Source organism: Halorubrum sodomense (assembly GCF_900111935.1).
GTDB classification, from domain to species: Archaea; Halobacteriota; Halobacteria; order Halobacteriales; family Haloferacaceae; genus Halorubrum; species Halorubrum sodomense.
This window is the reverse complement of record NZ_FOYN01000003.1, coordinates 418,182-531,110: the sequence shown is the minus strand read 5'-3', so window position 1 is coordinate 531,110 and position 112,929 is coordinate 418,182. Positions and strand designations below refer to the sequence as shown.

The following is a 112,929-nucleotide window of genomic DNA, read 5'->3' as shown; positions in this document are numbered from 1 at the left end:
GACCGCTTCAACATTTTCATTTCCCGAAGCGAGGCGGAACGGCGTCACGCCTCGAAGCGAGGCGGAACGGCGTCACGCCTCGAAGCGAGGCGGAACGGCGCCACACCGCCGCGCCGGGGCACCTCGGAGCCGGTGCGCCCCGATCCCCCTCGCTTAATCCCCGGGCGGCCGAACGGACGGTCATGATCACGACCGACCGGATGGCGGCCGTCGACGCCAACGCGGCCGCGCTCGGCGTGCCCCGCAAGCAGCTGATGGAGTCGTCCGGCAACGCGGTCGCTCGCGAGGTGCGAGCCGTCGCGGAGCCCGGCGCGACGGTCGCGCTCGTCTGTGGCCGCGGCAACAACGGCGGCGACGCGCTCGTCGCCGCGCGGTTTCTCGGCGGATACGAGGTCACGGTCCACCTGCTCGGTCGTCCGGAGACGATCCGGACCGACATCGCCCGCGAGAACTGGGCGGCGCTCGGAAACGCGGAGATCCCCCGGGAGACCGTCACCGACTCGCGCGACTTCGACCTCATCGACTCCGACGGCGACGACCCGGACGTGGTCGTCGACGCGATGCTCGGCTCCGGCATTTCGGGCGGGCTCCGCGAGCCGGAGCGGACCGCGGCCGCCGCGATCAACGCGAGCGACGCGACGGTGATCGCGGTCGACGTCCCCTCCGGGATCGACGCCGACACCGGCGAGCCGACCGGCGACTCGGCCGACGACACCGCCGCCCCCGTCGACGGCGACGCGACGACCGACCCCGTCGCCGTCGACGCTGACCGGGTGGTGACGTTCCACGACGAGAAGCCCGGGCTGGCCGGGCTCGACGCCGAGACAACGGTCGCCGACATCGGGATCCCGACCGCCGCGGAGCGGTTCACCGGGCCGGGCGACCTGCTCGGGCTCGACCGCGACCCGGACTCCCACAAGGGGGACAACGGCGAGGTCCTCGTTGTCGGCGGTGGCCCCTACGCCGGCGCGCCGACGCTGGCCGCGCTCGCCGCGCTCCGGACCGGCGCGGACCTCGTTCGGGTGGCCTGTCCCGAGTCGGTCGCGAGCGAGGTTCAGGGGTTCTCGCCGAACCTCATCGTCCGCGCGCTGCCCGGCGACCGCGTCGGACCGTCCCGCGCCGAGCGGGTCGCGTCGCTCGCGGCCGCGAGCGACGCCGTCGTCCTCGGTCCCGGGCTCGGGGACGGGGACGGAACCCGGGAGTTCGTCCGCGAGTTCCTGACGGAGTTCGAGGGGCGCGCCGTCGTCGACGCCGACGCGCTCCGGGCGGTCCCCGAGGTCGACACCGGCGCCGACCTGGTCTGTACCCCGCACCAGGGCGAACTCGTCGACATGGGCGGCGAGACGGCGCCGGACCCCGACGAGCGCGCCGAACTGGTCCGGGAGTTCGCGGCCGACCTGGGCCACGCGCTGCTCGTGAAGGGCGCCGTCGACGTGATTTCCGACGGCGACGACGTGCGGCTGAACCGCACCGGCAACCCCGGGATGACCGTCGGCGGGACCGGCGACGTGCTGGCGGGGACGGTCGGGGCGCTGGCGGCCGCGACCGACCCGTTTCACGCGGCCGCGGTGGGCGCCTACGCCGTCGGTCGCGCGGGCGACGCCGCCGCGGACGCGAACGGGAACGGACTGGTGGCGACGGACTTACCCGACCGGCTGCCGGAGGCGATGCGTAATGAGTGACGAGGGAGCGGCCCGGTCCGACGACGGGAGCGACGGACGCGCCGACGGGAGCGACGGACGCGCCGACGCGCTGACCCACACCGACGATTCCGGCGACGTTCAGATGGTCGACGTCGGCGCGAAGGCCGACAGCAGCCGACGCGCGGTCGCCCGCGGCGAGATACGGATGACGCCGGAGACGGTCGCCGCGGTCGAGGCGGACGCGGTCGAGAAGGGAGACGTGCTCGCGACCGCCCGGATCGGCGCGGTTCAAGCGGTCAAACACACCTGGGAGACGATCCCGATGTGCCACCAGATCCCGATCACGAACGTCGACACCGAGTTCGTCGTCGACGACGACCGGATCGAACTGACCGTCGCGGTCGAGACCACGGGGAAGACGGGGTGTGAAATGGAGGCGTTAGAGGGCGTTACGACCGGACTCAACACCGTCTGGGACATGGTGAAGGCCGCCGAGAAGGACGCGGACGGCGGGTATCCGGACACGCGGATCGCGGACGTGGAAGTGGTCGAGAAGCGGAAGGAGCCGGTCGGAGAGTAGCTGCCGGAGCCCGGCGGTTGCGGTCGCGTCGACCCGTTCAGCGGTCGAGGAACGGCGGAATCACGACCTCGGCCCGTTTCTCGTCGCCGCGGACGACGACGCTCACCTCGGTGCCGGCGTCGGCGTACGACTCGTGGAGGTAGCCCAGACCGATCGGCTCGTCGAGGGTCGGGCTCATCGTTCCGGAGGTCAGCTTCCCGACGCGGGTGAGATCGCCGTCGGTGACCGCGTAGCCGCTTCGAGGGACGCCGCGCTCGAGGAGCCTGACCCCGACGAACGTCTCGTCGACGCCCTCCTCCTTCCGGGCCGCCAAGGCGTCGCGGCCGACGAACTCCGCGTCGAGCTCGACGACGAAGCCGATCCGCGCCTCGTACGGTGTCCGTGGCTCGTCGTCGGGGTCGAAGTCCTGTCCGGAGAGCAGGAACCCCATCTCGGTTCGGAGCGTGTCGCGCGCGCCGAGCCCGCAGGGCTGGGCCGGATCGGGGCCGTCGACGAACGCCGCCCAGACGGGGTCGACGGCGCCGGCGGGACACATCACCTCGAAGCCGTCCTCGCCGGTGTAACCGGTGCGCGCGACCCAGCTCTCGGTGCCCGCTACCGCCGCCGTCGTCGCCTCGAACTTCGAGAGATCGACGACTCCGTCGCGGGGCGTGGCCTCGTCGAGCGCGTCGGCCGCGTCGGGGCCCTGGACCGCGAGCATCGCCCAGTCGTCGGTGGCGTTGGCGACGGTCGCGTCGAGGTCCCACTCGTCCCGGTGGGCCGTCCAGCGATCGAACATCTGGGCGTCGTGGCCCGCGTTCGGGACGAACAGGTACGCGGGGTCGCCGCTCGGCGCGTCGAGGTCGCCGTCGTGGGTCGCCTCCAGGTCCGCGAGCGACGACGCCCCCTCGCCGGCCGCGGTGCCGTCGGGGAGCCGATAGACGACGGTGTCGTCGAGCATCACGCCGTCCTCGTCCGTGACCGCGGCGTACTGGGAGTCGCCGGGGTCGAGCGCGCGAACGTCGTTCGTCGTGAGTCGGTTCATCAGCTCGGTCGCGTCCGGTCCGGAGACCTCGATCTCGCCCATGTGCGAGACGTCGAAGACGCCGACCGACCCGCGGACCGCGGCGTGTTCCTCGCGGATCGAGTCGAACTCGACGGGCATCTGCCAGCCGCCGAAGTCGGTGAACTTCGCGCCGCGCGCGTCGTGGGATTCGTGAAGCGGAGGGAGCCGATCGGTCATACTCGCACCTCTCCCGGACGAACCTAAGCTTTTGTGACATCGGTGGTCCCCGCGCCGGCCGCGGACTCCCCCGTCGACGACCGACTCGGGCGACAGCCTCAAGCGGACGCCGCTCTCCCTCTCGGGCGTGAGCAGCCCTCGACCCGCTCGCGCCGGTCCGCTCGCGCCCGTGGTCGCAGTCCTGCTGATCGCGGTCCTCGTCGGCGCGCTCGTCGGAACGTGGCCGCCGTTCGTCGCGGTCGAGAGCGGCAGCATGGCGCCCGGCGTCGAGCGCGGCGACCTCGTCGTCGTCACGGCCCCCGACCGGGCGCCGTGGGGAGACCTCTCGACCGCCGCCGACTCCGACGCGCCGACCCGCCTCGGCGGGACGGGCGACGTGGTCGTCTACACCGTTCCGGGCGCCGGGGGGAGACCGGTGTTCCACCGGCTGGCGTTCCGCGTCGAGGCGGGCGAGGACTGGACGAAGCGCGCCGACCCGGCGCTCCTCGCCGCCGACTGTGCGGAGCTTTCGACCTGCCCGGCGCCGTACGACGGGTACGTCACGCACGGCGACGCGAACGGGCTGTACGACCAGAGCGCCGGCATCGCCCCGGTCGTCCCGGAGGAGTGGATCGTCGGGAAGGCGCTGTTCGCGGTGCCGAACCTCGGCTGGATCCGGGTGGGGATCGACGCGACGGCCGCGCGATACGGCGGGGTCGCAACCGGCGTCGTCCTGGTGGGGTTCGCGGGCCTCGCGGGGGGAGTCGGGACGCTGTTGCTGGGACGGATTCGGCGGAAACGACGGCGGTGAGACAGTCCGACAGGGCGACACGGCGTTCAATTCGGCCTCCGGTCGCGCCCGTCAAATGCGGTGCGACCGGCGCGTGCCTACGAGCGGCCGCGAGGAGCGCGGCGCGAGGGACGCGGCGAACGCGAGCGGCGCGGCCGCGGAGCGTGAGCCGCGAGGCTGGGGAGGTGTGAGGCGTGAGGTGCTGTGCGGGGCGGGACGCAAAGGGCAGCCGTGAGGCGGGCTTCGGTGCCGGCACCCGTCGATCCGACGGTGCGGGCGATTCTTCACAATAGAAGAGATCGAACGCCCCGGAATACCGTGTCGAGAACCGCTCGCTCTACTCCCCGCTCGTCCCGCCGTCGGTCCGTGCGGTCGTGACCGACTCGGCGCACCAGACGTTGCTCCGACGGCCGGCGCGCGACAGCTCCATCTTCACGACCGAGCCCACCGGCAGGTCCGCAACGCGCTCGCGGGCGTCCTCGTCGGCGTACTCGACGACGTGGAACGTCTCGTTGCGCGGATGGGCACGTACTGTGGTACAATCATGATCGTTCTGTGCGGAAGTAACGGTGTACGCGTTCGATTGTGACATCTTACTCCGTTATTATTGAACACCTTACTTCAATTCTGCGTATACCCACTACAGACGTGAGTCAGGTCGTAATATCGATATAAGGTGTTAAATTTTCAGAACAATCGGCAGGAATACGGGTGATTAGTGGACGGACTGCGCATCGAAGACGGGTCGAAGGGGCCGCGAGGGAATCACCATCCCTATCTCCCGCGACGGCGAAGGCCGGCCATGGACCGAGGCGACGGGCCGGAGGGCGCGGCGACGGCCGACGGCGAGACGAGCGCGGACGGCGAGGTCGGACCGGACGGCGTGACGGACGCGGACGCCGGCGGCGTTGCGCTGTTCGTCGACGGCCCGAACGTGTTGCGCGAGGAGTTCGACGTCGACTTAGATGACGTGCGTCGGGCCGCCGAGGCGGAGGGGCCGCTGGTGACCGCCCGGCTCTATCTCGACGAGCACGCGACGCCGGGGCTGATCCAGGCCGCGGAGGCCCGCGGTTTCGAGGTCGTGATGACGAGCGGCGACGTGGACGTGAAGCTCGCGGTCGACGCCGCGCGGTTCGCGGCCGAGGGCCGGATGGAGACGCTCGCGATCGCCTCCCGCGACACGGACTTCAAGCCGGTCGTCGAGACGGCGAACGGCTACGGGATCCGGACGCTCGCCATCGCGCCCGGCGAGTTCGGCCGGTCGGACGCGTTGCGGAACGCCGCTAACGGCTCCGTGACGCTCGACGGCGATACGAGGGGCGAGTCCGTGAGCGACGAAGATGAGGCGGAGAGCGAATCGGCCTCGACGCGATAGCGGTCGAGAACGTCGGCAGCGGCGAGTGACGAACGAACGATCTTCTGCGGCGAACGCCTCCGGAACCCCTTTGCGTCCCACCCGGCCGCAACCGCACCGCAGCCTCACCCCCCAGCTCGTCACCGCGTATTTAGATCCACGGAGTATCCGCCCGTCCCGTTTATAACTCCCGCGTGAGCCGCGGGTTCGTCACTGCCCCGTCCGCCGCGGAGGCGAAGTCCCGGCCGTACTTCGCCAGGATACCGCCCTCGTACGGGGGTTCGGGCGCGTCCCACGCCTCGCGGCGCTCGTCGAGTTCCGCCTCGGAGAGGTCCACCGTCAGGTCGCGTTCGGGGATGTCGACGGTGACGTGGTCGCCGTCCTCGATGAGCCCGATCGGGCCGCCGACCGCGGCCTCGGGCGCGACGTGACCGATCATCGGGCCGCGGGTGCCGCCCGAGAAGCGGCCGTCGGTGAGCAGCGCCACGTCGTCCTCGTGGCCCGCGCCGACGACCGCGGCGGTGACGCCGAGCATCTCGCGCATCCCGGGGCCGCCGCGAGGCCCCTCGTTGCGGATGACTATCACGTCGCCGGACTCGATGCCGCCGGACTGGACGTACTCCATCGCGTCCTCTTCGTTCTCGAACACGCGCGCGGGCCCCTCGTGGTAGAACTCGTCGTCGCCGGTCACCTTCAGCACCGAGCCGTCGGGCGCGAGGTTGCCGTCGAGTATCTTGATCGCGCCCTCCGCCTCCTTCGGGTCGTCGACGCTGTAGAGGAAGTCGGCCTCGATCTCGTCGTCGTCCGGGAGCTCGCCGCGCTCCTCCAGCGCCGCGATCTCCTCGGCGAGCGTCCGACCGGTCACGGTCATCGCGTCGCCGTGGAGCAGGTCGGCCTCGAGCAGGCGGCGGAGGACGACCGGCACGCCACCGACCTCGTGGAGGTCGTTCATCACGCGGCTCCCGCCCGGCTGGAGGTTCGCGATCTTCGGCGTGCGCTCGGAGATCTCGTCGAAGTCCTCGATCGAGAGGTCCACGTCGGCCTCGCCCGCGAGCGCGAGCAGGTGGAGGACCGCGTTCGTCGAGCCGCCCATCGCGGTCTGGGCCGCGATCGCGTTCTCGAACGACTCTCGCGAGAGGATGTCGGAGGGCCGACGGTCGTTCTCGATGCAGTCCATCGCGAGCTCGCCCGCCCGCTCGGCGACCGCGTAGCGCGCCTCGTCCTCGGCGGGCGGCGAGGCCGAGCCGAGCGGCGCCAGCCCGAGCGCCTCCGAGAGCGACGCCATCGTGTTCGCGGTGAACATCCCGCCGCACGAGCCCGCGCCCGGGCAGGCGTTACGCTCCAGATCGTCGAGCTCCTCGGCGTCCATGTCGCCCTGCGCGTAGGTGCCGACGCCCTCGAACACCTGGACGATCGTCACGTCGCGGCCGTCGTGCTGCCCGGGCATGATCGATCCGCCGTAGAGGAAGACGCTCGGCAGGTCCGTCCGGATCGCGGCCATCATCATGCCTGGGAGGTTCTTGTCGCAGCCGGCGACCGTCACGAGCGCGTCCATGCGCTCGCCGAAGGAGACGAGCTCGACGGAGTCCGCGATCACTTCTCGCGAGATCAGGCTCGCCTTCATCCCCTCGGTCCCCATCGAGATGGCGTCGGAGATGGTGATCGTTCCGAACTCGATCGGCATCCCGCCCGCGGCGTCGATGCCGTCGAGCGCGGCGTCCGCCACGTCGTCGAGGTGGACGTTACACGGCGTGATGTCGGCGGCCGGGTTCGGCACGCCGACGATGGGGGAGGAGAGGTCCTCGTCGTCGAACCCCATCGCGCGGAACATCGCCCGGTGTGGCGCCTTGTCCGGTCCCTCGGTCACGTCTCGGCTCCGCAGGTCTCCGTCTTTCTCGCCGGCGAATCGGTCCGAGTCCTCCCGTCGCCGACGACGCTCGTCGTCGTCGGATCGCGGCTGCTGTTCGCTCATACTCGCCCCTGTCGCTCGGGACTCTTAAACCGCCGCGTCGGGGCGAGGGTTGCTCGGCGGGACGAACGGGTTCGGCCCGTCGTCGGCGTTCGCGTCGGAGGCCGGACGTCGTCCGTGTACAGTCGCTGTCGGCCATTTTCGGTGACACAGTCCCCTCGCGACGCGGACGCCACACCGTCGGCGGGTCAGACCGCTACTGCGGGTCGCGAGCGGGGATCAGCCCCTGAGCCATGAGTCGCCGGGCGATCACGACGAGACCGTTCCCGAACCCCTCGCCGAAGATCGCCTGTTCCGCTTTGTTGTCGGGGATGATCGAACTCACGAGGATCGTCGAGCGGTCGATCAAGAGGAGCCGCCCGATCCCCGTCTCGTCTGCCGGCACGTCTCGATCCTGTAACCACTCAAGCCCGGAAACGAAGGTCGTTGCGCGCGGAACGGCCGATTCTAACTCTTCTCGAAGCGGCTCAGAGAGGGCTCCGATGACCAGGTCGATGTCGTCGTCGACGCCGTTGAGCGTCTCGGTGAGATCGTCGGTGAGGAGCGTCTCGTCGGCGACGACGAGGACGACCTCTTCTTTCGCCGCGCCGATGAGCCGGTTCGTCCTGTTCTCGATCGCGTCCCGACCGGACATGGCCCAGATCTCCTGTGTCGGGGACTCCTCGTCGTCGCCCACGATGTCGACGGCGTCGAGTGCGCTCTGGAGCCGCCCCACGCGCTCCTCGTACTGGTCGCGAAGCGTCTCGGTCGCCTCGTCCAGCGGAACCGCCCGGAACCGCTGCGGGCTCGAGTGTTGGACTTCGACCAGCCCCTGCGCCTCCAGAACCCGTATCGCGTCGTACACCCGGGTCCGAGGGACCTCCGTGATCTCGCTGAGCTTCTTCGCCGTGCCGGTGTCAAGCCGAGCTAATCCGACGAAGCATCGGGCCTCGTACTCTTTTAATCCGAGTTGCTGGAGGATGTCAATCGCTTCCTCCCCGTTGTTTGATGTGTTCATGTGTCCCAACCTTCCGGGTCCCCCCGGAATTCGCCTGTGGATTCTCCCTCAGGACAGATAGGTATTGTTACTTTTGAGGTGACGGTGAACTACCCCACCCTACTCAGCCACAGGCGTGGCTTCGTTGAGGGTGGGGCGTCCTGTTTCGACGACGCGCTTTGCAGACACGCGAGTGGTGTCCGTAGGGAGCACAGTCTCCACAGGCGTTGATTCGGGCCATCCCAGCCCTAGTTCAGCAAAGCCTCTCTGTAAGATGTTCATCGCCGCGTTCGCGTCACGGTTACACTCAAACCCACAACTCGGACACGAGTGCTCTCTGACCCAGATGGGTTTCGCTGTCTCCACACCACACGTCGCACACTCTTTCGTCGTTCCCGCTGCTTCGACTTGTACGACGTGTGTCCCGTACAGCTCACCTTTGTATTCCAGAAGAGTGATGAACTGTCGCCACGCCGCAGCCTGCTTGTTCCGCGCGTTCCCATCGCCTTGAAGCATCTCAGCGACGTTCAGGTCTTCCACGAACACCGCATCGTACTCTGTGACGAGCCATATCGTGAGCTTGTGCTGGTAGTCCAGCACCTTCTGACGGATGTGGCGTTTGACCTTCGCAACCGCTTGGCGCTGGTTTTCGTAGTTGTTTGACCCGTGTTCTTTCCGTGAGAGTTTGCGTTGTTCACGGTACAGACGCTCGTATTCGTCTTCGAGGTCGATCCAGTCCACAGTCGTCCCGTCCGACGTGTGGATATAGTTGAGGATGCCGAGGTCAACGCCGACGCTATTGTCCGCGTTGAGCGAGTCCACGTCGGGTTTCTCAGGCAGGTCACCCTCGTCGGTTTCCAGCCCGAAAGAGATGAACCAGTCACCGGTCGTCTCTTTTTTCACTGTGACTTCTTTGATAGCTGCTTCGTCAGGGATCTCGCGGTGGTAGCGGAGTTTGATATCTCCGATTTTGGAGAGCTAGAGCGTCGCGCGTCTGCCACTCGTGTTTTTGAGTTCGAAGCCAGACTGCGAATACGTCATACTCTGGAACTCTCTCGGAGACTTCCAGTTGAGCTTCCCGACCTTGCGTCCGTTTTGCTTCTGCTCGGAGAGTCCAGTGAGATTCTGGTAGAACCGAGTGACGGTTCGTTGTAGAGCCTTCGAGTTGACTTCCGAGAAAACGGGGAACTCATCTTTCCAGTCGGGGAGTCGGGAGTGGTGCTTGTACGCAGAGCCGATGTCGTCGGCGTCCACGTTCTCGTACTCGTACAGGGTGTAGTTGTACGCTTGGCGATGAATGTCGATATGGTAGTCTAGTTCAGCCGCTACCTGTTGTGTCGGGTAGGCATGGTAGCGGTGACTGTATTCCATCGCTGTCTATTGATTATCGATATGTTGTGTTAATGGTTTGTACTGGTGTGCGGCGATTCATCCCCTCCCTACTCGCTCCCGTTGGTCGCTCCTTGAGGAAGGGGCATTCTCGCCTCACTTCTGGTGACTCAGTTAATCACAGAAAGAATAACTGTCTGGGAACCGCTGCTGTACTCGCACGCAGCTAACTCGAGTGTCCCAACCACGCGAACTGCTGCGTGCCCGGTGCGGTCACCTCGTTTCGAGGTGGCCGGCCGTTCGGAACTCACCAATGTCCATGACCGACGAGCCAATCGCAGACCCGCGGTCCACAGCCGTCGAGCAGCTCACGGAGTTCGGTCTGACGGAGTACGCCGCGCGGACGTTCGTCGCGCTCTCCGCACTGGAGTCGGGAACGGCCAGAGACGTGAGTCGCGTGTCGGCGGTCCCGCGGACGCGAGTGTACGACGCGATAGACGAGCTCCGCGACAGGGGACTCGTCGATGTCCTTCAATCGTCGCCGAAACGGTTTCGTGCGATCTCGGCCGAGACCACGAGTCGGACGCTCGAACACGAGCTCCGACACCGGGTCGACGTCCTCCGGACCGCGCTGAGCGAGCTCGAACCCGCCGACCGAGGAACCGAACAACGGGGCGTCTGGACGGTCGACGGACAGCGGGCCGTCTCGGAGCGGACCCTCGAGTTCTTCGCGGACGTGGACGAGGAGATCGTCTACATGACCGTCGAGGACCTCCTCAACGACGAACTGATCGACGGGCTGAGCGATGCCGCGGCGCGCGGCGTCTCGATCAACCGGCGGTTAGAGAGCGAGGACGCGGACTGACCGCCGACCCCTGCGCTGCGTTTCGGGGGCGATCCGGCGTCCTCCGCGGGGGGCGCGTCCGACACCGCCTCGACGCGTCGATCCGATCGATACCGGATCGCGTCCTCGGCCCGGTCGCGGTCCGGCCGCGACGAGACCGAGGGCGGCGTCGAAACGACTGTCACATGTTCCCGCGCCTCTCGCCGGGAACGGGACTCAACTGTCGACGTGGTCACGGAAATTAGATTTCTGATTAATCGAGTCACTATTTCGTTCCGACTCGCCGCGTGCGATCGACGACGCGAAAGATGGACAAACTTTTGATTATGAACATTGAAATGATCGAACGTGACAGCTGACCTCACCGAAAAGATAGCGAGAGCCCTCGCTGACGTCAAATCGGTGGACCCGGAGGAGCTCGACGTCTCCCTGGAGAATCACGTCTCCACCGACGCGGTCCGCAACCTCGCGAGCCACGACAGCGACTCGTGGCGCCTCCAGTTCGAGACGCCGGACCACGTCGTCGAGGTCACGGGGACCGGACGGATCCTCGTCGACGGCGAAACGGTCCGAGAGGCCCGCTGAACGCCGTTCGACGACTGCCGAACGACGACGTTACTCGTCGTCGGGGACGAGCATCTCGGGATCGCGTTTGTACTTCGGGGTCGACACGAACGTCTCGATTCGCTGCTTGTCGGCCTCTGTGATGGAACTTTCCATACACGGCCGTTAAGCTCGGGTAACTTGAGTAATTAGGTCGTTCCCGACGGTAATCGGATATTACTCGACCCGATCCCGGGCGTGCCCCGGATACACCTGTTGAAGCGGACGAAAGGCCGGCTCAGCCGCCCTTCGGTCGAACCCGTGTTCTGTGTCCGGTCCGATCGGCGGTCGGCTCCTTCGGACGTTGTAAGGAAAAGTGGCTTCGGAAGGCGAGACGGGGGCGAAGCGGTCGGCGCGAGGTCCCGAGCACGTGGTCACCGCATTGAGGCCGCCGAGCAGTAGGCCTCCTCGCGGGCGGTGATCCACGCGGTCGTTCGGCGGTCGTCGTCGGCGTCCCTCGGGAATATCGTACATTCGGTCGACCCCCCGTGGTCGCTGACGACGGCCGCCTCGTACGCCTCGTATCGCGGGGTCGGTGAGTCCGTGTCCATCGGATATGAGGGGACACCGCAGCGAACGGGATTGTTATGAGCGACCTACGCGGCCGCGGTCCGGACCGGCCGCTAGCAGAAACGGACTGTGCGGAGACGGACGCACCGCGTCCGACGCGCTTGTCGAACTCGCCCCGGCGGGGCGACGGCGCTCTGCGAAATCGCGGAGCTACCGGCCCGAGTCGAGATCGGAATCCAGCTTCGCGACGACCTCACCGTCGCCCGTGACGGTTACCTCGCAGTCGGCGAACGCGAAGGTGAGAGACGTCTCGACGGTGCTCGAACGAAACAGCGTGTCCAGTGCGTCCGAGTCGATGGCGCCGTAGAGCTGCGGAAGCGCCAGCGGCTCGCGGCCTGTCGCGCTTGATACCACTTCGACCACGCCGGTGCTCGGCGGCGTTGAGTCCCAGTCGTACGTCGCCCGGACCTCCGGGGTCTCCTTAGCTACGTGATTGGAAATATTTTGATTCGCTTCCTTCATTCAGTTACTATCGATAGGACGAAGGCACTACTAACTCTTGTGGATTACAACGGTAAAGGCCGAACAGCGACGTTTTCGACGTTTTTCCGGGACGGCCCGGCGACCGGGACGATGCGATCGCACCTCTGCGCACGGTTATTGAGACCGTGCCGCACCCTGTTCGAGGAGGCCTCGCTCGCTCCCGTCCGACCGGAGGGTGGCCTCCGGCGCGTCTGGGTCGATTCGGGCGTACAGCGGGCCGAACGAGGTCGGACCGTCGCTTACGAGGGCCGCGACGACCCCCACGACGCTCTCGTGGTCGACCGTTCGTCCCTCTCGTAGGCGTCGACCGCTTTAGTAGCCGACACGTCGGTGTGTTCCACGCGTTTCGGAGTGGACACGTCTGCGTGATTTCGTCGTAGTCACAGCGGTAGCGTGTTCACTGGGCTCACACGTGTGCGCCCGGTACACTGTCCTCGCGGGGGCGTTCCGGACGAACGTAGACGGTGGAGTCGGCGTAGACGAACACGGCCATCCCGGCGTACGAGAACGCGACCGTTACGTCGTGTGAGGAATCTCCCGTCACTATCGCGTCGAGCCCGTCGGTGTCGATCGCGTCCGAGAGCGGCGGGAGCGCGTCGACGGGTTCGTCGCGCGCCTCGGAGACGGTCTCGCTCACGGTCACACAGATTTCCTCGTGAGCACTACTCATGGATACGCGTTCACACCCCAGATAATTAATAATAAAGTACATATTCTGCCCCCCTCGTGCTTACTCGAACCGCGCCGTTCGTGTGTTACTCTTACATGTACGCGAGCTGAAAGTTACCGGCGTCGCGAGCGGGAGCGGGCGCGTGCGGCTTTCCGACGCCGAGAACGACCGCACACGAGACGCCGAGAACGACCGCTTACTGGTCGTACTGACGCAGTTCGACGGGAACCGGCTCCGTGCGGTTCTGCGCCTGCCAGTACTGCCACGCGACCGAGAGGGTGAACACGAGGAGTACGGCTGCGCCTACCACCGGCAGGGGGACGGCGCCGAAGCCGGGAACACTCAGCACCGTGAGCGACAGCGCCGTCGCCCCGCCGACCGTGAGGAGGAAGTAGTGGAATCGCCACGGGTACGTCGGTTGGTCGTCCGTCGTGAGGTACTCGTCGATGTCGTCCGCCCGGTCTGCGAGCCGAACGGTCCCGCTGTCTTTGTCGTACTCGATGGTGTTCATCTCCGCCATCTTCGGGAGATGGGTCTGATACAGGGACACGTAGACGCGCTTCCGCTGCTGGCTGGTCAGTTCGTCGGCCGAGACATCGTTTTCCATCGCCGCTATCTCCGTGGCGAGCTCCTGGACGTCGACCGATCCGCCCTTCGTCCGGAGGTAGTACAACACCATTCGGCGCCGGTGGTTGCTCAGTAGCTCGAAGACACCGTCGGGCGTCAACGGCTCGGTGTCAGCGGAACTCATCGTCAGGAGCACCGGTCCTGTTCGTCGGTCCCGTCTCTTTCCATGCTCGTTCCTTTCGCAAACGGGACATAGTTATGGTCTGGCTTATCCGGACTTAGGACGCTTTTAACCCATATTCGCGTCACTTTCACTTCTCGCCCAAAAGTCGCTGAACCGGCCGCGAAACCGGAGCGCTGCCCGTGCCGCGTCACTCGAAGTACCGGTACGCCGACACGCCGACGAGCGCTCCGACGAGGAGAGCGGTCACCACCTGAAGCGCCGCGTTCGATATGAACGCCCCGACGACGACGGGAACGACGAGGAAGGCGCCGGCGACGAGCGACAGCGTCGAGTGGTACCGCGTCCACCCGGAACCATCGACATCGTCGTCGACTGAGAGGTAGCGTTCGAACAGGTCCGTGTGTTCTGCGGTCTCGATCCGGCCGCGCGGCTTGTTGTACGAGATCGCGCCGTAGTCGTCCATCTTCGGCAGGTGACACTGATACAGTCCGACGTACACGCGCTTGCGTTCCTGCGAGGAGATCTGTTTGATGTCCTTGCCCGTCTCGCGCGCGGCGATGGCCTCGGCCAGCTCGTCCAACGTCGCCTCCTCGTTCTTGCCTTCCAGCAGGTACCGTATCACCCGTCGGCGCCGCTTGTTTTTCAGGATCTCGAACAGCTGATCGAAGCCGATCTCTGCTCGCTCGATATTCTCCGGCTCAGTACTCGAAGCATCGGTTTCCGGTCCCGAGAACTCCCGATCGGCCTGGGCCGCGTCCCGCGTTTTCGCTTCTGAGTCGGCACTCATCGTACACCACCGTTTTGATCTGTCGCAACGTCGTCTGTTCTCGTTACGTTGTCGTACATCGTTATCGTGGGGAGTTTCGGTATTATATCATTTCACGGGTCGAACAGGGTATAGCGGGTCATGTTGCCGCTACTCATGTAATCCACTTAACTCTATCACATCTTCACGAAGCATTTCTGTACTGAATAATTGAGTAAACAGTATCGTCGCGGCCGTATACGGGAGAAATATCGTGTTCTTCGCACGACAAGTTTCGTCGTCGCTCTCCCCCACGAGTACCGAGAGTTCGGTGGCATAGAAAGCGAGACGGCGACCGGCAACAGGCGAGAGGAACAGTGAAACGCCGACCGAGCGTATCATTGACTCCCTCGCGTAAGGGCGAGGCTTCCGCTTGCTATCCGTCACTTACCGGTGAACGGCGGCAAAATCCGGTCCATAACAAAGTATTCCTCTCGGCATGCGGTGGGTATGCAAATCGGCCCCAAAGCGATCACGACCGGTGTGCGCCGCCGCCGCGCGCCTCGCCGCGCGGACGGCGACGCGGTCGACGGGGTGGTCGCGTAATGTGCGGCATCGTGGCTCGGATCGGAGCGGCCGACGACGCGGTCGACGAACTGCTCGTCGGGCTGGAAAACCTCGAGTACCGCGGCTACGACTCGGCCGGCCTCGCCGTTCAGACCGACCGCGACGTGGACGTCCGCAAGCAGGCGGGCGGCATCGACGACCTCCGGAACGCGCTCGCGGCGGACCCCCCGAGCGGGTCCCTCGGGATCGGTCACACGCGGTGGAGCACCCACGGACCGCCGACCGACGCGAACGCACACCCGCACACGGACTGCTCGGGGCGCGTCGCCGTCGTTCACAACGGGATCATCGAGAACTACCAACGGCTCCGTCGCGAGCTCTCTCACGCGGGACACGCCTTCGAGAGCGACACCGACACCGAGGTAATCCCGCACCTGATCGAGTCGGCGCTCGCGGACGGGGCGGCCCCGGCGGCGGCGTTCCGCGCGGCCATCGATCGGATCGAGGGGAGCTACGCCGTCGCCGCGGTCATCGGCGGCAGGGAGGCGGTGTACGCGGCTCGAAACGACTCACCGCTGGTGGTCGGCGCGAGCGATTCGACGCAGTACCTCGCGAGCGACGTGCCGGCGTTCCTGGAGTTCACCGACCGTGTGGCGTACCTCGAGGACGGCGACGTCGTCCGGGTCACGCCGTCCGGCTTCACCGTCACCGACGAGCGCGGCGAGCGCGTCCACCGCGCGACCGAGACCGTCGACTGGGACCCGCAAGACACCGGGAAGGGCGGATACGACCACTACATGCTCAAAGAGATCAACGAGCAGCCGACCGCCCTCGGCCGATCGGTCAGCGGTCGGACCGACTCGGGCGGCGAGGAGGTCGACCTCGATGGGTTCCTGCCCGGCAGCTTCGACGGGATCGACCGGGTTCACCTGGTCGCGATGGGGACCTCGTATCACGCGGCGATGTACGCGGAATCGCTGCTCGCACGCCGGGGGGTTCCCGCACGCGCGTTCATGTCCTCCGAGTACGCGGGGTCAACGCCGCCCGAGGAGGACGGGACGCTCGTGATAGCGATCTCACAGAGCGGCGAGACCGCGGACACGATCGCGGCCGTCAGGGCGGCCAGCGCGGAGCGGACGATGGTGGCGACGAACGTCGTCGGCTCGTCGCTGACGAGGGAGTGCGACGACACGCTATTGGTCCGTGCCGGACCGGAGATCGGCGTCGCCGCGACGAAGTCGTTCTCCGCACAGGTCGCGACGCTGTCGCTGCTCGCCGAGCGGATCCGCCGGGACGCCGTCGGCGACCCGTCGCCGGACGCGGCGGCGTTCCTCTCCGCGCTGACGCGACTACCGGATCAGGTCCGCCGGGTCGTCGAGAGCGGCGCGGCGGAGCGGATCGCCGACGCGTTCGCCGACTCGGAGTCGTACTTCTTTATCGGACGCGGCCCGGGACACGCGGTCGCGCTGGAGGGGGCGCTGAAGTTCAAGGAGATCACCTACGAGCACGCCGAGGGGTTCACCGCCGCGGAGCTGAAACACGGGCCGCTCGCGCTCGTCACCGAGGAGACGCCGGTGTTCGCGGTGTTCAACGGCGGGACGGACGACACGGAGACGCTCGGTAACGTCAAGGAGATACGTGCGCGCGGCGGCCCGGTCGTCGCGGTGGCGGGCGGCGAGACCTCCGACCTCGCGGAGACCGTCGACCACGTCCTGTCGGTCCCGTCGACCCATCCGGAGCTCGCCGGCGTGCTCGCCAACGTCCAGCTCCAACTCGTCGCGTATCACGCCGCGAAACAGCGGGGGCGGGCCATCGATAAGCCGCGCAACCTCGCAAAGAGCGTCACGGTCTGAGCCGCGCGGTCAGTCCCGCCCGTCCTCTTGCGTCCGGTCAGGATCGCCGCGAGTACCGCACGAATCCGGGGACTGCGTCGTCGTCCCACGGCTCGTGAGCGACCGATAGGTCCGTCGGAGGCGTCGCACGCCCCGCCAAGCCGGGGCTCCGCCGAGCGACACCAGCAGGTAGACCCACGTCCGTCGCCGTCCCGGCTCGTGACGCAGCGAGCGCGCCAGCCAGCGGCGCGCCTCCCCGTAAAGCCCGTTCTCCATCGCGGTCGCACCGAGTTTCCGCGAGAGCGACGCGACGAGCATCCGCTCGCAGCCGGCGCCGTACTCCGCGGCCCGCTCCCGGTGCGCGTCGAGGAACCGCGGATAGGCGACGTCTCGAGCGGCCTCGAAGTCGTCGGTGAGCTGGTCGTACTCCCCGATCCCGCGCTGGACCAGTTTTTCGGGGACCGGTCTGAACTCCCCGTGCTCCGAGAGCCTGACGTACCACTCGCGGTCCTCCCAGATCGGGAGCCCCTCGTCGAACGCCCCGGCGTCGTCTATCGTCGCCCGCCGCACCATGACCGTCGACGTCGGGGCGCACGGGACCCCGCGGAGGAGCGCCTCGGTGACGTCGCCGGACAGCGAGGGAGAGCGTCCGCCGACGCGCTCGCCGTCCCGCACGGCGAACTGGCCCGTGTAGACGACGGCGACGCCGGGTTCGAACGCCGCCACCTGGCGCTCGGCCTTTTCGGGGAGCCACCTGTCGTCGTCGTCGAGGAACGCGACGTACTCCCCGCTCGCGGCCCGGATCCCGATGTTCCGGGCGGCCCCCGGGCCCTCGCCGTCGTCGCGGCGGTACGTCACCGGGCGGTCCCCGGCGCGGCGGCGCACGAGCGACTCGACCGGCTCGTCGGAGCCGTCGACGACGACGAGTTCGAGGTTCGGGTACGTCTGGGCCCGGACGCTGGCGAGCGCGTCAGCGAGCTTCGCCGGTCGATCGCGGGTTATCACGACCGCGCTCACTAGCGGTCGGTCCCGTGTCTCCATTGGGTGGACGTGCCCCGGCAGCGGTATTGTTAGGACGGTCGTTACCGGGGGTGCTCGCGTCGAGCCCCCCGTGACCGCGCGGCGGTCGGGCGTGACGCGGGTAGCCCCGGCGCGACGGGACGGTAACGCGTACATAACAATGCCCGAAACGAGGGTTTTTCGAGACGGAACACCGCACAATGTCCGCTCTCTCGTCGGTTCGTCGACTCCTCGTCCGCCTGACGCCGGGCGGCGATCTCACCGAACAGACGGTGAAAAGCGGTATCTGGGCCACGATCACCAATATCCTCGACCGCGGCCTCCAACTGCTGATGATCGCGATCCTCGCCCGGATGCTCACGCCGGCCGACTTCGGGCTGCTCGGTATCGCCCTGCTGACGCTGACGGCGTTCAAGCGCTTCTCCAACATCGGATTCGACCAGGCGCTCATCCAGAATGCGTCAGGCAACGTCGACGACTACCTCAACACCTACTGGAGCATCGAGATCCTCCGCGGCCTCCTGCTGGCCGGGATCCTCGCGCTCATCGCCCCGCTGGTCGCCGGATTCTTCGGGGAACCGCGCGCCACTCCGGTCCTCCGGGTCATCGCGCTCACGCCGCTGCTCCTCGGGCTGCGAAACCCCGGTATCGTCTACTTCAAGAAGAACCTCGAGTTCCACAAGCAGTTCGTCTACACGATGAGCGGATCGGTGACGAACTTCGCCGTCGCGCTCTCCGTCGCGCTCGCGACCCAGAGCGTCTGGGCGCTCGTGCTCGGCTACGTCGCCTCCGACGCCGCCCGCATGCTGGCGTCGTACGCCGTCCACGGCTACCGTCCGTGGCCGGACTTCGACGTCGAGATCGCCCGCGACCTCTTCGGGTTCGGGAAGTGGATCACCGGCTCCGAGAGCGTCTACTTCCTCATCAATCAGGGCGACGACGCGGTCATCGGCTGGCTGCTGTCGGCCGCGTCGCTCGGGCTGTATCAGGTCGCCTACCAGTTCGCCAAGGCGCCGGCGACGGAGATCTCGCAGATCATCTCGAGCGTCGCCTTCCCGGCGTACTCGAAGCTCCAGGACGACATCCCCGCCCTCCGGTCGGCGTTTTACCAAACCCTCCAGGTGACGATAGTGATCGCGTTTCCCGCCTCGGTCGGCATCGCGGTGGTGGCTCCGACCTTCGTCAAGGCAGTCTTCGGCACCGACTGGCTGCCGATGGTGCCGGTGATGCAACTGGTCGCGGTGTACGGGCTCCTCATCGCGCTCGGGTCGACGTACTCCCCGGTGTGGAAGGCCCTGGGGCGCCCAGACTACATGGTAAAACTCGGCGCCTTCCGGCTCGTGGTGACCGCGCTGATCATCGTCCCCGTCACCCGCGAGTTCGGCATCGTCGGCGCCGCCGCGGCCGTCCTCGGCGTCTACGTGTTCCCGGTGATGCCGATCGACGTGTACCTGGTGATCAAGTCGGTGGAGACGAGCCTCGGTCGGCTGCTCCGAGAGGTGTCGTACCCGGCCGTCGCGAGCCTCCTCATGGGTGGCGTCGTCCTCTGGTTACAGGCGACGCTGTCGCTCCCGTGGGTGTTCCTCGAGCTGCTCGTCCTCGTCGCGGCCGGGGGCGCGGTGTACGGGACCGCCGTCTTGGTGTTCGAGACGCAACTGAACTGGGGGCTACGGGAGACGCTCCGGAACTTCGCCGGCGCGATCTGACCGTCGAGCCCGCATCGTAGGCGGTTGATAACAAAGCCGACTACCGCCTAGTGTGGACCCATGCAGACACGGCGACTTCGCTTTCGCCACGAGGTCATCGACCCCGCTCCCCCGACGACGAAGCTCGGAATCTGTCTGACGACCGACCTCACCGGCAACGGTCGCCCGGACGTCATCGTCGGCGGGGCCGGCCCGGAGACGAAGCTGTTCGTGGGCGGCGGCCGCACCCGACTGCCGAGCCTAGAGGGGATCAAGCAGGTGGCGGGGCTCGCCGGGCCGACACTGTTCTGGTACGAGAACCCCGGGTGGGAGCGACACGCGATCGCCGACGTTCCCCAGCTGGGGGTCGGCTGCGCGCTCGGCGACGTCGACGGCGACGGCCGGGTCGACGTCCTCGCCGGACAGGGCATTCATTATAACGGGGTATACTGGTTCGAACAACCCCCGGACCCGCGGTCGCGGTGGGAGCCGCACCTGGTGACCGAGCGATTCGAGAAGTACCACGACCTCGCCTTCGGCGACGTGGACGACGACGGCGAGCCCGAGGTGGTCGGGCTGTCACAGCGGTCGGGGGTGGTGTTCTACTACGACATCCCCGACGGCCCGACCGGCGGGCCGTGGCCCGACGAGAACTGTCACGTCGTGGACGGCGACAGCGACGCCGAGGGCGTGTGGATCGGCGATGTCGACGGGGACGGTCGGACCGAACTCGTCGTCGGCACGGGCATCTATCGGCGCCGCGAGGGGACCCACGAGTGGGACCGCGAGCCGATCGTCACCGGCTGGGATGACGTCCGCGTCGCGGTCGGTGACGTCGACGGCGACGGCGAACACGAGGTCGTGCTGGCGGAGGGCGACTCCCCCACCTACGGCACCCACCCCGGTCGAGTAGGGTTGTTCGATCGGCAGGCCGACGGCTGGGCGGAGACCGTCATCGGCGAGGACCTGTTCTGTCCGCATACCCTCCAGCTCGCGGACTTCGACGGGAACGGGCGGCTCGACGTGTACGCGGCGGAGATGAGCCTCGGCGAGAACGAGACTCCGCGCCACTACCTGTTCACGAACGAGGGGGACGGTCGGTTCGAGCGGACCGTCGTCGCGGAGGGGGCCGAGACCCACGAGGCGAAGGCGGTCGACGTCTCGGGGACAGGCCTCCCGGACGTGGTCGGGAAGTCCTACACGCCGGACCACCACGTGGACATCTGGCACAACGAGGGGGGCGGCGACCGGTGACGCAGCGCGGATCGATCGGAACTCCGGCGACGGGGGCCGGACGCTGGGCGTGACTGAACGCGACGAGGACGGCAAGCGCCGGCGCGACCTCCTGCGCGGCGCCGCCTCGCTCGGGGTCGCCGGGATCATTGCCGGCTGCGGCTCCGACTCGGACCGGGCCGGCTCCGGATCACCCCGGGAACTGCGCGACGACCCCGCGGTGTACGCCGGGTTCCTCGACGCCAACGAGGTCGTCGCGATTCGCGAACGTGTCGAGGACGGTCAGGACCCGTGGAAGACGGCCTACGACGCCCAGATCAGGGACGCGAATCGAGCCCTGGCGGCGACGCCGAGGAGCGTCGTCGACGACGGGTCGCCCGCGGGCGTCGACGAGCATCGGTTCGCCACGGGCGAGGACCGCCCTGACTACCGGGCGGCCATCGAGATGGGAACGTGGGTCCGGGACCTGGGGATCGGCTACGTGTTCACCGGCCGAGAGCGGTTCGCGAGCAAGGCGATCCGGCTGCTCGATCACTGGTTTCTCGACCCCGAGACGCGGATGTACCCCTCCGGCCGGAACTTCGGCGAGACGTACTTCTCCATCGAACTTCACATCACGCTGCCGACGCTCATCTACGGGGCTGCGCTCGTCCGCGATTCCCCGCGGTGGTCGACCGTCGGGGCGGACCGCGAGGCGCTCCGCTCGTGGGTGGAGACGTACCTCGCGGACCTCGAGGACGGACGGGGGAAGCAGCGCTACACCGGCGTGGTCAAGAACAACATCTACGCCTGGTGGATCCTCGCGAGAGCGACCGCGGCGGCGTACCTCGACGACCGCGAGGCGCTGACGCGCGCGTTCGACGACTGGCGCGAGCACGGCTTCGACCAGCTCGAACCGAACGGCCTCCTGCGGCACGAGCGGCAGCGGGTCGACGGGCTGGAGTACTCGGTGTACGGGCTCAAGGCGCTCGCGTTCACCGCGGAGATAGCCCGGCACTACGGCGTCGACCTCTACGGTCACACGCTCCCCGAAGACGACGTGAGCGCGCTCCTACGGGCCTTCGAAGGCCTCTGTCCGTACGTCATCGACGCCGAGAAGTGGGAGTGGGGCACCGGCGAGAACGGATACACCGACGCGGACCGAACGGCGGCAGGGTCGGTGTACGAGCTCGCGTACTCCCGGTGGGACCGCTCAGAATTCCGCGAGGTGCTCGAGTCGATCGGACGACCGCTGTACGACCGGCGGATCCTCGGGTGGACAACGCTGACGCACGCCAGTCGCTTCGAGCTCGACGTCGACTGAGACCGCTCGCGAACCCCGTTTTCGAGGGTAAGGCCGTCTTACTCGGGTACGGCAGTCATAACAAATTTCGTCTTTCCCCAAACGAGGCTCAATGATTCGGACCGAGCGGCGTCGACGGGGGCGGTCGCGGTGAGCGACGACGGTAACCGCGCGTTCGTGTTGGGGCTTGACGGCGTCCCGTGGCCGCTCGTCCGGCCGTGGATCGAAGCTGGGGAGCTCCCCGCGTTCGCCGAGCTGATCGAGACGGGAGCCGCCGGTCCCCTCCGGAGCACGACGCCAGCGAACACGCCGGTCGCGTGGCCCTCCATCGCGACCGGTACCTGGCCCGACCGACACGGACTCTACGAGTTCATGAAACTGGGGAGCGATTACAGTCAGCGGCCCTACAACCGCGAGGACCTCCGACAGCCGCCGCTTTGGGAGCTGCTCTCGCCCGCCGTCGTCGCGAACGTGCCGATGACGTACCCGGCCGGCGGGGTCGGCGACGACGGAGCGATGGTCGCCGGAATGATGACGAGCTCGACCGACGCGGCGGGGTTCACGCAGCCGGCCCGGCTGGGCGAGGCGATCCGCGAAGAGATTCCCGACTACCGAGTCGGCCTCAGGTGGCACGAGTACGGCGAGGACCGGCGCGACGAGTTCCTCGCGGACTTCGCGTCGCTGTTCGAGGCGCGCCGCGAGCTGTTGCGGTCGCTCACGGAGCGGGAAGACTGGCGACTGTTCTTCTTCACCTTCACGGCGCCCGACAGGCTCCAGCATCTGATCTGGGACGAGGAGGTGATCCTGGAACACTACCGGGAGCTGGACGCGGTCCTCGCCGAGGTGATGACCTACTGCGACCGGCTGGGCGCGACGCTGTACGTCGTCTCCGACCACGGGTTCGGGCCGATATCGCGGGTCGTCAACGTCAACCGAGCGCTGGCGGACGCGGGACTGTTGACGCCGAAGCGCTCGACGGGGGCCCGGGGCGTGCTCTCGCGCGCCGGGGTGTCGAAGTCGACCGTGTTGAACGCGTTAGCACGGATCGGCATCGACGACGAGACGCTCGTCGAGCGGCTTCCGGCGTCGGTCGTCGACAGCGTCGCGCGGGCGGTGCCCGGCGACCACGCCCTCTACGACGTCGACTCCGCGCAGACGCGGGCGTTCCTCCACGGGCTCGGCAGCGTCTACGTCAACGACACGTCGCGGTTCGACGACGGGGCCGTCGCCCCCGGCGAGCGCGACCGAGTCAAGTCGGAGGTGATGTCCGCGCTCGCGGCGGTGACCGACCCCGAGACCGGAGAGCGGGTGCTCTCCGTCCGCGACGGCGACGACCTCAACCCCGAAGACGAGTTCGCGCCCGACGTGGTCGTTGAGGGCGTCGAGGGGTATCATGTCAAGCCCGGACTCGCCGACGAGACCGTCGTCGACGCTGACGGGATCGCCGGCTATCACCGGCCCGAGGGCGTCCTCTTCGCCCGCGGCCCCCCGATAGCCGCCGACATCGCGGTCGAAGGGGCGACGGTCGTCGACGTGGCGCCGACCCTGCTCCACGGGCTCGGCGAGCCCGTTCCCGCGGCCGCCCATGGCCGCGTGCTGACGGAGCTGTTCGAGCCCGGGTCGCCGCCGGCAACCCGGGATGTAGTCGAGCGGGACCACGCCTCCTCGGACGCGGCGACCGACGGTCCCGGGAGCGACGAAGCGGTCGAAGAGCGCCTTCGCGGCCTGGGTTACTTATGAACGCCGGCCGGGATGACGACCACCGTTCCGAGAGCGACGACGGTTCACCCGACGACGATGGCTCGGATCGGGGCGACGGTTCGCGTGGCGTCGGCGGCGGGCCCGGCTCCTGCGGCAGGCGCCCCTATCTCGGGGTCGTCGGTGCCGCGGTGGCCTCGGCGGCCGGCTGTCTCGGTCTGGGGTCGGACGGGGCGGCGAACGCCGCTCCCGACGATCCGGGCGCGGACGACGGGGCGTCGGACGACGGCCCCGACGGCGGGTCCGCGGACGAGCCCGACGACGGAGACCTCGGGACGCGTCACGGGATCGAGTTCGATCGGGTGCTGGACGCGGTCGACGACCTGGGACTGGACCCGAGCGGGAACGACCCGGTGAACGACCGCCTGGAAGACGCGCTCTCGGACGGGACGCTGGTGCGGTTCCCCCAGGGCGAGTACAGCTTCGACGGAGTGGTCGAGATCGACGCCGACCGCGTCGGCGTGCTCGGCGACGGCGACGCCCGGTTCGTTCTCCCGGCCGGCTACACGCGGCTCCTGTTCAACTACGACCCGGTGCCCGATGACGTGCTCATCGAGAACGTCGATGTCGACGTCCGCCCCGACGACACCACGACCGGGATCCGGCTGCGCTGCCGGAACCACTTCCACATCCAAGACGTCGAGTTCCTCGGCCGCGGGACGAGCGAATCGGACGGCGGAACGCCGAGCGCGTTCGCCCTCGCGGTCAACGACGAGGACGGACGGGGGGTGCTGCGGGACGCGGTGGCGAAGAAGGGCTCTCGCATCGACGGGTACAAGGGAGGGAACGGGCGGATCGGTGTCTGGGTCGGCTGGTCGAACAAGGGAACGGTCCGGATCGAGGGGTGTGACTTCCGCGAGTTCGGCAACAACGGCGTCTACGGCTCCCGGACGCCGGGAAACGTCGAGATCGTCGACTGCTACTTCCTCAACAACAACGCGACGAGCGCCCGCATCAGCGGCGCTGGGAGCTACGTCGAGAACTGCACGATCGAGATCGATCTCAGTCGCTACACCGGCGGCGCGGTGGACGCGTCGGATGAGTTCAACACGCGGGCGGTCGTCGTCGAACAGGGCGTCCAACGCGAGGGCGCGCCGCCGTTACCCGCGGGCGCGGAGATCCGCGACTGCACGATCCGTGCCCGGTCGTCGCCGCTGTCCCAGTCCGTCGTCGAACAGTCGCCGGTGGCGCGGAGTCTCGTCGTCCGCGACACGGAGATCCGATGCGACATCGACGGGACACCGGCGGTGCGCCGCGGCCCGGTAGGAGCGCTCCCCTACCGCCCGGACCGACGGCGCCCGCCGCCGCCACACTGGACGGAACTGCGGAACGTCACCGTCGACGGGGACGCGGCGGGCGGCGTCGCCGTCGACCTCAGACTGGCGCCCGGGTCGGCGGTGATCGACTGCGACATCGACTGTCCCGGGCGGGACCGAGACGGGGTGTTCCTGGATCACTCGCCGCGGAGCGCGGTGAGCGGGAGCGAGATCCGGACCGACGGTCACCCGATCGTCGTCGACGCCGACCTGACGACACCGCTCGACGATCACCTCCTGTGTCTCGGCGTCGAGACCGTCTTGGAGCGGTTCGGCGACGACGGGTCCGGCGTCGATCTCACCGCGGCCGTGCCCTTCCTCCGGACGCTCGGTCGCACCGCCGGGACCGAGCGCATCTGCCTCGGGCTCGGTCCGGCGGTGCCGTCCCTCCCGGACGCCGAGTCGGTCTCGAACTCGCTCCGGATCAGCGTCGACGCGCTGGACGGGGACGTGCCGATCGGACGGGTGCTGTACCGACCGTGAGGCTCGCCCCGCGGCTGCGCTCCGCGCGCCAGCCGAGCCCCGGATCGCGACTCGCGGCGATCTGGTCGTCGTCTGGATCGGTAAGCACGTCCTACGACCCGTTACTCACCGGTTATCGGATACGTCCTGTAAAATTATGAAAGTAATCTGTTCCTAACGTGAGATGAACCGTATCGCCACCAATCGGGCTTCATCTGGTAACCAATCCATCCCATCCGCACGCTTCCGGTCAGTTACTGGCGAAAACGAATATTATGGTGACCCCGGAACGCCGGGGCATGTCCAAAGAACGGGCACCCGACGACGAGTCAGTAGGAACCGATTATCGCGCCGATCGTCCGGTAGGCCGTGATTACGAGTCCGAAACAGGGGCCGACGACGAACGGGAGATCGAGACGGAGGGGGGTGACGACACGTCGCTGCTCGACCGGCGCGGCTACCTGAAGATGGCGGGCGTGGCCGCCGCCACGGTCGCCACCGTCTCGACGGGCGGCGCCGCCGCGGGGGGAACGACCCGCCACGGGATCGAGTTCGATCGGGTGCTGGACGCGGTCGACGACCTGGGACTGGACCCGAGCGGGAACGACCCGGTGAACGACCGCCTGGAAGACGCGCTCTCGGACGGGACGCTGGTGCGGTTCCCCCAGGGCGAGTACAGCTTCGACGGAGTGGTCGAGATCGACGCCGACCGCGTCGGCGTGCTCGGCGACGGCGACGTCCGGTTCGTTCCGCCGACCGGCTACTCCGGATTCCTGTTCAACTACGACCCGGTGCCCGACGACGTGCTCATCGAGAACGTCGACGTGGACATGCGGGCGGATGACACCACAACCGGGATCCGGCTGCGCTGCCGGAACCACTTCCACATCCAAGACGTCGAGTTCCTCGGCCGCGGGCTCACGGATAACTCCGGGCAGGTCAGCGCCTTCCTGCTCGGGATCACGAGCGAGAGCGGCCGCGGGGTGCTGCGGGACGCGGTGGCGAAGAAGGGCTCTCGCATCGACGGGTACGCGAGGGGTAACGGACGGATCGGTGTCTGGGTCGGCTGGTCGAACAAGGGAACGGTCCGGATCGAGGGGTGTGACTTCCGCGAGTTCGGCAACAACGGCACGTACACCTCCCGGACGCCCGGACAGGTCGAGATCGTCGACTGCTACTTCCTCAACAACAACGCCGCAAACGTCCGCATCGGCGGGGAGGGGAGTTACATCGAGAACTGTACGGTGGAAATCGACTTCGAGAAGTACACCGGACCGGCGCTCGGCGACATCTCGACCGGGTTCGGGATGCGCGGGATCCACATCGATCAGGGCGTTCAACTCGAGGGCGCCGAGTCGATCCCGGCGGGTGCGGAGGTCCGCGACTGCGAACTCGTCGGCGCGGACGCCCCGAACGGCATCGCGATGATCAACCTCTCGCCGCAGGGACGGAGCGTGCGCGTCGAGAACACCCGCGTCCGGGTAGACATCGACGACATGTGGGCCGTCCGGCGGGGCCGCCCCGGCGTCATCCCGTGGCGCGAGTGGCAGCGGACGCCACCGAAACCGCACTGGATCCGGATGGAGAACGTCAGCATCACCGGGTCGGCGTCGGGTCGAGAGGCGATCCGCCTCGTCGAGGCCGACGACTCGATCGTCCGGAACTGCTGTGTCCACCAGACGGGGTCGAGCCGCGACGGTGTCAACTTCGTGGACTCGAGCGGCGGCGTCGTCGAGGACTCCACCGTCGACGTGACCGGCAGGGAGGTCACCCTCGAGAACTCGACGGCGTCGAGCTCGTCGATAACCAAGGACGGGTCGTGTCCGTTCCCGAATCCGGAGGCGGCGTCCACGGACTCGACGGACGACACGGAGTCTACCGGCACGGAGGACTCGGCCGACGGCTCGACGTCGACCGCTCCCGACGGAACACAGGAGCTCGTCGTCGACGGCAGCCAAACCACCGACCGGCTCACGTACACGTTCACGGTGGACGGCAGCGTCGAGCCCGGGCCGCGAGCGAACGCCAGCGACGAGATCGACGGGACGACCGTCTCCGGGCAGGTCGAGGGCGGGATCGACTCCTTCTGGGTCTCCGGCGAGTTCACCGACTTCCAGGTCGACGGCAACCCCGAAGTCCGTCTGGACGGCGAGACGGTCGACCCGTCCGAGCTGGTCGTCTCGGAGACGACCGACTCGACCAGCGATTCAACCGACGGCACCGGCTCGACCGACGGGACGACTGACGACGGCGACTCGACCGGCGACACCGATTCCACCAGCGACACCGACTCGACGGTCGATGAGGCGAAGCTCGTCATCGACGGGGGCGTCACGTCCGACCGCGTCGAGTACACGTTCGCGGTGGACGGGAGCGTCGAGCCCGGCGCGCGAGCGAACGGGAGCGACGTGATCGACGGCTCGACCGTCACCGGCCACGTCGAGGGCGGAATCGATTCGTTCATCGTCACCGGTTCGTTCACCGACTTCCAACTCGGAGGCGACATCCCCGTTCGCCTGGACGGCGAGACGGTCGACCCCTCGGAGTTAGTGGACTCGACCGGCGACGACTCGACCGGCGACGGCTCGACCGGCGACGACACGATGTCCGACGGCTCTGCGACGGAGACGACGAAAGAGCGCAAACTCGTCGTCGACGGGAGCGGCACGTCCGACCGCGTCGAGTACGCGTTCGTGATGGACGGGAGCGTCGAGCCCGGGCCGCGAGCGAACGGGAGCGACGTGATCGACGGCTCGACCGTCACCGGCCACGTCGAGGGCGGGATCGACTCGTTCCTCGTCACCGGCGCGTTCACCGACTTCCAACTCGACGGCGACATCCCCGTTCGCCTGGACGGCGAGACGGTCGAGCCCTCGGAGCTGGGCGTCGAACCCGCCCGAACGGTCGAGGTCGACGGCAGCCAGACGGACGACCCGCTCGCGTACACGTTCACGGTGGACGGGAGCGTGACGGCCGGTGACGGCGCGACCGACGCGGACGTGACCGACGGTACGGTCACCGGACGCGCCGAGGGGGACACCAGCGCCTACGCGGTCACCGGTGCGTTCACGAACTTCCAGGTCGAGAGCGACCTCGTCGTCCGCGTGGACGGTGAGCCCGTCGACCCGTCGACCCTGAACGGTGGTCACGACCTGCCGCACGAGCTCGTCGTCGACGGCGACGGCGCCGAGGCGAGCTACCTCGTCGAGACGACCGGCTCGGTCGCGAAGCGCGACGGCGGCTGGGGCGCCGAGGCGTCGGACGCCGCGACGGGCGGCGTCGCCAGCGGGACCGTCGCGGAGGACCGCGACACGTTCGGTTTCTCCGGCGACGTCACGCGGCTACGGATCGACGGCGACGCGTCGCTCACCTTCCGGAGGTGAACTGATGGCGCCACGCCGCAGCCCTCTCGGAGAGCCGCCGCTCGGTCCGCGTCGACACCGTCCCGCAGGGAGCCTCGCGACGGGGAGCGACCGCACGGCGGAGGGAGCATGACGCGGAGTTCGCTCGAGGTCGAGTGGGAGGACCAGCCGGACGACCCGGGCAGCGAGGACCTCGGATACGATCTCGACGACTGGGAACAGATCCGGGCGACGGGGACCGAGTCGGAGAAGTTCCTGTACCTCCCGGACGACGAGGAGATGCTCCGAGAGGAGGCGTTCATCGTCGCCGAGCCGACGGCCGTCGCGGACCTGCTCGACAACAGATAGGGGCGACGAGGGATCGACCGATCTCCCGGTCGAAACCGGGTCGCGACACCGATCACGGGCGAAACGGCTAAGCCGTTGAGACACGAACACGAGCGGATGGCAGACTCTGGCGACTCGGCGAGGAATGCCGCGGAGTACCGACACGCCGACGGGTCGGTGGAGATCGTGTTCGCCGTCGACGACGGACGTGTCCTGACCGTCCGCGAGTACCCGGACGAGGAGACCTTCGAGTCGGAGACGGAGTCGGCGGCGTACGTCGGCCAACACGAGGGCGTCTCCGACCTACCGGGCGTCGAGGCGTTCGAGGAGACCGACGACTCCTGACGCGACGGCGACCGCGTCGGCGGTGACCCGGCCCGAGCGCGTCAGCGACTGGACGGTTTCTCGGCGCCCGTGTCCGTCGGCGACGCGAGTTCGAGCAGTTGCCCGTACGCCTTCGCGAGCGACGCGATGTAGCTCAACAGGAGGAACGCGACCTGCTGGCGGACGGGGAGGTCCGCCCAATTGCGCACCGACCGGCGCATGAAACTCGGCCGCGGCGGGAGGAAGGCGGCGGGGTTGAGCGCGGCGAGAACCGGCGGCCCGTAGCGCTCGGGGTAGTACCGCCGCAGCTGAGTTTTCCCGCGTCCGACCCGCCTAGACTTCCGGAGGAGCGCGCCGAGGGTCGTCCGGGTCGGGTGATACACCACGATGTCTGGGGTGTATCGGAGTTCGCGGCCGCTCGCCGCAACGCGGTTCCCGAACTCGACGTCCCCGCTCGACCGGAGCCGCGCGTCGAACCCGCCGACGTCCTCGAGGAGCGTCCGCGTGACGACCAGCGAACAGGTCGGCCCGAACGAGAGTTCCTCGACAAACCGCTGGACGTTGAGGTCCTTCAGCCGGTTGTACTTGGCCACCGTCCCTTCGTCGCCGGTCGTGAACAGCCGCACGTCGCAGGCGAGGTACGCCGCGTCCGTCAGGGCCATCTCCCGCGCGACGGCCTCGACCCACCCGGGATCGACGACCATGTCGGCGTCGACGAAGGCGACCACCGACCCCGTCGCGGCGGAGATACCGACGTTCCGGGCGGCGTACGAGCCCTGAACGTCGTCCTCGACGAACAACCGCAGCCCCTCGAACGTCTCGTCCCCGAGGTACTCGCGGACGACGTCGCGCGTCTCGTCCGTCGACCCGTTGTCCACGACGATCACCTCGTACCGGTCGGTGGTCGCGGTCTGTCGCCGGAGCGAGTCGAGCGTCGCCTCGATTCCGGCCGGGTCGTTGTACACCGGGATCACCACCGAGACGAACGGCAGTCCGTCACCCGATGCGTCGGTGCCGTCGCTCGCCTCGCCGAGGCGGGTCTCGCCGGTCGAGGGGCTGGGAGTGGGAGCCACAACGGGGTATCCGAGAGCGGCGGTATTGTTATGGGAATCGTACCGCCGCCCCCGCTCGACGCTCGTTCGAACGTCGCCCGTCGAATCGGCCCGCAGCCCGGCGGTTCGATTCGACCGCGTGCGGTAGGCGGTCTATACTCTTTGGTCGGGGGTGGCCTTCTCCGCTCGAAATGGTCTACGACGTCGCGGTCATCGGCACGGGCCCCGACCCCTCCGACCCCGACCGAGACGGATACGCGATGGGGTATCGTCACGGGCGCGCCTACGAGAGCAACGACGACTGCGAGCTCGTCGCGTGCGCGGACATCGTCCTCGAGAACGGACGGGCCTTCGCCCGCGAGTTCGACCTGCGCGAGGGAACCGTCTACGAGGACTACGAGACGATGCTCGACGCGGTCGAGCCGGACCTCGTGAGCGTCTGCGTGCCGCCGGGGATCCACGCCGCGATCGTCGAGGACTGCGCCGAGAGCGGGAACGTCTCGGCGATCCACTGCGAGAAACCGATGGCCGACACCTGGGGCGACTGTAAGTCGATGGTCCGGACCTGCGACCGGAACCGGGTCCAGCTCACCGTCAACCACCAGCGCCGGTTCGGCGCGCCGTTCCGGAGGGCCAAGGAGCTCCTCGACGACGGCGCGATCGGTTCGCTCACGCGGATCGAGTTCGCGGACGAGACGCTGTTCGACGCCGGGATCCACCAGGTCGACCTCTCCCGGTACTTCACCGACGGCGTCGACGTGGAGTGGGTGCTGGCGCAGGTCGACTACCGGGAGGAGAACCGGTGGTTCGGGACGCCGAACGCCACGCAGGCGCTCGTTCAGTGGCGCGACGCCGACGGGACGGTGGGGATCGCGACCACCGGCGAGTCGGCCCCGGAGGGGGCGTGTTACCTCCGGTTGGCCGGCACGGACGGCGCCATCGAACTCGGCGTCGACGGCGGACCGACGCTCCGCTACCGGACCGACGGCGGGACGTGGCAGTCGGTCGAGACGGACGGCGAGAACCTCCACGGCCTCGGTTTCCAGGGATACCTCGGCGCCGCGCTGCGCGGTGTGCGGGCGCGACTGCCGCTGGTCTCGACCGAGGTTCAGAAGCGACCGGTGTTCATCGAGCGGGCCATCGCGGACGCGGTCGAGGGGCTGAAGACGGGGTCGGAGCCCGAACTGTCCGGACGGGACGCGCTCCGGTCGACGGAGGTGGTCTTCGCCGCGTGGGAGTCGGCCAGACGGCGCGGGCGAGTCGACCTCCCGCTCGAAATCGAGGACAACCCGCTCGTCGCGATGATCGACACCGGGTGGCTCGGTCCCGCGGCCGACCGCGCGGCGTCCGCCGCCGACACCCCCGCGGACGGGTCCGACGACGGGTCGGCCGCCGAACGGTGACCCGTCCCCGATGACCCGACGCCACCTCGAGCGGGCGACCGAGCGCGGCGTCGTTGGGATGCGGAGCGAACCGCTTGACCTCGGTCCGGAGGCGCGGATCGGCGGGGTGAGAGACGGACGCCTCTACTGGACGCGCGGGCGGACGGTCGGCGTCTGGACGCGGTCCGAGGGAGGCGTCTCGCTCGGTACCCTCCCGACGCCGGGGGACGGGCGGCTTGACGCGGCCTTTCGCCTGCGACACGGCCGGTTCGCGAAGGTGGCCTTACGTCCCGTCGTCGGCTCGTGGACGACGACGAACCTCTGGCCGCTCCGCGACGGCACGCTGCTCGCGACAGTCGGGCGGCGGGTGTTCCGCTCCGGCGACTCCGGGCGGTCGTGGGCGCCGGTCCATCGGCTCCCCGACTCGTCGGGACCGATGGGCACGCTCCCGACCTCGGTCTGTCTCCACGGCGGCGACGTTTACCTCGCGGAGTACACGCTCGGGGACGACCCGGCTCGGATCCTCCGCAGCGATGACGACGGGCGGACGTGGGAGATTCGCGTCGAGACGACCGAAGTCCGTCACTTCCACGGCGTCTTCCACGACCCGTACCGGGACGCCCTGTGGGCGACGGCGGGCGACACCGACGACGAGAGCGCGGTCGGTCGCCTCGTCGACGGCGAGTTCGTCCGCGTCGGGAGCGGGAGCCAGCGGTGGCGGGCGGTCGGGCTCGCGTTCACGCCGACGGCCGTGCTGTGGGGGATGGACTGCTCGTACGCGGCGGACGTGGAGCTCCTTCGGCTGCGCCGCGACGGTCCCGCAGAGCCCGAAACGGTCGGACGTACGGACGCGTCGGCGTACTACGCGGCGACGCTGACGGTCGACGGTGACCTCTGGGTCGCCGTCGCGACGGCGGCAGAGATCGGCGATGACAGCACCGCGCCCGCGGGTCGGCGGAACCGCAGCGGCGACGCGGCGCGGGTGCTGGTCGCCTCCTCGTCGTCGTCGTACGAGACGTGGTACGAGCTGGCCGCGTTCCGCCGCCGCCGGCCGGTCGGTGAGCGCGTTCCGGGGGTCCCCACCGCGAGCGCGTACGTGTTCCTCGCCGCCGACGAGCGACTCGGACTGTTCGTTAACCCGTTCAACGCGCGGAGCGACGGCGGATCAGTGATGCGCGTCCCGCCCGAAGCGGTGTCCCGGGTCGCCGACGAAGCGCCCGCGGTGGACGCGTCGGCTCCCGACCGGTAGCGGGCGTCCTCGCCGCGGGCTCGACGGTCAAATCCGTGCGACGGGTCGTGTTCGACCGGCCCGGCGGGTGAGACCCGGGTACCGCCCGACCGGTCGCGCTACGGCGTCCCTACCCGTATTACTCTCTGAATTACAATGCGGCGGTGCGGTCACGCGCTCGCCCGCTTATGTCCAAGAGACACATGGAGCGAACCGTCGTACTGATCGCCGTCTGCTTGGTCGCAGCGGGCGGGATAGCCGCCGGCGTCTACGGGGCGAGCGCCCCCGTCTCGGACGCCGGTAACGGAACGGCGGTCGCCGACGAGCCGGACCGCGGACGGGCGTCGCCCGGGGACGTCCGGCGCCAGACCGAGGGGGGTCCCGCGGTGATCGAACCGGGCGAGACGGTGACCGGGACCCTGTCGGCGTTCCCGGTCTACGCGTTCGACATCGAGCCCGGCGAGCGGGCCACGATCGAGTTCTCGCTTGAGGAACCGACAGACACGTCGATGGTCTACACGGCGTCGGTTCGGGCCGAGATGCCCGACGGCAGTGTGGCCCCCGACAGCGCCGGTCTCGGCGTTCAGAGCGGGGAGACGGGGCGATTCAACGCGACGACGAAGGCGCCGGGCCGAGCGACGGTCAGAGTCGAGAGCACCACCGTCCGCGCCACCGGGACGTTCGAACTCTCGCTCGAGATAGCGCAGACCGCCGACGTGCCGGACGAGCCGAACGACGACCGGGAGAACGCGACGCGGCTCGAACTCACCGCCACCGACGCGGGACGCAACGCGACGGTCTCGGCTGACCTCGAGGGCGCCGACGTCGACTACTACGCGTTCACGCTCCCCGACTACGAGACGCCCGAGCAGCCGCGGTCGGTGACGGTCCCGGTCACCGTCACGGTCGACCGGGAGTCGGCGGACGGTGTCTCGGTGCTGAACGTGGACACCGCCCCCGCGGGGGAGCCGACCGACACCGCGACGCGGTACGTCGGCAGCGGGGCTCCCGCCACCATCCGGTTCAGCGCCGAGGAGAGCGAGTGGTACTTCGTCGCCGTGGCGGACGTAGCGGACAGCTCGGGGCCCTACGAGCTGAACGTGACCGTCGACGAGTCGGCGGTCACCGCGGAACCGGTGCCGGAAAACGGGACGCAGTCGCTCGACCAGATCTCACGAGTCGCGTACGGGATACCCTTCGACGAGTTGAGCGAGCCGACTGCTCGGCTCGTCCGGTCGGTCCACGACCGGCAGGACGCCGAGACGAAGCTCACGAAAGACGAGCTCTCGCGGATGCGCTACGAGATGCCCTTCTCGGAACTGAGCGGGGAGACGAAGGGAAAAATAACGACGCTCTATCGCGCCCAGTTCCCCGACGGTCCGCCGTAGGCGTCGGCGGGCGACTCGACGCCCGCGACGGGCGCAAACACGTGCGGCTTCAGGAGTCGAACTGCGCTCGGTACCGCTCGCGGATCGTCTCTTTTCGCTCCTCGTTAAGCGCCTCGTACTCGCTGTCGAACTCCGCCCTGGCCAGTTCGTCCCACGACTCGATCCGGTCGCCGTCGTCGGACTCGAACTGCTCGTCGAAGGCGGCCTCGATCTCCTGTTGGGTCTCGACGTCGATCGAGGTGAAATCGAAGTCGTCGTTCCGCTCGACGTCGAGGCCGAACTCCTGTCGCGCGATCTCCTCGCGGGTCAGGACCTCGGTGATCACGAGCCCGTCCGCGAACGGCTGCCGCTCGTAGATCTCGTCGACCTGCGACTGCGTCTCGCTGCTGACCTCGTCGTAGTCGAGCCCGTACTTCTCCTGGGTGATCACGTCCTTCGAGACCGTCTCGGTCTCGTCGTTCGACGAGGAAGATGACGACGACGAGGCGGACCCACCACCACCGCCCGAGTAGTAGTCCCGGACGACCACGACGCTGGTCGCGTTGGTGTCTCCGGTGTACACGCCGAAGACGTGCGTGCCGAGCAGGTCGTCGTCGGTGAACCGGTCGCTGTCGGCGGGAATCACGAACTCGACGGTCGTCCGCTCGCCCGGAGCGAGGGTCACGGTCCGGTTCCCGGTCACCGTCTCCGGGTCGTCGTCGCCGTTCAGATCGATGCGGTGTTCGACGGTCTCGTTCCCGGCCGCGTCGCCGATGTTCGACACCCGCGCGGTGAACTCGACGTCGCCGTCCACGTCGGCCGACTCCGGTCCGTCGACGTCGTCGACTTTGAAGAAGCTCTCGCGGACGCGGAGCGTCGCCGTGGCCGAGTCGTTCGCCGTCGCGACGGCGACCGAGTAGTTCCCGCGGGTGAGGTTCGCCGTCGCCGCCGCGAACTCGAACGTCCTCGTCTCGTTCCCGTCGAGCGTCACCGACCGGTTCCAGTCGAACGACTCGGCCGGGCCGTCGAGCCAGACCGTCTCCGTGCCGGGGACGTCGCCCGCGTTCGTCAGCGTCACCGACCCGTTGAACCGGTCGCCCCTGACGGCGTCGGTGGTCATCGTCGCTCCCGCGACGCGGAACGTCGCCGGGCGGAGGACGACGAGTACCCCCTCCCGAGCGCCATCTGCCGTTTCGATGCGGTACGCGTAGGTCCCCGGATCGAGCCCGTCGGTCCCGACCGAAAACCGCACGGTCGTGTCGGCTCCGGCCCCGAGTGTCGGCGCCCTCGTGGCGACGGCTTCCCCGACCTCGAACGCGCCGTCGCGGTCGCGGTCGAGGAGAAGATCAACGTTCCGCAGCCCGCGGAAGTCGCCGCGGTTGCGAACGGTCACGTCGACGGTCCCTAGATCGCCGCGAACGACCTCGCCCGCGCCGGCGTCGGAGAGGACGAACGCGGGCGGATCGAGGGTGACGTTGCCCGTCGCCAACGCCTCCGAGCCGTCGCTCAGCGTGAAGTTGTACCGTCCCGGTCTCAGCGCGTCCCTCGGGGCCGAGAGGGTGAGCCGGCGCGTCTCCCCGGCCGACAGGGTCACCGTCCGCTCGTCGACGGTGACGGCGGAGCCGCTCCCGCCTTCGACGACCAGGTCGTACGATCGCGTCGCGTTCGCGGCGTCGCTGTTGTTGAGCGTGGTCCGCACCTCGAAGGCGGTGTCGCCGGTGGTCGGCTTCACCGTCTCCGTGTCATCGACGGTCACCGACGCACCGCCTCCGAGATCCGCGACGGACGCGGCACCGACGGTCCCGCCGACGACGAGCAGCACCGCAGCCACCGCGTGGATACCGGTTATCTCCATACGTGAGTGTCCGCGAATGTCGACTTTGTTACGATGGGCATACCTCGGGAGAGCGGGCTCGAACAGGGGGAGCGGCGCGATAGCGATCCCCCGCTGGCGCGAGCCGAGTAACGCCGGGGGACAGGTGAGTAACGCCGGAGGCGAGGCGAGTAACGCGAGACGTGAGCCGCGTGCCCACTCCTTACTCCGTCGTCGGGTTCACGGCATTCTGCCCCGGTCGCGTCCGTGGCTCCGTCGACGCGGGCCCTCGTCGGCGTTCCGCTCGGCGGACCGGCCGTCGATCCAGATCCGCGCCGAGCGCCTTTCGAATGGTCCTCTCGCCCGATTTCGCCCGCTTCAGCGTGGATTCGGTCGCCGGTCGGGGCCGACCGAGTATGCAGATCGTACCCCGACAAGCCTCTCCATAACAATGACCGGACCGGCCGCATCGCCACACGAGTCAGTCATGGACGATTTACAACGGAACGCCCCGGCCTCGACGGTCACGAACGTCGAACTCGGTCCGCGGTCGACGGTGAGCGAGCGCGCGACGGTCGGGTACGAGTACGCCGAGGGCGCCGGTGCGACCGTCCTCGGCGCCGACGCGACGGTGCGGTCCGGTTCGATCGTGTACGCGGACGTGCGTGCGGGAGACGGGTTCACGACCGGACACAACGCCCTCGTCAGGGAAGGGACCGAGCTCGGCGACGACGTCCTCGTCGGCACCAACAGCGTCATCGACGGGGAGACGACGGTCGGCTCGCACGTGAGCCTCCAGACGAACGTGTACGTCCCCCGGGAGACCGCGATAGGCGACGGCGTGTTCGTCGGACCGGGCGCGGTGCTGACGAACGACCCCTACCCCGTCCGCCGGAACGGCGACCTCGAGGGGCCCACGCTCGCCGACTCGGTCTCTATCGGCGCCAACGCGACCGTCCTCCCCGGCGTCTCCGTCGGCGAACGGGCGTTCGTGGCCGCCGGCGCCGTCGTCACCGACGACGTGCCGCCCGAGACGCTCGCCGCCGGCGTCCCCGCCGAACACCGAGACCTCCCGGAACCGCTCGACGACTCCAACACGATAGCATGAGCCGGGTCGCCATCGCCGACCCCGACGTCGGCGAACGGGAACTCGAGCGCGTCCGCGAGGTGTTAGCGAGCGGCCGACTGGCGGACGGCCCCGTCGTCCGCGAGTTCGAACGCGAGTTCGCTGACTTCTGCGGCGCCGACCACGGGGTCGCGGTCGCCAACGGGACCGCCGCCTTACAGACCGCGCTCGAAGCCGTCGGGATCGGCGACGGCGACGCGGTCGTCACCACGCCCTTCTCGTTCGTCGCGAGCGCGAACGCCGTCCGGCTCTGCGGCGCGCGCCCGGTGTTCGCCGACATCGACCCGGCGACGTACACGCTTGACCCCGATTCGGTCGAGGCCGTCGTCGAGGCGACCGACGACGTCGCTGCGATTCTCCCGGTCCACCTGTACGGGCTGGCCGCGGAGATGGACCGGCTGACCGACATCGCCGAGGAACACGACGTCGCGCTGATAGAGGACGCGGCGCAGGCGCACGGAGCTGCCTACGACGGGACGGCCGTCGGCACGTTCGGTGACGCCGCCTGCTTCTCGTTTTACCCCACGAAGAACATGACGACCGGCGAGGGCGGGATGGTCGTCACCGACGATCAGGGGGTCGCCGAGCGCGCCGCCCGCTTCGTCAACCACGGGCGGTCGGACTCCGCCGACCGCGGCTACGATCACGTCTCGGTCGGGCACAACCTCCGACTGACGAGCCTCTCGGCCGCTATCGGGGTGGAACAGCTCCGGAAGCTCCCGGCGTACAACGCGCGCCGCCGGGAGAACGCGGCGGGGCTCTCGGCGGCGCTCGAGAACGTCTCGGCGCTGACGCTGCCGGTGGAGCCGCCGGAGCGCCGTCACGTCTACCACCAGTACACGATCCGCTGTCCGGACCGGGCGGCGCTCCGGGAGCACCTCGACGATCGCGGCGTCGACACGGCCGTCTACTACCCGACGCTGATCCCGGACCAGCCGGCGTACGACGGGTACGAAGCGTCGGTTCCGACGGCGAGTCGGATCGTCGACGAGGTCGTGTCGGTGCCCGTCCACCCCGGTGTCACCGACGAGGACCTCACCCGGATCGCCGACGCCGTCCGCGACCACTACGGCCTGCCGGAGGCGGAGGTGATCGCGAATGACTGACGACGCGCCGCTCCGCGTCGGGGTCATCGGCGTCGGGAGCATGGGCGCCCACCACGCCCGCGTGTACGCCGGGTCGTCCGCGGTCGACCTGGTCGGCGTCGCCGATGACGACTGGGACCGGGCGAAAGAGATCGCCGAGAAACACGGGACGCGGGCGCTCAATCGGGGGACGCTGCTTCAGGCGGTCGACGCCGTCTCGGTGGTCGTGCCCACGCAGTTCCACGCGTCGGTCGTGCGGGAGGCGCTGGAGGCCGACACGCACGTCCTCGTCGAGAAGCCGTTCGTCGACGACATTGCGACCGGCCGGGAGCTGATCTCGCTCGCCGACCGGAAGGACCTCCGGCTGCAGGTCGGCCACATCGAGCGGTTCAACCCGGCGGTGCGGGCCCTCGGAGACGTTCTTCCGGAGATGAACGTCCTCGCGGTCGACGCCCGTCGGCTCGGGCCACCGATAGACCGCGATACCGCCGACGGCGTGGTCGAGGACCTGATGATCCACGACCTGGACATCCTCCTGTCGCTGTTCGACGCCGAGGTCGACGAGACGTTCGCGGCGGGGATCCGCTCGGACCCCCACGTCACGGCGACGCTCCGGCTCGACAACGGCGTGTTAGGCACGCTGACCGCGAGTCGGATCACCCACCAGAAGGTCCGCGAACTCGCGGTCACCGGTCGGGACTGTCGGGTGACGGTAGACTACCTGACCCAGTCGGTGAAGATCCACCGGCACTCGCTGCCCGGCTACGTCGAGTCGAACGGCGACGTCAGGTACCGCTCAGAGAGCGTCGTCGAGCGACCGCAGGTCAAAAACGGCGAGCCCCTCCGCGGCGAGATCGCGTCGTTCGTCTCGGCCGTGAACGAGGGGACCGCCCCCGAGGTCACCGGGCAGGACGGGCTCCGGGTGATCGAGCTGATCCGCGAGATCAGCGAGGCGCTCGACGGTCCCGAAGCGCCGGTCGCGAAGTCGGGTGGCCGATGACGACGAACGCTCCCTCGACGGAGACCGTCGGGCTGTACGGCGCCGACGCGTCTCCGGACGAACAGCGCGCGGCCCTCCGCGAGGGGCGCGCCCCCGTCGCGGTGTACGGGATGGGAAAGATCGGGCTGCCGCTGGCGCTGGTGTACGGCGAGACGAGCGGTGCGGTGACCGGCGTCGACGTCGACCCCGAGCGCGTCGCCGCGCTGGCGGACGGGAACAACCCCTTCGAGCACGAGCCGGGCGTGTCCGGGCTGCTGTCGGAGCTGGTCGCCGACGGCCGGTTCACCTCCACGACCGACGGGGAGGCCGCGGCGGCGACGGCTCGGGTCCACGTGATCGTCGTGCCGACCGTGATCGACGGCGACGACGACCCGGACCTCGGGGCGCTGGAGGCGGTCACAGAGACCGTGCGGTCCGGTCTCGACCCGGGCGACGCGGTATTCGTGGAATCGACGGTCCCGCCGGGGACGTGCGCGGAGGTCATCCAGCCGATCCTCACCGCCGGCGACCGAGAGCCGGGGGAGTTCGGGCTCGCGCACACCCCCGAACGAACCGCCAGCGGCCGCGCGCTCCGCGACATCCGCGGGTCGTATCCGAAGGTCGTCGGGGGTGTCGACGCGGAGAGCGGGCGGGTCGCGGCGCTGGTCTACGACGAGGTGAGCGACAACGAGGTCGTCAGGACCGACAGCGCGAGGACGGCGGCGTGCGTCAAGCTTTTCGAGGGCGTCTACCGCGACGTCAACATCGCGCTCGCCAACGAGCTGGCGACGTTGACCGACGCCTTCGACGTCGACGTGATCGAGGCCATCGAGGCCGCGAACACGCAGCCGTACTGTGATATCCTCACCCCTGGCGCCGGCGTCGGCGGGCACTGCATCCCGTACTACCCGTACTTCCTGCTCGACGGGGTGGCGGACCCCGCGCCGCTGATCCGGACGGCGAGGTCCGTCAACGAGCTGATGCCGGGGTTCGTCGTCGAGACGCTGGTCGACGGGCTGGCGACCGACGGCCCCGTCGAGGGCGCGACGGTCGCGCTGTTCGGCGTGGCCTACCGCGCGGGCGTTCCCGAGGCGCGGGCTTCGCCCGCGATCGACGTCGCTCACCGGTTGGACCGGCTGGGTGCGACCGTCCTCGCGGTGGACCCGATCCTCGACGAACTGCCCGAAATGCCCGCCGAGCGCGTCGATATCGACGAGATAACGGAACGCGACGTCGACGCGGCCGCCCTCGTCACGGCTCACGAGGAGTTCGGGCACGTCGACTGGCGCGCCTTCGAACGCGAGGGACCGGAGGGGGGTCGGCGCGGCATCACCGTCGTCGACGGGCGACAGGCGCTTGACCTCTCGGAGACGGCACACAGCGTTTACACCGTCGGACGGGGGTGGCGCTGATGTACGGGGGCGCCACCGTCGCCGTCGTGATCCCAGCGTACAACGAGGCGGGGTTCGTCGGCGAGGTCATCGAGACCGTCCCCGGGTTCGTCGACCGCGTGTATGTCGTCGACGACTGTTCGACCGACGGCACGTGGACGGAGATACGCGAGACGCTCACCGGGCTCGAAGGGTCGGAGCGACCCGGCGGTAGCCTGCGACCGATCGCCGACGAGTCGCCCGCGGAGGGATCGGGACCGCTGGCGGACGGGTCGGGATCGGTGACGAACGGTCCCGACGGGACCGAAGTCGCGGCGGGGCCGGCCTGGCGCGACCGGATCGTTGCCCGCGACGCGCGCACCGGGACGGTGCTGCCTGACCGCATCGTCGTCGCGCTCCGCCACCGCGAGAACGCTGGGGTCGGCGGCGCCATCAAGACGGGCTACCGCAACGCGATGGCCGCCGACGCCGACGTCGACGTCGTGGCGGTGATGAGCGGCGACGGCCAGATGGACCCGGCGATACTCGACCGGATAATCGGTCCCGTCGTCCGGGGCGAGGCCGACTACGCCAAGGGCAACCGCCTGCGACACGCGGAGTACCGGCGGCAGATGTCGACGTGGCGGATGTTCGGCAACGTGCTGCTGACGGGGCTTACCCGGATCGCCAGCGGCTACTGGCGGATGGCGGACCCCCAGAACGGGTACACCGCGATCTCCAGCCGGGCGCTCGACCGCGTCGAATTCGAGTCGCTCTACGAGGACTACGGGTTCTGTAACCACCTGCTCGTCCGCTTGAACAAACAGGGGCTTCGGATCGCCGACGTGCCGATGCGGGCGGTGTACGGCGACGAGACCAGCAATATCCGGTACGCTTCGTTCGTCCCGAGACTCTCGCTGCTGCTGTTTCGGAGCTACCTCGGTCGGCTGCTCGACGACGGCGACCGCGGGATGGGGTCGCCGACCGCCGTCGCACAGCTGCTCGGGATGGGACTGCTCGTCGGCGGGGCCGCGCTCGCGGCCGGGTCTGCCTTCACCGGAGCGGGCGGAACGACCGTCGCCACCGGCGTCTTCGGGCTGTTCGGGCTCGCATCGTTTCTCACCGGCGTCGCGGCCGAGCGGCGGGCCGACGCGGGCCTCGAGGTCCACGTCGAGCCCGGCGACCTCTCCGGGGAGTTCGACTTCGCCGCGTCCGAGGGGGCTACCGGGGACGAGCGCTCGGGGATCGCACCGACGACGGACGAGTCGACCGCGAGGGAGGACTGACCCGTGCGGATCTGTTCGGTGGTCGGCGCGCGCCCCCAGTTCGTCAAGGCGTTCCCGGTCTCTCGGCGGCTGCGCGCGAACCACGAGGAGGTCCTGATCCACACCGGACAGCACTACGACGAGTCGCTGTCCGGGGTCTTCTTCGAGGAGCTCGACATCCCGGAACCGGAGTACAACCTCGGCGTGGGATCGGCGGATCACGCCCCGCAGACGGCCGAGATGATGCGCCTGATAGACGAGGTGATCGAGGCGGAGTCGCCGGACGCCGTGCTCGTCTACGGCGACACGAACTCGACGCTCGCGGCCGCGCTGGTCGCGGCGAAACGGGAACCGATCCTGGCGCACGTCGAGGCCGGCCTCCGGAGCGGCAAGTGGTCGATGCCCGAGGAGGTGAACCGCGTCCTCACCGACCACTGCTCGGACCTGCTGTTGACGCCCGGAGAGAACGCCGCGGAGAATCTCCGCGACGGCGGGATCAGGGGCGACGTGGTCGTGACCGGCGACGTGATGTACGACGCCGTCCTCGCCGTTCGCGACCGGGTGCTCGACGGGGACGCTCCCCTCCCGGTTCCGGGGCTCCGCCCCGACGCGTACGCTTTAGCGACGGTCCACCGGGCGTCGAACACCGACGATCCGGACCGACTGGCAGGGATCCTCGACGGTTTGACCGGGGTCGACATCCCGGTCGTCCTGCCGCTCCACCCGCGGACGGAGAACGCGCTCCGGGAGCACGGCCTGTACGACCGCGCGGCTGCGAAGGTCCGCCTCGTCGACCCGGTCGGCTACGTCGAGTTCCTTCAACTGCTCGCGAACGCGTCGAAGGTCGCCACCGACTCCGGCGGGGTCCAGAAGGAGGCGTTCTACCTCGACACGCCCTGCGTCACGCTCCGCGACGAGACGGAGTGGGTCGAGACCGTCGAGGCGGGATGGAACGTGCTGGTCGGGAGCGACCCGGACCGCATCTCCCGGGCGCTGTTCGACCGATCGGAGCTCCCGCCGAAACCCGAGCTGTACGGCGGCGGCAACGCGGCCGATCTGACCGTCTCGGCCATCGAGACGAGGCTCGCCGACGCGCCGGACGACTGAGCGGAGGAGAAGCGCGGTCGCGCCGCCGACCGCTACTGCCCGTTCCGTTCGCGCCCTCGCTCACGGGCGTTCAGGTACTCGCCGAGGGCGAAAGCCATCCACGCCTGACACCAGCGCATCAGCGTGAACCGCTTCGTGTAGAACCGGCGTTTCTGGTAGTAGAACTGCCCGTCGCCGGCGTACAGCTCCGAGAGCGTCCAGTCGATGATCCGGGACGCGAACGCCGTGTCGCCGGCCGCGCTGAACAGCACGATCCCCTCCGCCGCGGCGTGGACGTCCTTCGGATAGGCGCTCTCCTCGTCCCAGTTGGGCGCCCCGGAGGGCTCGAACAGCGTCCGGCGGTAGAACTCGATCCCGCGCTCTAGCGTGTCGTCGTACCGGGTCGCCCCCGTCACCTCTCGATGCCGGAGGAGCGACTCCAAGACGAACCCGTTGTGGTGGTTGTCCATCGAGAGGTGCGAGGCGGACGGCGGGTCGGTGTACGTCCACCCGCCGACGTCGGCCTGCTGGCTCGCGACGTAGTCTAAGATCCGCTCCGCTCGCTCGCGGAGTTCGGGACGAGGGTGGCGATCGTGGAGGTCGAGGAGCAGCCGCGCGCCGAGCGCGTTCGCGTTGATGACCGTCGCCTCGCCCGCCTCGGCGCCGGCGTGGTAGTCGATCCTGGCCGTCCCGTCCGACTCCCGGTAGTTGAGCGCCTCGAACACGAACGGGAGCGCGGACTCGGCGACCGCCGCGAGGCTTCCGCCGGCAGCTCCGTCGAGGGGATCCGCGTCGTTCTCGACATCTCCGGTGCCGTCGCTCTGGGACAGCAGCGCTCGCACCGCGTAACCGGTCGAGACGATGCCGGGGTGTTTCGCCGGCAACCGCTTGTCGAGCCCCTGCGTCGCGTGCTGGTGCCCGCCACAGAACCCCCCGTAGCCGCGCGTCCGGTTCTCGACGAGCCACGTCGACAGCCGGTCGGCCTCGCGGCGGTAGCAGGCGTCGCCGAGGCGGTCGTACGCCCGCCGATTTGCCAGCACGAACAGCGCGGTCCCCTTGAAGCTCTGCCGCTGTTCCACCGACATGAGCCGCCGGACGTTGACCGGCGCCCGCTTTATGACCTCTTGTATCAGGATGTTCGTCCACTTGGTCTCGAAGGGCAGCGCCCGCCTGATGCGGCTGCTCATGCCGTCGAAGTAGTCCCAGCCGGTGTAGTCGCGCTCCCTCGCATAGCGGAGCGTCTCCGTCAGAATCTCCGCGACGGCGTCGTCCGCGACCCAGTGTGCGTCGTCGTGTCCGCCGGTCTCGAGCGCGGGAAGAGCGTCGTCGGTCCCGCGGTCTGCGAGAGGCCGACCCGGCTCACCGCCGGCCCCCTCCGCGCGGTTCACGCCGTCTTCGTCGGCCGCCCCGATGTCGGAGGCCGTCACGTCGACTCCTCCGTGAGGGGCGTCGACCGGTCGGGTGTGTGTCGCTCGGTCCCGCCGCGCCACCGTTCGAGGCCCGGGACCGCGGTCCCGCCGTCCGCTTCAGCGACCGCGACGATCACGTCCGTGAGATCCACGAGTCCACCGACGTACTCGTCGCGTCGGCGCCGCCAGTCCTCGCCGATCGATTCGTCGCGCAGGACGTCGACGCCCGTAGAGACGACCTCCTCGAACTCGGGAGTGTTGACCACTAGACCCCGTCGCTCCAGCTCTGTGAAGTTCCCCATGTCGCCGTCGCCGACGAAGGAGTTGGATCGGACGACCGGCGTCCCGAGCAGCGCGGCCTCGGTACAGACCGTCTGCGTGTCCGTGACGACGAGCCGCGCCGCCGACAGCGCGTCGTGAAGTAGCGCGGGGTGGACGTCGAACTCGCGGGCGGGAAGCGAGTCGAGGTCCAGCGTCCCGCCCTCGTCGGAGACGAACACCGCGGCGTGGTCCGCGAACGTCTCGACCAGCCGTTCGCGCTGTTCCGGCGCGAATCCGGAGTGCCCCACGTCGTGGTGCGACCCGAACGCGTTGAACCGCAGGAGGACGAACGCCTCGTCGTCGGCGAGGTCGAGGGCATCGCGTATCTCCGGGTTCGGCCGGTAGGCGTCCGGGTGGAGGTACGCCGTCTCGCAGAAGCCGTGGAACTGGTAATGGGATTCCCCGAGATCCTTCCCGAAGGTGTGCGGCGTGAGGAACGCCGCGGCGAACGGTCGGGAGACGGCGTGATCGAGAGAGGTCGGCTCCGAGTCGAGGACCAACACCGCGGGGGCGCCGCTGACCAACCCGGCGTGGGCAGCGTACGCGCCGACCCCGAATATCACGTCGGGAGCGAACGACCGGACCGCGGGAACGAGGCGGGCGTAGTGCCAGGGGAGGTTCCGGAACAGCGACTCCTTCGTCGTTCCGCAGGCGCCGTAGATCCGATAGGGAAGGTCGTACCGGTCGAGCAGCGCGACCGTACAGCCGTAGTCCCGGCCCAAGACGAGCACGTCGTGACCGGCCCGCTCCAGTCGGTCGACGGCGTGTTTGTACAGATGTACGTGGGCGGGCGTGTTCGTGAAGAAGACGAATCGCATGTGCTCGATTTCGGAGACCCGATCTAATTGTAATGGCTCGCTTACCGCCCTGACCCCCGGCGGGCGGGGAAACGGGGGGCTTCCGGGGCCGGTAACCGATGTATAACAAAACACGCCACCGGGTTCGATAGGGTAGTGCTCGTTCACCAGCGCGTCAGGCCCGCGACAACGCGGACGAGTCGCGGTCCGCGAGATCGAACACGGAGTGAGACGACGTGAGGAAGCCGGTCAGACTCGGCAGAGAGGAAGTGGTCGAAACGGGACTGGCGGTCGGCTACCTCGCCCTCGCGGCCGCGGTCGGCGCCGCGTACACCGCCCCGGCGACGGGCTACGAGCTGTCGATATACGCGTCGACGCCGACGGCGACGTGGGCGGCGCTCGCCGTCGTAGCCGCGATCTCGGTCGCCGTCTTCCTCACCGCCGAGCGGTACCTCGCACCGGCGGTGCTACTCGGGGGGCTCGGGGCCGGGTCGGTCGCCGGGCTCCCGCTGATCCGGGGCTACCACTTCTACGGCCGGAGCGACTCGCTCGTTCACCTCGGACTCGTCCGGTCGATAAAGATTGGAAACGACCCGCTCCAGCTGTTTTATCCGGGGAGCCACCTCATCGCGACCGGGCTCGCGAAGGTCGCGGCCGTGGACGTCCCACGGGCCATGATGCTCGTCATGTGGGCGTACACGCTCCTGTTCTTCGCGAGCGTCGCGCTCTGCGTCTGGTTTCTGGTCCCCGACCGCCGGGCGCTCGGGGTCGGGGCATTCTCCGCGTTCCTCCTCCTCCCGGTAAACAACGTCAGCACGTACCTCCACTTCCACACCTACTCGATCGGGATGCTGTTCGTTCCCTTCGTGTTGTACCTCGTGTTCTCGCACCTGATCGGCGGGGACGGACGTGAGCGCCTCGTCGAACGGGTCGCGGACGGACGGGGAGCGATCGACCGTGCCGGGTTGGGGTACGACGACGGTGCGGCGTTCGACGTGGGACTGCGGCGGCCGGCCCCGACGACCTACCTCCTGCCGCCGGTCCTGTTCGCCCTCCTGCTGGTTCACCCTCAGGTCGCGTTGAACGTCATGTTGCTGCTCGGTGGGATGGCGGTCGCACAGCACGCGTTCCGATGGTTCCGCCCGAACGACCCGATCGCCGGGTACCGGCTGGTCACGCTTCAGACGATCTTTCTCACGGTGGCGTTCGCGGCCTGGATCGCCACCCACGAGTGGCAGTTCATCAACACGGCGGAGGCGATGATCCAGTCGGTGAGCGACTTCGTCACCGGCGACGGTAGCGCGACTCCCCGCGTGGCGAGCCAGAGGGAGTCCGCGTCGTCGGTCGGGGCGAGCATCCAGGTGCTGTTCGTCAAGCTGTTCGGGGTCGCGGCGGTCTACTCGCTGCTCGCGGCGGGGGTCGTGGCGGGGCGACTGACCGGCTACCTCGGCCCGCCGGCCGGGGCCGGATCGATGCGGTCCACGCCGGACACCGCCAGGGACGTCACCGCGTTGTTTTTCGCCGGGTGTCTGCTGCTGTTCCCGTTCTTCGCGGCCCACCTCGTGGGGTCCATCTCGACGTACCTCTTCCGACACGTCGGGTTCCTCGTGATGCTCGCCACGATATTCGGGGCGGTCGGCGTCCGGTACCTGCTCGACGAGGAATCGTCCGTGAGCGACGTCGATTACCCGTGGACTGAGCCCGAGAGCCGGTCGACCGGGCGACGGATCGCGGCGTCGCTCCCCGACGCCAGAACAGTCGCGACGGTCGCGGCCGTCGTGCTCGTCCTGTCGCTGTCGCTGGCGACGATTTTCCCCTCTCCGTTCGTCTACCTGTCTGGCTCGCACGTCCCGGAGGGCGAGATGGACGGTTACGAGCGGGCGTTCGCGAGCCAGTCGAGCGGGTCGCCGGTGTGGTTCAGCGGAGTGCGTCACACGTCCGATCGCTACGAGATCGCGCTGTACGGCGCGGCGGGGGCGCCGTGGGACCGACAGGTGAAACCGGCCGTCAAAAAGAGCGCACCGGTCCCGGAGCAGGCGATGTTGGACGGGTTGCCGACGTTTTACGCGAACCACCCGGAGGAAGTCGTCAGGCGTGACCACTACTTCGTGGTCGCGGAGGCCGACCGCCAGCGGGAGGTCGAGGCGTACCGGGAACTGCGGTACTCCGCGGAGAGCTTCGAGGCCGTTGCTGCCCAGCCGAACGTCGGGAAAGTCAGGGATAACGGCGAGTTGACGGTCTACTTCGTCGACATCGAGGAGGACCCGTCCGCGAACGCGGTCGACGACCGCGAGCGGATCGCCTCCGGGAGAGCGCGGAGAACGGCGCCGAGCGTTCCCGTCGCGGCCGCGTCGAGGCTCAGTCGGCCAACCCCTCGGCCTCGATCCGTTCCCAGAGCCGCTTCCCTTCCTCGGTGACGCCGTAGATGCGACCCTTTCGCTTCTCTTTCGAGACGAGCAGTTCGACGAGCGAGCGCTCCCGGAGGGAGCGCAGCGCCCGCGAGACGTGCGTGATCGGGAGACTAGTTCGGGACGCGATAGACGAGGGGATCGACGGGCCGTCGACGAGCTGTTCGAGCACCGCCGTTCGGTACTTGGAGCTGATGATGAACCCGATCTGATCCCAGTCAGTGGAGTCTTCGTTCCGCTCGTTCTCCATCGGGCTCCCTACCTGCCGTACGGGCATAAGGCGTGGAGATTGTTTACGACGACCCGAGCGCCGCGACGACGACTCGGTTCCCGCGGTCCGGCTGTCGGCGATCCGCGCGGAGTCAGGCGGTAACGAAATCTTACCGGCTGCGGGCGATCGGCCATCGCGTCAGAGGACCGGAATATGTTCTCCATAACGATATGGCGACCCGACGGAGAGATGTCCGAATGAGTGACCGCCGTCTCGTCTCACGCGGCCGTGCCCCCTCGTCCGGCGAGCGTCACCCCGCACCGCGTGACCGTCGTCCAGTCCCGGTCGCCGTAGGAACCCGCCGTAGCGGGCCCAACCGCTCGCGCCCCGGACGGCGATGAGTTCGATAGCCGACGAGCTCTTCGAGAGCCGCGACCTTCTGGCGGTGGGGGTGTCGGTCGCGGTCTCGGTCGTGACCATCGCGATCGGTACGACTGGTGTGGCCCGACTCCCGCCCGCCGTCCTCCTGCTCCTCGTGCTCCCCGGGTACGTGACCGCGGCGTTCGCGTACGCCGGGCGCGAGCGCGCGCCATGGACGTTCACAACCGTCGTCGAGCGGTTCGCGCTCTCGCTCGGCGGCAGTCTGGCGATACTCCCCCTGCTCGCGATCATCGTCTACCTCGCGGTCGGGGCGCTGACCACGTGGGGGCTCGTCGGGCTCGTCTCCGGGTACGTCGTCGTCGTCGCCGCCGCCACGGTCGTCCGTCGCACCGGCCACTCCGGAGGCGGCGGTCACCGGACCGGACCGGCGCGATCCGGGACCGAGATATCGTCATCCGGCCTCCTCTCCGGCGGTCTAACTCCCTCCACGGTCATCCTCGCGGTGAGCGTGATCCTCGCGGTCGGAACGCTGGGCACGGCGGTGACCGTCCCAGCCGACGGAGAGACGGCGACGGACCTCCACCTCCTGACCGAACAGGGGGGACAGCTGGTCGCGAACGACTACCCGAACGCGCTGACCCAGGGCGAGTCGGCTGCCATCACCGTCGGCGTGACCAACGACGAGCATCGGCCGGTCGAGTACACCGTCGTCACTGAGCTTCAACGAGTTCAGCTCAGCGGGCGGTCAGTCGTCGTCACCGACAAGCGTCGGATAGACCAACACGCCTTCGAGCTGGCGCAGGGTGAGAGCTGGCGCGAGTCCGAGGAGTTCCGGGCGTCGCTCGCCGGTGAGAACGTGCGCTTCGTGACGTATCTCTACCGAGGGGATCCGCCCGAGAACCCGACGGCCGACACGGCGTACAGGACCACCTACGTTTGGTTGGACATCCAGCCGTCCGCGGCGAGCGGTGAGTAAGCGATGTGGCCGTGGAGTCACCTGGCGGTCGGGTACGTCGCGTTCTCGGCGTTCGTCCGGATCGCGTTACGGCGTCGGCCGAGCGACCGGGCCGCGGTCGTCCTCGCGGTCGCCACCCAACTTCCGGACCTCATCGACAAGCCACTGGCCTGGCAGTTCGGACTGCTGAGCAACGGCGTCGGCGCCGCGCACTCCCTGATCGTCGGCGTTCCCGTCGCGCTCGCCGTCGCCGTCGGCCTCCGGTTCAGGGGCCAGGCCGAGTTCGGCGCCGCGGTCGCGATCGGCCACGTGATCCACGTGTTGGGAGACATCCTCTTCGCCGGCCTGTTCGGTCGGCCGCCGGTCCTCCCCTCGTTCCTCTGGCCGGTCTACGCACCCCCCGTGTCCGCCTCCGCCCCGCCGGGGCTCGGCGCGAAGACGCTACAGCTGCTGCTGGACAGCCGGGCTCTCCTCGGCGGCGAAGTAGGTCGGACGTACTTCCTGGCACAGGGGCTCTTCCTCTGCGGGACCGCGGCTCTCTGGCTCCGCGACGGAAAACCGGGTTTCGCCCTGCCGCGGTCGGTCTGGCGCTCGAAGTGACGGACGGGTCCCCCCGACGGTGCGGCTCAGTCCCGACCGCCCCGTTCGGTCTCGATATATTGGAACAGCGCGATCGCGACGAGCAGAGCCCAGGCGACACCGATCGCCACGACCTCGGTCTGGTCGACCGATCCGCCGCTGAGCGTGACCAGGCCGTACACCGCGACACCGAACAGGGCGATCAGGAGGTAGTAGCGTCCCCACGGTCGCGAGTCGTCGCCGTCGGGGGCGTCCGCGTCGAGGTAGCGGTTGACGTCGGTGCCGCGGTCAGTGAGCCGTATCTCGCCCGTGTCGCTGTCGTGTTCGACGATCCCGGCCGCTTCGAGCTTCGGAATGTGCGTCTGATGGAGGGAGACGTAGAGCCGCTTCTCCTCTTTGTCGGTCAGCTCCTCGGGGTCCGTCTCGTTTTCCCACGCCGCGACCTCGGTCGCGAGGTCCTGTAGTCGGATCCCACCCGGGTTCTTATTCAGGTACTGAAGGATGAACCGCCGTCGCGGATTGCTGAGGAGGCTGAACAGCTCGTCCTGATTCAGTCCGTTTTCCTGAGTTTCCGTCATCGTGTGGCTCGGTGGCGGTGTCACCGCTCTCCGTCCGGTTCCGCCACCGACCGCTCGATGAAGCGCTCGACGGGTTCGAGAGTCGTCGACAGCAGCTCAGTGGGCTTCAGCCAGTCGTAGTCGAGGATTCGCTCCGACGGGTTCGGCGCTGGCTCCGACTCGAGCGTCGCGTCGAATATCGTGTAGACGGTCGTCGCGGGGCGACTCGTGTGCCGGTAAACAAGGCGGCCGACCCGCTTGCCGACGGCGGCGCGGCACCGGATCTCCTCGGCGATCTCCCGGCTGAGACACTCCGAGAGGGATTCCCCGGGCTCGACGCCGCCGCCCGGGAGCGTCCAGAACGGCGAGCCGTCGTCGTGGCGCTCCCTGACGAGCAGGACCCCGTCGTCGTTCGTGACGAGGGCTTTCGCTCCGAACCGGAGCTTCCGGCGCTCGGGTTCACCCTCCGACACGTTCGGAGGGGACGGAGCCCCTCGCTCATCGCGTACCCACCGGACGACGCCTTCGGAAGGGTGATTTCGCATACTCCCTACCGACAGGACCCGTGTTGATTATTATACGGCTCATACCTCGGCACAGGTACAGCCTTCTGACCGAGGTCCACCGGACGCAGCGGCCGCGGGGAGGACCGGTTCACTCCTCGGGGAGGGTGGTCGCAGCGTCGTCGTCCAGCGCGCGAGCGTACAGCGAGAGCAGTTCTTCGACCACGTCGGGCCACGCATAGGACTCCTCGATGCGGCGGCGACTGACTCGGCCCATCCGTTCGGTCGCCTCCGGATCCGCGAGCACCTCCTCGAGGGCGTCTGTTAGAGCCCGACCGTCCCCGGGAACGACGAGCGCACCGTTCGCCTCGTCGACGAGGGAAGGGATCCCCCCGACGTCGGTCGAGACGATCGCGTTCGCTCCGGCCATCGCCTCGAGGACGGCGATCGGCAGCCCCTCGGCCCTCGTGGGGAGGACGTAGACGCTCCCCTCACCGAGGAGGTCGCGCTTCCGCTCTTCGGACACGAAGCCGACGTATTCCACACCGTCGTGCGCGTCGGCGACGGCCTCAGCGTGGTCGGACAGCGGGCCGCTTCCGGCGATTGTCGCCCGGAACCGGACCCCGGCGTCTCTGAGCTCGTCGATGGCCCTCGTCACCTCTACTATCCCCTTCCGCTCGATGTGGTTAGAGACGAACACGAGATGCGGCGGGTCGGCTCCGGGGTCCGGGTCGTACTCGTCCGGGTTGACGGCGTTGGGGATCACGACGATGCGTTCCGACGGGACGCGAGCAGCGAGGACCTCGCGCCAGTGGTCCGAGAGGGCGACGACCGCGGTACAGGCGTCGAACACCGCCTGTTGGAAGCGAGCGGCCACCGCCGAGGCGTCCTCAAGGAACTCGTCGAACGCGGAGCCGTGGACGTGGAGTATTACCGGCCGCCGCCACAACAGCCCGGCGACGAGTACGTACGGGGCCGAGAGGAAAAACGAGAACGAGTGGGAGGTGTGGACGTGGACGATGTCGGGTCGCCGGCGCGCGAGGAATCCGAGCCACACGAGGAGGACGGTCACTACGGTCCGGAGGTACTCGATCGGTCGCTCTGGAGTCCGCACGGCGGTGTCGACGACGTTTAGCGACACGCGGTCCTCGAGATGCCGCCGCTGTTCGGCGATGTACTGGCCGATCCCTCCGGTACCCTCGGTACGGTACCCCGCCGGGCCGACGACGAGCACCGCCGTCGACGTCGGGACCGCGGACGCGGCCGACGCCGAGACCGACTCGCCGTCGGCGGCGTCGGCGTCCGCCCCGTCGACGAGGCTCATCTCGCCCTCCGTCCGCACACCGACCGCCTCCGCGCGGTCTCCTCCTCGGGCGCGCCGTCAAACTGTCGACCGCCGCCCTCGTCCGCACCGCACGGCCCGATGAGCGGCCGACCGGGCGGGGATTCGCCGTTCATGTCAGCCCCCTCCACGGAGATCAGTTTTGTTATCCGTCGACTACCGACGACGGCGCTGCGAGGGGCTCCCAGCGGGTCCGGCGGCGCGGCCCGCACCGTCTCACCTACCCTGGTGTCGTCTGAATGTCGGGGGATCACGGTCATAGCGTCACCAGGTACTGCGGGTCCGCTTTCAGACGCGGAACGAGGGACGACTCCAGGTCGCCGAGGGTGAAGAAGAGGACTTTGAGCCCGTTCAGGTCGTACCTGTGGAGCACGCCGTCGCGCTCTAGGCGCCTGGTCAGCTTCGGCTTGTTCCACGAGTAGAACGGCGAAGTCCGGACCCCGCAGGTCTGCTCGACCGGCACGCAGCCGTCCTCCTCGGAGCATCGCACCCCCTCGAAGGTCTCCTCGGCGACGTAGTCGAGGTCGAGCCGGCTCTCGAAGTGGTGGAGGTGAGAGCAGGTAAGCCACGGCGTCCCGACGTCCAGTATCAGGGTGTCCTCCTCGACGAGACGGGCGAAGCAGCCGTCCTCGTGGTAGCTGTCCGAGTGGCGGCAGCCGTCGAAGCGGTACGGCCCCTCGACCAGGATCGACTTCATCGCGTCGTCGGTCCGGTAGTCCGCGTCCCGGAGGAACAGCGGCCCGAAGGTCCCGTGTTTCGGCCGGGAGTACTCCTTGTGATACACCCCGGACGTGGCGAAGTAGTCCGTGAACCCCGGCGCGAGCACGCTCCGGAAGCGGTCGCTCAGCGTCGACCGGAGGAACGCGTACGGGTCGGTCCCGAACGCCTGTTTCACGTCGCTCAGCCCGACGTGAACGAACGCTTTCGAGTGCCCGTCGCCGTGGTAGTCGAGCAGCTCTTCGAACCGAGCGGGCGGGACCGCAGACGTGCTCCGTCGCCGGTTGAGCCGCTTGAGAGCCTGGTGTTTGACCAGGTTCGCGGCCCGGCTCGCGTCCGACAGCGGTTCGAACGGCATGTCAGTTCGCGCCGGGTCGGTCAGTCTCGCCGGACCCGCGGCGTCGCTCAGTTACAGTTGTCTCGGTCCGACCCCGGGCGACACGCACAACGGTCATACTCGGTCGTCACGGTTCCGCGGCCTAGTTACGATCTTCGTACCCTAGAGTAACGTATCGTTACCGGTGCGAGACGAGACCGCGAGCGCCGTCGACGCGTCAACGCTGGCCAAACGGCTCGGCCCATTTCGGAGCGGGAGGACCGCGGGACCGTCCGAACAACTGGTAAGTAATCTATAACGAAAGCGAGAACCGCCGATCTAAGGTGTATGACGGACATCAGTGTCATTATCCCCACGCTGAAGCCTCGAGACGAGGTCGAGTGTATCGACCACTTGGAGTCCAACTCGTTTTCCGACTACGAGGTCTGCCTCCAGAGCGAGCCCACGGCGACGTCTGCCCGGAACGCGGGCATCGAGCGCGCGGAGTCGGACAAACTGGTGTTCCTCGACGACGACTCCCGGCCGCGCGAGGGGTACCTCGCTCGGATGTCCGAGCTGTTCGAAACGGAGACGGCCGTCGCTGGGAGGACGGTCCACCCCCGCGACGACATCTTCGCCGGGAATCTCACCAAACACTACGACTTCGGCGACGAGCCGCGCTACGTCACGCGCTTCTGGGGCTGTAACATGGGGGTCAGGCGAGCGGTGTTCGACGAGGTCGGCGGGTGGGACGAGGAGATCCCGTGGGGACACGAGGAGCTCGAGCTCGCGGAGCGGGTCCTCAGGGTCTCGCCCATATACTACGACCCGGACCTGGTGGTCGATCACGTATACGCGGACTCGGTGTCGGACTACCTCACGAAGACGTATCGTCAGGAGGTCGAGCGACCGTGCCTGTGGGCCAAACAGGGGCGGAGCGAGCGAGAGCAGTGGTTGATGATCCTCGCCGACGCGGTCACGCCCACGAACTACATCGGGCTGCCGCTGCGATCGGGCCTGATTCACGGCGCCGGGACGCTGGCCGGCGCTGCCGGCCGCGTCCGGGGAATGCGTCGGCAGGATGCGGGTCCGACCGACTAAGCGGAACCGAGGCGCCGACGGCCGGGGAACGGGTTCAGGGTGTCGTCGCGGGCGCACCGTTTCGGTTCGAACGGCTTCGTACTGCCGCTACCGACCGAATAAGGCCGCTCATACTTTAGGTCGTGTTCCGGCCAGGGGCGTGTATGAAGGCAGTCATCCTCGCGGCGGGGAAAGGCACGCGACTCAAGCCGCTGACCGACGATCAGCCCAAGGCCCTCGTCGAGGTGGACGGCCGACCGCTGCTGGAGCACGTCTTCGAGCAGCTCGTCGAGGTGGGGATCTCGGAGTTCGTCGTGGTCGTCGGCTACCGGAAGAGCCAGATCATCGACCGGTACGGCGACAGCTTCCGGGGCGTGCCGATCACGTACGCCCACCAGCGCGAGCAGCTCGGCCTCGCTCACGCGCTCTTACAGGCCAAGCCGTACGTCGACGAGGAGTTCGCGCTGATGCTCGGCGACAACGTCTTCGACGCCAACCTGGGAGACGTGATCGACCGTCAGCGCCGCGGGGACGTGGACGCGGCCTTCCTGGTCGAAGAGGTCCCGATCGAGGAGGCCTCCCGGTACGGCGTCTGTGAGACCACCGAGGACGGCGAGATCGTCGAAGTGGTCGAGAAGCCGGACGACCCGCCGTCGAACCTGGTGATGACCGGGTTCTACACCTTCTCTCCGGCGATATTCCACGCCTGTCACCTCGTCCAAGCCTCCGACCGCGGCGAGTACGAACTCCCAGACACGATCGACCTCCTGCTTGAGTCCGGCCGGAGCATCGACGCGATCCCGATGGATGGCTGGCGGGTCGACGTCGGCTACCCCGAGGACCGAGACCGAGCTGAACGCCTGCTGCGCGCCGACGAGGAACAGGCGGTGACGGGGAGCGACGCCGCCGACGACTGACGGCGATCGCAACCCGCCGTCGCTCCGTTCACACCCGCGCTTTCAGTTCCACCCGGTAGCCGAACGGGTCGCGGACGTACACCGCGCCCGCCTCGCCGGTCGCGCCGAGCGGCGAGTCGAGCGTCTTCTCGACTGCGACGCCCGCGTCTTCGAGTTCGCGCTCGATCTCCTCGACCGACTCTTCGACGACCACCGCGACGTGGTCGTAGTTCGTCTTCGTCGGCCGCTCGAACTCGTCGGTCGGCCAGAGGTGGATCACGGCGGTCGCCGAGAGCCGCACGTCGAGGAACGGCTTCTCGTCGGCCGCGTACAGCGCGTCCTCGATGCCAAATCCGAGCTTCTCGCCGTAGAACTCGCGGGCGTCGTCGGCGCCGTCGCCCGGGATTCGGAGGTTGACGTGGTCGATGTGTCGCGCTCGCATGGGAGCCGATTCGGCGGCCGGCGAAAAAACCGTTAGGCACGTCTGTCCGTGTCGGCCGAGAACCTGACCGCCTCGGGATCACCAGTCGTAGTTCCGGTTCGACGCGGACTGGACCATCCCAGCCGCGACCGTGTACTCGACGAAGTGCCTGTACCCGACGAGCAACAGCGGAGCGTACACCAGCAGGCGCCAGTCCCCTTCGTCCATGACCAACGTGACCGCCGTGATCAGCGCCGTCACCAGCACGAAGTAGGCCAAGAGGGCCAGCATGTGGCCTGTCAGGTTATCGAGGAAGTGGAACGCCACCAATGCGAGGACGGCGAAGCTCACGGGGGGTATCAGTAGCCTGGAGACGACCTGAACCGGTAACACGATCCAGTGGAGGTAGCCGTACTGGGAATCGGTCAACGCGTCCCAGTGTTTCCACATCGTCTCGGCGCCCCCGCGGTGCCAGCGGAGCCGCTGTCGTCGGAGCCCCGACCACGTCGTCGGGGCGCTCGTCGAGACGAGCGCGGAGCTGTGGCGCGTCTTCCACCCGTGTTTCAGTAGCTGAATGGTGATGTCGAAGTCCTCGGTCGCCGTGTCGGGGTCGAACCCCCCGACCTCCTCCAGCGCCTCGCGGCGGAACGCCGTGAGGCATCCCGGGAGGACCGGGACCGCGCCGAACACCGAGTACGCCCGTCGCATCGAATGGATCCCGAGCGCGTATTCGAGCGCCTGGACGCGCGCGAGCGTGCCGTCGTTGGTCACGCGGACCGTCCCGCCGATCCCGCCGAGGTCGGGTTCCGCCTGAAGCCGCGAGGCCAGGGTCGCGATCGCGTCGGGGCCGACCCGACTGTCGGCGTCCACGGCGACAACGTACTCCCCGGTCGAACAGAGTAGTCCGAGGTTAATCGCCGCGTGTTTCCCGCCGTTCTCGCGTCGGAGAACGGTTATTCCTTGCTCCCGGTAGGCTTCGGCCTCGGCGGCCGTGGAATCCTCGCTCCCGTCGTCGACGACCACGACCTCCAGTCGCTCCGCCGGATACGAGGAGGCGAGGATCGACTCGATACAGTCGCCGATGTATCCGGACTCGTTGTATGCCGGTATCACTACGCTCACACGAGGGGCCGGCGTCGAGAGCGTCGGCTGCTCCTCTCGCCGCCGCTGGTAGAGCCCGAGCGGGAGGACGATCCAGAGGAACAGAGCGAGGGCGACGAACACCGCGAGGAGCAGTGCGGGCCCCGGACGTAGCTCCCGCGCCGCGAACAGGAGTCCGGCCGCCGCCGAGCCCGTCACGGCGAGCAGCCAGACCGGACACCGCGACGTTCCACCGAGCACCGACGGCGCGAGTGCTCTCGCGACCGCGGCGCAACTCAGACACAGCAGCGCCGTCCACGCCGCGCTGGTGACGGTGACCGGCCGAGCGCCGATGAGCGCGACGATACCGACGACCGCGGCGAACGCTCCCGCACCGAGCCACCGCCGTATCGGGACCCGACGGCCGAGCAACCGAGAGAGCGGCTCGGGCCAGTGGGGAGCCGTGAGCAGCGTCGCTCCGACCGCGCCGACGACGGCCAGACAGACGCCGATGTACCACCACGGCACGAGCAACCCGCCGAGGACGAAGACGACGCTGACGAGGGTGAACGCGGCGAGAGCCTTCGCGTCGCTCCTTGCCCGCGGCCCTGTTCCGCCAGTTGGTTCGCTCACGCCGACGCCTCGGACCGGTGACCGAGCAGGTCGCCGCACGCGAGGCACCCCGTGACCGTCCCCACAGCTGGGAACCGTCCGATCGCCTCGGTCTCGGTACCGCACTTCGGACAGGCGAACAGCCCGTCGCCGCGGACGAACCCGTCGACCGCCACGTGGCCGCACTCGACGTGTTCCCTGACGACGACCGCCGCCCACGCGGAGGTGCCGCACCGACAACGTGAGTGACCACCGCCGCCGTCGATGGCCCCGGCGACAGGGTCGCTCGTCGCCGGCGCGTCGGCGCCCGCGAGCTCCCTGCGGTCGCCGTCGGCCGTGACCCAGAGGAGCGTTCCCGGTACCTCGGCCAGTCGCCTCGCGGCCGTTCGAACGCCGTCCGGCTCTGCCCTGTCGTCCGCAGACGCCGTCACGTCGGTCTCCCGTGACTGGGTGTCTCCGTTCGCGTCAGTCATTGAGGTCGGGTCACCCGAGAGCCCGATTAGTATACGCGAGCTACCTCGGCTCAGCCCGCGCCTTCGGTAGCCGTCTCGCCGCTCGGCCCCGGTATGGTATCGCTTACTATCAACTGACGGGACCACGGCCAGACATGAACCGACGAGGGCTCCTCGCCGCTACCGGGACGGCCGTGACGGTCACCGGCTACGGCACGTATCGATCGTTCGTCCGGGACGACAGAACGCGCGATGGGTGGCTCCTGTTGGGAGTGACGCCAGCGTCCGCGTCGCTCCAGCAGCTCGACCGGTTCGAACGGTGGCTGGGCGCCGACCACGCGGTGACGCTCCGATACGCCGACATGGGCGCGGCGGCGGCGGACATCCGTTCGATAGTCCACGGACAGCTCGAGTCGATCTGGCACCGGCGGTCCGTGCCGCAGCTCGTCTGGCAACCCCACTTCGGCTCTGGGGAGGAGACATCGACTGAGATCAACCGCGAGATCGCGGCCGGTGACCACGACGCGGCCATCGAGGAGTGGGCGTCCACCCTCGCCGAGTGGATCGATCGCGGTCCCGCGACGCCGGACCGGCGACTGTATCTGAACCTCGCCCCGGAGATGAACGGCGACTGGAGCCCGTGGAGTCCGGTCGTGGGCGCGGGGACCGAGGCCGACTTCGTCGACATGTGGCGACACGTCCACGATACCGTGATGGACGCCGGCCTCGACCGCGACCACGTCCGGTGGATCTGGGCGATCGACACGACCACGAAGGGCGTGGACGTCAGCGACTGCTATCCCGGCGACGAGTACGTGGACTGGACGGGAATCCACGGGTACAACTGGTCCAACTGGGGCGGGTGGCGGTCGCCGAAAGGGTGTTACGGTCGGGCGCTGGCCACGCTCAGGTCCATCGCGGAGAAGCCGATCGGAGTGACGGAGTTCGCGTGTTCGTCGGAGGACGGCGACGGACACGACCCCGAGCGAAAGGGTCGGTGGATACGCGACGTCTTCGAGTACTTCGAGGAGCACGGCGTCCAGATGGCGTGCTGGTTCAACACCGACAAGCGGACCGACTGGGCTGTCTTCGGCGGGGATCGCGGGACCGTGACGGCCGAGGTAGACGGAAAAGCGTTCGACGCCTACGAGAAATACCGAGGGGTCGCCGGTGACCCGGGCGTCCTCGGATCGCATCCGAATCATCCGCGGGTCCTCACGAATAAGGAGTTCGCCGGGGAGTTCTGATCCGACGCCGAACCCGGCGACGCCGACGGCCCGAGGGCGACGGCTACGCGAACGCCCGCAGGATCCCCGCACCGTCGGTGCTGCGACCGAGGTCCGGGAGGGTGGCGCGCTCGGGGTGGGGCATCAGCACGGCGACCGTCTCGCGCTCGCCGAGGACGCCGGCGACGCTGTCGGTCGAGCCGTTCGGATTAGCCTCCTCGGTCACGTTCCCGTCCGGGTCGCAGTAGCGGAAGAGGACGCGGTCGTCGTCGACGAGGTCGGCGTGGGCGGGCTCGCTTATTTCGAAGCGCCCCTCGCCGTGCGCGATGGGGACCTCGATCACGTCGCCCTCGTCGTAGGCCGCGGTCCACGGCGTGTCGGCGCGCTCGACGCGCAGGTGGACCGGCTCGCACTGGAAGCGCGCGGAGGCGTTCGTGGTGAACGCGCCGGGCGTCAGCCCGGACTCCGAGCCGATCTGCGCGCCGTTACAGACGCCGAGCACGGGGACGCCGTCGTCGGCCGCGGCGCGGACCTCCTCCATGATCGGGGCGCGGGCGGCCATCGCGCCGGCGCGCAGGTAGTCGCCGTAGGAGAAACCGCCGGGGAGGACGATTCCCTCAGCGTCGTCGGGGAGGCCGTCCCCGTGCCAGACGCGCTCGGCGTCGACGCCGAGGTGGTCCAGCGCGCGGACGGCGTCGCGGTCGCAGTTCGAGCCGCCGAACTGGACGACGGCGACGGTCACGCCGCCCACCCCGCGTTGGCCACCGTCATCGCTCCGCGACCGCGACGTCGTAGTCGTGGATCGTCGGGTTCGCGAGCAGCCGCTCGGCCATCTCGCCGGCGCGGTCGGCGGCCTCGTCGGCGTCGGCGGCGTCGAGGTCCACCTCGAACCGGTCCGCCGAGCGGAGATCCGACAGGTCGAACCCGAGCCGTTCGAGGGCCTGCTGGGTCGTCTCGGCCTCCGGGTCGAGGACGCCCCGCTTCAGCCGGACCGTCACCGTCGCCGTGTACGCGGTCATACCTATCGGTGCGGAGTCGTGTGTAAAAACCGTTTTGGAACGGCGTTTATGGGCACGTTTGTGGATATACGCCGGTCGTTCGTGCGGGAGGCAGAGAGCGCACGGAACGAAAGGGGCAAAACCCTCCGACTGCTGGGTGACCTGTATGCAGCCGCTCGAACCCGCGGAGGTGATCGTCGCATGACCCGCGAACTGACCGAGATCACGGTCGTCGGAGGAGACAAGACCGGACTCATCGCGCGGGTCACCTCCCTGCTGTTCGAGCGGGGAATCAACATCGAGGACCTCGACCAGGCGGTCCGGGAGGGCGTCTTCCGGATGACGACCCGGGTCGACACCTCGGAGATGGACACCTCCCGCGGCGAACTGCGCCGCGCGCTCGCCGAGCTCGGCCGCGAGCTCGACGTGGACATCCAAGTCCGCTTCCCGAGCGACCGCGACGCCCGCCGGGTCGCGATCCTCGTCACGAAGGAGACGCACGCGCCCGAGGCCCTCCTGGAGGCCGAGGCCAACGACGAGCTGGCCGACGACGGCGCGGAGGCGGAAATTCCGGTCGTCATCGGCAACCGCGGCGACCTCCGGTCGCTCGCGGAGCGCTACGACAAGCCGTTCTACGACGTGGGCGACGGCAACGGCAACACCGACGAGGGGCGCCTCCTCGACCTCCTGGCGGAGTACGACGTCGACCTCATCGCGCTGGCCCGCTACATGCGCATCCTCTCGCCGGAGGTCGTCTTCCGGTACGAGGGGCGGATCATCAACGTCCACCCCTCGCTGCTGCCGGCGTTCCCCGGCGCGGAGGCGTACCGGCAGGCGAAGGACGCGGGCGTCCGGATCGCGGGCGTCACCGCCCACTACGTCACGACCGACCTCGACCAGGGCCCGGTCATCGCCCAGCGCGCCTTCGACGTGCCGCCGGGCGCCGACGTCGAGGCCATCAAGCGCCGCGGGCAGCCCCTCGAGGCCGACGTGCTGATCGACGCGGTCCGGCTCCACCTCGCGGACGCCATCGCGGTCCACCGCGGCACCGTCCACGTCCGCGAGGAGGCCGACGTCGACGCGCAGTTCGGCCTCTCCGACGCCGCTATCGACGCGAACCCCGACGAGCCCGTCGACGGCGAGCCCCTCGGTCGCTCTCCCGTGTCCCCCTCCGACGACTGACAGCGCACGGTCGCCGGCGGCGGATCGGGTCGAGTTTACGGACCGAGGTCGACCCGACAAGCCGAGTTCGAGCCAGCGGGCCGGACCGGTTCGACGGACCCGGCCGCCTCGCCTCCCAGTTTTAAGCGGACGCGGCCGCAACGACGGGTCCATGACTCAGCGCGGCGCCTGGGGGCGGTTCCTCGCCGACACGGCCGCGGTCGTCCGCAGCGACGAGCGACTGATCCTGCTGTTCCTGCTGTTGCTGTCGCTCGCGGCGCTCGCGGTCTTCCTCTACTACACGACGCTGCTACTGGAGGGGCTCCCGGACCCGATACCGGACGTGCCGCCCCGGCCGTAGCCGACGGACGCCCACGATCGCTCCCGGTCGCGTCTCACTCCAGCCGGACCAGCAGGTCCCGGTTCGCCGCCTCGTAGCGCAGCCGGCCGTCACCGAGCGCCTCCCGCCGCCCGTCCGCCCAGTCGCTCGCGTCGTAGCCGGTCTCCCCGACGGCCTCCTCGACGGTGTCGAGCAGGTGCGCGAGGACCGTCCGTTCGCCCGACTCGTACGGCGGTTCGATCCGCCACGGCGAGGGGCCCTCCGCTATCACGGTCGCCTCCCGGGCCAGCGCCGCCGCCCCGTCCGGACCCCCGGGCCGGAACTCCCGCATGTGACGGTGGTAGCGGTCGAGGACGGCGTCGTCGTCGGGATCCGGCGGCGCGAAGCGCGTCTCGCCGTCGTAGGTGATCGGCGCGTACGCGACGGGGGTCACCTCGCCGAGGGCGTCGACCGCGGGCGCCGCGTCGACCACGTCGAAGAACGCGCAGCCGACGACCGCGTCGAACCGCCGGCCGGCGCCCGCGGCCTCCGCCGCGAACTCGAAGGCGTCGGCCGCGCGGAACTCGACCGCGACATTGCCGACCGCGTCGCCGATCCGGGCCTCGCCCGCCGCGAGGGCCTCCTCGTGGGCGTCGACCGCAACCCACCGACCCCCCTCGATCACGCCCCAGTCAACGAGCCGCTCGACCATCGTCGCCGTGCCCGCGCCGACTTCGAGGACCTCCGGCTCGGGCGGGAGTTCGGCCGCGAACCGGTCGAGGACGTCGCGGTTCAGCGACCGGTCGTCGAGCGCGCGCTTCGCGTCGAGGTACGCCGCGTGGTCGGTCACGCGCGCTCACCTCGCTCCCCTCGCTCGCCGGCCGCCCGGTCGTCCGCCCCGCGCGCCGCCTCGGCTTCGAGGAACACGACGACGCGGTCGAGCGTCTCGGGCCACCCCGGCCGCGCCTCGTAGTCGCGACGCGCGGCGGTCCCCATCGCCGCCAACCGGTCGCGGTCGTCGAGGTCCCGGAGCGCCCGGGCGACGGCCCGAGGGTCGTCGGGGGAAACGAGGACCCCCGACTCGCCGTCGCGGACGAACTCGCCCGCCCCGCCCGCGGTCGTCGCCACCGGGACGCAGCCGAACCCCATCGCCTCCAGGTACACCATGCCGAACGGCTCGTAGCGGGAGGGAACCGCCAGAACGTGGCTCTCGCGGAGCCGAGCCGCGACCGCCTCGTCGCCGAGCCGGCCGACGAAGTCGACCCGGTCGCCGATCCCGGCCGCGTCGGCCGCCTTCGCGACCGACTCGGCGTGGCCCGGATCGACGCTCCGGTCGCCCACGACCGTCAGCCGCCAGTCCACGCCGGTCCCGTCCAGCCGTGCGACGCCCTCGACGAGCGCGTCGAGCCCCTTCCGGGGGACGACGTTGCCGAGGAAGGTCACCTCGAGCGGGCCGGTCTCCGCCCGCTCGCGGATCTCTGACGCCGCGGTCACGGGGTCGAACCGATCGCCGGCCGGGGGCGCGACGGTGTTGCGGTCGGGCCCGCCGAGCCCGGCCGCGTCGCGCCGCGTCGTCTCGGCGTTGTACACCGCGGCGTCGACCCCGCGGAGGAACCAGCGCTCGACGGCCGCGACGCCGCGGCGCCCGAGTTCGGCGCGCAGGCGCCCGCCGAGTCCGGTCCCCCCCGCCCGGGCCGCCGCCTCCGCCGTACGCGCACGCCAAGCGATCATGTGAACGAGCGCGACGGTCGGCGTGTCGAGCCGCCGGTTGGCGCACAGCAGAGAGGGGTGCGCTAACCCGTCCTCGACGATGACGTCGAAACCGGAGAGCCGGTCGGCGAGCCCGCGGGCGCGGAGGTTCGGCGCGAGGCGCTCCCGGTACGACCCTCGCGGCAGCGAGACGACCTCGACCGCGTGGCCGCGCTCGCGGAGCCGGTCGCGAAGCCGCCGGTCGTAGTAGAAGCCGCCCGACTCGGACTCGATGTCGCCGGCGAGGACGAGCGCGACGCGCATCCCGCGGTCACCGCAGCTCGCCGGTGTACGAGACGCTCGCGGCGTCGTCCTCCCGAACCGATACGGTCAGCTCCGTCGCGGCCGGGGCGTCCACGTCCGCGAGCGCGTCGAACAGGGCCCGCGCCAGCCGCTCGGCGCTCGGGTTCCCCTCCAAGTGATCGTTGAGCGTCTCGTCGCGGTAGCGGTCGGCCGCGTCCGCGATCGCTTCCAGCGCGAGGTCGATGTCGAGCAGGTAGCCGTGCTCGCCGAGCTCCGGGCCGCGGAACGTCGCCTCCGCCTCGAACGTGTGCGAGTGGAGCTCCGCCTCGTCGGCCGGCGGGTTCGGGACGGTGAGGTAGTGCTGTGCGACGAACGACTCGCTGACGGTCAGTTCGTACATTAGTAGGTGAACAGGACCTGGAGGGTCGGTTCGGCCTCGTCCGCGAGCCGTCGGTACGCGGTCGGTGCGCCCACGACTGGGACGCGGTCGGTGACGAGCCGGTCGGCCACGTCGAGGTCGGCGTCGAGCTGTCGGAGCTCGCGCCAGGCCGTCTCGCGGCGCCGCTCGCTGTCCCAGCGCCCGCGGAGCTCGGGCGCGATGGTGGTGACCTGACTGCTCCGGACGGTGACTCGCCCCCGGTGGAAGTGGTCGCCGAAGCCGAGGTCGGCTCGCTTGGTCCCGTACCACGAGCCCACGATTACTCGGCCGTCGAACCGCGTGGTCTCGACGGCCGTTTCGAGGGTCTCGGGTCGCCCTGAGACCTCTACGGCGAGGTCGACGCCGTCGCCGGCCCGCTCGCGGACCGCGTCGACGACGCCCTCGCGCCCGTCGTACCGGCTCGGGTCGACGACGGCGTCGGCGCCGAACTCGGCCGCCAACTCCCGCCGGCGGTCCTTCGGCTCGACCGCGACGACGGTCTCGGCGCCGCTCCGCGCGAGCAGCGCGGTCGTGAGCAGGCCCACGACGCCCTGGCCGAACACCGCGACGCGCTCGCCGATCCGGGGAGCGGCGTCGAGCGTCAGGGTGACCGCCGTCTCCGCGTTCGCGAACAGCGTCGCGGTCTCCGGGTCGATCCCGTCCGGGACCGTGCGGAGCGCGTCGGGGGAGACGGCGAACCGGCTCTCGTGGGGGTTGAACGCGAAGACGGTCCGGTCGCGCCACGACGGGTCGACGGCGTCGCCGACCGCCGTCACCCGACCGACGACCGCGTAGCCGTACCGGAGCGGGTACGAGAGGTCGCCGTCGAGCGAGGACAGCTCCTCGTCCGCGACCGTCTCGGGGTCGAGTTCCCCGCGATACGCGAGCAGTTCGGAGCCCGCGCTGACCGCCGACACCGACGCCTCGACGACCACCTCGTCGGGATCGGGGACGGGGTCGTCGATCGGGACGACCTCGACGCGCTCCGGCCCGGTGAACTCCACCGCTCGTTCCGCGTCGCCGTCGCTCACGCGGACTCACCCGTCCGCGACCGACGACCGAGACGGTGTGTCATTAGCGATTACACGGACCGATCCGGCATAAACCCACGGCAGTAACGGGGACGGGAATCCCGTCCGTCGACCGCGGTGACGAGGAGTAGACATAAGCCGTCCGAGTCCGTGTTCCACGTGTCCATGGCACGCTCCGACGCCGGCGTCGACGTCGAATCGCTGACTCCCCTCCACTGGATCGGAATCCTCGCCGCGACCGTGTCCGGGGTCGTACACGCCGTGCTCGGGGTTCAGGTCGGAGGGGCGCTGGGGATCTCCTTCTTCGTCGCGACCCTGGGCTTCGGCGCGGGCGTGACGGCGATCATCGCCGGCTACCGGCGGCGGCTGACGTACGCGCTCGGAATCCCGTTCACCGCCGGACAGATCGTCCTGTGGTACGTCATCAACTTCGTCGCCGGGACGTACTCGTTCCCGGCCGACATCGGAATCTACGGCGCCGTCGACAAGGTCGCGCAGATCCTGCTGATCGGCGTCCTCGCGGTCCTGTTGTCGAGAGAATCGTAGACTCGGCCGACTCCGCGCCCAGTCCGTCACCGCCCCGTTCAGTCGCCGCCCCGTCCGGACGGGAGCGGCGGGTCGTCGCGGCCGAGCCGCCCCGTCGCGGCCGCCCAGTCGCGCGCGAAGCTCCCCAACAGCGCCGCGAGCGCGACCCCCGCGAGCGCGGTGAGCCGGGGGGTTCCGCCCGCGCCGCCGACGCTCGGGAGGAGCGCGAGCGCGACGACGGCGAACTGCGCGGTGCCGACGAACGGGCGGATCCGGCTCGGGGGGAGATCGTACACCGGTTCCCCGTTCCGCCGTCGCCGCCACAGCGACCCGGCGTAGGCGTACCAGACCGCGCCCGCGAGGAGGTACCACGCCGGGAGTGACCCGAGCGCGACGGCGACCGCGGCGCCGACGAGGACGGCCAGCGCGTCGGTCGCGCCGTCGAGCCGCGCGCCGAGGACCGTCTCGCGGGTGCGTCGGGCGACCGCGCCGTCGACCGCGTCGAGGCCGACCGCGCCGGCGAAGAGCGCGACGGGGATCCGCGGGTCCGGCGGGGACGCGACCAGCGCGCCGGCCAGGACCGCCGCGAGCCAGCCGCGGAACAGGGTGATCCCGTTCGCCGTGCCGAGCCGCGCGAACGGCTCCCCGCCGTCCGGCGAGCGGTTCGCGTCGAGGTTGGTCCGCGCGTACGCGGCGAGGTACGCGCCGGGGACGGCCGCGGCGAGGACCCACGCGGTCCCGAGCGGGCCCCGCAGCACGGCGAGTCCGAGGGCGCCGAGCGCGACCCTCCCGGCGAACCGCAGACGGAGCCGAGGCGGCGCGGACGCGGCCGGAGGCGACTCGGGACCGGACATGTCAGTCTGGTCCGCGGTCCGCGGGCGGTTCGGCGTCGCGGTCCCCCTCGTCACCGGCACCGCCGTCGGCGCCCGGCGGCGCCTCGCCTATCTCCTCCATCACGCGGGCGTGGAATTCGCGGAGTACGGCCGACTCGTCGTCGGCGATGACGGTGTCGGAGTCGACGAGGGTCGCGAGGCCGAACGCGAGGGGGCTGGGCGAGTCGACGACGCGGTGTTCGACCGCGAGGTCGCCGGCCGAAACCCGCCCGACGATCTCGCGGATCCCCTCGACGTCGAGCCGGTCTTCCAGCAGTTCGCGGTACGTCTCCTCCAGCACGGCGAACTCCTCCAAGTCGGCCGCGAACGACAGCAGCATCTCGGCGGACACCTGCTGTTCGGCGGCCGACTTCTCGTACCCCTTGTACCGTTTCAGGATCATCAGCGATCGCCCCGCGTCGATCCGGAAGTAGCGCTGAAGCAGGTCCGTTCCCTGAACCGCCTCGCGGAGGTCCTCGCGGACCGTCTCCGGGTCGAGATCGGCCAGAATCCGTGCCACGTCGACCTTTCGGTTCAGCGGGAGCGCGAGGCTGAAGCCGCGGTCCGCGACCGCGACGGCGACGTTGGCGTCGGTCCGGTCCGCGACCGCGGCCGCGACGAGCCGAGAGAGCCCGTCGTTGAACCGCCGGCCGTAGACGGAGTGGACGTAGAACCGGCGCTTGTACTCGTTGCGGTCGAGCTCCTCCTCGACGACGAGGCGGTCGGGCGTCGAGACGGCCTCCGGTCCGGCGTACCGGACCTGCTCGTCGTACATCCGGGCGAGCGCGCGGACCGAGTTCCCGTCGAGGGGGAACTCGCGGAGCCACGCGCGGACCGCGGCCGGGCCCGCGTTCGGGCCGTCGCCGGCCAGCCGATCGAGGAGTTCGGCCTGGAACTCGAGGACCTCCCGCGCGAGGTCGGCGGACAGGGGGAGGCGCTCCGCGAACCACGACGGGACCGTCGGGCGCTCGCTCGTCCGGTCGACGTACACCTTCGAGCCGCGGCGGTAGCGGAACGCGAACCGCTCGCCGCCGAGGGCGAACACGTCGCCCGACTCCAGCGTGTCGAGGTACGACTCGTCGAGGGTGCCGACCCACCGGTCGTCGCGAGTGAACACGTCACAGGTGAACGAGTCGGGGATCGTCCCCACGTTCGTCATGTAGATGACCCGCGCGAGCCGCCCGCGCTTCCCGACCAGCGTCTCACCGACGGGGTACTCGGGATGGTGGTGTTCGCCGTCGGGCGGGTCGTTGGCGTCGCGCCACACCTTCGGGTAGACGTTCTTCGCTTCGAGCCCGTCGTAATCCCCCGTCAGATACCGCATGAGCCGCCCGTACGCCCCGCCGTCGAAGTCGCGGTACGGGTGCGCGCGACGGAGGACCTCGCGGACCTCCCGGTCCGGTCGGATCCGGTTTATGGCCATCCCGTAGACGTGCTGGGCGGCGACGTCGTAGGCTCCCTCGGGCGGGAACACCCGGTCGACGAACCCGTCCTCGGCGCGCGCGAGCAGCGTCGCGCACTCGATCAGCTCGTCGCGGTCGAGCGCGAACACCCGCCCCTCGACGGTCTCGCCCGGGCTGTGGCCCGCGCGGCCGACGCGCTGGAGCAGCGCCGCGACCGACTTCGGGGAGCCGACCTGAACGACCAAATCGAGGTGCGGCATGTCGATGCCGAGCTCGAGGCTCGTCGAGGTGGTGACCACGTCGAGCTCGCCCGACTTCAGCCCCTCCTCGACCCGGGTGCGCTGGGCCTCCCCGAGGCTCCCGTGGTGACAGCCCGAGTCCGACTCGTCGTAGTCGAACCGCTGGCGGAGCTCCTGGAGCGTGCGCTCGGCGCCCGACCGGGAGTTCGTGAACACCAGCGTGTTCTCGTGCGAGTCGATCAGCTCGCGCAGCGACTCGTAGAAGCGGTCGGTGACCGCCGACCGCGGCGTGTGGATCAGATCGGCGGCGGGCGTCCGGAGCTCGAGGTCGAACTCGCGGGCGAACCGCGCGTCGACCACCTCGCAGGGGCGCGTCTCGAACCCGTCGACGTCGCCCGCCTCGCCCGCGACGCGCTCGCGCCCGACGAGGAACGAGGCGATCCCGTCGAGCGGTTCGACGGTCGCAGAGCAGCCGATCCGAGTGATCGCGGTCTCTCTTTCCCCCTCGCCGTTCCGCGCGAGCTCGGTCAGCCGCTCCAGCGACACCGAGAGGTGGGTGCCGCGCTTGTTCGCGGCCAGCGAGTGGATCTCGTCGACGATCACGTACTCGACGGTGCGGAGCTTCTCCTTGAACTTCGGCGAGTTGAGCAGGATCGAAAGCGTCTCGGGCGTGGTGTTGAGGACGTGCGGCGTCTCCGAGAGCATCGCCTGCCGGTCCGCCTTCGAGGTGTCGCCGTGCCGGATCGCCTGCCTGACGCCGGGCTCGTAAGGGTCTCCGGCGTCGTCGAGAGCGGCTTCCCGGGTCGCGTCCGTACCGTCTCCGTCCGCCTCCGCCGCGGCGACGGCCTCGCCGATCCCCGCCAAGGGCGCCTCCAAGTTGCGCTCGATGTCGTTCGCGAGCGACTTCAGCGGCGAGACGTACAGGCAGTAGACGGAGTTCTCCAGCTCGCCGGCGCGGTCGCGCGCGAAGAGGTCGTCGAGGACCGCGAGGAAGGAGGCGAGCGTCTTCCCGCTGCCCGTCGGCGCGGCGACGAGGCAGTTCCGGCCGGCGTCAACGTGGGGGATCGCCTCGCGCTGCGGCGGCGTGAAGAAGCCGCCGTTCTCGGCGACGTACCCGCCGAACCGCTCGACCCACCAGCGACGGACCGGCGGCGAGAGCCGAGCGAGCACGTCGGCGTCACCGATCGTGACCGTTTCCGGATCGAAGTTCGGATCCGGGATAGCGCCGCGAGAGACGGCGTCGCTAAGGAGCGCCCGAGCGGCGGCCTCGTCGCCGCGATCCGTAGTCTCGCTCACGACGTTCACGAGGGCTCGGGAAGGGAAATCGGTTGCGTCGGCTCCGCGGACGTTCGCGGAACCGACCCGTTTATCCGGCGGCTCCGCGGACGTTCGCGGAACCGACCCGTTTATCCGGCGGCCATCCGTGGCGCCACACGCATGAGCGGCACCTCGCCGGAGCCCGACCGACGGATCGACCGGAACCTGTTCGTCACCGTCTCCGGCCCGCCGGGCTGCGGGGCCACGACGCTCGTCGAGGGGATCGCCGAGGCGCTCGACTGCGGCTACGTCTCCGGCGGCGAGCTGTTCCGCGAGATCGCGGCCGAGCGGGACATGAGCCTCTCGCAGCTCATCGCCGAGACCGGCGAGTCCGAGGAGATCGACCGCGCGCTCGACCGCCGGCTCCGCCGGATCGCCGAGAAGTGGGGTGCCGCGAACAAGGCGTTCGTGCTGGAGTCGCGGCTCGCGGGCTGGATCGCCGGTAACCGCGCAGACATTCGGATCTGGCTCGACGCGCCCGACGAGGTCCGCGCGGACCGCACGGCGGAGCGCGAGGAGATGACCTCCGAGATGCAGGTCCGCGAGGTCATCGAGGAGCAGCGCTACAAGTCATACTACGGGATCGACCTGAGCGACCGCTCCATCTACGACCTCGTGGTCAACACGGGCCGGTGGGACGCCGAGGCGACGCTGGACCTGGCGCTCACCGGCATCAAGGGGTACGACGTCGACGCCGACGAGGGCGCGTTCGACACCCCCGACTTCGAGATCTGAGTCCGCGAGCGCAGCGGACTTGACGGCCCGGTGTCTGCCGTCGTTCAGCGGGCGACCGAGCGTCGAGTCGCAACGCCTCGTCGCCGCCGATACCGAACGATCACAGAGAGTTCTCATGCGAGGCTCTCCGGTCTCGCACGCCGACGCGGGGCACCGTCACTGAGAGAGGCCCTCGACGCGCCGGAACGCGCTCCGGACGTCGCTCGGCGTCGCGTGCGGTCCGCCGCCCACTCGGTGGTCCGGGAGCAGGACGGGTATCGGATTGTCGGTGAGCGCGTCGGTCACGATTTCCAAGTCGTCGGCGTCGTCGGGGTCGAACCCGGCGAGCCGCGCGAGCCGACTCACGGAGACGTCCTCGCCGTAGGGCACGCTCCGAAGCGACTCCAATACCTCCCGCTGCTCGGTGGGAACCGTCAGTCCGAGCGCGACCTCGTGGAACTCGTCGCGCTCGCCGTCGAGGTACGCGTCGATCCGGTCCAGTAACTCGTGATCGGTCTCTGCGTCCGCCGGCGGATCGGCGGGGAACGACACCGAGATGACGCGCCCGCCGGCGAACCCGACCTGTACGGTCCGACCGATCTCGTCGAACTCCCGGGCGAAAACGCCGGACGTGCCCGACATACTCATACCCTCCATTGGAAGGGTCGAACACTTAAATTACCGGCCGCGAGACCGAGTTTGGATCGCAGGCGCGGGTCCCCGACCCGGCCCCGCGTCGATTCCGAGTCGATCGGCGAGGCCCGCAAGCCTTATGAACAGATACGTACATTAGTGTATAGTAATGGACGATCCAGACGAGCTGGCGCCGGCGGTCAGATCGATCCTGTCCGCCGCTCGGGAGCGCGCCGACGCGGGCTCGGGAGAGAGCGTCTCGGTCGCTTCCCGCGACCTCTCGGCCGCGTTCGAGCGGGCCGAGACCGACGGGCGCGTCCCGGTGATCGCCGAGGTGAAGCCGACGAGCCCGACGACCGATGGCGCTCGCGACGACGACCCGGTCGCGCTCGCGGAGGGGATGGTCGCCGGCGGGGCGGCGGCGCTGAGCGTGCTCACCGAGCCGGAGCACTTCGGCGGGAGCGTCGACACGCTCGAACGCGTGCGCGACGCCGTCGACGTGCCGGTCCTCCGGAAGGACTTCGTCGTCGACGAGGGACAGTTGGACGCCGTCGAGAGCGACGTCGTCCTCCTGATCGCTCGCTTCGTCGGCGACGACCTCCCGGACCTGCTCGCGGCCGCCCGCGACCGCGGCTTTCAGGTCCTCGTCGAGGTCCACGACCGCGGGGAACTGGAACGCGCGCTCGACGCGGGCGCGACGACGGTCGGCGTGAACAACCGCGACCTCGCGGAGCTCGTCGTCGACCTCGAAACCTTCGAGTCCGTGGCGCCCGGCGTCCCGGACGACGTGGCGCTGATCGCCGAGAGCGGCATCGGATCGCCCGCGGACGTCCGCCGGATGCGGGCGGCGGGCGCCGACGCGCTGCTCGTCGGCAGCGCGATAATGGACGGCGACGTGGAGGCGAACACGCGCGAGTTGGTGCGGGCGGAGGCGGACGGTGACGGCGCCGCGGAGGGCGGCGCGGTCGCGGACGAGGAGGACGTGAGCGACACCCGAGACACCACGGAGACCCCCACATGAGCGAGACCGACACGCGGACGACGGAGGAAACGGAGCGGGCGCGGCGCCCCGGCCGCGAGCGCGGCCGCGACGACGGGAAGTTCGGCCGCTACGGCGGCCAGTACGTTCCGGAGGCGCTGATGCCCGCCATCGAGGAGCTGACCGACGCCTACGAGCGCTACGTCCTGAACAACGAGGACGGGTTCATGGACGAGTTCCGCGAGCGCCTCGCCGACTTCGGCGGGCGGCCGACGCCGCTCCAGCGCGCCGGCCGGCTCTCGGAGCGCTACGACACGGAGGTGTACCTCAAGCGGGAGGACCTCCTCCACGGCGGCGCACACAAGCTGAACAACGCGCTCGGGCAGGTGCTGCTCGCGAAGTACATGGGCAAGGAGCGCATCATCGCGGAGACCGGCGCCGGGCAGCACGGCACCGCGACCGCGATGGCGGCCGCGCACCTCGACATGCCCTGTACGATCTACATGGGCGAGCGCGACATCAACCGCCAGCGCCCCAACGTGTTCCGGATGAAGCTCAACGGCTCGGAGGTGAAGCCGGTGACGACGGGGCGCGGCACGCTCAAGGAGGCCATCTCCGAGACGATGCGGGACTGGGCGGCGACCGTCGAGGACACCCACTACGTGATCGGGTCCATCGTCGGGCCGCACCCGTTCCCGGTGATGGTCCGCGACTTCCAGGCGGTCATCTCCGAGGAGGCCCGCGAGCAGGCGATCGAGAAGACGGGCGGGCTTCCGACCGACGTGGTCGCCTGCGCGGGCGGCGGCTCGAACACGATGGGGACCTTCGCCGAGTTCGTCGACGACGAGTCCGTCGCGCTCCGCGCCGTCGAGGCGGGCGGCTCCACGCTCGAAGTCGACGAGGAGGCGGGCGTCGCGCCCAACTCCGCGTCGCTGTACGCCGGCGAGGAGGGCGTCCTCCACGGCGCGCGGACGAAGCTCCTCCAGGACTCCGACGGGCAGATCATGGAGAGCCACTCCGTCTCCTCCGGGCTCGACTACGCCGGGGTCGGCCCCGAGCTCGCGTACCTCGTCGACGAGGGGCGCGTCGAACCGGTCGCGGTCGACGACGACGCCGCGCTGGAGGGGTTCCACCGGCTCTCGAACACCGAGGGGATCATCCCCGCACTTGAGACGGCCCACGCGTTCGGCTACCTCGAAGAGCACCACGAGGACCTCGGCGACCGCGTCGTCGTCAACGTCTCCGGGCGCGGCGACAAGGACCTCGACGCCGCCATCGAGGAGACAGACCGGCGCGACGTGCCGAACGCGCCGGACATGTCGATGTTCACGGGGGGGATCTGAATGGGGGAGACGGGCAACTCCGACGCCGTCGCCGCCGCGTTCGCGGACGGCCCCGCCTACGTCCCGTACCTCGTCGTGGGCGACCCGGACTACGAGTCGTCGAAGGCGTACGTCGAGGCGCTCGACCGCGGCGGCGCCGACGTGATCGAGCTCGGCCTCCCGTTCTCCGAGCCGATCGCGGAGGGGTCGACGATCCAGGAGGCGCTCGTCCGCTCGCTCGACGCGGGGATGACGCCGGAGCGGTTCTTCGCGTTCGCGGAGGAGGTGGAGGTCGACGCCGCGCTCGTCTGTATGACCTACTACAACCTGATTTACCAGTACGGTGACGGCGAGGCGCGAAGCGCCTCGAACGCGAGCGGCGAAGCCGCGAGCACCGGTCCCCGGCCGTTCGTCGAGCGGGCGGCGGCCGCGGGGATTCAGGGGCTCGTCGTCCCCGACCTCCCGGCCGAGGAGGCGGACCCGCTGCGCGAGGCGTGCGACGAGTTCGGGCTCGACCTCGTCTTCATCGTCGCGCCGACGACCCGCGCGGACCGCCTCGACCGGCTGATGGAGCGCGTGTCGGGGTACGTGTACGTCCAGGCACGGCTCGGGACCACCGGCGCCCGCGACGACGTCTCCGACCAGACCACGGAGAGCCTCGACCGGCTCCGCGAGTACGACGTGCCGAAGGCGGTCGGGTTCGGCATCTCGACCGGCGAGCACGCCGAGCGCATCGTCGCGGGCGGCGCCGACGGGATCATCGTCGGTTCGGCGCTCGTCGACGTGGTCGCCGAGGGCGTCGCGGAGGACCTGTCGACCGAAGAGGTGGCCGACCGTCTGGAGGCGCTCTCGCGAGAGCTGAAGGCGGGCGCCGAGCGCGGCTACCGCTCGCGGACCGAGGCCGTCGAGTCCGCCTGAGTCGGACCGGGACGCCCGCGGACCGAAACGACACAATACGTCCCCGAACGAAACCGACTTACCTCCGATTGCCACACTCTCACACAACGACCCACCACACCATGACAGCAGGACTCTCGGCACGACTCGACCGCATCTCCACGAACGACCGATACCTCATCGTCCCGATGGACCACGGGATCACGATGGGCGCCGTCGAGGGACTCGTCGACATCGAGTCGACGATCGACGGCGTCACCGGCGGCGGGGCGGACGCGGTGCTCACCCAGCGTGGGATCGCGCCCCGCGTCCACGAGAACAAGAACGACGCGGGCTACATCGTCCACCTCAACGGGTCGACGACGATCGGGCCCGACGAGAGCGACAAGCGCGTCACCGGCACCGCCGAGGACGCGGTCCGCGCCGGCGCCGACGCCGTCTCCTTCCACATCAACGTCGGCTCGGAGTACGAGCCGAACCAGATCGAGGAGCTCGCGGAGCTGACCGCCGACGCCGAGCGCCTCGGGCTCCCCGTCCTCGCGATGGCGTACGCGCGCGGCCCGGGCGTCGACGAGTCCGATCCCGAGGCCCTCGGGCACGCCGTCCGGCTCGCCGAGGAGCTCGGGGCGGACGTGGTGAAGACGGGCTACTCCGGCGACGGCGACTCCTTCGAACGCGTCACGGAGTCGACCCGCCTGCCGGTGGTCATCGCCGGCGGCTCCAAGGGGACCGACCGCGAGACGGTGGAGATGGTCCGCGGCGCGATGGACGGCGACGCCGCCGGCGTGTCGATGGGGCGGTCGATCTTCCAGCACGACGACCCCGAGGGGATCGCTCGGGCGGTCTCCGCCGTCGTCCACGACGACGCCGGCGTCGAGGAGGCGCTCCGGGCGGGCGGGTTCGTCGAGGCGTGAGGTCGGGCGGGGCTTGACCGCGGGGCCGCGGTTCGGCCCGGTCCGCTGTTCCTTTCGCAGTTTTCAAGCCGTCGCGCCGTGAGGTTCCGGTAATGACACGCACGGTCTGGGTCAAGGCCGACGGCGACGTCGGCGACTGGAAGGCGCGCAAGCGACGGGTCACGACCGCGATCGAGGCCGGCGCGGACTGGGTGCTCGTCGACGAGGACGACGTGGGTCGCGTCCGGGAGCTGGGCGACGTGAACGTGGCGGCGTTCCGCTCCGACGCCGACGTGATCGACGACGCCGAGACCGACGTCGAGGCCGACGCGTACTTCGTCGGGAAGGGCGGGGAGGGCGACGGGACGATATCGATGCCCGAGGACTTCTCCGGGTCGGCGGACCTGACAACGCTGCGCCGTCGCGACGACCGCGCACAGGGGGCGTACGTCCGCGTCCTCGGCACCGAGTACGAGCGCTTCGCCGAGGCGGCGGCCGAAGACGCCGACTTCACCGTGGTCGTCGGCGAGGACTGGTCGATCATCCCGCTCGAGAACCTCATCGCCCGCGTCGGCGAGGAGACGCACCTCGTCGCGGGCGCGACGACCGCCGCCGAGGCCCGGACCGCGTTCGAGACGCTGGAGATCGGCGCCGACGGCGTCCTCCTCGATTCCGACTCGCCCGACGAGATCCGCGGCGCGGTCGAGGCCCGCGACGCGGCCGACCGCGAGACGCTGGACCTCCGCCGCGCCGAGGTGACGGAGATCGAACAGACCGGGATGGCGGACCGCGTCTGCATCGACACGGGATCGCTGATGGACGACAGCGAGGGGATGCTCGTCGGTTCGATGTCGCGCGGGCTCTTCTTCGTCCACGCCGAGACCGCGGAGTCGCCGTACGTCGAGTCGCGCCCGTTCCGCGTGAACGCGGGCGCGGTCCACGCGTACGTCCGCAACCCCGAGGGCGGCACCAACTACCTCGCGGAGCTGTCGAGCGGCGACGAGGTCCAGGTCGTCGACACCGACGGCCACACCCGCGAGGCGGTGGTGGGGCGGGTGAAGATCGAGAAGCGCCCGATGTTCCGGATCCAGGCGGAGATCGAGACCGACGACGGCACCGACCGGATCGAGACGCTCATCCAGAACGCCGAGACCGTGAAGATCGCCACGAGCGAGGGGCGCAAGGCCGTCACCGACGTCGAGCCCGGCGACGAGGCGCTCGTGTTCTACGAGGACGTCGCGCGTCACTTCGGCGAGGCCGTCGAGGAGAGCATCATCGAGAAGTGAGGCGGTCGCGGTCGCGCGGCCGCGACTCCGATCGCGCTCGGGGCGCGGAGAACCGGCCCGGATCGTGTCGACCCGAACGCATTTCACGGAGACTCCGGATCCGGTGTCCATGGCAGTCGCTGACGAAGGTAGCCGTCACGTCGCTGAGTCGGGATTCGTCGACCGGGTTCGTCACCTCGCAGACGCCGCGAACCCGGCGTTCGCGGCCGGGAGCTTCCTCGTGCCGCTGGCGTTCTTCGCCGCGAGCCTCGCGCTCGCGAGCACCGAACTGCTCTTCTACACGCACGTCGCCGCCGGCGCGGTCTGGTTCGGCTTCGCGGTCATCTTCCCGGCCCTCATCGGTCCGACGCTCGGCGGCCTCGACGAGGAGGCGTCGGCCGCGGTGAACAGGACGCTGATTCCGAAGGCCGTCTTCTTCCTCGTCGGCTTCTCGCTGACGACGGTGCTGTCCGGGACGGTCCTCCTCACGCCCGACCTCGGGCTCGGCTACGGCTTCGGCGGGACGTGGTCGGGGCTCGCGCTCGGCGTCGGCTGGGGGCTGTTCGCGTTCGGGCTGGCGGTTCCCCACCGGCTCCAGCTCAGCGCGTACTACGAGACGCTGTCGCCGGATCCGGATTCCTCGCGGCTCGAATCGATCGAGAAGCAGAACCTCGTCGTCGGCCTGTTCGAGGGCGCCGTGATGCTCGCGCTCATCGTGTTGATGACGGGGTTCCGACTGGGAATATAAATGAAACGTCGCGGGAACGGAGCGACTCAGATCCCGTAGAGTTCGCCGTACTTCTCGTCGACGTAGTCGAGGAAGGCGTCCGCCGAGAAGTCCTCGCCGGTCGCCCGCTTCACGAGCTCGTTCGTCTCGTAGCGGGAGCCGTGTCGATGGACGTTCTCGCCGAGCCAGTCTTGGAGGTCGTCGAACTCGCCCTCGGCGATCTTCCCGTCGAGGTCGTCGATGTCGGCCTCGGCGGCGTCGAACAGCTGGGCGGCCATCACGGAGCCGAGCGAGTAGGTGGGGAAGTAGCCGAAGTTGCCGTGGCTCCAGTGGATGTCCTGGAGGCACCCCTCGCTGTCGGTGTCGGGGCGGATACCGAGGTACTCCTCGTACTTGTCGTTCCACACCTCGGGCACGTCCTCGACGTCGAGGTCGCCGCGGATCAGGTCGCGCTCGATCTCGAACCGGATGACGATGTGGAGGTGGTAGGTGAGCTCGTCGGCCTCGACGCGGATGAAGTTGTCCTCGTACACCTGGTTGAACGCCTCGTAGGCGTCACGGACCGTCGCATCCTCCGTCTGCGGGAAGTGCTCTTGGAACACGGGGAGGAACCGCTCCCAGAACGCCTCGCTGCGGCCGACGTGGTTCTCCCAGAGGCGCGACTGCGACTCGTGGACCGAGAGGTCGCGGGACTCCCCGAGCGGGGTGCCGAAGTGCTCCTGCGGGAGCCCGAGGTTGTACTGCGCGTGACCGAACTCGTGGATCGTCGAGCCGACGGCGCCGAGCGGGTCCTCCTCGTCGAACCGGGTCGTCACGCGGCAGTCGAACTGGTTGCCGGAGGTGAACGGGTGCGAGGAGACGTCGAGGCGGCCGCGGTCGAAGTCGTAGCCGACGAGCTCCAGCGCGTCACGGGAGAGCGCTTCCTGCGTCTCCTCGGGGAACGTCCCCTCGAAGGTGTCGACCGCGAGGTCGACGTCCGACTCGCGGATCGCCTCTATCATCGGGACGAGCGCCTCCCGGAGCTCGGTGAGGATCGACTCGGCGCGCTCCATCGACAGGCACGGCTCGAACTCCTCGAAGAGGACCTCGTAGGGGTCGCGGTCGGGGTCGATGTGCTCGGCGTACTCGCGCTTCAGCTCGACGTGCTTCTCCAGGTAGGGCGCGAACGTCTCGAACTCGTCTTCGGCCTTCGCCTCCTCCCACGCCTGGAGCGCCTCGGAACCCGTCTCGGAGATCTCCTCGACGAGCTCGACCGGGACGGCATCGGCGCGCTCGTACTCGCGGCGGACCTCGCGGACGACCGCCGCCTGCTCGTCGGTGAGGTCGGCGTCGTCGAGCTCGTCGAGCAGCTCGCCCGTCTCGTCGGCGGTGACCATGTCGTGGTGGACGGAGGAGAGCGCCGAGAGCTGCTTCGACCGGGCGGGCGTGCCGCCCTCGGGCATCATCACCTGCTGGTCCCAGCCGAGGACGCCGGAGGCGCTGCCGACCGCGTTCCACCGCTGGACCCGGTCGAGGAGGGCGTCGTAGGCGTCCGGTGCGTCGGCTGCGTCGTCTGGCGCGGCTTCCGTTGCCATACGCGACGGATCGATCCCGGCCGTTAAGAAGGGACCGGACGCGGAACCGGGCCGACTCGCGCGGAACCGCCGGGACCGGACGCGGAACCGCCGAACTCTCCCCGTCGCCGCGGCCGTTCGTCGAGCGCGAGATATATGTCCGCCGCCGCGGAACGACCCGTAACGGATGTCCGACGACTTCATCGACCTGCGGTCCGACACCGTCACGGCGCCCTCGGCGGAGATGCGCGAGGCGGCCGCGACCGCCGAGGTCGGCGACGACGTGTACCGCGACGACCCGACCGTCAACGAGCTGGAGCGGCGCGCCGCCGAGGCGGTCGGCACCGAGGCCGCGCTGTACGTCCCCTCGGGAACGATGGCGAACCAGATCGCGGTCCACGCCCACACGGAACCGGGTCAGGAGCTCCTCTTAGAGCGCGAGTCGCACATCTACCGGTGGGAGCTGGCGGGCGCGGCCAAGCTCTCCGGCGTCCAGACGCGGACGATAGACGCCGGCGAGCGCTGCGTCCCGACGCCCGACGCCGTCCGCGAGGGGCTCGTCGACGAGGACCTCCACCGCCCCGGTACCGGGCTCCTCAGCCTGGAGAATACGCACAACTACCGCGGCGGCAAGGCGATCCCCGTCGATCGGATCGCGGCCGCGGCCGAGGCCGCACGCGACGCCGACGTGCCGATTCACCTCGACGGCGCGCGCGTGTTCAACGCCGCGGTCGCGCTCGGCGTCGACGCGAGCGAGATCGTCGCCCCCGTCGACAGCGTCACCTTCTGCCTCTCGAAGGGGCTCGGCGCGCCCGTGGGCTCGATCCTCGCCGGAGACGAGTCGTTTATCCAGGATGCGCGCCGCGTCCGCAAGCTGTTCGGCGGCGGGATGCGCCAGGCGGGCATCATCGCGGCGCCCGGGCTCCGCGCGCTGGAGAACGTCGACCGCCTCGCCGAGGACCACGCCAACGCCGAGCGGCTCGCGGCCGGTCTCGACGCGCTCGACGGCGTCGACGCGCCCGCGCCCGACACCAACATCGTCGTGGCCCACACCGAGGACGCCGGCATCCCGGCCGAGTCGCTCTACGCGGCGTGTAAGGAGGCCGGCGTCGGCTGTGTCGAATTCGACGACTACACGACGCGGTTCACCACGCACCTCGACGTCGACGAGGCCGACGTCGACGCCGCGATCGACCGGATCGCGGCCGTCGTGGAGGGCCTGCGAGACTGACTCGACGGTTCGGTCGGTGGCGGAGACGGGCGGCGCTCACCGGCGAGCCCGCGACTGAAGCCGCGGGTCGCCGACCCCGCGGGCCTCGACCCGCGGCGAACGCGCCCTCCAGCCCGATTTTAAATACGTCGAGGGCGTAGACGGGGCCGAAACAGTGCAGGCAGCACATCACGCCGCGAACGCCGCCCGCGATCCCCTTCCATGAGCGGCGGTGCCGGGGAGCCGGGTAGCGACGGGGAACCGATCACCGGAATGCGCCGAGCGGTCGTCGCCAAGCGCGTCGATTCCGGCGAGGCCGACCTATCCGAGATCCGGCAGCTCGCGGCCGCCGCCGGCTACGAGGTGGTCGACGAACTCACGCAGACCCGCACTGAGGACGCCGCCTTCATGTTCGGCGAGGGGAAGGTCGCGGAGCTCCGCGACCTGGTCCGCCGGACCGGCGCCGAGGCGGTGATCGTCGACAACGACGTGGGCCCGTACCAGACGTTCAACGTCGGCGGGAAGCTCCCGGAGGGCGTCGAGGTGGTCGACCGCTTCACGCTCATCCTCGAGATCTTCGGGCAGCGCGCGAACACGCGGAAGGCGCAGCTCCAGGTCGAGCTCGCGGAGCTGCGGTACGAGCTCCCCCGAGCGGAGGCGAAGGCGAGCCTCGCGAAGCGCGACGAGCGCCCCGGATTCATGGGGCTGGGCGAGTACGACGAGAGCGTCGAGCGCGACATCAAACGCCAGATATCCGAGATCCGCGACGAGCTGGAGTCGATCGCGGAGAAGGAGGAGGCGCGCCGCGAGCAGCGCCGCGAGTCCGGCTTCGACCTGGTCGCCCTCGCCGGCTACACCAACGCCGGGAAGTCGACGCTGATGCGCCGGCTCGCGGACGAGCTGGCGGTCGACGAGAACGCCGACCGCCACCGCGACCTCGACACCACCGCCGAGTCGCAGGACATGCTGTTCACGACGCTCGGCACCACGACGCGCCGGGCGGAGATGGAGAAGCGCGACGTCCTCCTCACCGACACGGTGGGGTTCATCTCGGACCTCCCGCACTGGCTCGTAGAGTCGTTCGAGTCGACGCTCGACTCCGTCTACCGGGCCGACCTCGTGCTGCTCGTCGTCGACGCCAGCGAGCCGGTCGCGGAGATGCGCGAGAAGCTCGTCACGAGCCACGACACCCTCTACGAGCGCAACGAGGCGCCCGTCGTCACGGTGTTCAACAAAATCGACCGGCTGGAACCCGGCGAACTCGCGGACAAGCGCGCCGCCCTCTCGGGCGTCGCGCCCGATCCGATCGCGGTCTCGGCGAAGACCGGGGCCGGGGTGGCCGAACTCCGTGACCGCGTCGAGGGCGAGCTCCCCGACTGGGAGCGCGAGCGACTCGTCCTCCCCGTCTCGGACGACGCGATGAGCCTCGTCTCGTGGGTCCACGACCACGGGTACGTCGCGGAGGAGACGTACGCGGGCGACCAGGTGACGGTGGACTTCGAGGCGAAGCCCTCCATCGTCTCTCGGGCCCGCGCGAAGGCGGCCGAAATCGCGCCCGCCGAGTCGGCGTGAGGGGTCGCCTCGACGACGCGACCGGGTCCGGTTCGCTGCGGGCCGGTGGGACGGCTCCGGCTCAGAACTGCGGACCGAGCGACCCGAGCGCGTCGCTCTCCTCTATCGCCCGCGAGAGGTCGACGGTCGCGGCCCCGAGGGTTTCCAGCCGCTCTCGGACGGCGTCGTCCGCCACCTCGCGGGACTCGAAGTCGTCGTCGCTCGCGTACACGCCGTCGACGACGTGGGCGCCGAAGAAGGCGAAGACGGGTCGGAGCTCCTGATCGACCGCGAGGTAGTGGTGATCCGTCGCGCCGGTGGCGACGAGCCCGACCGCGGCGTCCTCGAACGGCGCGACGTCGGCCTGCCACATGCCGCGCGGGACCATGTCGAGCAGGTTCTTCAGCGCCCCGGAGTAGGAGCCGCGGTAGACCGGCGTACCGACGACGTAGGCGTCGGCCGCGACGATCCGTTCGAGCGCGGCCGCGGTGTCGCCTTCGTACTCGTCGAGCCCGCGTCCGTCCGCGGTGACGAGGTCGTACTCCGCGAGGTGGAGCACCTCCGTCTCGACCCCGTCGCCGGCCGAATCGGCCGCCTCGAGCGCGGTCTCGACCGCGCTGCGGGTCTTCGACTCGGTCGAGACGCTGCCCGCGATCCCGAGGACGCCGGTCGCGTCGGTCACCGCGCCACCTGCGCGCCGGCGATCTCTTCGACCTCGTCGCCCCCTTCGATCTCGTCGAGATCGAGCGGGTCGGCCTCCTCGACCCGCGGGATGATCGTCTCGCCGAACCGCTCCAGTTCCTCGTCGTAGTGGAGGAACCCGGCGAGCACGACGTCGATCCCGATCGCGTCGAGCTTCCGGATCCGCTCGACGATCTGATCGTCGGTCCCGATGAGTCCGGTCTTGAACCCGTCGTTGTACTGGACCAGGTCCTCTACGTCGGAGTCGGCCCACATCCCCTCGCCTTCGGTGGACGACTGCCCGGCCTGTTTCACCTGTTCCTGGAACGCCTCGACCGCCTCGTCGGTCGCGTTCTCGATGATTCCCTGCAGCGTCTCCTTCGCCGCGGCCTCGGTGTCGCGCTGGATGACGAAGGCGTTCGCCGCGAACCGCGGCGGCTCCGTGTCAAACTCCGCGGCGTACTCCTCGACGTCCTCGATCACGGCGCGGATCTCCTGAAGGCTCCCGCCGTTGATGAACAGCACGTCGGCGTTGCGCGCGGCCATCTTCCGGGCCGCCTGCGAGTTGCCGCCCTGGAACACCTGCGGGTACGGCTCCTGGACCGGTTTCGGCTCCAGCGGCGCGCCCTCGAAGCCGTCGATGTCGCGGCCGATCGTGTAGAACCGGCCGTCGTAGGTGGCGCGCTCCTCCGTCCACAGCGCCTTCATCGCCTCGATGAACTCCTCGGAGCGGGCGTACCGCTCGTCGTGGGCGAGCCACGACCGGCCGAACCCGGTGAACTCGCCTTTGAACCACCCGGAGACGACGTTGATCGAGAAGCGGCCGTCGCTGATGCGGTCGGCGGTGGCGATGAAGTTCGCCAGCGGGCCGGGCTCCCACAGCCCGGGGTGGACGGCGCCGATGACGTGGAGGGTCTCGGTCTGCGCCGCCAGCGCGTTCGCGGTCGACAGCGCCTCCAACTGGCGGTCGGCGCCGTAGCTCCCGAAGAACCGGGCCTGCGCGAGCGCGTAGTCGAAGCCGACGTCCTCCGCCGTCCGCGCCAGGTCGAGGTTGTACTCGTACGTCCAGTCGGTGTCCATCTCCCAGTCGGAGACGACCAGCCCGCCGCTGACGTTCGGTACCCAGTAGGCGAACTCCGTGTCCATACCCCTCGTCCGGTCGGTTCACGGGTAAGAGGCCCCGTAGTGGCGAGTCATGGCGTTGCTCCCCGGAGACGGCAATGGTTGACGCTCTCTCGGATCCGCGGGACGAACGGGACGCCGCCGCCGGCCGGTCCGCATCGGCGCCCCGACCGTTCCACTCGGCAGGGAGCCGATCACTTCCATGGGGCAGGGGCTCAATCGCCCCCTACTGGTGGGGGGCGGGTCACCCTCAGCCGGCGGGGATCCGGACAAAGTATACATCCCTTGGATTGCGAACTGGTATCATGGACGACGTCGGAGTCGACGGGTGGCGAGCGTTCGGGGGTGCTGACGGCGACGCCGTCGAGCCGCCGGCGGAATTTCGCGGTCGGGCCGCCGCGAGCGACCCCGCGGTGTACGAGCGGTTCGACCGGGAGGGGCCGGAGGCGTGGGGCGCGGCCGCCGACCTGCTGACGTGGGACCGGGAGTACGAGACCGTCCTCGACGACTCCGAGCCCCCCTTCTACGAGTGGTTCCCCGACGGGCGGCTCAACGCGGCGGCGAACTGCGTCGACCGCCACCTCGACGACCGCCGGAACCAGCTCGCGATCCGGTGGTTCGGGAAGCGCGGCGAGCGCCGGTCGTACACGTACCTCGACCTCCACCGGGAGGTGAACGCGGTCGCGGCCGGGCTCCGCGACCTCGGCGTCGAGGAGGACGACGTGGTCACGCTGTACCTGCCGATGATCCCGGAGCTGCCGATCGCGATGCTGGCGTGCGCGCGCATCGGCGCGCCGCACAACGTCGTCTTCGCGGGCCTGTCCGCGGAGGCGCTCGCGACCCGGATCGACGCGGCCGACTCCGAGTACCTGATCACCTGCGACGGCTACTACCGCCGGGAGGACGCGTTCAACCAGAAGTCGAAGGCGGACAACGCTCGGATCCGCGCCGAGGGGGAGCTGTCGGCCGCGGTCGTCGTCGACCGGCTCGGCGACGAGCTCGCCGTCTCGCTGGGCGACGACGAACACGAGTACGGCGCGCTCGTCGACGCGCACGACGGCGAGACGGTCGAACCGGTCGCGCGCGACGCGACCGACCTGCTGTTCGTGATGTACACCTCGGGGACGACCGGGCGACCGAAGGGCGTCGAACACGCCACGGGCGGCTACCTCGCGCACGTCGCGTGGACGACGCGGAACGTCCTCGACGTGCGGCCCGACGACACCTACTGGTGCGCCGCCGACATCGGCTGGATCACCGGTCACTCCTACGGGGTGTACGGCCCGCTCGCGACCGGCACGACGACCGTGCTGTACGAGGGGTCGCCCGACTACCCCGACCGCGACCGCGTCTGGGACCTGATCGAGCGCAACGCGGTCACCGTCTTTTACACCTCCCCGACCGCGATCCGGTCGTTCATGAAGTGGGGCGCGGAGTACCCCGAGTCGCACGACCTCTCGTCGATCCGGCTGTTGGGGACCGTCGGCGAGTCGATCACGCCGAAGGCGTGGCGCTGGTACCGCGAGCACGTCGGCGGGGGCGACGCCCCCGTCGTCGACACGTGGTGGCAGACCGAGACCGGGGCCATCGCGCTCGCCACGCTCCCCGGGATCACCCCGATGAAACCGGGGAAGGTCGGCCCGCCGCTCCCGGGTATCGACGCCCGCGTCGTCGACGAGGACGGGGAGCCGGTCGACCCCGGCGAGTCGGGGTACCTCACGCTGGCGTCCCCGTGGCCCGGGATGCTCCGCGGGCTGCGCGAGGGCGACGAGCGCTACCTGCGGGAGTACTGGCTGAACGGCGAGGACGGCTGGCGCTACCGGACCGGCGACGGCGCGGCCGTCGACGAGGACGGCTACGTCGCGATCCTCGGCCGCGTCGACGACGTGATCAACGTCCGGGCACAGCGTTTCAACACCGGCGAGCTGGAGGCGGCCATCGTCGACGCCGAGGGAGTGACCGAGGCCGCGGTCGTCGGTGACGACGACGGCCAGATCGTGGCGTACGTGACGACGAAAGGCGACGTGGAGCCGGACGAGGGGCTCCGCGACGCCATCGCGGACCGACTCGCGAGCGCGGTGGGAGACGTGGCTCGCCCGGATCGGATCGTGTTCACCCCGGAACTCCCGAAGACGCGCTCGGGGAAGATCATGCGACGACTGCTGGAGGACATCGCCCGCGGCGAGGAGTTCGGAGACGTGAGCGCGCTCCGTAACCCGGAGGTCGTGGGCGAAATCGAGTCGACCGTCCGAAGGGGGGACGACTGACGGTCTCGCGGGATTCGGTCTCCTCCCGTCGGAGCGTCTCGACGCCGGACCGCGACCGTTTCGGGATCTGATGAGATAACGAAACGAGTACCCGGATGATACGCCCGACGACGGCGTCTCGCCGCGCGTGTCCGAACGACCGCGGCGAGGAGCGAACTTCCGGAACAGTTTAGTTTCGTCTGCTTATTGCTATCCGAAACGAATGGTCGACGCCCTCGACGCGGACGCCTACGGCGCGCTCGTCACCGCCGCGGAGACGTATCGCGCGGCGCTCGTCGTCAGGCTGGCCGGCGAGGCGGGGCTCCGCACCGGAGAGATACCCCGCGTCGCCCCCCGGCACCTCCGCGAGGCGGAGTCGGTCGCGGGCGTCCGAATCCTCGCGGTGCCCGCGATCGGCGGCGACGAGGGAGACGCCGCGGAGTCGACGGGACCCGGAGACGACCCGATCGACCGCGAGACCGTCGTTTCGGCCTCGCTGGCCGCCGACCTCGATCGGTACGCGACGAGCGAGGGACTCGACGACGACGACCCGTACGTCGGCGTCTCGCCGCGTCGCGTCCAGATGATCGTGAGCGAGACCGCCGCGCGGGCCGCCGACCGCACCGACGCCGCGCCCGACGAGCGGGTCACCCCGAGCGCCCTTCGGAAGACGTTCGCTCGGCGGTTACTCGTCGAGCGCGACGTCGACCCGCGGGCGGTCCGCGACGCCGGCGGTTGGGAGTCGCTCGGCACGCTCGACCCGTACCTCGATCCGCTCGACGGCGAGGCGCTCGCGGCCGCGATAGCCGGCGAGGAGGACGCCGCCGCGGCGGAGCGGACCGGAACGACCGCCTTGGCGGGGTTCGAGGCGCTCGCGGACCCCGAATCGGGAGATCCCGTCGCGGCCGTCCCCGCGGGCGTCCTCGAGAGCGATCGCTGGGCCGAGGCCTGGGTCGTCCGTCGGGCGGTCGGGGGCGAGCCGGCCGACGTGGCCGCGACCGCGGGCGTCGACCGAGAGACGCTCGCGGACCGGGGCGCGACCGCCGAGGGACCGTGGTCGGACGCGATAGCGGACCGCACGCCGACCGCGACCGACGGTCACCAGGGAACGAGGGGCCGGCCCGCGGTCGCGGTCCCGGCGGCCTACGAGGGCGTCGTTCACGGGGCGCTCTGCGTCGTCGCGGCCGACGACGATCCCGTCGGCGGGACCGAGCGCCGGGCGCTCGCCGTCCTCGGACGGTGTCTCGGTCGGGCGATCACCGCGGACCGATGGCGGGAGCTGCTCCACTCGGACGCGGTCACCGAGGTCGAATTCCACACGAGGGACGACGCCGCGTTCCTCGCGCGGGCGAGCGAGCGACTCGACTGCCGGATCCAGTTGGCGTCGACCGTCGACGTCGACGACGAGGTCTCCCGGGCGTACCTCTCCGTCGACGGGGCGCGCCCGCAGGACTTCGCGGCCGCCGTCGAGGCGGCGCCGGGCGTCTCCGACTTCCGAGTGATCGAGACCCGCGAGGACGGCTGCTCGGCGTCGGTGCGCCTCGCCGCCGGATCGCTGGTCCGGGCGCTCGTCGACCGCGGCGCGACGGTCCGCGAGGCGTCCGCCGCCGACGGCCGCGTCCGCGTCGCCGCAGATTTCCCCGAGGGCACGAACGTGAGGCCCGTCGCGGACGGTCTCCGCGACCGCTTCGCGGACGTTCGACTCGCCAGCAAGGAGTCGGTCGCGCGCTCGCCGCGCACGGAGTCGTCGCTGCGAGACGGGATCGCCGACAGGTTCACCGACCGCCAGTGGGCCGCGCTGTCCGCGGCGTACCACGGCGGCTACTTCGACTGGCCGCGCGGCAGCACCGCCGAGGAGGTCGCAGACGCCATGGACGTCTCGTCGCCGACGTTCCACAACCACCTCCGGAAGGCCCAGCGCGCCCTGCTCGACGGCGTCTTCGAGGACGGTACGGAGCGATCGGTCCGGGACGGCGACGAGCGCGCGGTCCGCAACGGGTGAGCCCGGCGACCCGGACAGATCGGCACCAGTCTGTCACGATTTTTCGTATTTAGCGTCAGCGTTTATATGGCGATATTGGTTGAGTACGACCGTACCATGACAGAGGGAGACGGCCAACTGGAAGCGAGATTAGCGGAACAGGAAGTATTCGAGCCGTCGGAGTCGTTCGTCGAGCAGGCGAACGTCTCCGACCCGGAAATCTACGAGGAGTTCGACGAGAACTGGCCCGAGTGTTGGGAGGCGGCCGCCGACCTGCTGGAGTGGGAAACCGACTACGACCAGGTGCTCGACGACGGCAACCCGCCCTTCTACGAGTGGTTCACGGGCGGTGAACTGAACGCGTCGGCGAACTGCCTCGACCGACACCTCGACGAGCGCGGCGACGAGGCCGCCATCGAGTGGGTCGGTGAACCCGTCGACGAGGACGACCGCACGTACACCTACGAGGAACTCCACCGCGAGGTGAACGAGTTCGCGGCCGCCCTTCGGGAGCAGGGCGTCGAGGAGGACGACGTGGTCACGATGTACATGCCGATGATCCCGGAACTGCCGATCGCGATGTTGGCGTGCGCGCGCATCGGCGCGCCCCACAGCGTCGTGTTCGCCGGGTTCTCGGCCGACGCGCTCGCGACGCGGATGAACGCCGCGGAGTCGGAGTACCTCGTCACCTGCGACGGCTACTACCGTCGCGGCGACCCGCTCGACCACCTCGACAAGGCGAACGAGGGGCTCGCGGGCGTCGACCACGAGACGACAACGGTCGTCGTCGACCGGCTCGGTCCGAACGGCGACGACTTCGGCCACGACCTCGGCGACGACCAGATCGATTACGACGACCTCGTCGCGGCCCACGAGGGCGCCGAGGTCGAGCCGGTCACCCGCGACGCCGAGGACATGCTGTTCCTGATGTACACCTCGGGGACGACCGGCAAGCCGAAGGGCGTGAAACACACGACCGGCGGCTACATGTCGTGGGTGTCGTGGACCTCGCAGTCGGTCCTCGACATCAAGCCCGATGACACCTACTTCTGTTCGGCCGACATCGGCTGGATCACCGGCCACTCGTACATCGTCTACGGGCCGCTCTCGCTCGGCACGACGACGATGATGTACGAGGGGACGCCGGACCACCCGGAGCGCGACCGGCTCTGGGAGATCGTCGAGGAACACGACGCGACCCAGCTGTACACCGCGCCGACCGCGATCCGCGCGTTCATGAAGTGGGGTTCGGAGTTCCCCGACCGCCACGACCTCTCCTCGCTGCGGCTGCTCGGCACGGTCGGCGAGCCGATCAACCCGCGGGCGTGGAAGTGGTACTACCAGCACATCGGGAACGAGGAGTGCCCGATCGTGGACACGTGGTGGCAGACCGAGACCGGCGGGATGATGGTGACGACGCTCCCCGGCGTCAAGGACATGAAGCCCGGCGCCGCGGGGCCGCCGCTGCCGGGGCTGGACGTCCAGATCCTCGACACGCTCGGCGACGAGGTAGAGCCCGGAAAGGCCGGATACCTCACGGTACAGAAGCCGTGGCCCGGCATGCTCCGGACGCTGTACAACAACGACGAGCGCTACATCGAGGAGTACTGGGCGGAGTACTCCGACACCGACAGCGACGATCCCGACGACTGGGTGTACTTCCCGGAGGACGGCGCGAAGATCGACGACGACGGGTACATCACCGTTCTCGGACGCGTCGACGACGTGCTCAACGTCTCCGGCCACCGGCTGGGGACGATGGAGATCGAGTCGGCGATCGTCGGCGTGGAAGGCGTCGCGGAGGCCGCCGTCGTCGGCGGGAACCACGAGATCAAAGGCGAGGCGGTGTACGCCTACGTCACCACCGAGGACGGCTACGAGGGCACCGACGAACTCCGCGAGGCGATCGTCGGGGGCGTCGAGGACGCCATCGGGCCGATCGCCCGCCCCGAGCAGGTCGTGTTCACGCCGGACCTGCCGAAGACCCGGTCCGGGAAGATCATGCGTCGCCTGCTCGAGAACATCGCGGACGGCGAGGAGCTCGGGAACACGAGCACGCTCCGGAACCCCGAGATCGTCGAGGAGATCCAACAGAAGGCCGACGCCGAGTAGCGCTCGGCGGCCCGTTTTTGAGGCGACCAACACGGACGGAGCGCACGGCACGGCGCACGAATATCACGATAAAATCGCACAAACGAATCACGATGATACACACCACAACACATGACAAACGATAACTCACGAAGTTCGGACGACGCGGCGGCCGACGGTGGCCGCGCAACCGATGACGTGGCCACTGATGGCGGCGTCGCTTCCGCGGGAGCCGCACAGACGCACAAGGATACCGATTACCTCGGAGCGGAGGTGAACATCCTGAACCCGAGCACGCCGTACATGCGCGATCACCTCCGCATCGTCTGGACGGGGTTCGCGATCTGGGTCCTCGCGGTATGGGGGCCGGTGACCCTGACTCGGCTCGCGCCCGAGGCGATGACGCAGACGATGCCGATCTTACAGTTCCCGCTCCACTACTTCCTCGTCGCGTTCGGCGCGCCGACCAGCGCGCTGATCTTGGCGTTCTGGTACTCGCGCAAGCGGGACGCGCTCGACGAGAAGTACGGGATCGAGCACACTGACGTCGCCGCGACCGACGGAGGGACCGACGAATGACGGGACGTTCGCTGCTCCTCCAGAGCGAACTCCTCCCGGAGGCCCTCGACATCTCGTTCAAGATCGGGCCGGCGCTGCTCGTGATCGGAATGCTGGGCCTGTTCCTGACGATCGGGTTCGTCTTCCGCGTGGCCGACACCGACGACATGTGGGTCGCCGGCCGGTCCATCGGGAACGTCGAGAACGGGATGGCGATCGGCGCGAACTGGATGTCCGCGGCGTCGTATCTCGGGATGGCGGCGTCGATCGCGCTGGCCGGCTTCTACGGGCTGGTGTTCGTCGTCGGCTGGACGACGGGCTACTTCATCCTGCTCATCTTCCTCGCCGCGCAGCTGCGCCGGTTCGGGAAGTACACGGCGCCGGACTTCGTCGGCGACCGGTTCAACTCCGACACCGCGCGCGCCATCGCGGCGGTGACGACGTTCCTCATCGGCTTCGTCTACGCCATCGGACAGGCGAAGGGGATGGCCTTGGTCGGCCTGTACATCTTCGGTAACTACGGCGGCCTCATCCCCGGCTTAGACGGGTACCAGGTGATGGTCGTCGCGATGATGGTCGTCACCGTCGGCTACCTGACGCTGTCCGGCATGCTGGGCGCCACGAAGAACCAGGCGGTCCAGTACGTCATCCTCATCCTCGCGTTCGTCGTCGGACTGTTCGTCGTCGGCTACACCAACGGCTACTCCACGGTGCTGCCGCAGCTCGAGTACGGCGCGCTGATCAGCCAGCTCGGCAGCGAGTTCTCCGAGCCGTTCGCGGGTTCGAGCTACTACCTCTGGGTCGCCACGACGTTCTCGCTCATCGTCGGCACCTGCGGGCTTCCGCACGTCCTCGTCCGGTTCTACACGGTCGAGAGCGAGCGGACGGCTCGCTGGTCGACGGTCTGGGGGCTGTTCTTCATCTGTATCCTCTACTGGAGCGCCCCGGCGTTCGCGGCGTTCGGCACCGACCTCTACTCGCAGAACGTCGGCGCGACGTACGGCGACCCCGGCATGACGAGCGCGGCCAGCGAGGTCATCGTCGTGCTGGCGGCGCAGCTGTCCGGCCTCCCGGACTGGTTCGTCGGCATCGTCGCGGCGGGCGGTATCGCCGCGGCCATCGCGACGGTCGCCGGGCTGTTCATCGCCGGCTCGTCGGCGATCAGCCACGACATCTACACCAACATCATCAACGAGGACGCGACGCAGCGCCAGCAGATCCTCGTCGGCCGCCTCTCGATCGTCGCGCTGGGCGCGCTGACGACGCTGGCCGCGCTGAATCCCGCGTCCTCGATCGCGGCGCTCGTGGGATACGCGTTCTCGCTCGCCGGCTCCGTGCTGTTCCCGATGTTCTTCCTCGGCATGTGGTGGGAGAACGCCAACCGACAGGGGGCGCTGGCCGGCATGACCACCGGGCTGACGCTCTGGTCGATCCCGATGATCAACCAGATCGTCCCGACGTACATCGGCTCGCTCGAGGCGCCGCTGTCGACCGGGCTCGCGACGTGGATGCCCGCCATCGGCTCGGCGCTCATCACGCTCCCGATCGTGTTCGTCGTCACCATCGTCGTCTCGATGGCGACCGACGAACCGTCGCTGGAGACGAAGCGCATCGTCCGGCAGTGTCACAGCCCCGAGCCGATGAGTCAACAGGAGACCGCCGAGGACGTCGTCGCCGCGGACGGCGGCGAGGACGTGGCGACCGACGGCGGCCGCGCAGTTGACGACGCGGCCGCAGACGGCGGCCCCGCAGTTGACGACGCGGCCGCCGAGAGCGACCGCGCTGACGACGACTCCACGGAGGCGGAGCGGTAATGTACGAACGCATCCTCGTTCCCACCGACGGAAGCGACGTCGCGGAGGCCGCCGTCGACCACGCGCTCGACCTCGCGGAGCGGTACGACGCCGAGGTCCACGCGCTGTACGTGGTCGACATCGACTCGGTGAACTTCAGCCTCGGGACCGAGCAGGTCGACCGGCTCAAGCAGGGTCGGTTCGACGAGATGGGCGAGCTGAAAGACCAGGCGGACGAGGCGACCGGCGTGGTCGCCGACCACGGCGCCGAGCGTGGCGTCGACGTCGTCGAACACGTCTCCGGCGGCCGGCCGCACAAAGTGATCGCCGACTACGCGGAGGACAACGGGATCGACCTCATCGTGATGGGGAGCCACGGCCGGGCCGGCGTCAGGCGCGCGCTCTTGGGCAGCGTCACGGAGCGCACCCTGCGCTCGACGCACGTCCCCGTCCTCGTCGTCGACTACCTCGACGAGGACTGAACGTCCTCGATCGCGCGGCCGACCCCGCGCGATTCCGCAACACCGACGTACCCCCTCTCACACACTCACCTCATGCCCGACACGGACGCCGCGGAGACGCCGGACGACGCCTCACCCGACCCCAGCGTCGCTGACCGCGCCCGGAACGTGCTCAGCGAGAACGGCACCGGAATGGTCCAGGACCTGCTGTTCGCGTTCGCGTGGGTGGGGCTCGTGTCGCTGCTGTACGACTTCGCCTTCTCCGCGGCTCCGCAGTGGGTGCTGTACATGTTCATGCTCGCCGGGATCCCGGCGTACTTCGGCTTCTTCATCTCGCTGGAGATCGCGAGGGAGCGCGGCGCGCGCTGAGTCGGCACCCCGCTTCCGGTCGGTCGGTCACCGAGCGAGCTCTCGGATGTCCGAGACGTCGAGCAGCCGTGCGTCCGGATTCAGCGCGGCCCGATACGTCGCCCTCGCGACGGTGTCGACGGAGAGCGGTCGCGACTCGCCGAGCCGGGACGCGATCGGCGGCGCGCTCGCGACGAACCGGAGGAACCGGTCCGCGACCCCGGGGAGGTGCGGTTGGCCCTCGCCGTACACCGGTCCCGGCCGGAGGATGACGGCGTCGAGGTCGAGGTCGGCGACGGAGGTCTCTGCGCGGCGCTTGGCCGTCAGATAGGCGTTCCGGACGCCGGGCGGCTTCGCCGCGGCGGAGAGGAAGACGAAGGCGTCGACGCCGGCGCGTTCCGCCTCCAGCGCCGTGAGCACGGCCGCGTCGCCGTTGACGCGCTCGAAGGTGACCCCGTCGCTCGGCGACTCGGTGAGCGTCCCGACCGAGTGGACGACGGCGTCGACGCCGTCGAGTCGGTCGCGCCACGCGTTCGGGCGGAACAGGTCGGCGCTCGTCCACGAGACGGCGTCCGCCCACTCGGCGTCGACGTCGGGGCGGCCGCCCCGCGAGACGCTGCGGACCTCGTGGTCGTCGCGGACCGCGAACCGACAGACGCCGCGTCCGATGAAGCCGCTACCGCCGACGACGAGGAGGGTCGACATATGCCGTCGTACGCCCCGCGCCGTCTTGGGGCTTCGGGAGCGCCGTCAGGACGGGGAAACCCGCGGTCGGTCGACGGCCGATCAGCGCCGGAGAAACCCGAGGAGCGCGTAGTCGCCGTCGGGGTCGTACCGGCGGAACAGGAGGCTGTTGGTGAGGACGGAGACGGAGGAGACCGCCATCGCCCCGGCCGCGAGGACGGGCTGGAGCAGCCCGAGCGAGGCGAGCGGGATCATCGCGGTGTTGTAGCCGAGCGCCCACACGAGGTTCTGTCTGATCTTCTGGAGGGTGGCGTCGGAGACGCGGATCGCCTTCACCACGTCGAGCGGGTCGTCGCGCATCAGCGTCACGTCGGCGGCCTCGATGGCCACGTCGGTCCCGGAGCCGATGGCGGTGCCGACGTACGCGACCGCGAGCGCCGGGGCGTCGTTGACGCCGTCGCCCACCATCATCGCCCGGCGGCCGTCGGCCTGGATCGCCTCGACCGCGTCGGACTTGTCCTCCGGGAGGACGCCGGCGCGGACGTCGTCGGGGTCGATGCCGACCTGCTCTGCGACCGCACGGGCCGTGCGCTCGTTGTCGCCCGTGATCAGCATCACGTCGACGCCGCGCTCGCGGAGCTGGCTCACCGCCGTCTCCGCGCTCGGCTTCACCGTGTCCGCGTCGGCGACGACGCCGAGGAGCTCCCCGTCGTCCGCGCCGGCCCGGATCCGGGCGACGAGCATCGCCGTCTTCCCCTCGCTCTCTAAGCGTTCCATCGTCTCGGCGGCGGGCGAGGGGTCGATCCCCGCGTCGCGCAGCAGCTTCCGGTTGCCGACCAGCACCTCGTCGCCCTCGACGGTGGCCCTCACCCCGTGACCGGGGACGTTCTCGAAGTCGGCGGGGTCACCGAGTTCGAGGCCGCGCGCCTCGGCGCCGTCGACGATGGCGCGGGCGAGGGGGTGTTCGCTGCCGCGCTCCGCGCTCGCGGCGAGCCGGAGGACCTCGTCCTCGTCGGCCAGCGCGCCGGTCGCGGCGCCGTCGCCGGTCCCCGCAGAACCGTCGTCGGTCGCCGCGTCGCCGCGCTCGGCGACCGCGCCGCCGTCGGGGAGCTCGCCGACCGCGACCACGTCCGTGAGCTCCATCTCGCCTCTCGTGAGCGTCCCCGTCTTGTCGAAGACGACGGTGTCGACGTCCTTCGCGCGCTCGAGGACGTCGCCGCCCTTGAACAGGACGCCGTGTTGCGCGCCGATGGTGGTTCCGACCATCGTCGCCGCCGGCGTCGCGAGCCCGAGGGCACACGGGCAGGCGATCAGGACCGACGAGGCGAAGACGACGACCGCGAACTCGAATGTCGAGACGGTTCCACCGACCACTGCGGGGCCGCCCGCGACCTGGCCCCACAGCGGGAGCCAGTCGACGAACGCGGCGAGCGTCTGGGGGAACGCGAACCAGACGACGCCCCAGAACACCGCGTTCGCGATGACCGCGGGCACGAAGTACGCGGAGATTCGGTCCGCGAGGTTCTGGATGTCGGGCTGGCGGGACTGCGCCTCCTTCACCGTCTGGACGATCTGCTGTAAGGCGGTGTCCGCACCGACCTTCGTCGCCTCGACGACGAGGAGGCCGTTCTCGTTGACGGTGGACCCGACGACCTCGTCGCCCTCGGTCTTCTCGACCGGAACGGACTCGCCGGTCACCATCGACTCGTCGACGGCGGACTGTCCCTCGACGACGACGCCGTCGGTCGGGATCCGCTCGCCGGGCCGGACCTTCATCCGGTCGCCGACCTCGACCTCGTCGATCGGGACCTCCCGTTCGGTCCCGTCCTCGTCGACGAGCGTGGCGGTGTCGGCCTCCATCTCCAGCAGCTTCCGGAGCGCCTCCCCCGCCTGTCCCTTCGAGCGGGCCTCGAGGTAGTTGCCGAGGGTGATGAAGACGAGGATGAGCGCCGCCGTGTCGAAGTAGACGCTCCCGGCGACCGCGTCGAGGAGGACGGCGACGGAGTAGACGTACGCCGTCGTCGATCCCAGCGCGATCAGCACGTCCATGTTGGCGCGACCGTTCGTGACGAGCGCCTTGTAGGAGTTCACGTAGAACGGCCGGCCGAGCACGACTTGGACGGGCGTCGCGAGCGCGAACGCGACCCAGTGGATCCCGACGCCGAAGACCCGGTCCGGGGCGATGCGGCCCCCGAGGAGGAGGTTGTCGACGAGGAGGAAGAGGAGCGGCGCGGCCAGCGCGGCGCCGAACAGCGTCAGCCGACGCTGTTTGCGGATCTCGGCGTTCCGGGCCGCGTCGCGCGCGCTCTCGCCCGATCCGTCGCCGTCCCCGTCGGACTCACCGGCGCCGTCGCCGTCCTCGCGGACCGGCGAGTAGCCCGCGTCCTCGACGGCGTCGTACAGCGCCGAAAGCGACGTGTCGGCGGGGTTGTACCGGACCTGCGCCTCGTCGGTCGCGTAGTTCACGTCGGCGTCGACGACGCCGGGCACGGACTCGAGCGCCTCGCGGTTGGCGTCCGCGCAGTTCGCGCACGACATGTCGGTGATCGCCACGGTCGCCGTCTCGGAGACCGCTCCGTAGCCCGCGCCCTCGATCGCGTCGTAGATCGCCGCGAGCGACGTCGCTTCCGGGTCGTACTCGACGGTCGCCTCGTCGGTCGCGTAGTTCGCGTCCGCCCGCGTGACGCCGTCGAGCGACCCCACGGCGTCACCGACGGTCGCCGAGCAGTTGGCACAGCTCATTCCCGTGACGTCGAGGTGGGTGGTTCTGGTACTCATCTTGGTTGGTACTAGGGGCTACTCCCTTAGTGCGCTTTCCCATTCGAAACCAAAGTCTGAACGAGGATGAAATTTCGGATCGAAACCTCATTCCGGGTTTGCGTCGAAATCGTGTCGAGTTCTCCGCCGCGAGCGCGGCACGCAACACTTATCACCACGTCGGGAGACGGTTTGGATGCGATGGCGACAGGTAAGGTCGACTTCTTCAACGACACCGGCGGCTACGGATTCATCGAGACTGACGACGCTGACGAGGACGTGTTCTTCCACATGGAAGACGTCGGCGGCCCGGACCTCGAGGAGGGACAGGAGGTAGAGTTCGAGATCGAGGAGGCGGACAAGGGTCCGCGCGCGACGAACCTCACTCGGCTGTAACCCGTCCGGCGGCATCCGCTACCGGCGAACTCGGACAGCTCTCGAAACGCGTTCCGCGTATATTATCACCCCAAGCGGCGGCGCCGCCGTTTTGGTCGCCGAGCCGGAAACGGCGCGCATGGAGGCCGCCGACCTCGACGCGTTCGTCGACGAGAACCTCGACCGCTACGCCGAGACGCAGGGCGTCCTTCCCGAACGGCTCGACGAGTTCGGCGAGGCGTACCGCTCGCAGGGACACCTGACGCGCGACCAGCTGTACGAGATCGCCTACGAGTCGTCGACGCGGAGCGCCTACCACGTCGAGAAGAACCCCGAGTCTCGGTGTCGGGAGGTGACGCGCAACGCCCGCGCCGTCGACGGCGACTTCTCCGCGATCCACCTGATAACCGGGCTCTCCGGATTCAAGGCGCCGACGGCGTCGTGCGTGGTCGCCGCGCTCGACGGCGACCGCCACGCCGTCGTCGACACGCGCGTCTGGGCGTCGCTGGAGCGGCTCGGCTACCTTGACGGCCGCAAAGAGTCGTTTGACGCCGCCGACTACGTGACGATGATCGGGCCGATCCGCGAGATCGCCGCCGAGACCGGCTACCGCGCGGTCGACGTGGGCTACGCGCTGTTCGCGTACGACGCGCACGTTCGGGACGGGACGCTCCACTGAGCGGCGTGCCGCGGAGTCGCGGAGGCCGGACCGCGCCGGGTCGCGCCGGGCCGCGACCGCCTACACCGGGTACTCGACGCCGGTCGCCTCCGTCGAGTACTCCCAGAGCCGCCGGGCGTCATCGCGGTCGTAGGAGGCGTCGTTCGACCGACCGACGGTCGGGTGGCCGCGCATGTTCATCAGGCCGCCGGGCTCGACGTAGGCGCCGCCGTCGACGTCGCCCGTCGCGGCGTACAGCATCGGCTCGACGCCGATGTCCGCGTCCTGTCCGAGCAGCGCGTTCGCGGCCTTCATCCCGACCTTCATGAGGGGGTTGCCGCTCTCCTCGGCGGTCCGCATCTGGAGGTTCGTGTCCGTGTAGCCGGGGTGGCAGGCGACGCTGCGGACCCCCGGGTCCTCGCCCCCGTCGCTCGCCGCGTCGAGGCGGCGCTGGAGCTCGTAGGCGAACAGCAGGTTCGCGAGCTTGCTGCGGCCGTACGCCTTCCACTTGCCGTACGACTCCTCCCAGTTGAGGTCGGCGAAGTCCATCTCTCCCTGCTCGTGGGCCCCCGACGACTGGGTGACGACGCGGGCGTCGCCGCCGACGCCGTCGGCCGCTTCGAGCAGCGGGAACAACCGCCCGGTGAGCGCGAAATGCCCGAGATGGTTGACGCCGAACTGCGTCTCGAACCCGTCCTCGGTCTCGCTGCGGGGAATCGCCATCACGCCGGCGTTGTTACAGCAGACGTCGACGGCGTCGTAGTCGGCGGCGAGGCCGTCAGCGAACGCCTCGACCGAGTCGAGCGAGGCGAGGTCGCACTCGCGGACGTCGAGGTCGCCGCCAACCTCGCCCCCCGCGTCGGCGCGGATCTCGCGGGCCGCCGCCTCGCCGCGGTCGACGCTCCGACACGCCATCACGACGGTCGCACCCCGGGCGGCGAACGCGCGGGTCCCCGCGTAGCCGAGCCCGCTGTTCGCCCCCGTGACGACCACCGTCTTCCCGTCCAATCGCGGCATCTCGTCGGTCGTCCAGTCTGCCATGAGGTACCGAAGGGGCGTCAGGGGGAGAAACCTGTCGGCCGGATCGGACGTTACCCGCTCGTGAGAGAAGTTCTCTATCGGGGCGACGAGACGCCGTCTGACGCCGGGATCCACTTTCACCGCGCCGGCGGTGCGTTTTTAGGTGCCTCGGTGAAAGGAGGGAGTACCGAATGACGTCCTTCCAGTCGACGATCGGCGACGAGGAGGGGATCGCGGAGGAGCTGGCCGAGGGCCAGCGCGAGATCTCCATCGCCGAGTTCTTCGAGAAGAACAAACACATGCTCGGGTTCGACTCGGGCGCCCGCGGGCTCGTCACCGCCGTCAAGGAGGCGGTCGACAACGCCCTCGACGCGACCGAGGAGGCCGGGTACCTCCCCGACATCTACATCGAGATCGAGGAGGTGGGCGACTACTACCGGGTCGTCATCGAGGACAACGGGCCGGGCATCACAAAAGAGCAGCTGCCGAAAGTTTTCGGGAAGCTCTTGTATGGTTCAAGGTTTCACACTCGTGAACAAAATCGCGGTCAACAGGGGATCGGGATCTCGGCGGCCGTCCTGTACTCCCAGCTCACCTCCGGCCAGCCGGCGAAGATCACCTCGCGCCCGAAGGGGCAGTCGCGGGCGCAGTACTTCGAACTCATCATCGACACCGACACGAACGAGCCGGAGATCAAGGCAGACGAGGAGACGACGTGGGACCGCCCGCACGGCACCCGGATCGAGCTGGAGATGGAGGCGAACATGCGCGCCCGCCAGCAGCTCCACGACTACGTGAAACACACCGCGGTCGTCAACCCCCACGCGCGGATCGAGCTCCGCGAGCCCGGGCTCGACGAGCCGCTGAAGTTCGAGCGCGCGACCGACGAGCTGCCGGCGGAGACGGAGGAGATCCGCCCGCACCCGCACGGCGTCGAACTCGGCGCGCTGATCAAGATGCTGGAGGCGACCGAGTCGTACTCCGTCTCCGGGTTCCTCCAGGAGGAGTTCACGCGGGTCGGCAAGAAGACCGCCGACAGCGTGATCGACAACTTCCGCGACGTCTACTACGGCCGCGAGCTCGCCTGGTCGCCGCCGCGCGCCCGCGACGACCGCGACGTCGCGAGCGCGGTGAGCGAGGCCGTCGCGAACAAGGGCGCGGAAGCGACGACCGCCTTCGCGGAGGGCGTCGCGGAGACGGTTGGGAACAGCGACCGAATCACCCGCTCCGAGCTCGCGGAGGTCGTGGACACCGTCGCGGAGACGGTCGAGAACGACACCGACAAGACGTTCGGCGGCACCGTCCGCGAGAACGCCGTCGACGCCGCGTGGCGGGCGGTGACGGGGCTCGGCGGCGACGCGGACGAGGCCACCGATTCGGGCGGGGACACCGAAAGCGGTGACGACGCGGACGAGTCGCCGCTCGTCGCGGACGCCTACGCGCTCGTCGACGAGGCGACGTCGACGCGCAAGGACGACGCCGCGGTTCAGGCGATGGCCGAGGCGCTCGCGCGCCGGTTCGAGAACCTCGACGGCGACGCGTTCCGGATCACCCGCGACGACCTCGAACGGCTCGTCGCGGACGCGGCGTCGTTCGTCGCCGAGCAGCGCGACGCGACGTTCGGCGAGACCGCGCGCGAGAACGTCGTCGAGGCGTTCTGGTCGCGGGCGCGAAGGGTCCCCGACGACCCGCCGAAGGTGAAGGCGATCGCGGGCAGCCGCGACGCGGCCGCCGACCTGCTCGACGCGATGCGGACGACCGACATCCTCGCGCCGCCGACCGACTGCCTCGCGCCGATCACCGCCGAGTTGGTCGAGGCCGGGCTCCGGAAGGAGTACGACGCCGACTTCTACGCGGCCGCGACCCGCGACGCCGAGGTCCACGGCGGCGACCCGTTCATCGTCGAGGCCGGCATCGCGTACGGCGGCGAGATTCCGGCGGACGGGTCCGTGGAACTGCTCCGGTTCGCGAACCGCGTCCCGCTCGTTTACCAGCGCGGCGCCTGCGCGACGACGGACGTGATAAAGCGGATCGGGTGGCGCAACTACGGGCTCGATCAGCCCGGCGGCTCGGGGCTCCCCAACGGCCCGGCCGTCATCAGCATCCACGTCGCCTCCACGAACGTCCCGTTCACGAGCGAGTCGAAGGACGCGCTCGCGAACGTCCCGGCGATCGAAGACGAGATCGAGCTCGCGGTGCGGGAGGCCGCCCGCGAGCTGAAGTCGTTCCTCAACAAGCGGCGCTCGATGCAGCAGCGCCGGGAGAAGCAGGACGTGCTCGGCAAGATCCTCCCCGAGATGGCCGACAAGGTCTCGGAGGTGACGGGCCGGCCGCGCCCGGACATCGACGGGGCCCTGGCGCGGATCATGAACAACGTCAGCGTCGAGCGCGAGGTGAACGGCGAGTCGGTGACGCTCGTCGTCGAGAACCACTCGGACGTGAACGAGGCGTTGGAGATCACCGACATCGTCTCGACGGAGCCGACCGATCTGTCGGACGGCACGGTGGTGGACATGGACGGCGAGTGGTTCGTCCAGTGGAAGCCCGAGGTGCCCTCGGGCGACGAGCGGGAACTGACGTACGCGGTCGACGGCGACCCCGAGTTCGAGGTCAGTGTCGGCGGCGTGGAGACCGAGAAACTCACGGTGAACGCCTAAATGACGACCGAAAGCGACGCACGAGACGAGCTGATCGACCTGGCGGCAGACTTCTACGACCAGTTCGCGGCCGGCGACATCCCGGAGATGACGCTTCCCACGCGGACGAAGAGCAACATCGAGTACGACGAGGCGAGCGGCGTCTGGACCTACGGCGACCGCACCTCGACGCGAAGCGCCAACTCGGTTCGGGGCGCGCGCAAGCTGCTGAAGGCGGCGTACACGATCGAGTTCCTCGCGAACCAGCTCGACGACGACCGCTCGTCGACGCTGCGTGAGCTGTACTACCTCTCGGAGTCGTGGAACAACGACGAGGCGCAGTTCAAGAGCCAAGACGAGTCGAACGACCTCGTGGAGGACCTCGAAATCGTCACCGGGGTCACCCGCGAGGACTTCCACATGCGACCGGAGGAGTCGGGCGCGAAGGTGATGGGGCCGCTGGAGATCCGCGAGCAGACCAACCGCGGCGACCGCGAGATCCACTGTCAGCTCGACGTCGGCCAGGGCGGCTACCAGATCCCCAACAACCCGGACACCATCGAGTTCCTCGACAACGACGCCGAGTTCGTCCTCTGCGTCGAGACCGGCGGGATGCGCGACCGGCTCGTCGAGAACGGGTTCGACGAGGCGCACGACGCCCTGGTCGTCCACCTGGGCGGGCAGCCCGCCCGCGCGACGCGCCGCCTGACGAAGCGCTTCCGCGACGAGCTGGACCTCCCGGTGGTGGTGTTCACCGACGGCGACCCGTGGTCGTACCGGATCTACGGCTCCGTGGCGTACGGCTCGATCAAGTCGGCGCACCTCTCGAAGTACCTCGCGACCCCCGAGGCGCGGTTCATCGGGATCCAACCGGAGGACATCGTCGAGTACGACCTCCCCTCGGACCCGCTGTCCGACTCGGACGTGAACGCCCTCGAATCGGAGCTGGAGGACCCGCGATTCCAGACCGACTACTGGGAGGAGCAGATCGAACTCCAGCTCGACATCGGGAAGAAGTCCGAACAGCAGTCGCTCGCGAGCCGCGGGCTGGACTTCGTCACCGACACGTACCTCCCCGAGCGGCTCGGGGAGATGGGCGTGCTCTGAACGCCCGCCGCCGCATCCGCTACCGGTCCGCGTCGTCGTTTCCGTCGATTTCCCGCCGCTCGCTGTTGACTCCCCGCCGCCCGCCGTCGATTTCGCCGACCTCCCGGCGCTCCCCGTCGGCGTCGTCGTTCGAGTACTTGTACACGACGCCGTCCGCCTCGTCGTCGGTCGCGTTGTGCGAGCCGTCACAGAGCGGCTTCGCGTCCGACAGACCGCACTGACAGACGTAGATCAGGCCGTCGTCGCCGGCGTCGGACTCGTCGAGTATCGCCGGTCCGCGCTCCTCGTGCGTCACTTCGCGCGCCATAGTCGTCGATCGGTGCGCACCCGAATACGGCTTGCGGCCGGCACCGCGACAAGGCATATACCGCTCATTAGGTAACGGGGTCCGGGATGCCGACAACCGAACGGACTACCGTCCGCTCGCTCGTGACCCTCCCCGCGGGCTGGCTGCCGGTCGTCGTCGCCTCCGGGAGCGGCGCGGCGCTGCTCGGACTGGCGTCGGCCTGGATCGGTCTCGTGACCGCCGGCGTGACGCCCGGCGGTTCGGAGGTGGCTCGGTGGACGGTCGGGGGTCCGATCTCCGCGGTCGAGGGCGCGATCTGGTTCCTCTTCGACGCGCACTGGGTTCGGATACGAACGGGCCCCGGACTGGGGACCACGATTTTCGGCCGGCCGCTGGTACAGGCGGACGCCGCGCTGTGGCCGCTCCGCGGGGTCGTGGCGGTGATCGGAGTCGCCGGTGCGGGCGCGGTCCGGTACCTCGGGACCACCGACCCGCTGACGGGGGCCGTGACCGGGGCGGGTACGGCGCTGGGGTACCTCCCGACGATGCTCGCGCTGCGGTGGATCTCGCGCGTGCCGCTCACTCGCCACGCGGCCGACGGGGCCGTTCCGATATCGGACGCCGACGGGATTCCGGTGTCGCAGGCGACGGGCGTGTCCGCCGGGCCCGACCTCGTCGCGGCCCTCGTTCTCGTCACGGGACTGAGCGTGACCGTCGGCGGTCTCGCCGGCGCGGCGGCGGCGGTCGCGGCCGGCGACTGACGGCCGGTGCGCTCGTTCCGGATGGCACCCGAACGCCCGCGAAACGCCTATATACTATACCTCGCTCAGAAGCCGTCGATTACCCGCTCGTCGCCGCTCAGTCGACTCGATCGGCAATCCCGAATTGTACAGGGTTGTACACGGCAGTTTCGGGCGTGTCCCTGGGACGCCAAACACACGAACATTTAAGTATTCGGATCCCTTACCGTAGGGTGAGGAAAACACCGAGATCCGTCTCTCGGTTTCGTCTTTCCCTCCACGCACCAAACCAATGAGCGAGAACCTTCGAACGTACACGACCGAGCAGGACGAGAGCGAGACCGAGTCGGAGAGCGAGACAGAGGAGCTGCAGTGCCCGGAGTGCGGCGGCCAGTTAGCGACCGACACGGAGCACGGCGAGACCGTCTGTGTCGACTGCGGGCTCGTCGTCGAGGAGGACGAGATCGACCGCGGGCCGGAGTGGCGTGCGTTCGACTCCAAGGAGAAGGACAACAAGTCGCGGGTCGGGGCCCCGACGACGAACATGATGCACGACAAGGGGCTCTCGACGAACATCGGCTGGCAGGATAAAGACGCCTACGGCAAGTCGCTGTCCAGCCGCCAGCGCGAGAAGATGCAGCGGCTCCGCACCTGGAACGAGCGGTTCCGCACCCGCGACTCCAAGGAGCGCAACCTCAAGCAGGCGCTCGGCGAGATCGACCGCATGGCCAGCGCCCTCGGCCTTCCGGACAACGTCCGAGAGACCGCCTCGGTCATCTACCGCCGCGCGCTCGACGAGGACCTGCTCCCCGGCCGCTCCATCGAGGGCGTCTCGACGGCGTCGCTGTACGCCGCCGCCCGGCAGGCGGGGACGCCGCGCAGCCTCGACGAGATCGCGGGCGTCTCCCGCGTCGAGAAGGACGAGATCGCCCGGACGTACCGCTACGTCGTCCGCGAGCTCAAGCTGGAGATCCAGCCCGCCGACCCCGAGAGCTACGTCCCGCGGTTCGCCTCCGACCTCGGCCTCTCCGACGAGGCCGAGCGGCGCGCACGCGGCCTGCTCGACACGGCGAAAGAACAGGGGATCCACTCCGGGAAGTCACCGGTCGGGCTCGCCGCCGCCGCCGTCTACGCCGCCTCGCTGCTCGTCAACGAGAAGGTGACCCAGAGCGAGGTCAGCGAGGTCGCGAACATCAGCGAGGTCACCATCCGGAACCGGTACCACGAGCTCCTCGAGGCCGAGGACTCGGTCGCGCTGAACTGACGCGTCGCTCCGCGTCCGTGCGTCGCGGCGTTCGGAGGTCGCTCCCGGTTTCAATCGCCTCTTTCGCCCTCCCAGTAGTCCACCTCGTCGCCGATCCGATAGTACCCCGACAGCGACCGCTCCTCGCGGCCGCCGGGCGGCGAGCCGACGTACACGCCGAACGTCTCTGAGTCCGGGTACACGGTCACGTCGGGCTCGCGCATCGTCGAGACGACGAGGTAGCGCAGGACCTCGTCGCCGTCGTTGACGACCCGGTGCGCGCCCGAGGCGTCGGCGGGGAACGCGGCGTACTCCCCCGGTCGAAGCGGGTGCGCCTCGTCGTCCAGACGCAGCGTCCCCTCGCCCGCGAGGACGTACAGGGCCTCCTCGTTGGCCGTGTGGTAGTGGTACGGCCACGAGCGCTCCCCCGCCGGCAACTCGTAGAGGCTACAGCCGAGGGCGTCGCCGCCCGCCGCCTCGGCCAGCTGCTTCCGCCGCCAGGCGGCGTCGTCGGCGTCGGGCGTCGTCCACGACAGGTCGTCCGCGTTTATCGGTGGCATGGACGACCGTTAGGAGGGAACGCCAAAGTCGTTCGCGTCGCCGGGGGAACGTCCGCTGTCCGGCCCCTCGGCCCGGCGCGGTCGGGAGCCGAAACCGCGAAGGCGGCGCGTCGCCACCGCACCGTATGGAGACGACTCGCCACTTCACGGCGACGACGTACATCGTCAACGACGGGGCGACCGCCCTTCACCAGCACGAGCGGCTCGGGATCACGCTGCCGCCGGGGGGCCACGTCGACCGCGACGAGCTCCCCCACGAGGCCGCGCGCCGCGAGGTCCGCGAGGAGACGGGGCTGACCCCCGAGCTGATCGCGACGGCGTCGGAGATTACGGGCCCGAACACCCGCGGGCTCCCGGAGCCGGCCCACCTCATGCTCCACGACATCAACGTTCACGAAGACGGGTCGGTGGGCCACCAGCACGTCGACCACCTCTACTACGCCCGGGTCGACTCCCGAGCGATCGCTCCCGACGGCGACGACGAGGTCGACCCGACGCAGTGGCGGTGGTACACCCCCGAGGAGCTCGCGGCGAGCGACCTCCCGGAAGACGTCGTCGACCTCGGTCGGGAGGCGATCGCCGCCGTCGACGGCGACTGAGCGGTTCGGACCGTCGAGCGGTCGAACGGAACCGCCGTCGTTCGACGCGGACCCGGAGTCGAGGCGTCAGACGGCCGTCTCACGCTCCGGAAGGTATTTGGGTCGGTGTTGGCGACGTAAACGCAGGATGGACGCACAGCGACGGGAAGCGATCGCCGAGTGGGACGACCGCTCGTTTTCGGACGGGTTCGCGGGGCTCCGTCGGATCGTCGACGACGGGTTCTCCGGTGCGGCGACCGACGGGACCGGTTGGCTGTTCTTCGTCGGCGGGCGCGTCGTCGGCGTCGCGGACGCGACGCTCGACGCCTTCGCCGACGCCTCGGGGACCGTCTACCGGGCCCCGGACGACGCGCTCCCGGTGCTCTTCGCGATGCAGGAGCTCGACGGCGAGCCGCGGGCGAAGTACTACACCAAGGACACGCCGCTGGCAGAGGCGGACCGCAAGCTCTCGCAGGGCGGATTCACCGGCTACATCGAGCTGTCGGAGAACGTTCTCTCGGGCGACTACTACGTCGCCTACACGGGCGGCGAGTCGATGGCGGCGGCGTACGTCGGCAACGCGAGGCGGCTGGAGACGGGCGACGAGGCGTTCGACCTCGCCGCCGACGAGGTCGGCATCTACACCGTGTACGAGGTCGAACTCGACGTTCGCGACCTCCCGGACGGAGACGGTGCGGGCGAGGCGAGCGGCACTACCGACTCGACTGACCCGACCGACTCGACCGACTCGACTGACCCGACCGACTCGACTGACCCGACCGAACCGCATCGATCGACCGCCGCCGCGGACGGAGAGCCGATTGACGAGACTGCGGGCGTCGGGAGTGACGACGAGACTGCGGGCATCGGGAGTGACGACGAAACGGAGACCGCGGATCGAGGCGACGACGATCCGCCGCGCGCCGTCGGCTCCGCCTCGAGCGCCGGCCGAGACGGCGACTCGACGGCGCCGACCCGAGGGGATGAGCCGACGGGCGCCGACGCGGGCCCCGTCGCGGACGAATCCGACGACGCCGATGCGAGCGGGGAGGCCACGGATGCGGACGACGCGCCGACGTCCGGTGCGGTTCAGATCGGAGACGCCGAGTCCGCCGACCGGGACACCGAGGAGGCAGGCGCGCCCGACCCCGGGCGACGGCCGCCGAGGGACTCCGACCGAGGCCCGACAGCGGGCGCCGCCGACTCGAACGCCGGCGACGCGCCGGACGCGGAAGACGTCTTCTCGGAGGAGGCCGAGTGGCGGGAAGAGAAGTCGATTCCGGCGCTCGACCCCTCCGAAGCGGGCGGCGAGCCCCGAACGACCGACGACCGACGCACCGGATCGTCGGGGCGCTCTCGGTCGGCTGACGACCGCGGTCGGTCCGAACGGAGCGAGTCGAGCGAGGCCGGCGGGTCGCCGTCGCCGCGCTCGACCGCCCAGTCGGCGTCGGGGCCGTCGGCGGTCTCGAAGCGCGAGGGGCGCGACGCGTCGAGCGACGCGGCCCCCGAGCGGGTCCGGAAGCTCGAGACGGCGCTCGAGGAGACGGAGACGGAGCGGCAGTCGCTCGCCGACGAACGCGACCGGCTGGCCGCCGAGCGGGACGAGATCGAGACGGAACGCGACGAGTTGGCCGACGAGGTCCAGCGGCTCGAATCGGACGTGGACGACCTCAGGGAGGAGCGCGACCGCCTCCGTCGCGAGCTCTCGAACGCGAGGGAACGGCTCCCGGACGCGGACCGGACGCTCACGCCGTCCGAGGCCCGGAACGGGACGAACCTGTTCATCAGGTACGACTCGAAGGAGGGCGCGACGCTGGCCGACGCCCACGAGGGAAGCGTCGACCGCGAGGCGCTCCGCGAGAACCTCCGGGTCGAACACCACACGAGCTTCGAGACGGACGGCCTCGCGGTCGACGGACAGCCGTTCGAGGAGTTCTTAGCGGACACCATCGAGTACGGCTTCACCCGCTGGCTCGTCGAGGACCTCCCGTTCGAGGTCCGCGGCACGGGCAACGAGGGGACCCTCCGCGACCTCTACGACGCGCTGCCCGAGGTCGACCGCGCCGAGATCGGCGGGACGGTGTCGATCGAACTCCGCGAGGGCGGCGAGGAGACCCGCGAACAGCGCGCGTTCGACCTCGTGTTGCGCGACCGGATGGGCCACCCCCTGTTCGTCGCCGACCTGAACGACAGTCGGGACCCGACGCCCGAGGGGACGCTGGAGTCGCTCGTCGGGAACGGGCGCGACATCGCGGCGTCGAACGAGACGTTCGCCGGAGCGTTCGCGGTGACGGAGAGCTTCTTCGAGCCGGGGGCGTTAGAGACCGCGAGCGACGCGGTCGGCGGCGGCCTGTTCAGCCGGTCGAAGCGAGCGAGCTTCGTGAAGCTCTCGCGCAAGCAGGGGTTCCACCTGTGTCTCGTCGAGGCGCGCGACGGCGGGTTCCACATGACGGTTCCGGACCTGTAGCTGCCGCCGAGCGGTTCGGACTCGCGGCTACGCGGGGAGCGAAAGCGCGGCAGTCACGTCGGCGGGCGAAATCGAAATTCAGGTCAGTTCTCCAGTTCGGCGGCGTCGTCGATCCGCATGGAGCCGAGCTTCTCGACGGTCTCGTCGAGCTTCTCGTCGAGCTCGTCGACGAACTCGTGGGTCCGCTCCGTGGTGATCGCGCCCTGGCTGGACGGCTCGATGAGGTTCTCCTCCTCGAGGACGCGCAGCGAGTACCGCACCTTGTGGTGCGGGTAGCCGGTCTCGTTCGACATCTTCACGATGCCGATCGGCTCGTTTTCGATGACCATCCGTAGGACCTGGAGGTGACGCTCCAGCATGTCTACCTCTTTCTCTAGTCGATCTATCATGGCACATGTTAACTCGTCATGCCCCCGTTTAAAAGTTGCTGTCGGCGGCCGGCACGGACCCGGTAGATCGCGTGACCCAACGCTTTGACGTGACAGTAGTTAACGTGTTCGATCCCGCCACGGCGGACGGGGACCGTACCGCGACGGAGGAGACCGAAGCTGACGCCGCGGAGCGAAGTCGAGTAAATACACGAACGGGAGTATTCCCATCAGTGTATCGTGTTTGTGATCCATGTCTGTGGTGGTCTCGTGGTCCCAGACCGTAATCGGTTTTACCCCCCGCCGGGAATCGGCAGGTCGTATGACACTCACCATCGTCGGCTCCCAGCTCGGCGACGAGGGCAAGGGCGCGCTCGTCGACCGATGGGGAGGGGACGCGGACGTCGTAGTCCGTTATCAGGGCGGCGACAACGCCGGTCACACCGTCGTCGAAGGCGGCGCGGAGTACAAGCTCTCGCTGGTTCCCAGCGGCGCGGTCCGAGGCACGGTCGGCGTCCTCGGAAACGGCTGCGTCGTCAACCCGAACACGCTGTTCACCGAGATCGACGACCTGCGCGAACGGGGGCTCGATCCGGACGTGCGAGTCGCCCGCCGCGCCCACGTCATCATGCCGTATCACCGCGTGCTGGACGGGATCGAAGAGGAGGTCAAGGCCGACGACGACGCGGGCGACGAGGTCGGCACGACCGGCCGCGGCATCGGCCCGACCTACGAGGACAAAGCCGGGCGTCGCGGGATCCGGGTCGCCGACCTGCTCGACCCCGACGCGCTCCGCGAGAAGCTCGAGTACGTCGTCCCGCAGAAGCGCGCGCTCGTCGAGGACGTGTACGGGATCGACCTCACGGGCAGCGAGGCGCAGAGCGCCCCCGGCAGCCGGACGCAGTCCGGCGGCGACGACCGCGCCGAGGCGTTCGACGTCGACGCGCTCCACGAGGAGTTCGCCGCGATCGGCGAGCGCCTCGCCGACGAGGGGATGACCGTCAACTGCTCCGACTACCTCCACAGCCGCCGCGAGGCGGGCGACGAGATCCTCTTCGAGGGCGCACAGGGTACCCACATCGACGTCGACCACGGGAACTACCCGTTCGTCACCTCCTCGAACCCGACCGCCGGCGCCGCGGCGGTCGGCTCGGGCGTCGGCGTCACGACCGTCGGCGCCGGCGAGGTCGTCGGCATCGTGAAGGCGTACCTCTCCCGAGTGGGCGAGGGGCCGATGCCGACCGAGCTCGACGGCGACGCCGACGAGGAGGCGCTCGCCGACGAGATCCGCGAGAGGGGCGGCGAGTTCGGCACCGTCACCGGGCGCCCGCGCCGGATCGGCTGGCTCGACCTCCCGATGCTCCGCCACGCCGCGCGCGTCTCCGGGTTCACCGGGGTGGCGGTCAACCACGTCGACGTGCTCGCCGGGCTCGACGAGCTGAAGGTGTGTACTGGCTACGAACTGGACGGAGAAGCGCTCGACACCGTGCCCACCACCACCGACCGCTGGGAGCGCTGCGAGCCGGTCTACGAGACCCTCGACACGTGGGAGCCGTTCGACTCGGCCGCGGTCGCCGAGGCGGGCTACGACGCCTTACCCGAGGCGGCCCGCGAGTACCTGGAGTTCGTCGCCGACGAGATCGACACCCCGGTCTACGCCGTCGGCGTCGGCCCCGACCGCGAGGAGACGGTCGAACTGACGAACCCGTTCGAGGCGTAGGGCGCGGCCGACGGCGACGGGGCAGACGTCGGACCCGCTCGCCCGTGCGAACGACCGTCGCGGCCGGCCGACGTTTTTGAGGCCGGAACGCGAACCGCCGCTATGGCGCAGCCCTCCAGCGATCGCTCGGATCCCGACTCGCTGGAATCGCTCGTCGAACGAACCGCCTCGCACCTCGGGCGGCTGCTTCCGCTCGCGCTCGTCCCGCTGGCTACGGCGCTGTTCCGCGCCCGGGAACTGCTCGCGACGGGACGGACGAACGGGGTCTCGCTCCGCGCCTCGTTCCCCGTCTACCGGTACGACCTCTGGAGCTTCGTCGACGCGCCGCGCGGCGGCGGCGTGACGGTGTCGCTCCCGTTCGGGGCCGTCGATCCGCTGCCGCTCCTCGTCCCCCTGATCGGCGCGTACGTCGTCGTCTCCGGCGCGTTGAGCGCGGGGTATTTCGGGAGCATCGCGGCCGGGATCACGACCGGTCGGTTCGACTTCACCGCCGGCGTCCGGCGGTTCGGCGTCCGGATGATCCTCCTCGAAGCGCTCGTGGTCGCCGCGCTCGTCGCGCTGTTCCTCCCGTTGGTCGTCGTCCCGCCGCTGTTCGTGGTCGCGGTCCTCGCGGCGCTCGTCGTCTCGTACCTGTACTTCCCGACCGTCTACGTCATCGCCCTGGAGGACCGCGGGATCGAGTCCGCTGCGCGGCGGGCGCGGGCGCTCGTGGACGAACACCGACCGCTCGGCTTCTTCCTCGCCGTCGCGGTCGTCACGGCGCTCTGTTCGGTCCCCGTGAGCCTCCTCGCGCACGCCGGCCCCGGCGGCGCGGTCGCGGCCGCGGTCGTCGCCGCGCCGCTGGGGCTCGCGTTCAACGTCGCGACCGCGCTGAAGGTCGCCGAGATGGCCGGGATCGAGACCGTCGGGTAGCGGTCGTCGGTCGTCGACCGAGCCGTTCGCTCACTGCGGGTCGACGGCGTTCAGCGTCGCCAGGTCCTCGTCGGTGAGCGTCAGATCCGCGGCGGCGAGGTTCGACTCGAGGTGCTCCACGCTCGACGTGCCCGGGATCGGGAGCGTCATGTCGGAGTGGTCGAGCAGCCACGCGAGCGCGACCTGATGCGGCGTGGCGTCGCGGCGCTCCGCGACCTCGTCCAGCGCGTCGCCGGCGTCCCCCTCGTCGACTGCGTACATCGGGCCCCACGGGATGAAGCCGACGTCGCGGCGCTCGCAGGCGCGCAGCACGTCCTCGTCGTCGCGGTGGCCGACGTTGTAACGGTTCTGGACGGTGGCGATATCGACGATCTCCGTCGCCGTCTCCAGCTGCTCGACGGTGACGTTCGAGAGGCCGACGTGGGCGACCTGGCCGGCGTCCTTCATCTCCGCGAACGCGTGGACCGACTCCTCGAAGTCGGTGTCCGGGTCCGGCCGGTGGTACTGGTAGAGGTCGATGGTGTCCGTGCCGAGCCGGTCGAGGCTACACAGCACCTGGTTCTTCAGGAAGTCTGGGTCGCCGTGGGGGAGCCAGTCGCCCTCGCGGTTGCGGAGCAGTCCGGCCTTCGAGGCGACGACGACGTCGTCGGGGTCGCCCAACGCCTCGCCGATGAGCCGCTCCGAGACGCCCGGGCCGTAGGAGTCGGCGGTGTCGACGAAGTCGACGCCGCGGTCGACCGCGCGCCGGAGCACGTCCTTCGCCGCCGCCTCGTCGTCCGGGCGGCCGACGATATCCTCGCCCGTGACCCGCATCGCGCCGAAGCCGAGGCGGTTGACTGTCAGTTCGCCGCCGACGTCGAACGTCTCGCGTCCGCCGGTGGTGTTGGAAGCCATGGGTCACCGATCTCGCGCCACGCGGAAAGCCGTGGGGATGCCGGAAGGAGAGGGAGAGGAGCAGCAGTGAGCGGTCAGGGCGGGAGGTGTCGGTCGTACACGTTCCGGCGGTGACCGACGGCCTCGACGCGGATGAGGTCGGCGCTCCGGTCCCACGTGACGATGGCTCGGTAGTCTCCGGCTCGGAGCTTGTGGTACGGGTAGCCGGAGAGCGGTTCCAACCGGTGCTCGGTCCACTCCGTCGCCTCGTCGACCTTGTTCATAATCCGGTCGGCGGCCTACGGATCGAGTGATTCGAGGTGAGAGAGCGCCTGTTCGGTGTACTCGACCTCAGTCATCCAGGCCCAGTCGCTCGCGTCCCTCGTCGGCCGACACCGTCTCGTCGCGTTCCGCCTGCTCGCGGCTCTCCGCCAGATCAGACAGCGTCTCCTCGGAGAGCGTCACCGACGGGTCCACCCAGTCGCGCAGCGCGTCGCGGATCGCTTCGGACTTACTCGCGTACCCCCGCCGTTCCCACTCCTCGTCGATACGGTCCAGCAGGGACTTCGGAACCCGGACGTTAATCTTCTCCATCCGGTCGTCGCCCGCGTCTGTGTCGGTGCTCATATCGTGTGATACAGTGGTACCACTGAAAAGCGTTCGGGGCGCACGCACCCGACGCCCCGCCGCTCGTCCGTGTTGCGCCCGTCGCTACTCATAAACCGCCCCCGCGCGATCGTGAGGTATGGACGCCGAGCGCGAGGTACTCGACGTGTTGGCGCGGAACGCCCGCGAGGACATCGACGACATCGCGGCCCAGACGGGCCTCGACGCGGCGGCGGTGGCGGACGCGATCGACGCGCTGGAGTCGAACCGCGTCGTCCACGGCTACCAGGCCGTGATCGACTGGGACCGGGTCGACGAGGGGAAGATCCGCGCGGTCGTCGAGATCA

General features: G+C 69.5%; 102 protein-coding genes and 3 pseudogenes (1 of these 105 cut by a window edge). 61 read left to right on the top strand and 44 right to left on the bottom strand.

From position 1 onward, the window contains the following. Positions 1–182 precede the first annotated feature (182 nt). Together BM286_RS12020 and moaC are read left to right on the top strand one after the other, a co-directional pair. A complete protein-coding gene (locus tag BM286_RS12020) occupies positions 183–1,682 on the top strand; it encodes an NAD(P)H-hydrate dehydratase (RefSeq protein ID WP_092922561.1) in 1,500 nt (499 codons plus the stop codon). Next, on the top strand, positions 1,675–2,223 hold the full coding sequence (gene moaC, locus BM286_RS12015; protein ID WP_092922558.1) for a cyclic pyranopterin monophosphate synthase MoaC: 549 nt from the start codon (positions 1,675–1,677) through the stop codon (positions 2,221–2,223). Before BM286_RS12020 ends, moaC begins: the two co-directional genes overlap by 8 nt. Before the next feature lie 37 nt (positions 2,224–2,260). Here the strand turns inward: moaC and BM286_RS12010 are convergent, their stop codons facing one another. Further along, positions 2,261–3,445 (bottom strand): glycine cleavage system aminomethyltransferase GcvT, encoded by a 1,185-nt coding sequence (locus BM286_RS12010; protein WP_092922555.1) that lies wholly within the window; start codon positions 3,443–3,445, stop codon positions 2,261–2,263. Between the two features lie 127 nt (positions 3,446–3,572). Between BM286_RS12010 and BM286_RS12005 the strand changes: the two genes are divergently transcribed. Beyond that, positions 3,573–4,235 carry a S26 family signal peptidase gene (locus BM286_RS12005; protein ID WP_092922552.1) on the top strand — a complete coding sequence of 221 codons (663 nt, stop codon included), beginning with the start codon at positions 3,573–3,575 and terminating at the stop codon, positions 4,233–4,235. A gap of 316 nt (positions 4,236–4,551) precedes the next feature. On the opposite strand, the gene BM286_RS12000 is transcribed toward BM286_RS12005, so the two are convergent. Next, on the bottom strand, positions 4,552–4,806 hold the full coding sequence (locus BM286_RS12000) for a hypothetical protein (protein WP_092922549.1): 255 nt from the start codon (positions 4,804–4,806) through the stop codon (positions 4,552–4,554). A 210-nt stretch (positions 4,807–5,016) separates the two neighbouring features. Between BM286_RS12000 and BM286_RS11995 the strand changes: the two genes are divergently transcribed. Then, positions 5,017–5,589, top strand: a complete 573-nt coding sequence (locus tag BM286_RS11995) for an NYN domain-containing protein (protein WP_092922546.1) — start codon at positions 5,017–5,019, stop codon at positions 5,587–5,589. A gap of 160 nt (positions 5,590–5,749) precedes the next feature. Here BM286_RS11995 and ilvD read toward each other — a convergent pair whose 3' ends face one another. From ilvD to BM286_RS11980, 3 genes and pseudogenes are all read right to left on the bottom strand, one after another. Next, positions 5,750–7,540, bottom strand: coding sequence for a dihydroxy-acid dehydratase (gene ilvD / locus BM286_RS11990; RefSeq protein ID WP_092922543.1), 1,791 nt, complete (start codon positions 7,538–7,540; stop codon positions 5,750–5,752). 193 nt (positions 7,541–7,733) lie between these two features. Beyond that, positions 7,734–8,534: a TrmB family transcriptional regulator gene (locus BM286_RS11985; protein WP_092922540.1), complete on the bottom strand. Its 801-nt coding sequence runs from the start codon at positions 8,532–8,534 to the stop codon at positions 7,734–7,736. Positions 8,535–8,633: 99 nt separating this feature from the next. Continuing rightward, positions 8,634–9,884 (bottom strand): annotated as a pseudogene (locus tag BM286_RS11980) (RNA-guided endonuclease InsQ/TnpB family protein). Positions 9,885–10,161: 277 nt separating this feature from the next. Here BM286_RS11980 and BM286_RS11975 point away from each other — a divergent pair. Next, positions 10,162–10,674 (top strand): annotated as a pseudogene (locus tag BM286_RS11975) (TrmB family transcriptional regulator); the annotation flags it as partial. A 360-nt stretch (positions 10,675–11,034) separates the two neighbouring features. After that, the gene (locus tag BM286_RS11970; RefSeq protein WP_158293490.1) at positions 11,035–11,271 is read left to right on the top strand and encodes a HalOD1 output domain-containing protein; all 237 of its coding nucleotides are present in this window, start codon (positions 11,035–11,037) and stop codon (positions 11,269–11,271) included. A gap of 392 nt (positions 11,272–11,663) precedes the next feature. Here BM286_RS11970 and BM286_RS15660 read toward each other — a convergent pair whose 3' ends face one another. From BM286_RS15660 to BM286_RS11945, 5 genes are all read right to left on the bottom strand, one after another. Continuing rightward, the gene (locus BM286_RS15660; RefSeq protein WP_158293491.1) at positions 11,664–11,840 is read right to left on the bottom strand and encodes a DUF7511 domain-containing protein; all 177 of its coding nucleotides are present in this window, start codon (positions 11,838–11,840) and stop codon (positions 11,664–11,666) included. Between the two features lie 169 nt (positions 11,841–12,009). Next, positions 12,010–12,321, bottom strand: coding sequence for a HalOD1 output domain-containing protein (locus tag BM286_RS11965; RefSeq protein ID WP_092922537.1), 312 nt, complete (start codon positions 12,319–12,321; stop codon positions 12,010–12,012). A gap of 427 nt (positions 12,322–12,748) precedes the next feature. After that, positions 12,749–13,012: a HalOD1 output domain-containing protein gene (locus BM286_RS11955; protein WP_167603401.1), complete on the bottom strand. Its 264-nt coding sequence runs from the start codon at positions 13,010–13,012 to the stop codon at positions 12,749–12,751. Positions 13,013–13,208: 196 nt separating this feature from the next. Continuing rightward, positions 13,209–13,763, bottom strand: a complete 555-nt coding sequence (locus BM286_RS11950) for a DUF7344 domain-containing protein (protein ID WP_092923261.1) — start codon at positions 13,761–13,763, stop codon at positions 13,209–13,211. A 187-nt stretch (positions 13,764–13,950) separates the two neighbouring features. Then, positions 13,951–14,550 (bottom strand): DUF7344 domain-containing protein, encoded by a 600-nt coding sequence (locus BM286_RS11945; protein WP_092922531.1) that lies wholly within the window; start codon positions 14,548–14,550, stop codon positions 13,951–13,953. A gap of 563 nt (positions 14,551–15,113) precedes the next feature. Here BM286_RS11945 and glmS point away from each other — a divergent pair. After that, positions 15,114–16,928, top strand: coding sequence for a glutamine--fructose-6-phosphate transaminase (isomerizing) (glmS, locus tag BM286_RS11940; protein ID WP_092922529.1), 1,815 nt, complete (start codon positions 15,114–15,116; stop codon positions 16,926–16,928). A 9-nt stretch (positions 16,929–16,937) separates the two neighbouring features. Here glmS and BM286_RS11935 read toward each other — a convergent pair whose 3' ends face one another. Beyond that, positions 16,938–17,948 (bottom strand): glycosyltransferase family 2 protein, encoded by a 1,011-nt coding sequence (locus tag BM286_RS11935; RefSeq protein ID WP_092922526.1) that lies wholly within the window; start codon positions 17,946–17,948, stop codon positions 16,938–16,940. Between the two features lie 179 nt (positions 17,949–18,127). Here BM286_RS11935 and BM286_RS11930 point away from each other — a divergent pair, with 179 nt between their 5' ends. The 8 genes from BM286_RS11930 to BM286_RS11895 all read left to right on the top strand — a co-directional run bounded on the left by BM286_RS11930 (position 18,128) and on the right by BM286_RS11895 (position 29,697). After that, positions 18,128–19,633: a lipopolysaccharide biosynthesis protein gene (locus BM286_RS11930; protein ID WP_167603399.1), complete on the top strand. Its 1,506-nt coding sequence runs from the start codon at positions 18,128–18,130 to the stop codon at positions 19,631–19,633. A 60-nt stretch (positions 19,634–19,693) separates the two neighbouring features. Next, positions 19,694–20,866 carry an FG-GAP repeat domain-containing protein gene (locus tag BM286_RS11925; RefSeq protein ID WP_092922523.1) on the top strand — a complete coding sequence of 391 codons (1,173 nt, stop codon included), beginning with the start codon at positions 19,694–19,696 and terminating at the stop codon, positions 20,864–20,866. Positions 20,867–20,915: 49 nt separating this feature from the next. Continuing rightward, positions 20,916–22,148 carry an alginate lyase family protein gene (locus BM286_RS11920; protein ID WP_158293694.1) on the top strand — a complete coding sequence of 411 codons (1,233 nt, stop codon included), beginning with the start codon at positions 20,916–20,918 and terminating at the stop codon, positions 22,146–22,148. A 129-nt stretch (positions 22,149–22,277) separates the two neighbouring features. Beyond that, positions 22,278–23,867 (top strand): alkaline phosphatase family protein, encoded by a 1,590-nt coding sequence (locus BM286_RS11915; RefSeq protein WP_092922517.1) that lies wholly within the window; start codon positions 22,278–22,280, stop codon positions 23,865–23,867. Positions 23,868–24,016: 149 nt separating this feature from the next. Continuing rightward, positions 24,017–25,684 (top strand): right-handed parallel beta-helix repeat-containing protein, encoded by a 1,668-nt coding sequence (locus BM286_RS11910; RefSeq protein ID WP_167603397.1) that lies wholly within the window; start codon positions 24,017–24,019, stop codon positions 25,682–25,684. Between the two features lie 278 nt (positions 25,685–25,962). Further along, the gene (locus BM286_RS11905; protein WP_245779352.1) at positions 25,963–29,046 is read left to right on the top strand and encodes an autotransporter outer membrane beta-barrel domain-containing protein; all 3,084 of its coding nucleotides are present in this window, start codon (positions 25,963–25,965) and stop codon (positions 29,044–29,046) included. A gap of 108 nt (positions 29,047–29,154) precedes the next feature. Next, entirely contained in the window at positions 29,155–29,373 is a 219-nt protein-coding gene (locus tag BM286_RS11900) for a hypothetical protein (protein WP_092922511.1), read from the top strand. 96 nt (positions 29,374–29,469) lie between these two features. Further along, on the top strand, positions 29,470–29,697 hold the full coding sequence (locus tag BM286_RS11895; RefSeq protein WP_092922508.1) for a hypothetical protein: 228 nt from the start codon (positions 29,470–29,472) through the stop codon (positions 29,695–29,697). 41 nt (positions 29,698–29,738) lie between these two features. Here BM286_RS11895 and BM286_RS11890 read toward each other — a convergent pair whose 3' ends face one another. Then, positions 29,739–30,749, bottom strand: a complete 1,011-nt coding sequence (locus BM286_RS11890) for a glycosyltransferase (RefSeq protein ID WP_092922505.1) — start codon at positions 30,747–30,749, stop codon at positions 29,739–29,741. 170 nt (positions 30,750–30,919) lie between these two features. On the opposite strand from BM286_RS11890, the gene BM286_RS11885 reads away from it, so the two are divergent. From BM286_RS11885 to BM286_RS11875, 3 genes are all read left to right on the top strand, one after another. Beyond that, positions 30,920–32,131, top strand: a complete 1,212-nt coding sequence (locus BM286_RS11885; RefSeq protein ID WP_092922502.1) for a Gfo/Idh/MocA family protein — start codon at positions 30,920–30,922, stop codon at positions 32,129–32,131. Positions 32,132–32,141: 10 nt separating this feature from the next. Beyond that, positions 32,142–33,359 (top strand): WD40/YVTN/BNR-like repeat-containing protein, encoded by a 1,218-nt coding sequence (locus BM286_RS11880; RefSeq protein ID WP_092922499.1) that lies wholly within the window; start codon positions 32,142–32,144, stop codon positions 33,357–33,359. A gap of 182 nt (positions 33,360–33,541) precedes the next feature. After that, entirely contained in the window at positions 33,542–34,726 is a 1,185-nt protein-coding gene (locus BM286_RS11875) for a hypothetical protein (protein ID WP_092922496.1), read from the top strand. 49 nt (positions 34,727–34,775) lie between these two features. On the opposite strand, the gene BM286_RS11870 is transcribed toward BM286_RS11875, so the two are convergent. Further along, entirely contained in the window at positions 34,776–36,560 is a 1,785-nt protein-coding gene (locus BM286_RS11870; protein WP_092922493.1) for a hypothetical protein, read from the bottom strand. 445 nt (positions 36,561–37,005) lie between these two features. Between BM286_RS11870 and BM286_RS11865 the strand changes: the two genes are divergently transcribed. Genes BM286_RS11865 through wecB form a run of 6 tightly spaced genes read left to right on the top strand, consistent with a single transcriptional unit; the run spans position 37,006 to position 43,450 of the window. Further along, positions 37,006–37,626 (top strand): acyltransferase, encoded by a 621-nt coding sequence (locus tag BM286_RS11865; protein ID WP_199233582.1) that lies wholly within the window; start codon positions 37,006–37,008, stop codon positions 37,624–37,626. Continuing rightward, a complete protein-coding gene (locus tag BM286_RS11860) occupies positions 37,623–38,750 on the top strand; it encodes a DegT/DnrJ/EryC1/StrS family aminotransferase (protein WP_092922490.1) in 1,128 nt (375 codons plus the stop codon). Before BM286_RS11865 ends, BM286_RS11860 begins: the two co-directional genes overlap by 4 nt. Continuing rightward, complete coding sequence (locus tag BM286_RS11855) at positions 38,743–39,729, top strand: Gfo/Idh/MocA family protein (protein WP_092922487.1); 987 nt, start codon at positions 38,743–38,745, stop codon at positions 39,727–39,729. Before BM286_RS11860 ends, BM286_RS11855 begins: the two co-directional genes overlap by 8 nt. Beyond that, positions 39,726–41,120, top strand: a complete 1,395-nt coding sequence (locus BM286_RS11850) for a nucleotide sugar dehydrogenase (protein WP_092922484.1) — start codon at positions 39,726–39,728, stop codon at positions 41,118–41,120. The genes BM286_RS11855 and BM286_RS11850 overlap by 4 nt, the downstream gene beginning before the upstream one ends. Next, the gene (locus BM286_RS11845) at positions 41,120–42,364 is read left to right on the top strand and encodes a glycosyltransferase family 2 protein (protein ID WP_092922481.1); all 1,245 of its coding nucleotides are present in this window, start codon (positions 41,120–41,122) and stop codon (positions 42,362–42,364) included. Before BM286_RS11850 ends, BM286_RS11845 begins: the two co-directional genes overlap by 1 nt. 3 nt (positions 42,365–42,367) lie before the next feature. Continuing rightward, positions 42,368–43,450, top strand: coding sequence for a non-hydrolyzing UDP-N-acetylglucosamine 2-epimerase (gene wecB, locus BM286_RS11840; protein WP_092922478.1), 1,083 nt, complete (start codon positions 42,368–42,370; stop codon positions 43,448–43,450). 32 nt (positions 43,451–43,482) lie between these two features. Here wecB and BM286_RS11835 read toward each other — a convergent pair whose 3' ends face one another. Then, positions 43,483–44,856 (bottom strand): prenyltransferase/squalene oxidase repeat-containing protein, encoded by a 1,374-nt coding sequence (locus BM286_RS11835; RefSeq protein ID WP_245779351.1) that lies wholly within the window; start codon positions 44,854–44,856, stop codon positions 43,483–43,485. Beyond that, entirely contained in the window at positions 44,853–45,977 is a 1,125-nt protein-coding gene (locus BM286_RS11830; protein WP_092922474.1) for a DUF354 domain-containing protein, read from the bottom strand. The genes BM286_RS11835 and BM286_RS11830 overlap by 4 nt, the downstream gene beginning before the upstream one ends. 215 nt (positions 45,978–46,192) lie before the next feature. On the opposite strand from BM286_RS11830, the gene BM286_RS11825 reads away from it, so the two are divergent. After that, entirely contained in the window at positions 46,193–48,373 is a 2,181-nt protein-coding gene (locus BM286_RS11825) for a hypothetical protein (protein ID WP_174549009.1), read from the top strand. Here BM286_RS11825 and BM286_RS11820 read toward each other — a convergent pair. Then, on the bottom strand, positions 48,315–48,614 hold the full coding sequence (locus BM286_RS11820; RefSeq protein ID WP_092922471.1) for a helix-turn-helix domain-containing protein: 300 nt from the start codon (positions 48,612–48,614) through the stop codon (positions 48,315–48,317). The genes BM286_RS11825 and BM286_RS11820 overlap by 59 nt on opposite strands. A gap of 358 nt (positions 48,615–48,972) precedes the next feature. Here BM286_RS11820 and BM286_RS11815 point away from each other — a divergent pair, with 358 nt between their 5' ends. After that, on the top strand, positions 48,973–49,932 hold the full coding sequence (locus BM286_RS11815; RefSeq protein WP_092922468.1) for a DUF1616 domain-containing protein: 960 nt from the start codon (positions 48,973–48,975) through the stop codon (positions 49,930–49,932). A gap of 3 nt (positions 49,933–49,935) precedes the next feature. Beyond that, on the top strand, positions 49,936–50,511 hold the full coding sequence (locus tag BM286_RS11810; RefSeq protein WP_092922465.1) for a metal-dependent hydrolase: 576 nt from the start codon (positions 49,936–49,938) through the stop codon (positions 50,509–50,511). A 26-nt stretch (positions 50,512–50,537) separates the two neighbouring features. Here the strand turns inward: BM286_RS11810 and BM286_RS11805 are convergent, their stop codons facing one another. The 4 genes from BM286_RS11805 to BM286_RS11790 all read right to left on the bottom strand — a co-directional run bounded on the left by BM286_RS11805 (position 50,538) and on the right by BM286_RS11790 (position 53,967). Next, positions 50,538–51,068, bottom strand: a complete 531-nt coding sequence (locus tag BM286_RS11805) for a DUF7344 domain-containing protein (protein ID WP_092923249.1) — start codon at positions 51,066–51,068, stop codon at positions 50,538–50,540. 20 nt (positions 51,069–51,088) lie between these two features. Further along, the gene (locus tag BM286_RS11800; protein ID WP_394327279.1) at positions 51,089–51,520 is read right to left on the bottom strand and encodes an NUDIX hydrolase; all 432 of its coding nucleotides are present in this window, start codon (positions 51,518–51,520) and stop codon (positions 51,089–51,091) included. 181 nt (positions 51,521–51,701) lie between these two features. Further along, entirely contained in the window at positions 51,702–52,892 is a 1,191-nt protein-coding gene (locus tag BM286_RS11795) for a glycosyltransferase family 4 protein (protein ID WP_245779350.1), read from the bottom strand. 256 nt (positions 52,893–53,148) lie between these two features. After that, on the bottom strand, positions 53,149–53,967 hold the full coding sequence (locus BM286_RS11790) for an AAC(3) family N-acetyltransferase (RefSeq protein WP_092922459.1): 819 nt from the start codon (positions 53,965–53,967) through the stop codon (positions 53,149–53,151). 306 nt (positions 53,968–54,273) lie between these two features. Here BM286_RS11790 and BM286_RS11785 point away from each other — a divergent pair, with 306 nt between their 5' ends. Both BM286_RS11785 and aglF read left to right on the top strand, forming a co-directional pair. Further along, on the top strand, positions 54,274–55,026 hold the full coding sequence (locus BM286_RS11785; RefSeq protein ID WP_092922456.1) for a glycosyltransferase family 2 protein: 753 nt from the start codon (positions 54,274–54,276) through the stop codon (positions 55,024–55,026). A 143-nt stretch (positions 55,027–55,169) separates the two neighbouring features. Beyond that, the gene (gene aglF, locus BM286_RS11780; protein WP_092922453.1) at positions 55,170–55,922 is read left to right on the top strand and encodes a UTP--glucose-1-phosphate uridylyltransferase AglF; all 753 of its coding nucleotides are present in this window, start codon (positions 55,170–55,172) and stop codon (positions 55,920–55,922) included. A gap of 28 nt (positions 55,923–55,950) precedes the next feature. On the opposite strand, the gene BM286_RS11775 is transcribed toward aglF, so the two are convergent. The 3 genes from BM286_RS11775 to BM286_RS15655 form a co-directional block, all read right to left on the bottom strand. Continuing rightward, positions 55,951–56,343: a VOC family protein gene (locus BM286_RS11775; RefSeq protein ID WP_092922450.1), complete on the bottom strand. Its 393-nt coding sequence runs from the start codon at positions 56,341–56,343 to the stop codon at positions 55,951–55,953. Positions 56,344–56,421: 78 nt separating this feature from the next. Next, complete coding sequence (locus tag BM286_RS11770; RefSeq protein ID WP_167603395.1) at positions 56,422–58,035, bottom strand: glycosyltransferase; 1,614 nt, start codon at positions 58,033–58,035, stop codon at positions 56,422–56,424. Then, complete coding sequence (locus BM286_RS15655) at positions 58,032–58,487, bottom strand: hypothetical protein (protein WP_167603393.1); 456 nt, start codon at positions 58,485–58,487, stop codon at positions 58,032–58,034. Before BM286_RS15655 ends, BM286_RS11770 begins: the two co-directional genes overlap by 4 nt. A gap of 134 nt (positions 58,488–58,621) precedes the next feature. Here BM286_RS15655 and BM286_RS11765 point away from each other — a divergent pair, with 134 nt between their 5' ends. Then, positions 58,622–59,713, top strand: a complete 1,092-nt coding sequence (locus BM286_RS11765; protein WP_092922445.1) for a glycoside hydrolase family 26 protein — start codon at positions 58,622–58,624, stop codon at positions 59,711–59,713. 43 nt (positions 59,714–59,756) lie between these two features. On the opposite strand, the gene purQ is transcribed toward BM286_RS11765, so the two are convergent. Both purQ and purS read right to left on the bottom strand, forming a co-directional pair. Beyond that, positions 59,757–60,434 carry a phosphoribosylformylglycinamidine synthase I gene (gene purQ / locus BM286_RS11760; protein ID WP_092922442.1) on the bottom strand — a complete coding sequence of 226 codons (678 nt, stop codon included), beginning with the start codon at positions 60,432–60,434 and terminating at the stop codon, positions 59,757–59,759. Positions 60,435–60,459: 25 nt separating this feature from the next. Next, a complete protein-coding gene (purS, locus tag BM286_RS11755) occupies positions 60,460–60,711 on the bottom strand; it encodes a phosphoribosylformylglycinamidine synthase subunit PurS (RefSeq protein ID WP_092922439.1) in 252 nt (83 codons plus the stop codon). Positions 60,712–60,891: 180 nt separating this feature from the next. Between purS and BM286_RS11750 the strand changes: the two genes are divergently transcribed. Both BM286_RS11750 and BM286_RS11745 read left to right on the top strand, forming a co-directional pair. Then, a complete protein-coding gene (locus BM286_RS11750) occupies positions 60,892–61,872 on the top strand; it encodes a formyltetrahydrofolate deformylase (RefSeq protein WP_092922436.1) in 981 nt (326 codons plus the stop codon). A gap of 151 nt (positions 61,873–62,023) precedes the next feature. Then, positions 62,024–62,212, top strand: a complete 189-nt coding sequence (locus BM286_RS11745; protein ID WP_092922433.1) for a hypothetical protein — start codon at positions 62,024–62,026, stop codon at positions 62,210–62,212. 34 nt (positions 62,213–62,246) lie between these two features. Here BM286_RS11745 and BM286_RS11740 read toward each other — a convergent pair whose 3' ends face one another. Genes BM286_RS11740 through BM286_RS11725 form a run of 4 tightly spaced genes read right to left on the bottom strand, consistent with a single transcriptional unit; the run spans position 62,247 to position 65,611 of the window. Then, on the bottom strand, positions 62,247–63,020 hold the full coding sequence (locus BM286_RS11740; RefSeq protein ID WP_092922430.1) for a class I SAM-dependent methyltransferase: 774 nt from the start codon (positions 63,018–63,020) through the stop codon (positions 62,247–62,249). Further along, a complete protein-coding gene (locus BM286_RS11735; RefSeq protein ID WP_092922427.1) occupies positions 63,017–64,183 on the bottom strand; it encodes a glycosyltransferase family 4 protein in 1,167 nt (388 codons plus the stop codon). The genes BM286_RS11740 and BM286_RS11735 overlap by 4 nt, the downstream gene beginning before the upstream one ends. Before the next feature lie 7 nt (positions 64,184–64,190). Then, positions 64,191–64,562: a 6-pyruvoyl trahydropterin synthase family protein gene (locus BM286_RS11730; protein ID WP_092922424.1), complete on the bottom strand. Its 372-nt coding sequence runs from the start codon at positions 64,560–64,562 to the stop codon at positions 64,191–64,193. Then, the gene (locus BM286_RS11725) at positions 64,562–65,611 is read right to left on the bottom strand and encodes a zinc-dependent alcohol dehydrogenase (RefSeq protein ID WP_092922421.1); all 1,050 of its coding nucleotides are present in this window, start codon (positions 65,609–65,611) and stop codon (positions 64,562–64,564) included. Before BM286_RS11725 ends, BM286_RS11730 begins: the two co-directional genes overlap by 1 nt. A 165-nt stretch (positions 65,612–65,776) precedes the next feature. On the opposite strand from BM286_RS11725, the gene BM286_RS11720 reads away from it, so the two are divergent. Then, positions 65,777–66,157 carry a hypothetical protein gene (locus tag BM286_RS11720; protein WP_092922418.1) on the top strand — a complete coding sequence of 127 codons (381 nt, stop codon included), beginning with the start codon at positions 65,777–65,779 and terminating at the stop codon, positions 66,155–66,157. A 38-nt stretch (positions 66,158–66,195) separates the two neighbouring features. Here the strand turns inward: BM286_RS11720 and BM286_RS11715 are convergent, their stop codons facing one another. Both BM286_RS11715 and BM286_RS11710 read right to left on the bottom strand, forming a co-directional pair. Continuing rightward, on the bottom strand, positions 66,196–66,990 hold the full coding sequence (locus BM286_RS11715; RefSeq protein WP_092923243.1) for a CDP-alcohol phosphatidyltransferase family protein: 795 nt from the start codon (positions 66,988–66,990) through the stop codon (positions 66,196–66,198). A gap of 1 nt (position 66,991) precedes the next feature. Then, entirely contained in the window at positions 66,992–69,955 is a 2,964-nt protein-coding gene (locus BM286_RS11710; protein ID WP_092922415.1) for an ATP-dependent helicase, read from the bottom strand. A gap of 132 nt (positions 69,956–70,087) precedes the next feature. On the opposite strand from BM286_RS11710, the gene cmk reads away from it, so the two are divergent. Continuing rightward, positions 70,088–70,702, top strand: a complete 615-nt coding sequence (gene cmk / locus BM286_RS11705) for a (d)CMP kinase (protein WP_092922412.1) — start codon at positions 70,088–70,090, stop codon at positions 70,700–70,702. A 156-nt stretch (positions 70,703–70,858) separates the two neighbouring features. Here cmk and BM286_RS11700 read toward each other — a convergent pair whose 3' ends face one another. After that, a complete protein-coding gene (locus tag BM286_RS11700; RefSeq protein ID WP_092922409.1) occupies positions 70,859–71,329 on the bottom strand; it encodes an MGMT family protein in 471 nt (156 codons plus the stop codon). Between the two features lie 154 nt (positions 71,330–71,483). Between BM286_RS11700 and trpC the strand changes: the two genes are divergently transcribed. The 6 genes from trpC (at position 71,484) to BM286_RS11670 (ending at position 77,418) form a co-directional block, all read left to right on the top strand. Then, entirely contained in the window at positions 71,484–72,335 is an 852-nt protein-coding gene (gene trpC / locus BM286_RS11695; RefSeq protein ID WP_092922406.1) for an indole-3-glycerol phosphate synthase, read from the top strand. After that, positions 72,332–73,636 (top strand): tryptophan synthase subunit beta, encoded by a 1,305-nt coding sequence (gene trpB, locus BM286_RS11690; RefSeq protein WP_092922403.1) that lies wholly within the window; start codon positions 72,332–72,334, stop codon positions 73,634–73,636. The genes trpC and trpB overlap by 4 nt, the downstream gene beginning before the upstream one ends. Continuing rightward, the gene (trpA, locus tag BM286_RS11685; protein ID WP_092922400.1) at positions 73,637–74,533 is read left to right on the top strand and encodes a tryptophan synthase subunit alpha; all 897 of its coding nucleotides are present in this window, start codon (positions 73,637–73,639) and stop codon (positions 74,531–74,533) included. Between the two features lie 101 nt (positions 74,534–74,634). Then, positions 74,635–75,426, top strand: a complete 792-nt coding sequence (locus BM286_RS11680; RefSeq protein ID WP_092922397.1) for a 2-amino-3,7-dideoxy-D-threo-hept-6-ulosonate synthase — start codon at positions 74,635–74,637, stop codon at positions 75,424–75,426. Positions 75,427–75,518: 92 nt separating this feature from the next. Beyond that, positions 75,519–76,691, top strand: coding sequence for a 3-dehydroquinate synthase II (locus BM286_RS11675; RefSeq protein WP_092922394.1), 1,173 nt, complete (start codon positions 75,519–75,521; stop codon positions 76,689–76,691). A 109-nt stretch (positions 76,692–76,800) separates the two neighbouring features. Next, positions 76,801–77,418, top strand: coding sequence for a hypothetical protein (locus BM286_RS11670; protein WP_092922391.1), 618 nt, complete (start codon positions 76,801–76,803; stop codon positions 77,416–77,418). A 26-nt stretch (positions 77,419–77,444) separates the two neighbouring features. On the opposite strand, the gene BM286_RS11665 is transcribed toward BM286_RS11670, so the two are convergent. Continuing rightward, entirely contained in the window at positions 77,445–78,971 is a 1,527-nt protein-coding gene (locus BM286_RS11665) for a carboxypeptidase M32 (protein WP_092922388.1), read from the bottom strand. Positions 78,972–79,137: 166 nt separating this feature from the next. On the opposite strand from BM286_RS11665, the gene BM286_RS11660 reads away from it, so the two are divergent. From BM286_RS11660 to hflX, 3 genes and pseudogenes are all read left to right on the top strand, one after another. After that, positions 79,138–80,181: a threonine aldolase family protein gene (locus tag BM286_RS11660; RefSeq protein ID WP_092922385.1), complete on the top strand. Its 1,044-nt coding sequence runs from the start codon at positions 79,138–79,140 to the stop codon at positions 80,179–80,181. Positions 80,182–80,284: 103 nt separating this feature from the next. Beyond that, a pseudogene (locus BM286_RS15860) lies at positions 80,285–80,386 on the top strand (DUF2209 family protein); the annotation flags it as partial. Next, positions 80,383–81,732, top strand: coding sequence for a GTPase HflX (hflX, locus tag BM286_RS11655; protein WP_092922382.1), 1,350 nt, complete (start codon positions 80,383–80,385; stop codon positions 81,730–81,732). The pseudogene BM286_RS15860 and the gene hflX, both read left to right, overlap by 4 nt. A 61-nt stretch (positions 81,733–81,793) precedes the next feature. On the opposite strand, the gene BM286_RS11650 is transcribed toward hflX, so the two are convergent. After that, positions 81,794–82,393, bottom strand: a complete 600-nt coding sequence (locus tag BM286_RS11650; protein ID WP_092922379.1) for an NADPH-dependent FMN reductase — start codon at positions 82,391–82,393, stop codon at positions 81,794–81,796. Beyond that, positions 82,390–83,538, bottom strand: coding sequence for a dimethylsulfone monooxygenase SfnG (sfnG, locus tag BM286_RS11645; RefSeq protein WP_092922376.1), 1,149 nt, complete (start codon positions 83,536–83,538; stop codon positions 82,390–82,392). Before sfnG ends, BM286_RS11650 begins: the two co-directional genes overlap by 4 nt. A gap of 281 nt (positions 83,539–83,819) precedes the next feature. On the opposite strand from sfnG, the gene acs (BM286_RS11640) reads away from it, so the two are divergent. The 7 genes from acs (BM286_RS11640) (at position 83,820) to BM286_RS11610 (ending at position 93,013) form a co-directional block, all read left to right on the top strand. Beyond that, positions 83,820–85,781, top strand: a complete 1,962-nt coding sequence (acs, locus tag BM286_RS11640) for an acetate--CoA ligase (RefSeq protein WP_092922373.1) — start codon at positions 83,820–83,822, stop codon at positions 85,779–85,781. Between the two features lie 202 nt (positions 85,782–85,983). Beyond that, positions 85,984–87,762 (top strand): bacterio-opsin activator domain-containing protein, encoded by a 1,779-nt coding sequence (locus tag BM286_RS11635; RefSeq protein ID WP_092922370.1) that lies wholly within the window; start codon positions 85,984–85,986, stop codon positions 87,760–87,762. Positions 87,763–87,858: 96 nt separating this feature from the next. Further along, on the top strand, positions 87,859–89,853 hold the full coding sequence (acs, locus tag BM286_RS11630; RefSeq protein ID WP_092922367.1) for an acetate--CoA ligase: 1,995 nt from the start codon (positions 87,859–87,861) through the stop codon (positions 89,851–89,853). A gap of 111 nt (positions 89,854–89,964) precedes the next feature. After that, a complete protein-coding gene (locus BM286_RS11625; protein ID WP_092922364.1) occupies positions 89,965–90,411 on the top strand; it encodes a DUF4212 domain-containing protein in 447 nt (148 codons plus the stop codon). Continuing rightward, the gene (locus BM286_RS11620; protein ID WP_092922361.1) at positions 90,408–92,204 is read left to right on the top strand and encodes a VC_2705 family sodium/solute symporter; all 1,797 of its coding nucleotides are present in this window, start codon (positions 90,408–90,410) and stop codon (positions 92,202–92,204) included. The genes BM286_RS11625 and BM286_RS11620 overlap by 4 nt, the downstream gene beginning before the upstream one ends. After that, positions 92,204–92,665, top strand: coding sequence for a universal stress protein (locus BM286_RS11615; RefSeq protein WP_092922358.1), 462 nt, complete (start codon positions 92,204–92,206; stop codon positions 92,663–92,665). The genes BM286_RS11620 and BM286_RS11615 overlap by 1 nt, the downstream gene beginning before the upstream one ends. Before the next feature lie 72 nt (positions 92,666–92,737). Next, a complete protein-coding gene (locus BM286_RS11610) occupies positions 92,738–93,013 on the top strand; it encodes a hypothetical protein (RefSeq protein ID WP_092922355.1) in 276 nt (91 codons plus the stop codon). Positions 93,014–93,040: 27 nt separating this feature from the next. Here BM286_RS11610 and BM286_RS11605 read toward each other — a convergent pair whose 3' ends face one another. Next, on the bottom strand, positions 93,041–93,697 hold the full coding sequence (locus tag BM286_RS11605) for an NAD-dependent epimerase/dehydratase family protein (protein ID WP_092922352.1): 657 nt from the start codon (positions 93,695–93,697) through the stop codon (positions 93,041–93,043). Positions 93,698–93,778: 81 nt separating this feature from the next. Continuing rightward, on the bottom strand, positions 93,779–96,454 hold the full coding sequence (locus BM286_RS11600; protein WP_092922349.1) for a heavy metal translocating P-type ATPase: 2,676 nt from the start codon (positions 96,452–96,454) through the stop codon (positions 93,779–93,781). 180 nt (positions 96,455–96,634) lie between these two features. On the opposite strand from BM286_RS11600, the gene BM286_RS11595 reads away from it, so the two are divergent. Together BM286_RS11595 and BM286_RS11590 are read left to right on the top strand one after the other, a co-directional pair. Then, on the top strand, positions 96,635–96,829 hold the full coding sequence (locus tag BM286_RS11595) for a cold-shock protein (RefSeq protein WP_004045866.1): 195 nt from the start codon (positions 96,635–96,637) through the stop codon (positions 96,827–96,829). 118 nt (positions 96,830–96,947) lie between these two features. After that, positions 96,948–97,487 carry a hypothetical protein gene (locus tag BM286_RS11590; protein ID WP_092922346.1) on the top strand — a complete coding sequence of 180 codons (540 nt, stop codon included), beginning with the start codon at positions 96,948–96,950 and terminating at the stop codon, positions 97,485–97,487. Between the two features lie 60 nt (positions 97,488–97,547). Here BM286_RS11590 and BM286_RS11585 read toward each other — a convergent pair whose 3' ends face one another. Beyond that, the gene (locus BM286_RS11585; RefSeq protein WP_092922343.1) at positions 97,548–98,507 is read right to left on the bottom strand and encodes an oxidoreductase; all 960 of its coding nucleotides are present in this window, start codon (positions 98,505–98,507) and stop codon (positions 97,548–97,550) included. Between the two features lie 170 nt (positions 98,508–98,677). Between BM286_RS11585 and BM286_RS11580 the strand changes: the two genes are divergently transcribed. Next, the gene (locus BM286_RS11580) at positions 98,678–101,143 is read left to right on the top strand and encodes a DNA topoisomerase VI subunit B (RefSeq protein WP_092922340.1); all 2,466 of its coding nucleotides are present in this window, start codon (positions 98,678–98,680) and stop codon (positions 101,141–101,143) included. Beyond that, positions 101,144–102,229, top strand: coding sequence for a DNA topoisomerase IV subunit A (locus BM286_RS11575; RefSeq protein ID WP_092922337.1), 1,086 nt, complete (start codon positions 101,144–101,146; stop codon positions 102,227–102,229). Between the two features lie 19 nt (positions 102,230–102,248). Here BM286_RS11575 and BM286_RS11570 read toward each other — a convergent pair whose 3' ends face one another. Continuing rightward, positions 102,249–102,536: a CDGSH iron-sulfur domain-containing protein gene (locus BM286_RS11570; protein WP_092922334.1), complete on the bottom strand. Its 288-nt coding sequence runs from the start codon at positions 102,534–102,536 to the stop codon at positions 102,249–102,251. An 86-nt stretch (positions 102,537–102,622) separates the two neighbouring features. Here BM286_RS11570 and BM286_RS11565 point away from each other — a divergent pair, with 86 nt between their 5' ends. Further along, positions 102,623–103,276 carry a hypothetical protein gene (locus tag BM286_RS11565; protein WP_092922331.1) on the top strand — a complete coding sequence of 218 codons (654 nt, stop codon included), beginning with the start codon at positions 102,623–102,625 and terminating at the stop codon, positions 103,274–103,276. Between the two features lie 271 nt (positions 103,277–103,547). After that, on the top strand, positions 103,548–104,519 hold the full coding sequence (locus tag BM286_RS11560; protein WP_092922328.1) for a transcription initiation factor IIB: 972 nt from the start codon (positions 103,548–103,550) through the stop codon (positions 104,517–104,519). Positions 104,520–104,569: 50 nt separating this feature from the next. Here the strand turns inward: BM286_RS11560 and BM286_RS11555 are convergent, their stop codons facing one another. Beyond that, positions 104,570–105,058, bottom strand: a complete 489-nt coding sequence (locus BM286_RS11555) for a cupin domain-containing protein (RefSeq protein WP_092922325.1) — start codon at positions 105,056–105,058, stop codon at positions 104,570–104,572. 125 nt (positions 105,059–105,183) lie between these two features. On the opposite strand from BM286_RS11555, the gene BM286_RS11550 reads away from it, so the two are divergent. Continuing rightward, positions 105,184–105,657, top strand: a complete 474-nt coding sequence (locus tag BM286_RS11550) for an NUDIX hydrolase (protein WP_092922321.1) — start codon at positions 105,184–105,186, stop codon at positions 105,655–105,657. 127 nt (positions 105,658–105,784) lie between these two features. Continuing rightward, a complete protein-coding gene (locus tag BM286_RS11545) occupies positions 105,785–108,103 on the top strand; it encodes a DUF7527 domain-containing protein (protein WP_092922316.1) in 2,319 nt (772 codons plus the stop codon). Positions 108,104–108,186: 83 nt separating this feature from the next. Here BM286_RS11545 and BM286_RS11540 read toward each other — a convergent pair whose 3' ends face one another. Then, positions 108,187–108,492 (bottom strand): hypothetical protein, encoded by a 306-nt coding sequence (locus tag BM286_RS11540; protein WP_004595838.1) that lies wholly within the window; start codon positions 108,490–108,492, stop codon positions 108,187–108,189. A gap of 301 nt (positions 108,493–108,793) precedes the next feature. Between BM286_RS11540 and BM286_RS11535 the strand changes: the two genes are divergently transcribed. Continuing rightward, entirely contained in the window at positions 108,794–110,191 is a 1,398-nt protein-coding gene (locus BM286_RS11535; protein ID WP_092922313.1) for an adenylosuccinate synthase, read from the top strand. A gap of 102 nt (positions 110,192–110,293) precedes the next feature. After that, positions 110,294–111,103, top strand: a complete 810-nt coding sequence (locus tag BM286_RS11530) for a hypothetical protein (protein ID WP_092922310.1) — start codon at positions 110,294–110,296, stop codon at positions 111,101–111,103. Between the two features lie 30 nt (positions 111,104–111,133). Here BM286_RS11530 and BM286_RS11525 read toward each other — a convergent pair whose 3' ends face one another. The 3 genes from BM286_RS11525 to BM286_RS11515 form a co-directional block, all read right to left on the bottom strand. Further along, a complete protein-coding gene (locus BM286_RS11525) occupies positions 111,134–111,997 on the bottom strand; it encodes an aldo/keto reductase (RefSeq protein WP_092922307.1) in 864 nt (287 codons plus the stop codon). A gap of 74 nt (positions 111,998–112,071) precedes the next feature. Next, entirely contained in the window at positions 112,072–112,260 is a 189-nt protein-coding gene (locus BM286_RS11520) for a type II toxin-antitoxin system RelE family toxin (protein ID WP_241989412.1), read from the bottom strand. A 67-nt stretch (positions 112,261–112,327) separates the two neighbouring features. After that, positions 112,328–112,603, bottom strand: coding sequence for a ribbon-helix-helix domain-containing protein (locus tag BM286_RS11515; RefSeq protein ID WP_092922304.1), 276 nt, complete (start codon positions 112,601–112,603; stop codon positions 112,328–112,330). A 118-nt stretch (positions 112,604–112,721) separates the two neighbouring features. On the opposite strand from BM286_RS11515, the gene BM286_RS11510 reads away from it, so the two are divergent. Next, on the top strand, positions 112,722–112,929 hold the start of the coding sequence (locus BM286_RS11510; protein ID WP_092922301.1) for an Lrp/AsnC family transcriptional regulator. It continues 281 nt past the right edge of the window; only the first 208 of its 489 coding nucleotides appear in the window; it begins with the start codon at positions 112,722–112,724; the stop codon falls past the right edge of the window.

Excerpts from the sequence above, each read along its gene's own strand:
- BM286_RS12020 (WP_092922561.1), top strand. The coding sequence starts at position 183 with ATGATCACGACCGACCGGATGGCGGCCGTCGACGCCAACGCGGCCGCG.
- moaC (WP_092922558.1), top strand. The coding sequence starts at position 1,675 with ATGAGTGACGAGGGAGCGGCCCGGTCCGACGACGGGAGCGACGGACGC.
- BM286_RS12010 (WP_092922555.1), bottom strand. The coding sequence starts at position 3,445 with ATGACCGATCGGCTCCCTCCGCTTCACGAATCCCACGACGCGCGCGGC.
- BM286_RS12000 (WP_092922549.1), bottom strand. The coding sequence starts at position 4,806 with ATGTCACAATCGAACGCGTACACCGTTACTTCCGCACAGAACGATCAT.
- BM286_RS11995 (WP_092922546.1), top strand. The coding sequence starts at position 5,017 with ATGGACCGAGGCGACGGGCCGGAGGGCGCGGCGACGGCCGACGGCGAG.
- ilvD (WP_092922543.1), bottom strand. The coding sequence starts at position 7,540 with ATGAGCGAACAGCAGCCGCGATCCGACGACGACGAGCGTCGTCGGCGA.
- BM286_RS11985 (WP_092922540.1), bottom strand. The coding sequence starts at position 8,534 with ATGAACACATCAAACAACGGGGAGGAAGCGATTGACATCCTCCAGCAA.
- BM286_RS15660 (WP_158293491.1), bottom strand. The coding sequence starts at position 11,840 with ATGGACACGGACTCACCGACCCCGCGATACGAGGCGTACGAGGCGGCC.
- BM286_RS11965 (WP_092922537.1), bottom strand. The coding sequence starts at position 12,321 with ATGAAGGAAGCGAATCAAAATATTTCCAATCACGTAGCTAAGGAGACC.
- BM286_RS11955 (WP_167603401.1), bottom strand. The coding sequence starts at position 13,012 with ATGAGTAGTGCTCACGAGGAAATCTGTGTGACCGTGAGCGAGACCGTC.
- BM286_RS11950 (WP_092923261.1), bottom strand. The coding sequence starts at position 13,763 with ATGAGTTCCGCTGACACCGAGCCGTTGACGCCCGACGGTGTCTTCGAG.
- BM286_RS11945 (WP_092922531.1), bottom strand. The coding sequence starts at position 14,550 with ATGAGTGCCGACTCAGAAGCGAAAACGCGGGACGCGGCCCAGGCCGAT.
- glmS (WP_092922529.1), top strand. The coding sequence starts at position 15,114 with ATGTGCGGCATCGTGGCTCGGATCGGAGCGGCCGACGACGCGGTCGAC.
- BM286_RS11935 (WP_092922526.1), bottom strand. The coding sequence starts at position 17,948 with ATGGAGACACGGGACCGACCGCTAGTGAGCGCGGTCGTGATAACCCGC.
- BM286_RS11930 (WP_167603399.1), top strand. The coding sequence starts at position 18,128 with ATGTCCGCTCTCTCGTCGGTTCGTCGACTCCTCGTCCGCCTGACGCCG.
- BM286_RS11925 (WP_092922523.1), top strand. The coding sequence starts at position 19,694 with ATGCAGACACGGCGACTTCGCTTTCGCCACGAGGTCATCGACCCCGCT.
- BM286_RS11905 (WP_245779352.1), top strand. The coding sequence starts at position 25,963 with ATGTCCAAAGAACGGGCACCCGACGACGAGTCAGTAGGAACCGATTAT.
- BM286_RS11900 (WP_092922511.1), top strand. The coding sequence starts at position 29,155 with ATGACGCGGAGTTCGCTCGAGGTCGAGTGGGAGGACCAGCCGGACGAC.
- BM286_RS11895 (WP_092922508.1), top strand. The coding sequence starts at position 29,470 with ATGGCAGACTCTGGCGACTCGGCGAGGAATGCCGCGGAGTACCGACAC.
- BM286_RS11885 (WP_092922502.1), top strand. The coding sequence starts at position 30,920 with ATGGTCTACGACGTCGCGGTCATCGGCACGGGCCCCGACCCCTCCGAC.
- BM286_RS11880 (WP_092922499.1), top strand. The coding sequence starts at position 32,142 with ATGACCCGACGCCACCTCGAGCGGGCGACCGAGCGCGGCGTCGTTGGG.
- BM286_RS11875 (WP_092922496.1), top strand. The coding sequence starts at position 33,542 with ATGGAGCGAACCGTCGTACTGATCGCCGTCTGCTTGGTCGCAGCGGGC.
- BM286_RS11870 (WP_092922493.1), bottom strand. The coding sequence starts at position 36,560 with ATGGAGATAACCGGTATCCACGCGGTGGCTGCGGTGCTGCTCGTCGTC.
- BM286_RS11865 (WP_199233582.1), top strand. The coding sequence starts at position 37,006 with ATGGACGATTTACAACGGAACGCCCCGGCCTCGACGGTCACGAACGTC.
- BM286_RS11860 (WP_092922490.1), top strand. The coding sequence starts at position 37,623 with ATGAGCCGGGTCGCCATCGCCGACCCCGACGTCGGCGAACGGGAACTC.
- BM286_RS11855 (WP_092922487.1), top strand. The coding sequence starts at position 38,743 with ATGACTGACGACGCGCCGCTCCGCGTCGGGGTCATCGGCGTCGGGAGC.
- BM286_RS11850 (WP_092922484.1), top strand. The coding sequence starts at position 39,726 with ATGACGACGAACGCTCCCTCGACGGAGACCGTCGGGCTGTACGGCGCC.
- BM286_RS11845 (WP_092922481.1), top strand. The coding sequence starts at position 41,120 with ATGTACGGGGGCGCCACCGTCGCCGTCGTGATCCCAGCGTACAACGAG.
- BM286_RS11830 (WP_092922474.1), bottom strand. The coding sequence starts at position 45,977 with ATGCGATTCGTCTTCTTCACGAACACGCCCGCCCACGTACATCTGTAC.
- BM286_RS11820 (WP_092922471.1), bottom strand. The coding sequence starts at position 48,614 with ATGGAGAACGAGCGGAACGAAGACTCCACTGACTGGGATCAGATCGGG.
- BM286_RS11815 (WP_092922468.1), top strand. The coding sequence starts at position 48,973 with ATGAGTTCGATAGCCGACGAGCTCTTCGAGAGCCGCGACCTTCTGGCG.
- BM286_RS11810 (WP_092922465.1), top strand. The coding sequence starts at position 49,936 with ATGTGGCCGTGGAGTCACCTGGCGGTCGGGTACGTCGCGTTCTCGGCG.
- BM286_RS11805 (WP_092923249.1), bottom strand. The coding sequence starts at position 51,068 with ATGACGGAAACTCAGGAAAACGGACTGAATCAGGACGAGCTGTTCAGC.
- BM286_RS11790 (WP_092922459.1), bottom strand. The coding sequence starts at position 53,967 with ATGCCGTTCGAACCGCTGTCGGACGCGAGCCGGGCCGCGAACCTGGTC.
- BM286_RS11785 (WP_092922456.1), top strand. The coding sequence starts at position 54,274 with ATGACGGACATCAGTGTCATTATCCCCACGCTGAAGCCTCGAGACGAG.
- aglF (WP_092922453.1), top strand. The coding sequence starts at position 55,170 with ATGAAGGCAGTCATCCTCGCGGCGGGGAAAGGCACGCGACTCAAGCCG.
- BM286_RS11775 (WP_092922450.1), bottom strand. The coding sequence starts at position 56,343 with ATGCGAGCGCGACACATCGACCACGTCAACCTCCGAATCCCGGGCGAC.
- BM286_RS15655 (WP_167603393.1), bottom strand. The coding sequence starts at position 58,487 with ATGACTGACGCGAACGGAGACACCCAGTCACGGGAGACCGACGTGACG.
- BM286_RS11765 (WP_092922445.1), top strand. The coding sequence starts at position 58,622 with ATGAACCGACGAGGGCTCCTCGCCGCTACCGGGACGGCCGTGACGGTC.
- purS (WP_092922439.1), bottom strand. The coding sequence starts at position 60,711 with ATGACCGCGTACACGGCGACGGTGACGGTCCGGCTGAAGCGGGGCGTC.
- BM286_RS11750 (WP_092922436.1), top strand. The coding sequence starts at position 60,892 with ATGACCCGCGAACTGACCGAGATCACGGTCGTCGGAGGAGACAAGACC.
- BM286_RS11745 (WP_092922433.1), top strand. The coding sequence starts at position 62,024 with ATGACTCAGCGCGGCGCCTGGGGGCGGTTCCTCGCCGACACGGCCGCG.
- BM286_RS11735 (WP_092922427.1), bottom strand. The coding sequence starts at position 64,183 with ATGCGCGTCGCGCTCGTCCTCGCCGGCGACATCGAGTCCGAGTCGGGC.
- BM286_RS11730 (WP_092922424.1), bottom strand. The coding sequence starts at position 64,562 with ATGTACGAACTGACCGTCAGCGAGTCGTTCGTCGCACAGCACTACCTC.
- BM286_RS11720 (WP_092922418.1), top strand. The coding sequence starts at position 65,777 with ATGGCACGCTCCGACGCCGGCGTCGACGTCGAATCGCTGACTCCCCTC.
- BM286_RS11715 (WP_092923243.1), bottom strand. The coding sequence starts at position 66,990 with ATGTCCGGTCCCGAGTCGCCTCCGGCCGCGTCCGCGCCGCCTCGGCTC.
- cmk (WP_092922412.1), top strand. The coding sequence starts at position 70,088 with ATGAGCGGCACCTCGCCGGAGCCCGACCGACGGATCGACCGGAACCTG.
- BM286_RS11700 (WP_092922409.1), bottom strand. The coding sequence starts at position 71,329 with ATGAGTATGTCGGGCACGTCCGGCGTTTTCGCCCGGGAGTTCGACGAG.
- trpC (WP_092922406.1), top strand. The coding sequence starts at position 71,484 with ATGGACGATCCAGACGAGCTGGCGCCGGCGGTCAGATCGATCCTGTCC.
- trpB (WP_092922403.1), top strand. The coding sequence starts at position 72,332 with ATGAGCGAGACCGACACGCGGACGACGGAGGAAACGGAGCGGGCGCGG.
- trpA (WP_092922400.1), top strand. The coding sequence starts at position 73,637 with ATGGGGGAGACGGGCAACTCCGACGCCGTCGCCGCCGCGTTCGCGGAC.
- BM286_RS11680 (WP_092922397.1), top strand. The coding sequence starts at position 74,635 with ATGACAGCAGGACTCTCGGCACGACTCGACCGCATCTCCACGAACGAC.
- BM286_RS11675 (WP_092922394.1), top strand. The coding sequence starts at position 75,519 with ATGACACGCACGGTCTGGGTCAAGGCCGACGGCGACGTCGGCGACTGG.
- BM286_RS11670 (WP_092922391.1), top strand. The coding sequence starts at position 76,801 with ATGGCAGTCGCTGACGAAGGTAGCCGTCACGTCGCTGAGTCGGGATTC.
- BM286_RS11665 (WP_092922388.1), bottom strand. The coding sequence starts at position 78,971 with ATGGCAACGGAAGCCGCGCCAGACGACGCAGCCGACGCACCGGACGCC.
- BM286_RS11660 (WP_092922385.1), top strand. The coding sequence starts at position 79,138 with ATGTCCGACGACTTCATCGACCTGCGGTCCGACACCGTCACGGCGCCC.
- hflX (WP_092922382.1), top strand. The coding sequence starts at position 80,383 with ATGAGCGGCGGTGCCGGGGAGCCGGGTAGCGACGGGGAACCGATCACC.
- sfnG (WP_092922376.1), bottom strand. The coding sequence starts at position 83,538 with ATGGACACGGAGTTCGCCTACTGGGTACCGAACGTCAGCGGCGGGCTG.
- acs (WP_092922373.1), top strand. The coding sequence starts at position 83,820 with ATGGACGACGTCGGAGTCGACGGGTGGCGAGCGTTCGGGGGTGCTGAC.
- BM286_RS11635 (WP_092922370.1), top strand. The coding sequence starts at position 85,984 with ATGGTCGACGCCCTCGACGCGGACGCCTACGGCGCGCTCGTCACCGCC.
- acs (WP_092922367.1), top strand. The coding sequence starts at position 87,859 with ATGACAGAGGGAGACGGCCAACTGGAAGCGAGATTAGCGGAACAGGAA.
- BM286_RS11625 (WP_092922364.1), top strand. The coding sequence starts at position 89,965 with ATGACAAACGATAACTCACGAAGTTCGGACGACGCGGCGGCCGACGGT.
- BM286_RS11620 (WP_092922361.1), top strand. The coding sequence starts at position 90,408 with ATGACGGGACGTTCGCTGCTCCTCCAGAGCGAACTCCTCCCGGAGGCC.
- BM286_RS11615 (WP_092922358.1), top strand. The coding sequence starts at position 92,204 with ATGTACGAACGCATCCTCGTTCCCACCGACGGAAGCGACGTCGCGGAG.
- BM286_RS11610 (WP_092922355.1), top strand. The coding sequence starts at position 92,738 with ATGCCCGACACGGACGCCGCGGAGACGCCGGACGACGCCTCACCCGAC.
- BM286_RS11605 (WP_092922352.1), bottom strand. The coding sequence starts at position 93,697 with ATGTCGACCCTCCTCGTCGTCGGCGGTAGCGGCTTCATCGGACGCGGC.
- BM286_RS11600 (WP_092922349.1), bottom strand. The coding sequence starts at position 96,454 with ATGAGTACCAGAACCACCCACCTCGACGTCACGGGAATGAGCTGTGCC.
- BM286_RS11595 (WP_004045866.1), top strand. The coding sequence starts at position 96,635 with ATGGCGACAGGTAAGGTCGACTTCTTCAACGACACCGGCGGCTACGGA.
- BM286_RS11590 (WP_092922346.1), top strand. The coding sequence starts at position 96,948 with ATGGAGGCCGCCGACCTCGACGCGTTCGTCGACGAGAACCTCGACCGC.
- BM286_RS11585 (WP_092922343.1), bottom strand. The coding sequence starts at position 98,507 with ATGGCAGACTGGACGACCGACGAGATGCCGCGATTGGACGGGAAGACG.
- BM286_RS11580 (WP_092922340.1), top strand. The coding sequence starts at position 98,678 with ATGACGTCCTTCCAGTCGACGATCGGCGACGAGGAGGGGATCGCGGAG.
- BM286_RS11575 (WP_092922337.1), top strand. The coding sequence starts at position 101,144 with ATGACGACCGAAAGCGACGCACGAGACGAGCTGATCGACCTGGCGGCA.
- BM286_RS11570 (WP_092922334.1), bottom strand. The coding sequence starts at position 102,536 with ATGGCGCGCGAAGTGACGCACGAGGAGCGCGGACCGGCGATACTCGAC.
- BM286_RS11565 (WP_092922331.1), top strand. The coding sequence starts at position 102,623 with ATGCCGACAACCGAACGGACTACCGTCCGCTCGCTCGTGACCCTCCCC.
- BM286_RS11560 (WP_092922328.1), top strand. The coding sequence starts at position 103,548 with ATGAGCGAGAACCTTCGAACGTACACGACCGAGCAGGACGAGAGCGAG.
- BM286_RS11555 (WP_092922325.1), bottom strand. The coding sequence starts at position 105,058 with ATGCCACCGATAAACGCGGACGACCTGTCGTGGACGACGCCCGACGCC.
- BM286_RS11550 (WP_092922321.1), top strand. The coding sequence starts at position 105,184 with ATGGAGACGACTCGCCACTTCACGGCGACGACGTACATCGTCAACGAC.
- BM286_RS11545 (WP_092922316.1), top strand. The coding sequence starts at position 105,785 with ATGGACGCACAGCGACGGGAAGCGATCGCCGAGTGGGACGACCGCTCG.
- BM286_RS11540 (WP_004595838.1), bottom strand. The coding sequence starts at position 108,492 with ATGATAGATCGACTAGAGAAAGAGGTAGACATGCTGGAGCGTCACCTC.
- BM286_RS11535 (WP_092922313.1), top strand. The coding sequence starts at position 108,794 with ATGACACTCACCATCGTCGGCTCCCAGCTCGGCGACGAGGGCAAGGGC.
- BM286_RS11530 (WP_092922310.1), top strand. The coding sequence starts at position 110,294 with ATGGCGCAGCCCTCCAGCGATCGCTCGGATCCCGACTCGCTGGAATCG.
- BM286_RS11525 (WP_092922307.1), bottom strand. The coding sequence starts at position 111,997 with ATGGCTTCCAACACCACCGGCGGACGCGAGACGTTCGACGTCGGCGGC.
- BM286_RS11520 (WP_241989412.1), bottom strand. The coding sequence starts at position 112,260 with ATGAACAAGGTCGACGAGGCGACGGAGTGGACCGAGCACCGGTTGGAA.
- BM286_RS11515 (WP_092922304.1), bottom strand. The coding sequence starts at position 112,603 with ATGAGCACCGACACAGACGCGGGCGACGACCGGATGGAGAAGATTAAC.